This window comes from Pseudoxanthomonas sacheonensis, from assembly GCF_010093305.1.
Taxonomy (GTDB): Bacteria; Pseudomonadota; Gammaproteobacteria; order Xanthomonadales; family Xanthomonadaceae; genus Pseudoxanthomonas_A; species Pseudoxanthomonas_A sacheonensis.
Genome location: NZ_PDWS01000001.1, coordinates 341,970 through 454,832, shown reverse-complemented (window position 1 = coordinate 454,832; position 112,863 = coordinate 341,970). Strand labels below are relative to the sequence as shown.

Sequence of the window (112,863 nt, the reverse complement as noted above, 5' to 3'; positions counted from 1 at the left end):
GCTACCCCCGCCTTTCCCGCATCGACCTCCCCGCCGATTTGCGCCAGTTCGACGAGTCCGAACTGACCGAGATCGCCGACGAACTGCGCGCCTATCTGATCGAATCGGTGGGCAAGAGCGGCGGCCATTTCGGCGCCGGCCTGGGCGTGATCGAACTCACGGTCGCCCTGCACTACCTCTACAACACGCCGGACGACCGGCTGGTGTGGGACGTCGGCCACCAGACCTACCCGCACAAGATCCTCACCGGACGCCGCGACCGCATCCACACGGTCAAGCAGGCCGACGGCGTGGCCCCCTTCCCCAAGCGCGAAGAAAGCGAGTACGACACCTTCGGCGTCGGTCATTCCTCCACTTCGATCTCCGCCGCATTGGGCATGGCCATCGCCAATGCGCAGGCCGGCAACGAACGCAGGGTGGTGGCGGTGATCGGCGACGGCGCGATGACCGCCGGCATGGCCTTCGAAGCGCTGAATCACGCCGGCGGCATGGAAGATCCGGAACCCAACCTGCTGGTGGTGCTCAACGACAACCAGATGTCGATTTCGGAAAACGTCGGCGGCCTGACCAAGATGCTCGGCCGCATCAGCAGCAGCCGCACCCTCAACGCCCTGCGCGAAGGCGGCAAGAAACTGCTGGGCGACAAGCGCAAGCCGCCGGCACGCTTCATGCGCCGCTGGGAAGAGCACTGGAAGGGCATGTTCGTGCCGTCCACGCTGTTCGAGGAAATGGGCTTCCACTACACCGGCCCCATCGACGGCCATAACGTGCCCGCGCTGGTCAGCGCGCTGAAGACGCTCAAGACCCTGAAAGGTCCGCAGCTGCTGCACATCATCACCACCAAGGGCAAAGGCTACGAACTGGCCGAAGGCGATCAGATCGGTTACCACGCGGTCGGTCCGTTCGATCCCGAGAAGGGGCTGGTCAGCAAGGGCGGCGCGAAGAAACCGACCTACACGGATATTTTCGGCGACTGGTTGTGCGACATGGCCGCAGCCGATCCCACGCTGTTGGCCATCACGCCTGCGATGCGCGAAGGCTCGGGCCTGGTGCGTTTCAGCAAGGAATATCCGCAGCGCTATTTCGACGTGGCCATCGCCGAACAGCACGCGGTGACGCTGGCGGCGGGCATGGCCTGCGAAGGCGCCAAGCCGGTGGTCGCCATCTATTCCACTTTCCTGCAACGCGGCTACGACCAGCTGGTGCACGACGTGGCCATCCAGAAACTGGATGTGCTGTTCGCCATCGACCGCGGCGGCGTGGTCGGCCCGGACGGCGCCACCCACGCCGGCAATCTGGATTTGAGCTACCTGCGCTGCGTGCCGCACATGGTGGTGATGGCGCCGGCCGATGAGGACGAGTGCCGCAGGATGCTGAGCACCGGCTTCCAGCACCAGGGACCGGCGGCGGTGCGTTATCCGCGCGGTACCGGTCCGGGCGCGGCCATCGATGCGGGCCTGGAGACCTTGCCGATCGGCAAGGCGGAAGTGCGCGCGCGTGGTTCGCGCATCGCTCTGTTGGCATTCGGGGCCACGGTGCCGGCGGCCGAACAGGTCGGCAGGGAGCTGGGCCTTACCGTGATCAACATGCGCTTCGTCAAACCGCTGGACCGCGCGTTGATCCTCGAACTGGCCTCGACCCACGAAGGTTTCGTCACCATCGAAGACAACGTGGTGATGGGCGGCGCCGGTTCCGGCGTGGCCGAGCTGCTGCACGCCGAAAATCTGCAGCTTCCGGTTTTGCAGCTGGGCCTGCCGGACGAGTTCCAGCACCATGCCAGCCGCGAGCAACTGCTGACCGAGGCTGGCATCGACGCCAGCGGCATCCGCGAAGCGGTGCTCGCACGCTGGCCGCAGTTGGCATTGTCCGCCGCACCGATCAGCGCCGCAGGCTGACCCTTTTTGTAGAGCCGAGCTTGCTCGGCTGCTTTCTGTTCTGCAGGGAAAGAGCAGCCGAGCAAGCTCGGCTCTACAAAGCAGATGCGCTCAGGGTTCTTCGATCAGATAACCCTTGGCGCGCAGCTTGGACAGATAGCCATTGGAACTCAGCAGGGTTCCAATCGGCAGGGTGGAGAAAGTCACCTTGTTGTTCGCCAGCGCCGTCTCGGCCTTGGCCAGCCACATCGCTTCCACCCGTTGCGGCACGCCGGCCATGCCGCTCTTCTGCGCCAGGCTGGTCTCCAGGAACGCATTCATGCAGCTGCGGTTCTGGTCCTCGTACGGAAGCATACGCAACGCCTGGATATCACCGATGGACCAAGCATTGGCGCGCGCGGACATGATCGGCAGGTCCGACTCCAGACGCTTCAGCGTCTTGTCGAAGCAATCGATGTCGGCCAGCGACGACGCCGAGAATTCCTTGATCACCTGCTTGGGGTTTTCTATCGTCACCTTGACCACTGTCGGCGTGCGCTTGATCTTGCCCGCCTTCGCCAGCTTTTCCACCACCGGGCCCACCACCCCTGATTGGGTCAAGCCGGATTTCTTGATCGCGGCCTGATAAAGCTCCTGCGACGCGAACACCGGACGCCACTTCTCCACGCCCTCATTGCGGCCCAGATATTTCGCCTTGAGCAGGGACCACCTGGCATAGATCGGCGGCGGCAGGACTTCGCGCAAGGTTTTGCCATCGGGGTTCTTGCGGGCCTTCAGCAGCGAGGGAATCATCAGCATTCCGCGGAACATGCCCACATCCGAATCGAAGTTCGCGCTGGGCGGTTCGATCACTTCATCGGCCTGCGCCAGCACGGTTTCCACATCGCGCGACAACCAGGTCATGCCTTTGGGCAGCGGCGTCAATGTACCCATGATCCAGAGCACGTGATCGCCCTTGCTGACCTTCCACATGCCCGGACCGGGCTGCACGCCGGTCACGACGACCGCATCCATGTCCCGAACCTCGGGATCGGCCGCAGTTTGTGAGTTCGTCAACGGAACATCCTGCGCGAGCAGCGGCATGGATACGAAAAGAAGGCACCACAGCATCGAACGCATCGCAGTACTCGCCATCGGAGATGGCGGCCAGACTAGCGAATGGTCGAGTGCGCTCAAGTGCCGGAAGACGGTCCGACACGAATTGGTTCAGCCAACCTTACGCTACGAAGCCAACCCGCCTGCTGCACGGATCTCATGCGCGAGTTCGCTCGACTCGTCCAACATTTCCAGCCCGCTCCAGACGAAGCCCGGCGACACCGAGCAATTGACCAGCGAATAGCCGCCATGGGTCCTGGCGCTCTGCCAGATGCCAGCGGGAACCACCTGCAGCAACTGCCCGCCGCGTGCGGAGGTATCCAGTTGCGCGCGGCTGAGCGCATGGGCATCGGCGTCGTACATCAGCAGCTCCACCGCATCGCCCTCCTGCCAGTCCCACACCTCCGCGGCATCCACGCGGTGCCAGCGACTGCCCACGCCTTCGGTGAGCAGGAAATGGATGGAGGTAATGGCGGGCCGAAGCACGCCGTTCGCAAGCACCTGTTTGCTGGATTCGTAGACGCGCTTGTAGTAGCCGCCTTCGGGATGCGGCGACAAATCCAGTGAGCCGATCAGTTCGAGCGCGCGCGGATGCATAAGGCGAAGTATCGCGCAATAAAAAACCCGCAATGGGATGCGGGTCTTTTTTTCGTACTTTCGCGTTGGTCGGGACGGCCGGATTTGAACCGACGACCCTCTGCCCCCCAGGCAGATGCGCTACCAGGCTGCGCTACGCCCCGAACTGATGCGAATCCCCCGCCTTGGCGGCGGGGCGGCAATTATAGCCGCATTTCTCTGTTCCTTCTCCCACCGGGAGAAGGAAAATCAGCGACGCAGCAGCTGCAGTATTTCTTCCAGCTCCATGCGCACCTGCTTGACGATCTGGTTGCTGAGCGCCGATTCCTGCTTGGCGCCCTCGCCTTCCAGGCGCAGGCGCGCGCCGCCGATGGTGTAGCCCTGCTCGTACAGCAGGCCGCGGATCTGACGCACCATCAGCACGTCGTGGCGCTGGTAGTAGCGGCGGTTGCCTCGGCGCTTGACCGGCTCCAGGCTTGGGAACTCGGTTTCCCAGTAGCGCAGGACATGGGGCTTCACGTCGCACAGTTCGCTTACTTCACCGATGGTGAAATAGCGTTTGGCGGGAATCGGCGGTAGCTCGCGGTTGCTGCCCGGATCAAGCATGGTCGGCTCCGGCGTAGGCTTCCACGCGTTCCTTCAGCTTCTGGCCCGGACGGAAAGTCACCACGGTGCGCGCGGAAATCGGAATTTCCTCGCCGGTCTTGGGATTGCGGCCCGGGCGCTGGTTCTTGCGGCGCAGGTCGAAGTTGCCGAAGCCGGAAAGCTTGACCTGTCGGCCTTGCTCCAGCGCCTCGCGCAGTACGTCGAAGTACGCGTCGACGAATTCCTTCGCCTCGCGCTTGTTCAGTCCGACTTCGTCGAACAGGCGTTCGGACATCTCCGCTTTCGTCAGTGCCATGTATCGTTCCCCTTGCCCGTCATCCGCGGATCCTTGCACCGTGATCGCGCTCTATCGCAGCGACCACCCCGGACACGACGCCTTCCACATCGCGGTCGGTCAGAGTGCGTGAGTTGTCCTGCAAAATCAAGCCCATAGCCAAGCTCTTTTGACCTGATTCGACCCCTGCGCCGATGTAACGGTCGAACAGCACCAGATCCCGCAGCAGCGGCCCTACCGAGGCGCGCACGGTGTCGGCAATGGCCTGCCACGGCACTTCGTCGGCGACGACGAACGCTAGATCCCGGCGGACGGACGGAAAGCGCGAAAGTTCGGCCGCCCTCGGCAATGCGCGCAGGGTCAGCGGCGCCATGTCCAGCTCGAATCCGACCACCTCGCCATCCAGGTCCAGCGCGCGTTGCAGGCGCGGGTGCAACTGGCCGATCCAGCCGATGCGGTGGCCGTCGCGGAACACATCGGCCGAGCGGCCCGGGTGGCCGAAGGGGGCCTGCGACGGCCGGTATTCCAGCACCGCACCGGAGGCTGCGGCCAGGCTATCGAGATCGCCCTTCAGATCATGGAAATCGGCCTTGCGCGCCTTCTCGCACCATTGCTCCGGCCCTGCATCCCCATGAATGGCAGCGGCGATGCGCAGAGTTTCAACGGGAGCTATGCTTCCTTCCGATTCCCGATTCCCGATTCCCGATTCCCGGCTTTCGAACACGTTGCCCAACTCGAACAAACGTACCCGCCCGGCTTGCCGCGCGACGTTGCGCTGCAACGCCGAGACCAGCCCCGGCAGCAGACGCGTGCGCATCACCCCGAGTTCGGCGCTGAGCGGATTGGCCAGGGGAACAGCGCGCTCGGTCGCGCCCCACCGCTCGAGCAGCGCGGCATCCACGAAGGCGTAGTTGACCGTCTCCAGATAATCGCGCGCGACCAGATGGCGGCGCACGCTGGAAGCCTCCAGCTGCGTTTCCGTCGGTGCGGCGATGCGGGTGGCGCCGCCGGGCAAGGTGGTCGGTATGCGCTCGTAGCCGTGGATGCGGGCCAGTTCTTCGATCAGGTCTTCTTCGATGGCGATGTCGAAGCGGCGGCTCGGCGGCAATACGTCCCAGCCCGCGTCGTTGGCGGTCGATCGCATGCCCAGCGCCCGCAGGATCCGCTCCACGTCCGCATCGGCGATCTCGATGCCCAGCAGGCGGGCGATGCGCGCGCGGCGCAGGGCGATGGTGGCCGGCTTGGGCAGGTGCTCGGGCAGTACCGCTTCGATCACCGGGCCAGGCGAACCGCCGGCCAGCTCCACCAGCAGGCGCGTGGCCACTTCGACGGCCTGACGCGGCAGTTCGGGGTCCACGCCGCGTTCGAAGCGATGGCCCGCGTCGGTGTGCAGGCCGAGCTTGCGCCCGCGGCCGATGATCGCGGCAGGGATCCAGTGCGCGGCTTCCAGGAAGACGTTGCGCGTCGCATCGGTCACGCGGGTGTCGTAGCCCCCCATGATGCCGCCCAGCGCGACGGCGCGGCCGCCGTTGCCGCCGGCGCTGCTGTCGGCGACGACCAGGAAATCGTCGCTGAGCGACACGGTGCGGCCGTCCAGCAACTTGATTTCTTCGCCCTCGCGGGCGGGGCGTACCACGACAGGACCTGCGAGCGTGTCGCGGTCGAAGGCGTGCATCGGCTGCCCCAGTTCCAGCATCACGTACTGGGTCACGTCGACCAGCAGGCTGATCGGCCGCACGCCGCTGCGGCGCAGGCGTTCGGCCATCCACACCGGCGTGGCGACGGTGGCGTCCAGGCCCTCGATCACGCGCCCGACGAAACGCGGAACCTTGGCCCCGGCGTCCAGTTCGACGGCAAGCGTGCTGTCGATGAGCGCAGGCATCGGCGTGGCATCGAAGGCCACCACTTCGCTGCCGCAGGCCGCGGCCACGTCGAAGGCGATGCCGCGCACACCGAAACAATCGGCGCGGTTGGGCGTGAGCTTGATCTCGATGCTGGCGTCGGGCAGCGACAGGTATTCGGCGATGGGCGCGCCGATCGGCGCGTCGCCAGGAAGTTCCAGCAAGCCGGACGCATCGGCGTCGATGCCCAGCTCTTTGGCCGAGCACAGCATGCCGTTGGAATCCACGCCGCGCAGCTTGGCCGCCTTGATCACGATTTCGCCCACCGTCGTACCGACCGTCGCAAGCGGCGCAACGAGTCCCGGCCGCGCGTTCGGCGCGCCGCAGACGATCTGCAGCAGCTCGCCCTGCCCCGCATCGACTTTGCAGACCTGCAAACGGTCGGCTTCGGGATGTTTGGCGCATTCGACGATACGCGCCACCACCACGCCGGCCAGCGATGCGCCCAGCACGGTAACTTCCTCGACCTCCAGGCCGATGGCGGTCAGCGTGGCGGCGAGTTCATCGCGCGAGGCGTGGACGGGAACGTGGCTGCGCAGCCAATTTTCGGAAAATTTCATGGGGTGGAGCCGGGAATAAGGAATGGGGAATAGGGAATGGGGAATAGGGAATGGAAAAATCAGGGGCCAGCGGCCGGCTTTGCCGATTCGCCATTCCCGATTCCCCATTCTCGGTTTTCAAGCGAATTGCCGTAGGAACCGCACATCGTTGTCGAAGAACGCGCGCAGATCGTTGACGCCGTAACGCAGCATGGCGAAGCGCTCCACGCCCAGGCCGAAGGCGAAGCCGGTGTAGCGCTCCGGATCGATGCCGCAGGCCTTGAGCACGTTGGGATGGACCATGCCGCAGCCCAGCACCTCCAGCCAGCGCGTGCTGCCGTCGGGCTGCTGCCAGGCGATATCCACTTCGGCGCCGGGTTCGACGAACGGAAAGTAGCTGGGGCGGAAACGCATTTCGAAATCGCGCTCGAAGAACGCACGCACGAATTCCGCCAGGGTGCCCTTGAGATCGGCGAACGTGGAATGCTCGTCGACCAGCAGGCCTTCGACCTGGTGGAACATCGGCGAATGGGTCTGGTCGCTGTCGCTGCGGTAGACCTTGCCTGCGGCGATCATGCGCAGCGGCGGCGCGTGCTTGCCCATGTAGCGCACCTGCACGCCGGAAGTGTGGGTGCGCAGCAGGCGGCCGTCGCCGAAATAGAAGGTATCGTGCATGGCGCGCGCCGGATGGTGCGGCGGGAAATTCAGCGCCTCGAAGTTGTGCCAGTCGTCCTCGATTTCCGGGCCGTCGGCCAGTTCGTAACCCAGCCGGCCGAAGATGTCGGCGATGCGCTCCAGGGTACGGCTGATAGGGTGCAATCCGCCGCGTTCGGCGTTGCGGCCCGGCAGGGTGACGTCGATGCTTTCACCGCCCAATCGCGCATCCAGTGCTGCGTCTTCCAGCAGCACCTTGCGCGCCGACAATGCGCTTGCGATGGCGTCGCGGGCGACGTTGATCGCTTCGCCGGCGGCCTTGCGCTGGTCGCCCGGAAGCGTGCCCAGCTGCTTGAGTTGCGCGGTGATGCTGCCGCTCTTGCCCAGCAGTGCGACGCGCAAGGATTCCAGCGCCTCCGGCGTCTGCGCCGACGCGATGTCGGACAGAGCTTGCGTGGACAGGGATTCGATATCGCTCATTCGTTCACAACCCCGAAAAAACTGAAGTCGTCATCCCAGCGAACGCTGGGATCCATCTTGATTTTGCTGTTGCTTTACAAACGGCGCAGAACCAGAGCAAAGTCAAAATGGATTCCAGCTTGCGCTGGAATGACGGCGTAGAAAAATCTGGAACTACGTCGGAAAAAACAATGGGGAAGGACTTGCGCCCTTCCCCACGTGTTCGGCGATGGATTGCCAGTGTCGCTTTGTACGGTGGAGATCGCCGGCTTACGCCGCGAGTGCGCTCTTGGCTTTTTCGGCCAAGGCCGCAAAACCCACCGAATCGTGCACGGCGATATCCGCCAGCACCTTGCGGTCCAGGGTGATGCCGGCCTTCAGCATGCCGTTCATGAAACGGCTGTAGCTCAAGCCGTTCATGCGGGCGGCCGCATTGATGCGGGTGATCCACAGCGAACGGAAATTGCGCTTCTTCTGCTTGCGGCCGATATACGCGTACTGACCGGCCTTGATGACGGCCTGGTTGGCGACGCGGAAGACCTTGCGGCGGGCGTTGTAGTAGCCCTTGGCGAGCTTCAGGATTTTCTTGTGACGGCGGCGCGCCGTAACACCACGTTTTACTCGTGCCATTGTTCAGTCCTCAGAGATACGGAAGCATACGATCCAGACGCTTGGAGTCTTCGGCGCGGACGATGTTCGTCGCACGAAGGCCACGCTTACGCTTGGTCGACTTCTTGGTGAGGATGTGGCTCTTGTTGGCGTGGCCAGCCTTGTATTTGCCGGAAGCGGTCTTCCGGAAACGCTTGGCCGCCGCCCGATGGGTCTTGATCTTGGGCATTGCGGTAATCCTTGTTGGTTTCTGTAACTGACCCGGGCGGCGGCCTTGGATGCTTCGTCATGAAGCGGCCACGCTTTCCATCCATGCCCAATGTCGGCTTGTAAGTCGTTGAATCTATTACGAAAATAACGACAGGTCCTGTGGCTGCCCCATACCCTGCAGGCGGCCGCCCGTTTGACCGGGCCGCATATTATGCCCGGAGCGGGAATTCCTTGCAAATCAGGGTTTTGCTTCCCTTCTCCCAACGGGAGAAGGAAAAACCCTCACTTCTTCTTCGGCGCGATCATCATGACCATCTGCCGGCCTTCCAGGCGCGGGCGCGATTCGATCACGATGTCGTCGCCCAGTTCGGTCTCGATGCGCGTGGCCATTTCGCGGCCCAGTTCCTGGTGGCTCATTTCGCGGCCACGGAAGCGGATGTTGATCTTGACCTTGTCGCCTTCTTCCAGGAAGCGGCGGATGTTGCGCATCTTGATCTGGTAGTCGCCTTCGTCGGTGACCGGCCGGAACTTGAGTTCCTTGATCTCGACCTGCTTCTGCTTCTTCTTGGCGGCGTTGGCCTTTTTCTGGGCTTCGAACTTGAATTTGCCGAAGTCCATGATGCGGCAGACGGGCGGATCGGCCTGGGGCTGGATTTCCACCAGATCCATACCGGATTCCTCGGCCAGGGCCAGCGCGGCGTCGCGCGAAAGCACGCCCACCATTTCGCCATCTGCGCCGATCACGCGCACGCTGGGTACGCGGATCTCCTGATTCTTGCGGTTTTGCTTGTTGTCGGGGGTACTGATTGTTGCAATCTCCCAAGGGATACATCCATGCCGGCCCCACAGGGGGACCGGGACATTTCTTACGCGGTTTGCTCGGCGCGCAGGCGCTCGACGAAAGCCGCGATGCTCATTGTGCCTAAATCTTCGCCCGAACGCGTGCGCACGGCGATGGCCCCGTTCTCTTTTTCCCGATCCCCGGCCACCAGCAGGTACGGCACGCGCTGCAGGGTGTGTTCGCGGATCTTATAGCCGATTTTCTCGTTCCGCAAATCCGAAACCACCCTGAACCCTTGATTCGCAAGGTTTTTTTGGACTTCGGCCACGTAATCGGCCTGGGCATCGGTGATGTTCATGACTACGGCCTGGCGGGGGGCCAGCCAGGCCGGGAAGGCCCCGGCGTGGTGCTCGATCAGAATGCCGATGAAGCGCTCCATGGAGCCGACGATGGCCCTGTGCAGCATGACCGGGTGCCGGCGCGCGGAATGTTCGTCCACGTACTCGGCGCCCAGACGCTCGGGCATCATGAAATCGACCTGCATGGTGCCCAGCTGCCAGGTGCGGCCGATGGCGTCCTTGAGGTGGTATTCGATCTTGGGGCCGTAGAAGGCGCCCTCGCCCGGCAGTTCCTGCCACTCCACCCCGCACACGGCCAGGGCCGAACGCAGCGCGCCTTCGGCCTTGTCCCAGGTGGCATCGTCGCCCAGGCGCGCTTCCGGGCGCAGGGCGATCTTGATCTGGATCTCCTGGAAACCGAACGCCTTGTAGACGGCCAGCGCCTGCTGGTGGAAAGCGGTGACTTCGGATTCGATCTGGTCCTCGGTGCAGAAGATGTGGCCGTCGTCCTGGGTGAAACCGCGCACGCGCAGGATGCCGTGCAGTGCGCCGGAGGGCTCGTTGCGGTGGCAGGCGCCGAACTCGCCGTAGCGGATCGGCAGGTCGCGGTAGCTGTGCAGACCCTGGTTGAAGACCTGGACGTGTCCGGGGCAGTTCATCGGCTTCAGCGCATAGGTGCGCTTTTCCGATTCGGTGAAGAACATGTTGTCCTGGTAATTGTCCCAGTGGCCCGATTTCTGCCACAGCGACACATCCAGGATCTGCGGGCAACGTACTTCGCCATAGCCGGTGTCGCGATAGACCTTGCGCATGTACTGCTCGACCACCTGCCAGATGGCCCAGCCCTTGGGATGCCAGAACACCAGGCCCGGCGCCTCTTCCTGCAGGTGGAAAAGCTCCTGCTGCTTGGCGATCTTGCGGTGGTCGCGCTTGTCGGCTTCCTCGATCCGGGTGATGTAGGCCTCGAGCTGTTTCTTGTCGGCCCAGGCGGTGCCGTAGATGCGCTGCAGTTGCTCGTTCTTGGCGTCGCCGCGCCAGTACGCGCCGGAAATGCGCGTGAGCTTGAACGACTTCAGGAAACGCGTGTTGGGCACGTGCGGGCCGCGGCACATGTCCACGTATTCCTGGTGGTAGTACAGGCCCATCGCGGTTTCGTCGGGCATGTCGTCGATCAGGCGCAGCTTGTAATCCTCGCCCCGGGCTTTGAACACCTCGATCACTTCCGCGCGCGGGGTGACCTTCTTGACCACGTCGTAGTCCTGCTCGATCAGTTCGCGCATGCGCTGTTCGATCGCGGCCATATCCTCGGGGGTGAAGGGGCGCTCGTTCCAGATGTCGTAGTAGAAGCCTTCGGCGATGACCGGACCGATCACCATCTTGGCCTCGGGGAACAGCTGCTTCACCGCGTGGCCGACCAGGTGGGCGCTGGAGTGGCGGATGATTTCCAGGCCTTCCTCGTCCTTCGGCGTGATGATGCGCAGCGAGGCATCGTGGTCGATGCGGTCGCTGGCATCGACCAGCTTGCCGTCGACCGCGCCAGCGACGGTGGCTTTGGCCAGGCCGGCGCCGATGGACTGGGCCACTTCCATGACCGTGACGGGGTTTTCGAATTCGCGGCGGCTGCCGTCGGGGAGCGTGATCGTGATCATTCAGTCGTTACCAGATACGAAAAAAGGCGCTGCGCGCCTTCGATACACCAACGGAAGAGGCGGGCAAGGAAGTCAGCAGGGGAAGTTGGTAGTGCTCATGTCGCACGCTAGACGGCAGGGCCGCCACCTCTGGATTGTCGCCTTTGCCGGTGCCACGCCGTGAAGGCGTGGTGGGCGGTACAGGGTTCGAACCTGTGACCCCTACCATGTCAAGGTAGTGCTCTACCGCTGAGCTAACCGCCCGGTATGCCCCGAAGGGAAGCTTTCAGGGGCGCGCATCATAACATCCATGCAGGCGGTACGGAATCGGCCGGAGCCCGCCGTCGAATCGGCCGAACCATCGAGGCTGCGAGGTTCGACAGGCCGGCGCATGGGTAGCTTCAGCGGCCGGGCCCATGATTTCCGTGCGTCGGGGGCGTAGCCCCGACCTACGGTCAGATGACCAGGCTGGCATCCTTCAACTTGTGGATCTCGTCGCGCAGGCGCGCGGCGTCCTCGAACTCCAGGTCGCGGGCGTGCTGGTACATCTGCTGCTCCAGGGTCTTCAGGCGTGCGGCGATCTGGGCCGGGCTGAATGACGCGTAGTCCGGGGCCTCCTCGGCCACACGGCGGCCCTTGCCGCGACCGCCTTTGCCGCCCTGGCCTCCCTCATTGGCCGCGTCGCTGCGCGCGCCTTCCAGGATGTCCACGATGGGTTTGGCGACCGAGATGGGGGTGATGCCATGCTCGGCGTTGTATTCCACCTGCTTCTCGCGGCGGCGGTTGGTCTCGTCGATGGCGGCCTGCATGGAATTGGTGATCTTGTCGGCGTACAGGATCGCCTTGCCGCGCAAGTTGCGGGCGGCCCGGCCGATGGTCTGGATCAGCGATCCCCGCGAGCGCAGGAAGCCTTCCTTGTCCGCGTCCAGGATCGCCACCAGCGACACCTCCGGCATGTCCAACCCCTCACGCAGCAGGTTGATGCCCACCAACACGTCGAACTTGCCCAGGCGCAGGTCGCGGATGATCTCCACGCGCTCCACCGTGTCCACGTCCGAATGCAGATAGCGCACCTTGACCCCGTGTTCGCCCAGGTATTCGGTCAGGTTTTCGGCCATGCGCTTGGTCAGGGTGGTGATCAGCACGCGATCGCCCATCGCCACCCGCAGATTGATCTCCGACAGCACATCGTCGACCTGCGAGGCCACCGGACGGATTTCCACCTGCGGATCGATCAGCCCGGTCGGCCGCACCACCAGTTCAACCACTTCCCCGCCCGATTCCCGCAGTTCGTAGGGGCCCGGTGTCGCCGACACATAGATGCTGCGTGGCGAACGCGCTTCCCATTCCTCGAACCTCAGCGGCCGGTTGTCCAGCGCCGACGGCAGCCGGAACCCGAACTCTACCAGCGTCTCCTTGCGCGAGCGGTCGCCCTTGTACATGGCGCCGATCTGCGGAATGGTCACATGCGACTCATCGCAGACCAATAAAGCGTCTGGCGGCAGGTAATCGAACAGCGTCGGCGGCGGTTCGCCCGGCGCCTTGCCGGTCAGGTGGCGGGAATAGTTCTCGATGCCGTTGCAGAAACCCACCTCGGCCATCATCTCCACGTCGAACTGGGTGCGCTGCGCCAGGCGCTGCGCCTCCACCAGCTTGTTCTGCGAATACAACTGCTCCAGGCGCTCTTTCAGTTCGGCCTTGATCGTATCGATGGCCTTCAGCACCCGGTCGCGCGTGGTCGCGTAGTGGGTCTTGGGATAGATGGTGTAGCGCGGCAGCCTGCGCAGGGTTTCGCCGGTCAACGGATCGAACAGGGTCAGGTTCTCTATCTCGCCATCGAACAATTCGATGCGCAGGGCTTCGATATCGGATTCGGCCGGGAATACGTCGATGACTTCGCCCTTCACCCGGAACGTGCCGCGATGCAGTTCGTATTCGTTGCGCGTGTACTGCAGGTCGCTCAAATGCCGGATCAGCTGGCGCTGGTCGATGTGTTCGCCGCGCGAGAGGATGAGGCGCAGCGACAGGTAGTCCTCCGGCGCGCCCAGGCCGTAGATCGCCGACACCGTGGCCACCACGATCGTATCGCGGCGGGACAGCAGCGCCTTGGTGGCGGCCAGGCGCATCTGTTCTATGTGCTCGTTGATCGAGCTGTCCTTCTCGATGAACGTGTCCGACGACGGCACGTAGGCTTCGGGCTGGTAATAGTCGTAATAGCTGACGAAATACTCGACCGAGTTGTTCGGAAAGAACGACTTGAATTCGCCGTACAGCTGGGCGGCCAGGGTCTTGTTGGGAGCCATCACCAGGGTCGGCTTCTGCACCGCCTGCACTACGTTGGCGATGGTGTAGGTCTTGCCCGAGCCGGTGACGCCCAGCAGGGTCTGCTTGGCCAGGCCGGATTCGAAACCCTCGATCAGCTTGGCGATCGCCTGCGGCTGGTCGCCGGCGGGGGAATAGGAGGAAACGAGTTCGAAACGATCGGTCATGGCGGGGATTCTGCGGCGATTGACCAGTATAGCGGCGACCGGGATTACGGCTGCGTCAGGAAATTCCTTACAGATCCTCGCGCGCCTTGCCGATGTCCGCGCCCCGGCAAGAAGAGGAATCTGGGCATGCCCGGACAGGGCCTACAGGAGAAAGCCATGCATCGGATGCCCACTACCTCCCCCGCCGAACCCGCGGCGGGTTCCCAAAGCCGCTTTCACGGTCCCGGAGGCTTCAGCCTGCTCGAGGCGCTGGTCGTCATGGCCATTTCGGCCATCGGACTGGCGATAGGCGTGCCCTCTTATCGCAGCATGATGGAAAACCAGCGCGCGAGCTCGACCATGCACTTGCTGACCGCCTACATGGCTTCGGCACGCAGCACGGCCATCAGCTACCGCATCCCGACGGTGGTCTGCCCCTCCAACCGGGCCGGCGGCTGCCGCATGGACGGCGACTGGAGCCAGGGCTGGCTGATGTTCTTCGATGCCGACGGCAACAGGCAGCCGGATGCGCGGGAAGACATACTGCGGGACGAAAATACTCCCCTCCACCCCTCCTTGCGCCTGGTCTCCTCGACCGGCCGCCCCCAGCTGCGCTACCTGCCCGACGGCCGCAGCGCCGGCAGCAATATCAGCGTGCGTCTTTGCCGGGACGACGTCCTGCTGTGGCAGGTGATCGTCAACAATGTGGGCAGGGTGCGCAGCGAAAAGGCTTCGGGGTCGACGCCGTGCATGCCCTGAAACCAGGCGTCTGCGCGCCTTTCCGTCAGAGAAATCGGCCATCGGCCACAACCCAGCCTTGCCTGACCGATTCCTCCCCCCTACAATGACCGCCCCGCCCGAATAGCTCAGCCGGTTAGAGCACTTGACTGTTAATCAGGGGGTCGTTGGTTCGAGTCCAACTTCGGGCGCCAGACACGTCAAGGGCTGCGAGCGATCGCAGCCCTTTTCATTTGCCCAAAACCCAGAATCCGGTTTTCTCCGATGTTGGACGCACGAAATACGGTGAATACGTAACCGGCGCAGTGAGTCGTTGGCTCGAGCCAGCTTCGCGTTCCACGAATAACAAAGGCTGCGATGAAATCGCAGCCTTTGTTGATGCATCGAACCGAAGCGTCTTGATGCGATTGTCGAATGACCAACTTACCAGCATTGGTCCGCGCTGGTAGCGGTCCCGCTCTCGCCACGCACGCCCTTGGCCGTCAGGGTCAAGGTCCCGCACTTGGTGTCGGCGGTAGCCTGCGCCCCCTGAGGAACCGCCTGCAACGTGAAAGTCTTGGCCCCCAGCGACCCCCCGACGATGCTGACTTGGTAATGCGGTGAAACCTCATTGTCGCACTGGCCGATTGCAGCGGCAGGCGCCGGAGCAGGCGGGTTGTAAGTGAGCCAGGTGGTGTAGTAGCGCTCCATGTACTGTGCCCGCTCCTGCAGGCAAGCCGCGCCTGCGGCCCGTCGCGACTTTACGACCTGATCACGATAGCTCGCATAGGCGATAGTCGCCAGAATCGCGACGACCGCCACGACGATCATCAGCTCTATCAAGGTGAAGCCGGCGATATGGCGCCTACCGCGGCCGTGGATGGATCCAAGCTTCATGCAGTTCGATATCTTCATGTTTCAATCCCCTACTATTTCGCGCCAGGAAACCCTGGACGGTGCCAGGACGCTGGAATTTGTTTTTCTTTGCACTGCGGTAGCGTCGTCCAGATTGATCTGGATGATGTCGCCGATGAAGATCGGATTGTTGGGGCCGCTCGATAGGCCGATACCGGATACTGGGTTGCCATTGACCAGATCGGCACTATTGAACTGCCCATCGCCGTTCATGTCGAAGAAACTTTGCGACAGCCTTCCGCCAGTGAAGGGATCGATCGCCATGACATAGCCCTTGCCGCTGGGATTGCAGACGTTGGTCGTATCCGGGATGCGGGTCGTGCCGATCAGCGCCAACCCCTGGAAGAAGTTGGGCACGATCATGCGCTCGCCCTCTGCGCCGTGGACCGGCGAAATCAAATCCATGTACCAGCCACGCGGACCGGAACTCACGTTGTCGCTGATGACCCGGGCGCCCAGGCCGCCGATCGTCGTTTCCGAAAGGATGCTGGTGCCGACCAACTGCGCCCTGCCGGCAATGGAAGTACCGTCGTCGATCAACCCGTACCACGTCTGCACATCCTTGTTGGCCAGGTCTTCGACATTGAGGTAGCGTCCGGTACCTATGAATACCCAGGTGCTGTCGTTCGCGGGATTCTTGGACACCAGAGGCGCGGCGGTAATAGGTTGCGCATCCCCGCTGTATTGGGCCTGGAACAGGTTCATGACCACCGGAGTGCCGGTCAGGTTGGTGATCTTCCACAGGTTGCCCTGCAAGTCGCCCGCATAGACGGCGTCGACGAAATCCGTCGTCCCGGTAGACCATGCATTGACAGCCGAAAGACCATTCGCCACTGCCGTGCCCGTGGATACCGTCGTGACGGCGCCATTACTCAGGCGTACCGTGATCAGGCTGGCTCCATCTCCGGTGCTGTTGGGACCGTTGCCTATCATCACGCGCCAGTCTCCATCGGCTACCTGCGCTATGACGGGTTTGCCGATGCTGTTGCCCAGCTGTGGAATATCGGCAGCGCTTTTTTCCCAAAGAAATTCGACGTCGTCCGGGTCGGTGATGTCCAAGGCATAGATGGCCTTGCCGCCGCGCCCCATGGTCCCCACCAGGATGGTCTTCCACGCGCCGCCGACATAGGCATCGGCGACGGTGATCTCGCCATCGACGAAATAACGGTGCGCGTAGGTGGGACTTGTGTAATCCCTCAACCCGGCAGCGATGGCCGCCTTGGGCACGAACGCGTAGGTTTCCACGCCGGTGTTGGCATTGAAACCATGGAGCATGCCGTCGTTCGCGCCCACATAGACTACAGGCGTGCGTGTGGTGTTGGCAGCCACATAAGCGCCGAAGGAATCCGCTCCAGTGAACTCTTGACCGTAGAACAAACGTCCGTTGGGCGCCCCGACATACATCGGCTGGGAATTGACGATGTCGCCCAGGATGCTCTGGCGGGCGCGCAGGCCTATCCCATTGGGCGCTTCATTGGACCTATCGCCACGCAGGTAGTCTACGACCGCCTGCGAACCCAGCGCAGAGGCATTGGTGCTGTCCAGGTTCGGATAGGTGAAACGCCTGTAGCCCGCCTGCGTTCCATCGTTGTTGACGTATATATTGCGCGTGGCCCACGCCGGAAACTGGCTGCCCGCATTCCACGCCGGAGTCAACGCGCCCGTCGTGGCATTGACCGTATACGCACTGAGCTCGCCGCGCCAGCTGCCACTGTAGAACTGGGCCTGGAAGGTCATTGCGCCGGTTTCGAGTTTGGTCGAATTGGCCGCGAACGAGCCGCCCGAACCATGCATATCGGAAATGATCTTGGCGAAAACGCGCTTCAGGCTTTCCACCATCCTGGCAGCATCGGCAGCCACATAGAAATTGTCGGGCCGCCTGTAGTTGGCTCCCGTTGGATCGACGTAATCGCCTGTCGTCCACCATTGCGCATCGGGCAGGGGCGTAATGTTGGTCGCCGGGTCGAAGCCGGTGGGCACGGTGAAGCCGCCGTATTTCGTCGCCAACCAGTACTGATTGGTGGACGGCGATTTGTAGTCGCGGTTTTCCACCACGTCCACCCAGTAGGTGGAAATGGTCTGATTGCCGGCCAGCGCATTGGTTGCGCCCGTCGGCCGTATGTCGCGAGTGTGCGAATCGTAGGCCAATGCGGCGATATAGGCGGAATTTTGCCTGGATGCGCCGTTGAAATCGCTGGCCGCAGACAGCGTTGTCGCCTGAGCGTCGGTGCGCCCTTCCATCTGCCAGATCTTCTTCAGACTGGCGACCACGTCCACGGTGGTATCCGCGGAGACTTCCGCCGGCTTTCCGGGTTCGCCTGCGCCGCTGGTGGCGCCCGGCAAGTTCTTGTCGCGCCAGGTGTTGGTATCGCCGATACCCAGAATGACGTTGGTCTGGCACTGGTACCTGATCGGGTCCTGCCAGTCGGTGATCACCGGAAATCCATCCGCAAGCTGGTAATCGTTATTGAGGGTCGAATACGAGGGCACGTTGCCCAGGTTCTTGAAATAGCGGACAGCGGCGTAATAAAGCTCACTGACATTGTCATAGGACTTGGCGTTGCGGCCCGTCTCCATCTGGCCGAATTTGTTGAGGTAGTTGATGACGCCGCTGTTGACGATGCCGGGCGCGTTGGTGGCCGTGGCATCGGCCGAATCCGGATTGACGACAAGGATGCCGGTGCTCGGATCCCATTCTCTGGCAGCATTGACCTGCGCTCCCGCCACATCCGGGTAGTAGGCATTGGGGCCGACGAACTTCTGGTTCGCTCTAAGCACACCGCCCTCTGGCTCCGTGCCGCCGCCGTTGTTCAGATATCCGAAGATGCTGTAGCGCAAACGGTTCGAATATTCCTGTATCAGGCCTTCCGGTTTGGCTACACCCGAATAGGAGTCATTGCAGTTGCTTTCCAGCATGCCCGTCACGCAGACCGCGACCCGGACACTGACCTCCCAGACCACATTGGCAGTGCTGACCGGCACCCCATCGACGGTAACGAGCGCCGCATCGCTCAGCGTATGGATTGCGGGGTTATAGGCCACCGGCTGGCCCGTACCCGGGTTGTTGTTGTTCAGCGCAGCCGCGTTGCCGCCGCTGGTGAAGCGCATCTTGTTGCCAAGACCGTCGATACGTGTGCGGATGGTACCCCAGCTGGCGGGAGTGGCGTTGCTGACCGCAGTGGAGTTCGCAGCTCCAGGGTAGGTGCGGCGTGGGAAGTTGGCCGTGGCGCTGGTCCCGCCATCACGGTCGGCCTTCGCTTTCTCCAGCCACGTTTCCGTGGTGGTGTCTTTTACCCGGTAGCCGCCGGTAAGCGCCGAACGGAACGGGTCGATCGTCTGGGTGGCGGCCCAGTTGAGATAGTTTCCGCTCCACAACGAACTGCCGCAAGCATGCGAAACGGACGCTGAACTAGGCTGGAAATGCCGTTCCGACTCGGTGGCGTTGTAGACGTACTGATAGCACTTGTTGGCGTCGAAGTACCCGACATAGCTGCGCGTGGGATCGTAGTCGCCGAAGTTGGCCACGCTGATCAGAGTGGGGAATTCGACTGACGGCACCAGCGAAAGATTGCCCGGCACGTTGCCGCCGATGGACAGCGGGGTCTGGGCGATTTCGACCGAAGTCGCGGGCAACGAGCTGAGAGCGGCCAGCATGCCGATCAAGAACACGCTCGCGCGGGATGCCAGGCTCGAGCGCCGCGGTACGGGCGAAGTAATAGGGGTCTTCATTTCTTTCTCCTCGTAAAGGGCAATCGCTTGCTCATGCCTTCTCTACGCGCGGGCTATTTGACTACGATGTTTGATTGCAATATGACAACCGAGCGGTCGCTACCTACAGGATTGTGGCTACGCGCAGTGATGCGATAGAAATGCTGGAGAGGTACGCCACCGCTGCCGCCGTACTGGTTCGCGTTGGCGCTGCCCGCCAGGCCCAGGTCGTCCTCGTTGGTGTATTGCCCCATGTACTCGATGTAGTACTGCGGAACCATGCCCGTAGAAAGCACTTGGTTGCCGGCGGGCATCGTGGTCCAGCAGTATTTACCGCCGCTGCAGGCTGCGCCGGTCAATGCGTTGGTGGGGATGGACGGACAGATCATGCCGACCACCGAACAGTCGAAACCCAACCTGGTGCCGGAAAGCTCAGCGGCCTGGATCCTTTCCTCGGCCTCGCGTAGTGCGGTTTCCGCCGACTGGAACGACAGGCTGCGATCGTAGAGGTTGGCGCTCATGCGCTCTTCCATCACTGTGCTGCGCAGTATCGCCAAGCCCAAAAGAGTCATGACCAGCAACAGAATCAGTACGACGAACAGCGACGCGCCGCGCTGAAGCCTGGCTGTGGATGGCATACGGGTTTTCATAGATTGCGATTCCGTAAGGTGACCACGTGCTCCACGGTGCGTCCCAGCTTGCCGCCGCTGGTACTCACGTTGTCCTGCCCCTGCATGCTCAGGACGATACGCACCGCAGATACCCTGGGCCAATCGGTGCCGGCGGCAGCGTCCACGTAGTTGACCGCCCCCGGCGCCAGATACTGGATCTGCATGTTCTGCACACCCTCGGTGATTTCCTGGTTTATGGTCTCGACCTCTCCACCATTGTTGCGGATGGATGTCTGGTAAAGGGACCGTCCGCCATTGCGGCCGTTGTTGCCGATATACCAGGCAGTAGCCCGCAAGCGGGCGATGGTGGAATTAGGTCCGTATGCATAGGACTTGCCATTGGTCGTACAGTCCGGGGGATTTGCCCAACCCAGGCCTTTACTGCAGTTTCCCGGCGTGCCAGTGCCCGTGTTGTGGACCACGGTGTTGTTGATGCCGTTCTGCGCTTGGGTGATCTGGAAAATGGATCCCTGCACGAAATCGCAAACCATCACGATATCGCCGTCGGACAAGCCATGGTCGTTGGTGTTGACCTTGAACTGCGCCGAATTCGGCTTATGGTCGGTCACAGTGACTTCGCCGGGCGCGCCCGACCGAAGCTCGATCGCGTCGGTGCCATTCACCCGGCCGCCGATGCCCGCACCAAACGGCGCGCCCACGAACGCCTCGGTGCCTTCGTAGCCATGTACTCCATCGGTCCAATTCCTCCACCAGTCGTTGGCGGAGGCGTTGACCACGTTGACGATGGGCACATTGCGCGAACACGGATTGCCGCCCGCCTCCCGCACTTCGCGCGCCATCAGCTCATAGGCCACACGCGCGTTTTCCTGCAAGCGGCTGAGATTTTCGGTCGACCGGAAAACCTGTTTGTTCGAGGCGAAGATGCCGATGGCCGCGGCTACCACCAACAATCCCAGCACCAGCGAGATCATGAGCTCGATCAAGGTGACGCCTCGGGCGAGGTGGCGCCTGGCGGAGTAAGGGGCAGGCATGCGCTTCATAGACGGGCCACCGTGTTGACTATATGGCGGTCGGCGGCGTTGACTTCCGCACCCTGGGCATCAAGACCGTCCGCGGCCCGACTATCGTCCCACTCGACGGTGATCGTGCAAGTGTCGCCATTGCAGGCGATGGTGCCGCAACTTCCGTCGTTGTCTCCCAAGGTGGTCTTGAGCGAACTTATCCAACGGCGCAGGTCGTTCTGGGCAAGCGTACCCGCACCCGGGGCAGCGCAAGTCCGGGCCAGGTTGTATCCCCCGCCCAAGGCGATATTGCGGTTGGCGCGCATCGCATCGAGGATCGAGTAGCTTTGGATAGTCGCCTGGGTGCGTTCGAGCGCGCTCTGGTTGTTGCGCAGCGCGGTAGCTTGCATGGCAGCCACTCCCAACAAACCGATGCCCAGAATCAGGACCGAGATCATGACTTCGATCAGGCCTACGCCCCTTTGGAAGCGGCGCGATGGATAACTCTTCAACTGCGTGTACATGCAGGTTTTCCTATGGGTAGTCACGGGCACGCGCCCGAACCATTAGCGGAACCGGTGGAAATCCGGCTACCGCCCGTGCCAAGGCTTACCACACGCTGGTTTTGCGTCGGACGTGTGGTGGGGATACATACGGTAATCGTGGTGGCGGCTATCAGACTTCCACTGACCGGATCGTGCGCCATGCCATCAGAACGGTACGAAATGCTGCTCGCAGCTCCGCCCATGCGCACTTGAAGAGGCGCCTTGACCGTGTTGACCCGGATGACCTCGGCCGCTGCGGGGCTTCCGTTGCTGTCCATGTCCAGGAAGGTGATCCATCCGGTATTCCAGGCGGTCGATGCGCTGCAGGTAGACCCATTGGAACTGCCGCAAACGATGGCGCGGCGGTTCTGACGCACGGCTTCCACCCGCGCCAGCTGCAGGGCGGCGACGACCTCGTTGGATTGGGCGGTGAGCCGGTTGCTATTGATCACCGAGATGAAGCTGGGCATGCCGATGGCGATCAGGATAGCTATGACCGAAATAGTCACCATCAGCTCTATCAGCGTAAAGCCGCGGAGCTGCCGGGAGGCCAGCAATGCGCTCCTGCGCCGCGACGTGCGGTTACCACCTTGCATGCCACTTCCCCAAGTTAGCGATGCTGCACCCTATGCCCAGATCCGGCAAAGTTCCAGACCGCAACCGATGGGCGGGCTTGCGGAGGGCTCAGGCGGCCGGTGTCTGCCGTCCTGGCCCATTGCAGGGCATCATGTCCATTGACTCGCCCTGGCTCGCCCATGTTCAAAGGTACTCAAACCCCGACCGATTCGGCCAAGCCTTCGCCACTGGATGCCTTGTGGCAGGCCAGGGTCATCATGTGGGTAGTGCTGGCCGGCGAAGGGCTGGCGCTGGTGCTGACCTTGGCGCCCGGCACCGATCGCGACCGCTGGATCTATTTCGCACTGACGTCCATGGTGATCCAATGGGTGTCGCTGACCTGCCTCGGCGGCCTCTATCTGTTGCGAAGATTCTTGCGCCGCCTGCATGCGCAGTATGTAGCCTATGTCGCCCTGACGTTGCTGGTGATTTCCACGTGGCTGGTGACAGGGTGCGCCTGGCTGTTGCTGCGCGGCGTGTGGTCGCTTACAGAGGAAGGCTGGCAAACGGTGTTCCTGCGTTTCACCGGAATCGCACTTGCAGTCGGGCTGCTGGGGCTGGCCGCTTTCCAGAACCACTGGCGCACCCGACAACTGGCCGTGCTGGCCAAGCAATCCGAGTTGGAGGCGCTCCAGGCGCGCATCCGCCCGCACTTTCTATTCAATACCCTGAATACCGGCGCCGCACTGGTGCACCAACGGCCGGCCGACGCCGAGCAACTGCTGTTGGACTTGGCCGACCTGTTCCGCGCGGCCCTCGCCGGCCCTCACGAAATACCGTTGGAAGAGGAATTGGCGCTGACCCGGCGCTATCTGGAGATAGAGGCCCTGCGTTTCGGCGACCGCCTGCGATTGCTCTGGCGCTTGCCCGAGAGCCTCCCCGACGCACGTATGCCGACGTTGTCCATGCAACCCCTGGTCGAAAACGCCATCAGGCATGGCGTCGAACCTTCGGCAGACGGCGGAGTGATCGAGATCGGCATTTCCAGCAAGGCCGGCATGGTAGACATCACTATTCGCAACACGTTGCCGTCGCGCGGCACGCTAAGCAGGAGCGGACACAATGTGGGCCTGAACTCGGTCGGCGCCCGCATACAGGCGCTGACCCAGGGACGCGGAAAATTGCTCACGACGAACGACGGGAATCACTTCACCGCTACCATTCTCCTGCCTGCCGACGTATGTACTACTGATACAGACTGAAATCCATCATCCAAAAATCGGCTCCTAAGCGCGTACGCGATAACAGGGGTGGTATTCCCCCGCGATCTTCATTCTGCGCTGTTCGACGAACGCCCTCAGCAACGCATCCAATGCCTGCATCATGCCGGCATCGCCGTGGATTTCGAAAGGCCCGAATTGTTCGATGCGGCGCATGCCGTCTTCCTTCACGTTGCCGGCGACGATGCCCGAAAAGGCGCGCCGCAGATCGGCCGCCAGCGCATACGCGGGACGGCCGTGGTGCAGGTCCAGCGCGGCCATGGCTTCGTGCGAGGGAACGAACGGCTGCTGGTACTCGAGCGGCACGTCGATGGCCCAGTTGAAGAAGAACGAATCCTTATGCGCGATGCGGTATTCGCGTACGCGCTTGATGCCCGCGGTCATCTTCTTGGCGACGGCGACCGGGTCGCCGATGATGATCTCGTAGCGCGCCGCGGCGGCGTCGCCCAGGGTCAGGCGGATGAACTTGTCGATCTGCTCGAAATAAGGCGCTGCGATGGTGGGGCCGGTGAGGATGAGCGGGAACGGCAGACCGGCGTTTTCCTCGCGCAGCAGTATGCCGAGCAGGTAGAGGATCTCTTCTGCGGTGCCCACCCCGCCCGGGAACACCAGGATGCCGTGGCCGACGCGCACGAACGCCTCCAGGCGCTTCTCGATGTCCGGCATGATCACCAGGTGGTTGACGATGGGATTGGGCGATTCGGCCGCGATGATGCCCGGCTCTGTGATGCCGATGTAGCGCGTGGTGCGCTTGCGTTGCTTGGCGTGGGCGATGGTGGCGCCTTTCATCGGACCCTTCATCGCGCCCGGGCCGCAACCGGTGCAGATATCCAGCCCGCGCAGGCCCAATTCGTAACCCACCTGCTTGGTGTAGATGTATTCGTCGCGCGAAATGGAGTGGCCGCCCCAGCACACTACCAGGTTGGGATCGGCCGGCTTCAGGATGCGCGCGTTGCGCAGCAGGCCGAACACGGCATTGGTGATGCCGACGGAAGATTCCAGCTCCTCTTCGTGTTCCGGGCCCAGCTCGATGGCGGTATAGGCCAGGTCGCGCACCACCGCGAACAGCAGCTCGGCCACGCCGCGGATGATCTCGCCATCCACGAACGCCATCGCTGGCGCATTGACCAGGTCGATGCGCACGCCGCGGTCCTGCTGCAGCACCTGGATATCGAAATCGGGGTAAAGATCGCGCGCGGCGCGCGGATCGTCCGACGCGCTGCCGCTGGTCAGCACCGCCAGCGCGCAGCGCCGCAACAGTTCGTGCATGCCGCCGCTCGATGCGTCGCGCAGCCGCGCCACTTCCACGCGGGACAGCACATCCAGGCCGCCGCGCGGATAGATCCGCGCGTCCTGTACCGGCAACGCCCTCGGTGCCGTTTCGCTCATATTCGTATCCATGCTTGTCTTTTTATAGGGCCAGAACTGTAGCGCAGTCGGCCCCACAAAAGAAAACGGCCGGATAAGCCGGCCGTTTTCCCAACAAACAAGCTGACAATCAGAACTCGTACTTGAAGCTCACCTGAGCCGACCACTGCGAAATGCCGTTGGTCTGGCTATCGGAGTTGGTCGGGATGCCCAGCGCGGTGGCCTGGCCGAATTCGGTGCCGCTGCGGTAACCGTAGACATACCTTCCTGCCATACCTGCCGGGCAGTTGACCTGGCAGATACCGACCAGGCTCGCCACCGCATTATTGGCATTGAAGCCGTAATCGATGATGTGACCCCAGTCCTTGTTGAGCAGGTTGCCCACGTTCTGGATATCGAGCCAGATCTTGGACTTGTGGCCCTTCATGAAGCCCGGAAGCTCCTGGCTGATGCGGATGTCGAAGGTGTTGACGAAACCGGAAGTGAAGCCGTTCTCGGGCGCATACCTGCCCTTGTAGCGGCTCAGATCCTGCTGGGTGCCAAGCCAGTTCCAGAACGCCTGCTCCATCGCCGGATTCGCAGTGAACGCGCCGGTCGCGCTGAGGCTGCCGAACAGCACGTCGCCCGGGCCCGAAGGCACGTAGAACAAGTCGTTGAAGGTGCGGTTGTCGCCATTGGCGTCGCCCGCGAAGATGTAGCTGTACGGACGGCCGCTGCGGCCTTCGTAGAACAGCCCCACCTGGGTGGCGTGGTCGCCGAAGAATTTGTGCGACCAGTTCAGCGAACCGCTGAAGCGGTCCTTGATCTCGTAGCGGGCGGTGGAGCTGGTGGGCTCGTTGACGCTGAAGCCCAGCTGCGAACCGTAGCCCGAGCCGGCGGTCGAGCTGGTCAGCGCGGACACTTCCTCGGCGTTGGTGCGGGTGTAGCCCAGGCTCCAGGACCAGTCGCTCTCGGCCGAGAACGGCTTGGTCAGCGAGACCGTCAGCTGCTGGCCCTTGCCCTTGTTGGTATTTTCCAGCAGGAAGACGTCGCCGAAATAAGTGTTGCGGCCGAAGCGCGCGCCGTTGGCGGGAATGCCGCCGGTGGTGGCGGTGTTGCCGAACGGCCTGGGGCTGTTGGGGTTCCAGTACAGCACGCGGCCATCGGGGCCTACGTAGCCCGGACCCACATTGAGGGTACGGTAGAACAAGCCGTTTTTGACGTCCGTCAGCAACACTTCGGCCGAGGCGACGATGCCGTTCCACGGCGTCTCCACGTCGATCGCCAGGTTGGCCTTCCACACCGACGGCAGATCGAAATCGCTGCTGATCGCATTGACGTTGCGCACGCCCGTGCCGCCAGCCGGGATCGACGGATTCAGGCCGTCCGCGGTGAAGGGCACAGTCGCCGGAGTAGTGATGTTCTGGTACGAAACGTAGTTCATGCCCGTGCTGCTGTAGGCATTCCCCACCCACACCTGCGGCGCATCGCCCTGGAACAGGCCGATGCCGCCGCGCAATTGCGCCGGGCGGGCCCAATCGAAGGTGTAGTTGAAGCCGAAGCGCGGCTGGATGATGAAATCGTCGCTATAGGTATAGGTGTTGTCGATGCCGAAGCCGCCGGTATAGCCGGCGCCGCACGCGGCGTTTGCCGTACCCGGGGCAGCGGCGAAGCATTGGTTGAACGGCGGGCTGGGGCTGGCTTCGGGCCGGTCCGCACGCACGCCCAAGGTCAGCGTCAGGTTAGGGGTGACGTACCAGGTGTCCTGCACGAACAGGCCCAGATTCTTGTTCTTGTATTGGGCCGCGATGAGGCTCGGATCGGTCGGGTTGGCCTGCAGGTCGTAATCGAAGTACTGGCCGCTCAGCAGCCTGCTGAAATCCGACACGCCGTTCACGGTGGGGACGTAGAAACTGTAGTTGCCCCAGGCATCCTGCAGGAAGAAATTGTAGATCTCGTTTTCGCTGTACTCGGCGCCGAACTTGATGTCGTGGTCGCCCACGGTCCAGGTGGCCGCGCCGAAATAGTTCCAGGTTTCGGTCAGCAGGCTGTTGCCCATCGAGCTGCGCTCGGTGCCCAGACGGATGGCGTCCAGATTGCTGAAGCTGTTGTTGTTGGTGCCGATCGGATTGTCGTTGCCGTTGCCGTTCACGCCGTCGTCGAAATAGACCTGGATGGTCGGCGCGGTGGTCGGATTGACGCGGACGGCCGAGTAGTCACGGTAGGACACCTTGAACTCGGTGGAGAACGTATCGGTCCAATCGCTGAACAGCTGGCCGACGTAGCTCTCCACCGTCTTGGCGTGATTGAACCAGTTCGAGCTCAGCGACAGCACGCTGGCGGTCGAGGCTTCCGGACGCACGCGGGTCTGCTCGAGCTTGCTGTAGCGCAGGCTGGCGCGGTGGGCTTCGCTGATGTTCCAGTCCAGCTTCAGTGCGTACTCTTCCAGCTCGGTGTCGCCGCCGCCGGTCAGGCTGCCCGGCTCGAAGCCCCAGACGTCGCGTGCGATGCGCTGCACTTCGGCCAGATCCGCGGCGTCGAAATCGGCGCCGCCCGAGGCCAGCGGGTTGGTGCCCTGGCTCTTGCCTGCCGGGCCGATGTTGGTTTGCTTGAACTTTTCGTAGTTGGCGAAGAAAAACAGCTTGTCCTTGACGATCGGACCGCCAAAAGTCACGCCCCAGGTCTTCTCGTCATCGTACTCGTCGAACGGCAGGCCGGTAACGTTCAGCGAGCTGCCAGCGATGCGGGCCGGGTAGTCGCCGAACCAGTCGCCGTCGCGGTAGGTGCCGTACACGGAACCATGGAACTCGTTGGTGCCGGACTTGGTCACCGCATTGACGTTGGCGCCGGCCGCGCCGGACATGGTCACGTCGTAGTTGGACAGGTTGATATCGATGGCTTCGATGGCCTCCATCGACACGGGCTGGCGCATGGTCGGCATGTTGTTGCCTTCCAGGCCGAAGCTGTCGCTGGCCGACACGCCGTCGATGGTGATCTTGTTGAAGCGCGGGTTCTGGCCGCCGGCGCTGATGCTGCCCGAGGCGCGGTCGGTGAAAGCCACGCGCGGATCCAGGCGCATGTAGTCCTGGATGTTGCCGTTCATCGAGGGCAGCGCTTCGATCGTCACCCTGTCGACGCTGGTGCCCGAACCCATCTTGGTCGCGCTGAACACTTCCGAGCCGCCGGCGACGCCGACTGCCGTGACGGTTTCCAGCGTGGCCACATCGCCGCCGGCCAGGGTGGCGTCGACGGTGCTGATCTGGTTCAGGGAAAGATAGACGTTCTCTTCCGTATCGGTGCCCGCACCGGCCTTGACCACGCTGATCGTGTAGGGACCGCCGACGCGCAGACCGCGCGCGTTGTAGCGACCGCTCGCATCGGTGGTAGCGCGGCTGACCGTTCCCGATTCAACGTGGGTGATGGTGACCTCGGCGCCCGCGACAGGAGAGCCATCGGTACCGGTCACCAAACCGCCGACGCCCGACGAGGTGCTCTGCGCGAAAGTAGGCGCCGCGGCGAGCGCGACCATGAGACCAAGAGCGATCTTGGACATCCGGAAACGGGATTGATTCATTTGATAAGCCTCGGATACGAGTTAGGCGATGGCGGTAAAAAGCAAAAGCTGGCGCGATCCCAAGTGGAATCATTCGCGCTGGATGAAGCCCCTGACCCAGTGAACTGCGTCACTTGGTTAACAACAGATTAACACGATAGAGAGCGGTTATTACCGTGTTATGACAAGTTCTTGCACCGCACCATGGCGGTGGATCGCGCCTTGCTGAAGCGACTAAATGTTGGGCGGCGAGAGTTTCAGGTAAGTCCCTATCCCGTCTAGGAACATCTGCACCGAAATGGCCACCAGCAGCATGCCCATGAGCCTTTCCAGCGCGATCAGGGCGCTGCGGCCCAGCCATTTGTAAAGCAGGGTCGCCGAAAACAGGATGGCGGCAGTGGCGCCCCAGGCGATCAGCAGGGCCAGGTTCCAGTCCCAGAGCCGGCCGGGGTCGTTGCTGCCCATCAGCATCACCGCGGCCATACCCGAGGGCCCGGCCACCAGCGGGATGGCCAGGGGCACGATGAAGGGCTCGCCGCCGGGCAGCTCGCCCATCAGGCCTTCCGGACGCGGGAAGATCATGCGGATGCCGATCAGGAACAGGACGATGCCGCCGGCGATCTGCACCGATTCCTGGCGCAGGTGCATCAATTCAAGCGCGTATTTTCCGCCCCAGAGGAACCCCATCAGCACCACCAGGGCGATCAGCAGCTCGCGCGCCAGCACGACGCGCTGGCGCTTGGGCGCCAGGGGTTTCAACACGCTCAGGAAAACCGGGATGTTGCCCAGCGGGTCCAGGATAAGGAACAGCAGCAGCGCGGCCGAGAGGATGGTCACGCGCGAACGCTCCAGATTTCGCCACGATGGGCCGCACCCGCAGATGACAGCAAGGTGACACAGGCGCCGGCATAGTCGGCCGGATCGCGCGCCTGCGCGTCTTCGTCCTCGGCATAGGCTTTGGCCCGCAGAGAGGTGCGCATGGGACCGGGTTGCAGGGCCGAGACCCTGACGCTGGAGTTGGCCAGCTCCGCATGCAGCATGCCCACCATCGCGCCCAGGCCGTGCTGGGCCAGCCCGTAGCCGCCCCAGTACGCCTGCCCTACCCGGCTCATGTCGTCCAGCGCAAACACCAGCGCGCCGTCCGGAGCCTGCTTGAGCAGCGGCAGGCAGGCCTGCGACAGCCACCAGGGCGCGGTGAGGTTGACGTGTATGGCACGGGCGAAGTTGGCCGGGTCGGTGTGTTCCAGCGGAGTGAGCCCGCGGAATTCGGCGGCGCAGTGCAGCAGGCCGTCCAGCCGGCCCAGTTCGCGGTGCAGGCGGTCCGCCATTTCGGCGTAGTCGTCCGGCGCGGCGCCTTCAAGATCCAGCGGATAAAGCAAAGGCTCGGGCCCCAGCTTCGCGCACGCATCGTAGACGCGGTTCAATTTGGGCGGCTTGCGCCCCAGCAGCACCACCGTGGCTCCGGCGGCCGCGCACGCCTGCGCCGCCGCGCTGCCCAGGCCGCCTTGCGCGCCGCTGACCAGCACCACGCGCCCTTGCAACGCGCCCGTTTCGCGGGTGGGAAGAGCGAGCAGGCTCACTGCGCCGCGGCCTCCGAGACGATGCGTTGCAATTCCCCCGACTCGAACAGTTCCAGGGTGATGTCGCACCCGCCGATCAGCTCGCCATGGATGAAGAGCTGGGGAAAAGTAGGCCAATTGGAGAAGCGCGGCAGGTTGGCGCGGATCTCGGGCTCTTCCAACACGTTGATGGTATGCACCTCCCCTGCGCCGGCGCTCCTGAGAGCATGCATCGCGCGGCTGGAGAAACCGCACATTGGGAATTGCGGCGTGCCTTTCATGAAAAGGACGATGGGGTGGGCCTCGACTTCGGCCTGGATGCGTTCCATCACCGGCATGGTGTTTTCTCCTGCTTTGACGGCCTGCAAACCGTGGTCGGGTAAACTCCCATTGTAAGCCTTCGCACGGCCCTGCCGTTGCGCCCAATCCTCCACGTACCGTCCCGCCTAGCACAGCAAAAGGAAAAGCCATGGCCATCGAACTTCCCCCGCTCCCCTACGACCGTACCGCGCTTGAGCCGCACATCTCCGGCGAGACCATCGATTTCCACTACGGCAAGCACCACAAGACCTATGTGGACAACCTCAACAAGCTGATCGAGGGCACCGAATTCGCCAGCCTGCCGCTGGAGGACATCGTCCGCAAATCGCAGGGGGGCATGTTCAACAACGCCGCGCAGATCTGGAACCACACCTTCTACTGGAACGGCCTGAAGCCGGCTTCGGAAGGCGGCGGCGGCGAGCCTGCCGGCAAGGTGGCCGAACTGATCAACCAGGCCTTCGGCGATTTCGCCAAGTTCAAGGAAGAGTTCACCAAGACCGCCATCGGCACCTTCGGTTCGGGTTGGGGCTGGCTGGTGCAGCGTCCGGACGGTTCGCTGGCCCTGGTCAGCACTTCCAACGCCGCCACCCCGCTGACCGGCGACGACACCCCGCTGCTGACCATCGATGTGTGGGAGCACGCCTACTACATCGACTACCGCAACGCACGGCCGAAGTACGTCGAGTCGTTCTGGGCGCTGGTCAACTGGGATTTCGTGGCCGCCAATCTGCGCTGAGCCGGGCTTGCGGCAAGACGCGAAAGGCCGGGCATGTCCCGGCCTTTTGTTTTTGGCGTATGAACGGTTGCTGGATTGCGAACCGAACGGGAGCCAAACGCAGCAGAACCGGCCGTCAACGCGAGCGATACCCATCGGTTTATCCGGTCGTGATTCCCACGAACAGGAGAACGAGATGAAGGCTTCGAAATGGCTGATGGTTTCCGCGCTGATGGCTGCTGCCGTTTTCACCGGCGACGCCTTCGCAGGCAGGCGCGACCGCGACAACAATCCGCCAGGCCCCGTCGGGGGACCCGGGACCAACTGGGAAAATCCGCCGGGGTGGAAAGGCGGCCCGGGCACTTCGCCCGATTACCGCTACTACCGCCACAACGGCAAACGCTACAAATTCGTCCTCAGCCAGCACGGTTATTACTACAACGCCGGCTATGGCTATTGGCATCCGCGCTACGGCTTGTGGAATCAGGCCCGCCGCTGCTGGCTGGACTTCGACAACAATCCGCCCGGCCCCGTCGGCGGGCGCGGTACCAACTGGGAAAATCCGCCGGGCTGGCGCGGTGGGCCGGGGGCTTCGCCGGATCGGTTCGGTCGTTGCCGGTAAAGAGGTCCACAAACGCCGACTAACGTAGCAACATATCGTAGGTCGGCCCTACGTGGCCGACGCGCGTGACGAATCGGAAACGCTGCGATGCGTCGGGGACGTAGCCCCGGCCTACGAGAAGCCTGGATGTGGCGGATCTTTTAGGCCGAGAACATCCGGACTTCGCCGGACCCTCACCCCAACCCCTCTCCCGATGGGAGAGGGGCTTTATCCTAATCGGCAAGTCGGCCGATTGGCGAAGCGACCTGCGATTCCCGTCCAAGCGTTGCGCCGACGCGCTGCAACGCGTCAGCCAAAGCAACTGCGGAGTCTTCGCGCAAGGTCGCATGTCCGACCTTGCGTCCGGTGCGCGGTAGTTTTCCGTAGTCGTGCCAGTGGCCGGCAGGTTCGCCCAGCACGCTGTTGCGTTCGGGCAGCTCGCCGATCCAGTTGAGCATGCAGGCGTGGCCCAGCATCCGCGTGTCGCCCAGCGGCAAGCCGAGTACGGCGCGCAGATGGTTCTCGAACTGCGAGGTCTCGGCGCCTTCGATGGTCCAATGCCCGGAATTGTGGACGCGCGGCGCCATTTCGTTGGCCAACCACTGGCCGTCCTTGCAGAACAACTCGAGCGCGAACACGCCCACGTAGTCCAACGCTTCGGCGAGTTGGTTCGCATAGCCGTAGGCAAGCTGCGCCAGTCCGTCGTCGAGGGTGGCCGGCGCCACACTGGCGGACAACACCCCGTCCACGTGCCAGTTCTCGGTCAACGGCCACGTGCGGAACTCGCCGTCACGGCCGCGCACGGCGACTACCGACAATTCGCGCTGGAAGGGGATGAAGGCCTCGACGATCAATCCCACGGTTGTCGCCTGCGCGCCCAGCGCCTGCCACGCCGCTTCGATGTCGGCGGCCGACCTGATGCGGAACTGGCCTTTGCCGTCGTAGCCCAGGCGCCGCGTCTTCAGGATGCAGGGGCCGCCGATGCGTGCGACTTCCGTCTCCAATCCATCGCGCGTGGATACCGCGGCGTATTCGCCGACCGGAATGCCCAGGCTGCGGAACAGGTTCTTTTCCACCAGCCGGTCCTGGGCCACGGACAGCGCGCGCGGGCTGGGGAATACCGGCACCCGCGCCGCCAGCCATTCGGCGCTTTCGGCCGGCACGTTCTCGAAATCGAAGGTGGCCACGTCCACCTTGGAGGCGAATTCGGCCAGCGCCGCTTCATCGCGGTAGTCGCCCACCAGCAACGGCGCGAACTGGCCCGCGCAGGCATCGGCTTCGGTATCCATGACCAGGAAGCGCAAGCCCAGCGGAGCGCCGGAAAGCGCCAGCATGCGGGCCAGTTGCCCGCCTCCCAATATTCCGACGGTGGTCATTACGGCTGTCCGGAGCCGGCCGATACGGGCAGCCGCGGATCGTCGTTGGCCGACACTTCGTCGCTCTGCCTGCTGCGGAACGCATCCAGCGCGCTGGCGATGTCGGGGTATTGCGGCGCCAGCAATGCGGCCGCGAACAAAGCCGCGTTGGACGCGCCGGCATTGCCGATCGCGAAAGTGGCCACGGGAATGCCGGCCGGCATCTGCACGATCGACAGCAGCGAGTCCATCCCGTTGAGCGCCTTCGACTGCACCGGCACGCCCAGCACCGGGACCGCGGTCTTGGCCGCCAGCATGCCCGGCAGGTGCGCGGCGCCGCCGGCGCCGGCGACGATCGCGCGCAGGCCGCGCGACGCCGCTGTTTCGGCATACGAAAACAGTACGTCGGGGGTGCGGTGCGCGGAAACCACCTTCACTTCGTAAGGCACGCCCAGCGCATCGAGTTTCTGCGCGGCATGCTGCATGGTTTCCCAGTCGGAACGGGAGCCCATCACGATGCCGACCAACGGGCTGGGAACTGTGGCGGTCATGCCGTCCTCTCGGAAGTGGAGTCTCGGAAGCGGGGTCTCAGAAGTGAACGGGCGCTCACTGCCTGCGGTCGCAAAGGCTTATTCTAGGGCATCTTCCCGCTCGACTACGGACGAATGGACCGCAAATTGCTCGATATCCTGTGCTGCCCCACCACGCGCCAGTCGCTGGCCCTGCTCGACTCGCAAGGCCTGGATGCGTTGAACCGCGCCATCGGCGCGGGCGGCGTCAAGCGCGCCGACGACACCGTGCAGGCCGAACCGCTGCGCGAAGCCCTGCTGACCCGCGACCGCAAGACGGTCTACCGCGTCGACGACGGCATCCCGGTACTGCTGGCCGAAGAAGCCATCGCCACCTCGCAGATCGAAGGCTTTCCTGCCTGATGCCGCGCGATTTCTCCCCGCCGCCCGCGGAAGTCATTGCCCAGGACGTGGCGCACGCGCTGGCCGAGGACCTGGGCAGCGGAGACGTGACCGCCGCGTTGTTGCCGGATGTGGCCGACATCGCCTACCTGCTGTGCAAGGAAGACGCTGTGGTCGCCGGACGGCCCTGGTTCGACGCCTGTCATCGCGCGCTGGACCCGGCCGTGGGAATCGATTGGCGCGTGCAGGAAGGCGACCGCGTGCAAGCCGGCACCGTCCTGGCCACGTTGTCGGGCCGCGCACGCGCCTTGGTCAGCGGCGAACGGGCGAGTCTGAACTTCATGCAGACCCTTTCAGGTACGGCCACTACGACGGCGGCTTACGTGGAGGCGGTGCGCGGCACCCGCGCGAAGATCCTGGATACCCGCAAGACCATTCCCGGTCTTCGTTTGGCCCAGAAATACGCAGTGCGTTGCGGCGGCGGCAGCAACCACCGCATCGGTCTGTTCGATACGGTGATGCTGAAGGAAAACCACATCCGCGCGGCGGGCTCGCTGACTGCGGCGGTGCGCGCGGCGCGTGCGGCGCAACCCGAACTGCCTCTGGTGGTGGAAGTCGAAACCCTGGCGCAATTGCAGGAGGCGCTGCAAGCGGGTTGCGACCGCATCCTCATCGACGACTTCGATGCCGCCACGCGCCGCGAAGCGGTGCGCATCGCCGATGGCAGGATTCCGCTGGAGGTCTCCGGCGGCGTCAGCCTGGAAACGGTACGAAGCATCGCCGAGGACGGCGTGGATTGCATCTCCGTCGGCGGCCTGACCAAGCATGTGCACGCCATCGACCTGTCGTTGAAGCTCGGCCCTGCGCCGCGCTGATCGTCCATGCCTTCGCTCATTCTGCTGATGATCGCCGGCGCCGCCGTTTTCGCGTACTGGAACGCAGCGCGCGCCGCCGCCGAGCATGCCAAACAGCTGGGCCGCGACGCCTGCGTGGCCGCGCAGGTCATGTGGCTGGACGAGTCCGTGCACGCCGCGGGTATCAGAGTGCGCCGCAATGAGGACGGGCGCCTGGGTTTCGAACGCAGCTTCCGCTTCGAATACTCCTACGACGGCGTCGACCGCCATGTGGGGAGAATGGTGTTGCGCGGCGAAAAGTTGGTGTCGTTCATCGGGCCTGCGAGGCCCTCGGTCTCGCCGATCAATCTGCACTGACCACGCCCTGTAGGAGCGGGCCCTGCCCGCGACGCTTTTCATGGTTTCCGCGTAAGGGCATCGCGGGCAGGGCCCGCTCCTACACAGGGAATTCGGTTACTTCACTACGCGCAGATGGGGGCGCTTCCCAGCGGGCGCGTCTTCGGCGGGAGTCGTCGGCGAAGGTGGCTCATCGTCGCCCTCCGGTCCTGTCGCCCCTGCGATATCGTCCGGCAGCGCCATGCCCTGCCCGGTTTCGCGCGCGTAGATCGCCAGCACCGCCGAAATGGGCACCAGCACCGGATAGCTGACGCCGCCGAAGCGCGCGCTGAAACTCACCGAATGGTTGTCTATCTGCAACCGCACCACCGCGCGTTCGGCGATGTTCAACACCACCTTGCCTTCCTTGACCGCGCTGGGAGGGACCTGCACACCCGGCTGGGTCGCGTCGACCAGCAGATGCGGGGTCATGTCGTTGTCCGCGATCCACTGCGACAGCGCCCGCAGCAGGTACGGACGATGGCTGGTCATGCGCGGCGTTTCGTCGGTCATGGAGCTGGGATTCGGGATTTGAGATTCGCAAAAACCACGTTTGCCTGCCTGGAATTTTCGCGCAAGGTAATGATAGGTGACGTTCCAATGCGCGCTGTACTTCTAATCACCAATCCCGAATCACGAATCCCGGCCTTTATGCCGGAATCTCGCGCAGGCGCTTTTCCTGTTCGGTCAGGCTGCGCAGGAACCCCGGATTACGGAAGATACGGTTGCCGTAATCCTCGATGGATTTGCCGTCCTTGGGCAGCGGAATATCCAGCGACGGCAGGCGCCAGATGATCGGCGCCATGGCACAGTCGGCCAGGCTCATTTCCGGATTGAGGAAGAACTTGCTGGCCTTGAACAGCGGCACCGAGGCAGTGAGCAGTTCCTTCAGGCGCTTGCGGCCGGCTTCGGCCTGGGCCTTGTTGCCCAGTTGGATGGCCTGCACCTGCGGCACCCAGTCGTGCTCGATACGCAGCATGGCCAGGCGCAGGCGCGCGCGGGAAAGCGGGTCGACCGGCATCAGCGGCGGGTGCGGATAGCGCTCGTCCAGGTATTCGCTGACCACCGAGGCGGCGTACAGCACCAGATCGCGCTCCACCAGGGTGGGCACGGAATGGTAGGGGTTGAGGTCTATCAGGTCTTCGGGCGGGTTCTGCGCATCCACCGGTACCAGGTCGTAGGTCACGCCCTTGGCGGCGAGCACCAGCCGTACGCGGTGGCACAGCACGTCATCGGTGGAAGAAAACAACGTCAAGGTATTTCGCATACGCGGACTCGCAGCCATCAGGCTCTCCGACGACCGGAACCGCCGATCGCATCGACGCCGCCAGCCCTCTGCTGACGGTCGCCACGGCCCCGAGTACGTAATCTCTCCGCCAGGCCTGCTCTCCGGCCTGCCTCGTGACCCGCGCAAGCGCGGGCCGGCGGAAAGCTACGCTTAGTGCACGTCTTTCCAGTATTCCTGCTTGAGCAGGAAGGCCAGGAAGGTGAGCGCCACCAGGAACAGGACCACCCACACGCCCATGCTCTGGCGCTTGAGGGCGGCAGGTTCGCCGGCGTACTCGAGGAAGTTGGTGATGTCTCGCGCGGTCTGGTCGAACTGGGCCGGGGTCTGCGTACCCGGCTGCGTCACCTTCAAAGCCTCGACATGGCGCTCGCCGGCAGCGTCCGGCTTGCTCAATTCGGCATGCTGCAGACCTTGCATCTGCCACAGCGGATTGGGCATGGACGCGTTCGGGAACAGCTTGTTGTTCCAGCCCAGCGGACGGCTTTCGTCCAGGTAGAACGACTTCAGATAGGTATAGATCCAGTCGCTGCCGCGCACGCGCGCGATCAGGCTCAGATCGGGCGGCATCTTGCCGAACCACTTGGTGGCCGGGTCGTGCGGCATCGACACCTTGATCTGCTCGCCGAACTTGGCGCCGGTGAAGTTGAGGTTGGTCATCACCTCTTCTTCGCTCAGGCCCAGGTCCTCGGCCATGCGCGAATAGCGCAGGTACTTGAGCGAGTGGCAGCCGGAGCAGTAGTTCATGTACAGCTGCGCGCCGCGTTGCAGCGAGGCGCGGTCGCTGAGGTCGTTGCCGGCCTGCAGGGTGTCGCCGCCTTCGGAAGCGAACGCCGAAAGCGACAGCAGCATGCCGCCAGTGAAAACCGCCAGGCGCGAAAGGAAATTCTTAGTCATGCGTCGTCACCCGTTCCGGCACCGGCTTGGTCTTGTCTAGCTTGGTCCATAGCGGCATGGTGATGAAGAAAGCGAAGTAGAGGAAGGTCAGCACGCGGCCGATGATGGTTTCGACCGGATCGGTACCCGGACCGGCGCCGATCTTGCCCAGCCAGACGAAGCTGATGGCCAGCACGCCCAGCGCGACCTTGGAGATCCAGCCGCGGTAGCGCACCGACTTCACCTTGGCCTTGTCCAGCCACGGCACCAGGAACAGGATGGCGATCGCCGAGAACATCACCAGGACGCCGCTCAACTTGTGGGGAATGACCCGCAACATCGCGTAGTACGGGGTGTAGTACCAGACCGGCTTGATGTGCGCCGGCGTCACCAGGCGGTTGGCCTCGGTGAAGTTGTCGTGCTCCAGGAACCAGCCGCCGAACGCCGGTGCGAAGAAGATGATGAACGCGGCGATGATCAGCAGGAAGCCCACGCCCACCAGGTCCTTGACCGTGTAGTACGGGTGGAACGGAATGCCGTCGGCCGGCTTGGTCGCATCCCAGCGGTTGCCCTTGGGACCGTACTTGATGTCCACGCCGTCGGGGTTGTTGGAACCCACCTCATGCAGCGCGCCCAGGTGCAGCACCACCAGCAGCAGCAGCACCAGCGGCATGGCGATCACGTGCAACGCGAAGAAGCGGTTGAGAGTGGCGTCGCCGGGCAGGTAATCGCCCATGATCCATTCGGTCAGGCCGTTGCCGATCACCGGAATGGCGCCGAACAGCGAGATGATGACCTTCGCGCCCCAGAACGACATCTGGCCCCACGGCAGCACGTAGCCCATGAAGGCTTCGGCCATCAGCACCAGATAGATCAGCATGCCCAGGATCCACACCAGCTCGCGCGGCTTCTGGTAGCTGCCGTACATCAGGCCGCGGAACATGTGCAGGTAGACCACGATGAAGAACAGCGAGGCGCCGGTGCTGTGCATGTAGCGGATCAGCCAGCCCCACTCGACGTCGCGCATGATGTACTCGACCGACGAGAACGCCTCGGCCGCGGACGGCTTGAAGTGCATCGTCAGGAAGATGCCGGTGACGATCTGGTTGACCAGCACCAGCAGGGCCAGCGAGCCCATGTAGTACCAGAAGTTGAAGTTCTTCGGCGCGTAGTACTCGGTCATGTGCTTGCGGTACACGGGCATGAAGCCCGGCGCGCGCGCGGTGAACCAGTCCCAGACGCCGTCGGCGGTGCGGAGGAGGATGTTCTTCGACATGGCTTACGCAGTCCCCTTCGGATCCAGGCCGACCACGATGGTGTTGTCGTCCTGATAGTAGTGCGGCGGCACCAGCAGGTTGATCGGTGCGGGAACGCCCTGGAAGACGCGTCCGGACATGTCGAAACGCGACTTGTGGCAGGGGCAGAAATAGCCGCCCTTCCAGTCGGGGTCGTAGGGCTCGGGTTTGATCTCGGCGGCCATTTCCGGCGAGCAGCCCAGGTGCGTGCACAGGCCGACCAGCACGGAAATCTCCGGCTTGACCGAACGGAACTCCGGATTGCCCTTCAGCACGTACTCGGGCTGCTGGTCCTTGTTGGCCGACTCGGGATCGCGCAGGCGGCTGTCGAGGGTCGGCAGCGCGTCCAGGATCGCCTTGGAGCGCTTGACGATCCAGATCGGCTGGCCGCGCCATTCCAGGACCAGGCGCTGCCCTTCCTGCAAGCCGGTCAGGTCGGCGGTCACCGGGGCGCCGGCCAGCTTGGCCTGCGCGCTCGGGTTCCACGACTTGATGAACGGTACTGCTACAAACCCGGCCCCCACCGCACCCACCACAGCCGTGGTCGCGGTCAGGAACCGGCGTCGGCCCGTATTTACAGGCTCATTGACCCCATCATTGGCCATCCGGCACTCCGAAACTTTCAAATAGGTAGCGTAAGGCTGCCAAAGCCGACGCCATAACCCCGGCGCGGCCGCAAAAGACAGGAAATTGTAACGGAAGCCTTAATAGGCCGACAACGTTGGCCGGTAAATCAATGACTTGAAAGCGCCGCAGGAGCTGCGGCGGTTCAACGTGCGCCGACGGCGCCGCGATAACGGTCGGCCAGCACGCCCACGCGCGCCACGTAGCGCTGGGTTTCCTGGTACGGCGGCACGCCGCCATGGCGGTCGACGGCGCCTTCGCCGGCGTTGTAGCCGGCGGCGGCCAGGGTCAGGTTGCCGTTGAAGCGTTTCAGCAGCCAGGCCAGATACTGCACGCCGCCGCGTATGTTCTGGCCGGCGTCGTAGGCATTGGTGACGCCGAAGCGGCGCGCGGTGGCGGGCATCAGCTGCATCAGGCCCTGCGCGCCCGCATGCGACAACGCCATGGGATTGAACGAGGATTCGGCATGGATGATGGCGCGCACGATGGCTTCGTCCACGCCGTAGTCGCGGGCGGCGGCCTTGATCTCGGCGTCGTAGGCGGCGGTGTTCAGGCGCAGGGTGCCGAAATTGACCCCGGGATTTGCCGCGCAGGCGAAACAGGTTTCGATGAAGCTGTATTTGATGGTGCGCACGCTGGCTACCGCGCCGACGCCCTTGGGCCTTGCGCTGGTGTAGTGGCGCACGCCGTCCTTGATGTAGGAATAGACCTGCCCGCTCACCACGCGCCGGGTGTTGCCGGAAGCGGGAGCCGAAGCAGCGGGTTTGGAAACCGCGGGCATGGCGGCCGGAACAATGGCGCCGGCGACGGCCGATTCGGGCTGGGCGATCAAGGCGCCGGAGCTTGCCGCGCCCAACGCGGTGGCCGGCGTGGCCGGCACCGACACGCTGCTGGCCGGCCGCGACACCGACGCGCTGCTGGCACGGTCCGGCGTGTAGCGGCTGATCACTTCGCAGCTCGCGCCGCCGACCCGCTTGCTGACGTAGTTGGGTATGCCATCGGCGCCGGTGCACTTGTACAGGGTGCCCGCGCTGGCCGGCAACGCGGTCGACGCCAACAGGGCCGCCAGCAACGGCAGCGCGAATCTGTGAGAAGCCCCCTTCATGCCCGGGAGTGTCCCAACTTCATCACCGGTTGCCAAGTCCTTGTCCGACAAAAGGATTTCTCCATGAAGCGGAGGGTGACCCACTTCTCACTGCTGGGCCAGGATTGGCGGCAGTGGTTTCCCAATAGAACGCCGAACCCTGGCAGTTCCGGCCGCCCAACCTCACCAAACCGTGGGAGCGGCGTCCCGCCGCGAGCTTTTCCTCCAGGCCAAGCCGGTCCGCGACTTGCAGCTAAAAGCTCGCGGCGGGACGCCGCTCCCACGGGTTAGTCGGCTCTGCAGGCACCGCTCCGTTAAACTGTGCGCCTCTTTCGCCAACCCGCCTGGATTACCCACCATGCCCGGGATCGCCAATCCTCCTGCGTCTGCTGCGGACGGCACCGCCCTGCCCCTTTCCCCATCGCCCCCTGGCCAGCCCACTGCCGTCCTGCCGGCGCGCGGAAAACTGTTCATCAAGACCCACGGTTGCCAGATGAACGAGTACGACTCGTCGAAGATGGCCGACGTGCTGGCCGACTCCGATGGCCTGGAGCTCACCGACAACCCGGAAGAAGCCGACGTCATCCTGATCAACACCTGCTCGATCCGCGAGAAGGCGCAGGAAAAGGTGTTCAGCCAGCTGGGCCGCTGGAAGTCGCTGAAGAAGGACGGCAAACCGGTGCTGATCGGCGTGGGCGGCTGCGTGGCTTCGCAGGAAGGCGCGGCCATCGTCAAGCGCGCGCCCTACGTGGACCTGGTGTTCGGACCGCAGACCCTGCACCGGCTGCCGGAACTGATCCGCGAGCGCCGCTCAAGCGGCAAGCCGCAGGTGGACATCAGCTTCCCCGAGATAGAAAAGTTCGACCGCCTGCCCGAACCGCGCGCCGAAGGCCCCAGCGCGTTCGTCTCCATCATGGAAGGCTGCAGCAAGTACTGCAGCTTCTGCGTGGTGCCGTACACGCGCGGCGAGGAAGTGAGCCGGCCGTTCGAGGATGTGCTGGTGGAAATCGCGCAACTGGCTTCACAGGGCGTGCGGGAAATCAATCTGCTGGGCCAGAACGTCAACGCCTATCGCGGGCCTTATGGCGAGGGAGAAGTGGCCGACCTGGGCCTGCTGATCCGTACCATGGCCGAGATCGAGGGCGTGGACCGCATCCGCTTCACCACTTCGCATCCGCTCGAGTTCTCCGATTCGCTGATCGAGGCCTATCGCGACGTGCCGCAGCTCGCCAATTACCTGCACCTGCCCGTACAGGCCGGCAGCGACCGCATCCTGGCGGCGATGAAGCGCGGCTACACCACGCTTGAGTTCAAGCAGAAGATCCGCAAGCTGCGCGCGGTGCGGCCGGATATTTCCATCTCTTCGGATTTCATCGTCGGCTTTCCCGGCGAGACCGAAGCCGACTTCGAGAAGACCATGAAGCTGATCGAGGACGTGGGCTTCGACCAGTCGTACTCCTTCATTTACTCGCGCCGTCCGGGCACGCCCGCCGCCGATCTGGAAGACGACACGCCCGAAGCGGTGAAGCACGAGCGTCTGGCGCGGTTGCAAGCCGCCATCAATGCGAATTCGACGCGGATTTCGCAAGCCATGCTCGGAAGCGTGCAACGGGTGCTGGTGGAACGGCACAGCACCCGAGATGCATCCGAACTCACCGGGCGCACCGAGAACATGCGCTACGTGAACTTCCCCGGCAACGCGCGGCTGATCGGGCAGTTCGTGGACGTGGAGATCACCGAAGTGATGGCCAACTCGCTGCGCGGACAGCTCAAAGTCGCCTGACGTAGAAGCCGCGCAGGAGCGGCGTAGGAGCGACGTAAGTCGCGAAGGGATGCCTGGAGAGCCATGTTTCGCGACTTACGTCGCTCCTACGCGAGATTGTTTCGCGAGCATCAATCCAACCGCTTGCGGAAGCGCAGGATCGCCAGCGACATCACCACCACGGTGAAAGCCAGCAACGCCAGCACATCGGGCCAAAGCTCGAACAGATTGGCGCCGCGCAAAATCACGCCGCGGATCAGGCGCACGAAATGGGTCAGCGGCAGCACTTCGGCGATCCATTGCGCAGCCTTGGGCATGCCGTCGAACGGGAACATGAAGCCCGACAGCAGGATCGACGGCAGGAACAGGAAGAACGCCATCTGCATGGCCTGGAACTGGGTCTTGGCAGCGGTGGACACCAGCAGGCCCAGGGTCAGGTTGGCCACTATCAGCAGCATCGCCGCACCGTAGACGCCCCAGAGACTGCCATTGATCGGCACCTTGAACAGCCACACGCCCAGCAACAGCACCACCGTGGTCTGCACCAGGCCCACGCCGATGTAGGGAAGCACCTTGCCCACCATCAGTTCGCCGCTGGACACAGGCGTGGTGATCAGCAACTCGAGATTGCCGCGCTCGCGTTCGCGCACGATGGCCATGGCGGTGAACATCACCAGGGTCATGGTCAGGATCACGCCGATCAATCCCGGCACCACGTTGACCGCCGAACGGCGTTCCGGGTTGTACAGCGGCAACACGCTGATCTGTCCCTGCGGCACGCTGCGGCCGTCCAATGGCATCTGCGCCAGCTGGCGCGCGGTCGCCTGCACCGAGGTGTCGCTGCCGTCGACGATGACCTGCATGGCCTCGCGCCCGTCGATACGGCGGCGTTCGTAATCCGGTGGAATCAGGATGCCGATCTTGATCTTGCCGCTGCGCAACAGCGTCTGCAGCTCCTGCGGCGTGCGTGCGCCGGCCACGGGCCGGATCACGCCGGTGGCGAACAGATCCTGCACCAGCGCGCGCGAGCCGCCGCTGTCGGCCATGTCGGCCACCGCCGCCGGCAAGTTGCGCACGTCCAGGTTGATGGCGTAACCGAACAGCAGCAGCTGCAAGGTGGGGATGCCCAGCATCATGGCCACGGTCATGCGGTCGCGCGCCATCTGCCGCATTTCCTTCACCATCACCGCGAAGATCTGCCGCGCCTTCATGCCGCACGCTCCACGGCCTGGGGATGGGTGGCCGAAACGAATACGTCTTCCAGGTTGGGTTCGATCGGCGCGACTTCGGCCTCGATGCCGCGCTGGCGCAGGAAGTCCTGCAATCCCGACTGCGCATCGGTCCCTGCCGCGGTCAGCACGCGCAGTTCGTTGCCCACCTGGGCCACGCTGATCACACCCGTAGCGCCATGCAGCGCCGCCTGCGCCTTGCGCGGCTCGCTGGCGCGCACGCCGACTGTCTGTCCGGCCAACGCACGGGTCAATTCGCCGGGGGTGCCGTCGGCGACCAGACGGCCGGTGTCGAGGATGGCGATGCGGTGGCAGCGCTCGGCTTCGTCCATGTAGTGCGTGGACACCAGGATGGTGGTCCCCAGGTCGGCCAGGTCGAAAAGTTTTTCCCAGAAGTCGCGGCGCGATTCCGGATCGACCGCGCTGGTGGGCTCATCCAGGAACAGCAGCTCAGGCTTGTGCACCGTGGCGCCGGCCAGCGCCAAACGCTGCTTCTGCCCGCCGCTCATGGTGCCGGCCAGTTGCTTGGCGCGATCGGCCAGGTTGTAGGCGGCCAGCAGTTCCTCGATGCGCGTGCGCCTTGTCTCGCGCGACAGCCCTTGCACGGTGGCCAGGAACTCCAGGTTCTCGCGTACGGTGAGATCCTCGTACAACGAGAACTTCTGGGTCATGTAGCCGATGCGCTTGCGCAGTTCCTCGGCTTGCTCCGGGATCTTCAAACCCAATACTTCGATTTCTCCCGCACTTGGGATGAGCAAGCCGCAAAGCATGCGGATAGTCGTCGATTTGCCCGAACCGTTGGGACCCAGGAAACCGTAGACGCTGGCCCGCGGCACGGTCAGGTCGACGCCGTCGACGGCCTGCAGGTGGCCGAAGCGTTTGCTGAGGCCGCGGGCGCGGATGGCGGGGGCGGAGTCCTGCGGAGTCACAGCAAAACCTCAGCATCAACCGTCGTCATGACCAGCCATTCGGCTGTTGGAAACCCAGCGAAAGCTGGAATCCATTTTGACTTTGCCGTTGCCCTTGTACTTGCCTTGCGTACCCTCGAACCGAAGCCAGAGCCAAAACAAGAGCAAGATGGATTCCAGCTTTCGCTCGGTTTCCAACAGCCGAATGGCTGGTCATGACGACTCGCAAGTGCGGGCGCGGCTTCGAGTGCGCGATTATTTTCCATCTGCGCTCCCCTCGAACTCCACCCGCACCGGCACACCCGCCGGCAGGTCGGCGCCGGACTTGTCCAGCGCAATCTCCGCCAGGTAACTCAAGCGTTGCGCATCGCGACCCGACAACGCGTAGTACGGCGTGAAGCTGGGCTCGCTCCGGATCATGCGCACGCGGCCGGCAATGGCGCTGTCGCGGCCATCGACGAACACGCGTGCCGACTGGCCTACTTTGACCTGGGTGCGGATCGGCTCGGGCACGTACACGCGCGCATAGGGCGCATCGCCCACCAGCAGGATCGCCAGCGGCGAGCCCACCGGCGCCTGGTCGCCCAATTTGTAAGGAAGACTGTCCACGCGTCCTGCACGCGGGGCGACCACGTTCAACTTGTCCAGCGACACGCTCTGCGTTGCGGCCTGCGCCTCGGCCGCGGCCAATGCGGCACGGCCCTGCGCGACCTGTTCGCTGCGCGTACCGCGCTCCAGTTCCAGCAAGGCGGCTTGCGCCGCACGTACCTGCGCTTCGGCATTGCCGGCGGCAGCGCGGGCGCGGTCGACGTCGGAAGCGGCCACCAGTTTCTGCCTGCCAAGAGGCTGCAAGCGGTTGTAGTAGGCGCGCGCATCGACTGCCTGGGATTGCGCGGCGGCGAGATTGGCCCGGGCCTGGGTGATGTCTTCGCTGCGCGGTCCGGCTTCCAGTTCCGACAGCGCTTCCCTGCTCTGCTGCGCCTGGGCCTGCACTGCGGCCAGTTGCGACTGGGTGCGGGTGAGTTCTAGTTGCATCAGCGCCGCACCAGCGGCGACCTGCTGGCCTTCGCGCACGTCGATGCGCACTATTTTCTCGGCAACCGGCGCCGGCAGGGACACGCGGTCCCATTCCAGCGTGCCCAGCGCCTGCGGCGGCGCGTCGCTGCAGGAAGACAGCGCCAACGCCCCAGCGAGGATCAGAAGGAAAGGTTTTCTATTTGGCATGGTCCAGCTCCAGTCCACGGTCCAGCAACGCAAGCGTATGCAGGCGCACGATGTCGAAATTGAGGTCTTCGGCGTTGAACAAGCGCCGCCAGATCGGCGCACCGGCAGCCGGGAACAAAGTCAGGCCCACCAGCGACACCATCAGCAGGCGTGGATCCAGGTCGGGATTGATGCGTCCCTTGGACTGCGCTTCGGCGAAACGTGCGGCCATCATCTGCGGGAGCTGCGGGCCGATGCGGTCGAACAAAAGATCGCGCAGCGCTCCGCCCTCGCACAGCACCTCGCGTACCCACAGCGGCGGCAGCCAAGGGTGTTCGGCCACGATCCGGCCGATGCCGCTGACGAAACCCGCGATCAATGCGGCTATGTCGTCGCCGGCTTGCAGCAGGGGCTCGCGCAGGCCGATGAAGATGGGAATGATTTTCTGCGCGATCACTTCTGCCTGCAGCTGGTCCTTGTCGCCGAAGTAGTAGTGCAACAGGGCCGGGGTTACCCCCGCTTCGGTCGCGATATCGCGCAGCGAAGTAGCGGCGATGCCCTTGCGTACGAAACAGGCCAACGCCGCGCCCATCAATCGATCGCGCAGATCGGGCGAATCGGCCGCCGGGCGCCCCGGGGCACGCTTCTTGGTTGCCGGCTTGCCGGCCGATTTGGAGGCCCGCTTGACGGGCCGCGGCTTGGTGCTGGGAGAGGGCTTTATCTTGTCCATGGATTTAATTTAATTGATCAATTAATTAACTGCAACGCCGAACCGACGAACGGTCGCCGTCTGGCCGTCGCCACACGGCCGCGATAACCTGCAACGCCCAGCCGCGGCCGACTTGCCATCCCCCAGAACGCCCCCAACTTGTGGGTCTTCGTGCTCGAAGCCGTTCCGTTGCCGGATGCGCCGGAATTCCAGGAATTCGGCGGCGCTTTCGTGCTCTGCTACCAGATGCCGGGACTGGCGGAAGACCCGGTCCGCCACGCCAGCGAGTTCCTGCGCGGGGCCGGCTGGCAGGTGACCGGCGTGCAGGAAGATCCCCGGCGGATCGAGCGCGAGGAAGCACCGGAAACCGAACATTTCGATCAGGCCCTCATCGATGACGAGGCCTACGTATTCCACCAATGGCGCGTAGAAGACGCCGACGACCAGACCAGGCACTGACCCCATCCATGACAGCTTCCGAAAAACGCGAATTCGTCCTCGAGCCCGGCAATGCCGAACGACTGGCCAACCTGGCCGGTCCGTTCGACGCCCACTTGCGCCAGATCGAGTTGCGGCTGGGGGTGGAGATCGCCAACCGCGGCAATATCTTCAAGGTCACCGGGCCGGCGGCGGAAGTGAAGGCGACCGAAAAGCTGCTGCGCGCGCTTTACGTGGAAGCGGCGGAGGAAACCTTCGACAGCGAGTCCATCCACCTGCGCCTCAACCAAGCCAATGTCGACCACGTGGCGGCGGGCGGATACGAACCGCAGGAAGTGGCGATCAAGGTCAAGCGCGGCACGGTGCGCGGCCGCGGCCCCAACCAGGCCGGCTACCTGCACGCCATCGCCACCCACGACATCAATTTCGGCATCGGTCCGGCCGGCACCGGCAAGACCTTCCTGGCCGTGGCCAGCGCCGTGGAAGCGCTCAACGAATCGCGTGTGCAACGGCTGATCCTGGTGCGGCCGGCGGTCGAGGCTGGCGAGAAGCTCGGCTTCCTGCCCGGCGATCTGTCGCAGAAGGTCGACCCCTACCTGCGGCCGCTGTACGACGCGCTGTACGAAATGCTGGGGGTGGAGAAGGTGATCAAGCTGCTGGAGAAGAACGTCATCGAGATCGCGCCGCTGGCCTACATGCGCGGACGCACGCTCAACGACGCCTTCGTGATCCTGGACGAAGCGCAGAACACGACCATCGAGCAGATGAAGATGTTCCTGACCCGCATCGGCTACGGCAGCACCGCCGTGGTCACCGGCGACCTGACCCAGATCGACCTGCCCAAGCACATGAAATCCGGGCTGAAGGACGGCCTGGAAGTGCTGCGCGGCGTGGACGGCATCAGTTTCACTTTCTTTACCGCGCGCGACGTGGTGCGGCATCCACTGGTCGCCAAGATCGTGCGGGCTTACGATGAGCGCGACGGCAAGGATGCGGCGACGGGAGCGGCGTGATTCTCCTGTGGCATCCCCAGGCGATACCATCCCAGCGAACGCCGGGATCCATTTTGACTTCCCCCAGGCCGGACGATCAGCGATGCAAAGATCAAAATCAAAATGGGTTCCAGCGTTCGCTGGGTTTTCAACAGCCGAATGGCTGGTCATGACGGCAAGGAAATGACCCAGGGCCCCGTCATCCTCGAAGTCTCCGTCAGCTACGCCCTGCCCCGCGCCGGGCTGCCGTCGTCGGTCAGTTTCCGCCGCTGGGTCGCCGCGGCGCTGCACGGCCGCATCCGCGAAGCCGACCTGGCCGTGCGCATCGTCGACACCAAGGAAGGCCGCGCGCTCAACCGCCATTACCGCGGCAAGGACTACGCCACCAACGTGCTCAGTTTCCCGGCCGAGATCGCCGAAGGCGTGAAGATGCCCAAGGGCGTGAAGATGCCTCTGCTGGGCGATCTGGTGATCTGCGCCCCGGTGGTGGCGCGCGAAGCGAAAGAGCAGAAAAAGCCGCTGGCCGCGCACTACGCGCACCTGACCGTGCACGGCGCGCTGCATCTGCTGGGCTGGAATCACGAAGACGACCGCGAGGCCGAAGCGATGGAACAGCTGGAACGCCAGATCCTGGCCGAACTCGGCATCGACGACCCTTACGCATTCGAGGATTAGCATGCGCTGTTTGTTTCTCCTGGCGCTGATGCTGCCGCTACCGCTGCTGGCCCAGGCCGCAGGCAACGAAGAAAAACTGGACGCCTCCCGCATGGATCTCGCCGCACTGATCGAATGCAGGCGGACCCTGGCCGACTTCCACTATCTGGCGCCAGCGCTGGCCGACCCGCTGCAAGCCGTGGCGCTGGGTTGGCGGCCTCTGCCGCAGGCCAACCTGTTCATGACCGAATTCGTGTTGAACAAGCCGGTCAGCGTGTTCGGCCACAGCACCGACCACATCGCCTTCACCGGCGACAGCATCATCGCCATCCTCGACCTGCCCGATCCGCGCCCGCTGGCCAAGCAGCTGGAATTGGAAACCGCCATCGATACGCCCGCCAAGGCCATGTTCGGCAAGGAAGTGAGCAGCATCGAAGACCGCGACCAGGCCACCGGCACGGTCTACATAAAATCGGCGGTTCTCAACGTCTCCAACGTCGCCTCGCACCCGGGCAAGACCCTGGTGGGCTGCAGCTACAGCCTCGATCGGGCGGAGGATCCGGAGCCCCTACCTGCAGCGGACACCATAGTCCCCTGACAATACCGCGAAGCCCGTGGGAGCGCCGTCCCGGCGCGAGCTTTTCGCCGTGGATTCAAAAGCAAAGCTCGCGCCGGGACGGCGCTCCCACGGGCGTTTCCACAGATGCTCCCCCGGCCGGGGGATGAAAATCTGTCCCCGTCATCCTGATAGACTGCCGCCGTCGCCCTTTCCAGGGCTGCCTGCTACCCACCAATGTCAGAAGACGACAGTATTCCCGCGCCGGAAGCCTCCGAAAAACCGGAGAAACGGCGCTCCTGGCTGGACCGCATCAGTTCTGCGTTCTCCGGCGAACCCTCCTCACGCGACGACCTGCTCGCGCTGTTGCGCGATGCGCAGAGCGACGGGCTGATCGCCAGCGACACGCTGCGCATGATGGAAGGCGCCATTGCGGTGGCCGAACTGACCGTGGGCGACGTCATGGTCTCGCGCTCGCAGATGGTGTCCTTGCCCATCGCCTCCCGGTTCCTGGACCTGATGAAGGAAGTGGTGGAGTCCGGGCATTCGCGCTTCCCCGTGCACGGCGAGAACAAGGACGAAATCCTGGGCATCCTGCTGGCCAAGGATCTGCTGCGCGGCGTAGTGGCCGACAACGGCCCCGGCAACGTGCGCGAACTGCTGCGCCCCGCGGTGCTGATTCCCGAATCCAAGAAACTCAACCTGCTGCTGAAGGAATTCCGCCTGTCGCGCAACCACATGGCGATCGTGGTGGACGAATACGGCGGCGTCGCCGGCCTGGTCACGATCGAGGACGTGCTGGAACAGATCGTCGGCGAGATCGACGACGAGCACGACGATGCCGAAGAAGGCGCCGACCAGATCGCCGCCCATGCCGACGGCCGCTACGTGGTGGATGCGCTGACCCCGATTTCCGATTTCAACGAACGCTTCGGCGCCGACTTTCCCGACGACGAGTACGACACCGTCGGCGGCCTGATCACCGCGGCCATCGGCCACCTGCCCGATACCGACGAGGAACTGACCCTGGGGCGTTTCGAATTCCGCGTAGCCAAGGCCGATGCGCGCCGGGTGCATGCGTTCCATGTCGGCGTGCTTTCGGATGGTTGAGCTGTCTGCGGACCCGACCATCGCCTCCATTCGTAGCGCGCCTGTCTCGGAATCCGTTCGCGACGAGTTTTTCTCAGAACCCGCTCGTGGTGGGCTTTTCTCAGAACCCGTTCGTGGTGAGCCTGTCGAACCACGCCGTTGGCGGACAGTTGGCAGTTCGCATGGCGCTCAGGCTCTCGCGCGAAGAGCGTGGTTCGACAGGCTCACCACGAGCGGATTTCTAGACAAGCCCACCACGAGCGGATTTCCAGACAAGCTCGCCACGAACGGAATAGAGAAAGGCCTGATGCCCGCGATGTGGAAATGCCTGCTGCTGACCCTGCTTCTCCTTCTCGCATTGCCCGCATGGGCCGCAACTCCTTCCACCCCCGCCCCCCGCATCGGCGTAATGACCATGCAACCCGGCGAAATATTCTTCGAACGCTTCGGCCACGACGCCATCGTGGTGCTGGATACGCGGACCGGCGAAGCGACCTCGTACAACTTCGGTTTCTTCGACATGAGCGAGCCGGATTTCGTCGACCGCTTCGCCCATGGCGACATGCGCTACTACCTGGTCGCCCTGCCGCTGCAGCAGGATCTGTCCTACTACCGCGAAGTCGGACGCGGCGTGAAGTTGCAGTGGCTGGACCTGCCCCCCGAACAGGCGCAATCGCTGGCCGACACGCTGGCCGAGCGGGCCAAGCCCGAGAACGCGCGCTACCGCTACGATTATTTCGTTTCCAATTGCTCCACCCAGGTCCGCGACGCGCTGGACAAGGCGATGGGCGGCGCGCTGAAACCGCAGCTGGTGGGACGTTCGCGCGGCAATACCTTCCGCAGCGAAGCGGTGCGGCTGGTCTCGCCGGTGCCGTGGATGTGGCTGGGCTTCGACATCGGCCTGGGGCCCTACGCCGACGTGCCGATGTCGCGTTGGGAAGAAGCCTACGTGCCCATGCGCCTGGCCGACAGCCTGCGTGAGGCGAAGAACGCCGCCGGGCGGCCCTTGGTGCAGAGCGAACAGGTGCTGCTGCCACACCGCATCGCAGCGGAACCGCCCGAGCGGCCGCGCCGCTGGTGGCCCTGGCTGCTGACAGGCCTGTGCGTGGCCGCCGCCATCGTGCTGCTCGCACCGCGCAAGCCGCGTCTGATCGCGGCACTCGCCTTGCCGTTGTGGCTGGTGTGCGGAGTCGTCGGCGCGGTGCTGGTATTCCTGTGGGGCTTCACCGAGCACCAGGCCGCGTGGGCCAATCGCAACCTGTTGCTGTTCAATCCGCTGTGCCTGCTGCTGATTCCCGGTGCGATTCCGCTGTTGCGCAAGCGTGCGCCTGCGGCGTGGTTCCGCTGGCTGCTGGCGATCGTCGCCGGCCTTGCCGCCATCGCGTGGGTCCTGCATTGGTTGCCGCTGGCGTTGCAGTACAACCAGAGCTGGGTGGCGCTGCTGCTGCCGGTGCATGCGGCTCTTGCATACGTATTCTTCCCGCAGCGCAGCTTGTTGCGCTGACGTGGCTGGCGCAGGATGCGGCCTGTTGTCCGCCATCCGGAAGCCCGCATGCTCCTTCGCCTGTTCGCAATGACCACGCTCCTCGCCGCCTCCGCCATCGCCAGCGCGCAAGTCACCACGCCGCCACCGGCCGCGGCGCTGCCCAAGGTGGGCGTCGCATCGCCCGACGGCAACCTGTCGGTGGAAGTGACCACCGACAAGGACGGACGCCCCAGCTATTCCGTGTTGCGCGAAGGCAAGGCGGTCATATCGCCCTCGCGGCTGGGATTCATTTTCCTGGACTCGCCCAAGTTCGAACGAAATCTGGCGATCGCCGGGCACAGGACCAGCAGCTTCGACGAAACCTGGGAACAGCCCTGGGGCGAGCGCCGCAGCATCCGCAACCATTACAACGAGCTGCGCGTGACTCTGACCGAGAAGGTCGCGCCCAAACGCAGCTTCGACGTGCTGTTCCGCGTTTACGACGACGGACTGGGCTTCCGTTACGAACTGCCCGACCAGCCCGCACTGAAGCAGGTGCGGATCGGCGAGGAACTGACCGAATTCAACATCGCCGAGAACGCCACCGCCTGGTGGATTCCCGCCGGCGAGTGGAACCGCGAGGAATACCTGTACCACCGCACGCCGCTGCAGGAAGTCGGCCAGGCGCAGACGCCCATCACCCTGCGCACCGACAACGGCCTGCACATCTCCATCCATGAAGCGGCGCTGGTGGACTATTCGGGCATGAACCTGACCCGGGTGGAGAACCACAAGCTGCGCGCCACGCTCACCGACGGCATCGGCGACGGCAAGGTGGTGCGCACCGCGCCGTTCAACACGCCCTGGCGCACCGTGCAACTGTCCGACGACGCCGGCGGTCTGGTGACTTCAAACCTGATCCTCAATCTCAACGAGCCCAACAAGCTCGGCGACGTTTCCTGGATCAAGCCGATGAAGTACGTCGGTGTGTGGTGGGAAATGCATCTGGACAAGAAGACCTGGGCCTCCGGTCCCAAGCATGGCGCCACCAACGAAAACGTGATGAAGCACATCGACTTCGCAGCCAAGCACCACCTGGGCGGCGTGCTGGTCGAGGGCTGGAACGTGGGCTGGGACGGCGACTGGTTCGGCAACGGCGAGGATTTCAGCTTCACCCAGCCGTACCCGGATTTCGATATCGAAAAACTGGCCGCTTACGCCAAGTCCAAGAACGTCCGTCTCATCGGCCACCACGAGACCTCGGGCAACGCCGCCCATTACGAATCGCAAATGGGTGCGGGCTTCGACCTGTACCAGCGCCTGGGCATCGACGCAGTCAAGACCGGCTACGTGGCCGACGCCGGCCAGGCCAAGGTCATCGGCGCCGACGGCAAACTGCATTACGCCTGGCATGAAGGCCAGGACATGGCGCGGCATCACCTGAAAGTGGTGACCGAAGCGGCCAAGCGCCATATCGCCGTCAATGCGCACGAACCCATCAAGGACACCGGCCTGCGCCGCACCTATCCCAACTGGATCTCCCGCGAAGGCGCGCGCGGCATGGAGTTCAGCGCCTGGGGCGAACCCGGCAACCCGCCCGAGCACGAAGCCAACCTGGTGTTCACCCGCCTGTTGGCCGGCCCCATGGACTACACGCCCGGCATCTTCGGCATGAAGACGCGCGCGCCGGACGGCGTGGCCACCACCTGGGCCAAGCAGCTGGCGCTGTATGTGGTGATCTACAGCCCCATCCAGATGGCCGCCGACTTGCTGGAGAACTACGAAAAGAATCCCAAGCCGTTCAAGTTCATCGAGGACGTACCGGTGGACTGGGACGACACGCGCGTGCTGAACGGCGAGGTCGGCGACTACGTGACCATCGTGCGCAAGGACCGCCATTCGGACAATTGGTACCTGGGCGCCATATCCGACGAGGAAGGTCGCGAACTGAAGGCGCCGCTGTCCTTTCTGGACCCAGGCCGCACCTACACCGCGCAGATCTACCGCGATGGCGAGAAGGCCGACTGGAAACGCGCGCCGCAGGACATCGTGATCGAGGAACGCACCGTCACCAGTGCCGATACGCTGACCTTGCGCCTGGCCCCAGGTGGCGGGCAGGCGATCCGCTTCGTCGCCCAGTAGTCATGCGCGCGTAGGAGCGACGTGAGTCGCGAAGGACGTTCCTGGAACGCTTCATCGCGACTCACGTCGCTCCTACGCGCTTGCCGCGCCGCTCCCGGTGGCGCACGATTCGCACTATGAATGACATCAACAAACCCTCCCTGCCCTCCTGCGTCATCAACTGCGTCGTCTACGACAAGGACGGCAAGCGCCACGACATCACCCTGGATGCGATCAGCGACGTGCTGGCCCAGGACGACGGCAGTTTCGTCTGGGTGGGCCTGTACGAGCCGGCCGACGCCATCCTGGAGAAACTGCAGGAAGAATTCTGCCTGCACGACCTGGCGGTGGAAGACGCGCAGCACGCGCACCAGCGTCCCAAGCTGGAGGCCTACGGCAACTCGATATTCGTGGTCATGCACACCGCGCAGGTGGTCAACGAGCGCATCGTTTACGGCGAAACCCACGCCTTCGTCGGCCCGCGCTACCTGATCACCGTGCGCCATGGCGCCTCGCTTTCCTACGCACCGGTGCGCGAACGCGTGGAACGCGAACCCGAACTGCTGGCGCTGGGCGCCTCGTACGGACTATACGCAGTGCTCGATTTCATCGTCGACAACTACCGTCCGATCATCGACGAGTTCCGCGATACCGCCGATTCGCTGGAGCAGGCGATCTTCACCGACACCTACAATCGCGAAACCGTGACGCGGCTGTACGAACTGAAGCGCGAACTGAGCAAAATGCGCCTGGCGGTGGGCCCGCTGCAGGACGTGCTGACGCAACTCACCCGCAGCCAGAGCGCGCTGATTCCGGAAGAAGTCAGACTCTATTTCCGCGACGTCTACGACCACGCGCTGCGGGTCAACGAAGCGATCGACACCTTGCGCGAAATGCTGACCACCGCACTCAGCGTCAACCTGTCCCTGGTCACGCTAAGCCAAGGCGAAGTGGTGAAGCGCCTGGGCGCCTGGGCGGCGCTGCTGGCTGCGCCGACCTTGGTAGCGAGCTGGTACGGAATGAATTTCACCCACATGCCGGAACTCGACGACACCTACGCCTATCCGGTGTTGATCGGCGGAGTCGCGGTAATCTGCGGCGGCCTGTACTGGCTGTTCAAGCGCGCCAAGTGGCTGTGATTCCATCGGCATTGTAGGAGCGGGCCCTGCCCGCGACAGGCTTTATCGGCAGAGCCTGTCGCGGGCAGGGCCCGCTCCTACAACGGCCCGCACTCCGGCGGCATCGGTTGCCGCGTCGCACAATCCTGCGATGCGTGCATTAAGACCAAAGTCGCAGGCCGAATCCGCAGCTACGCATTGACCCCTTCACCGCATGGGAGGACCCTACCCCGAAGTTCACGGAGGGGTGGTTCGCATGAAGGGTTTCTCGAAACTGGCCTGGGCCGCATTGGCGCTGTTGGGCGCGTTCTGTCTGGGCACCATCGCACTGCGTCGCGGCGAACAGATCAATGCGCTGTGGATAGTAGTAGCGGCGGTGTCCATCTACCTGGTCGCCTACCGCTACTACAGCCTGTTCATCGCCAACAAGGTGATGGGGCTGGACCTCACCCGGGCCACGCCCGCAGTGCTGCGCAACGACGGGCTGGATTTCGTACCCACCAACAAGCACGTCCTGTTCGGCCATCACTTCGCCGCCATCGCCGGTGCGGGGCCGCTGGTCGGGCCGGTGCTGGCCGCGCAGATGGGCTACCTGCCCGGCATGCTCTGGCTGATCGCCGGCGTGGTCCTGGCCGGCGCGGTGCAGGACTTCATGGTGCTGTTCATCTCCAGCCGGCGCGATGCGCGCTCGCTCGGCGATCTGGTGCGCGAGGAAATGGGGAAAATCCCCGGCACCATCGCGCTGTTCGGCGCCTTCCTGATCATGATCATCATCCTGGCGGTGCTGGCGATGATCGTGGTGAAGGCGCTGGCGGAAAGCCCGTGGGGCATGTTCACGGTGATGGCCACCATTCCGATCGCGGTGCTGATGGGCGTGTACATGCGCTACATCCGTCCGGGCAAGATCGGCGAGATCTCCATCGTCGGCATCGCGCTGCTGCTGTTCTCGATCTGGCTGGGCGGCAAGGTCGGCGCGCATCCGACCTGGGGCCCGGCGTTCACCTTCACCGGCACGCAGATCACCTGGATGCTGGTCGGTTACGGCTTCGTCGCCGCGGTGTTGCCGGTCTGGCTGATCCTGGCGCCGCGCGATTATCTGTCCACCTTCCTCAAGATCGGCACCATCATCGCCTTGGCCATCGGCATCGTTATCGTGATGCCGGAATTGAAGATGCCTGCGCTGACCCAGTTCACCGACGGCACCGGCCCGGTGTGGAAGGGCGGCCTGTTCCCGTTCCTGTTCATCACCATCGCCTGCGGCGCGGTTTCCGGCTTCCATGCGCTGATTTCCTCCGGCACCACGCCCAAGCTGCTGGCCAGCGAGGGCCATATGCGCTACATCGGCTACGGCGGCATGCTGATGGAATCGTTCGTGGCGATCATGGCCCTGGTGGCCGCCTCGGTGATCGAACCTGGCGTTTACTTCGCCATGAACAGCCCGGCTGCGGCCATCGGCACCGACGCGATTTCCGCCGCGGCCAAGATCAGCGAATGGGGCTTCACCGTGACCCCGGACATGCTGGCCGTCACCGCGACGGACATCGGCGAAAAGACCATCCTTTCGCGCGCCGGCGGCGCACCGACGTTGGCCGTGGGTATCGCCCATATCCTGCACAACGTGATGCCGAGCGCCAACTCCATGGCGTTCTGGTACCACTTCGCCATCCTGTTCGAAGCGCTGTTCATTCTCACCGCAGTGGATGCCGGCACGCGCGCGGGCCGCTTCATGCTGCAGGATCTGCTGGGCACCTTCCATTCGGGACTGCGCCGCACCGAGTCCTGGGGCGCCAATGTAATAGCCACCGCCGGTTGCGTGGCGTTGTGGGGTTATTTCCTCTACCAGGGCGTGGTCGATCCGCTGGGCGGCATCAACACCTTGTGGCCGCTGTTCGGCATCGCCAACCAGATGCTGGCCGGCATCGCGCTGATGATGTGCACGGTGGTGCTGTTCAAGATGAAGCGCGACCGCTATGCCTGGGTGACCATCCTGCCGGCGACGTGGCTGCTGATCTGCACGGTCACCGCGGGCTTCATCAAGATCTTCGATTCCAACCCGGCGGTCGGTTTCCTTGCGCAGGCCGCGAAATACCGCACCGGCATCGCCGCCGGCGAGATAGTGGCCCCGGCCAAGAGCATCGAGCAGATGCAGCAGATCGCGTTCAACAGCTACATCAACACCGGCTTGACCGCCTTGTTCCTGTTCGTGGTGTTCAGCGTGCTGTTCTACGCGATCGGCGCGGTCCGCAAGGCACGCGCCAATCCGCAACGCAGCGACCGCGAAACGCCGTACGTGGCGGTCGATCCGGCATTGGCGGCAAGGCTGTGAACGGAGCATGCTGATGAGCGCACAACCGATAGGAGCACGCTGATGGGAACCGAACTGGTTCCCGCCGGCCAGTACCAGGCGCACCGCCGCGTATGGCGGCGCCTGGTGCAGACCGCGCGGCTGTGCTGCGGCGTGCCCGACTACGACAACTACGTGCGCCACATGATGGAAAAACATCCCGAGCGCGAAGTGATGGACTACAAGACCTTCTTCCGCGAACGGCAGGAAGCGCGCTTCGGCGGCAAGAACGGATTCCGCTGCTGCTGAGGTAAAGAGAGCCAGGTGCAATGCCTGGCTCTGCTCCCCATGTTCACCCCGCCACCCCAGCTCGCATAATCCCTGCGGATAACGAAAACGAAACATCCGCCCGGCAAAAGCGGTGCTAGGATCGGCTTGTCGCGTCGGGGCAACACCACATTCCGCGACCGCAACCACGCAGCCGGAAAGGAAACCGCAATGCGCAAGCAGGTCCCCGCCCTGGCGGCACTCGCAACTTCCATCCTGATGGTTTCATGCGCCGCCGATCCGGCCGGTGCAAAGGAGCAAACCAGCATGTCCGCAGCGATCAACCCCACCTCCGCCATGCCTTTCCACGACCCTGCGGTCGTGCCGCTGGCCAATGCGGTCGCCGAGGGGGACGTATCCCGTATCCGCGCCCTCGCAGCGCCGGCCAACTTGACCGCGCGCGGCGATGATCAGGTCACTCTCCTCGAGTGGGCGGTCTGGAACCGGAAACCTGCCTCGCTCTCCGCATTGCTCGAAGCCGGCGCCAACGCTGCCCAGCCGGGCATGGACAGCGAGACCGTGGCGCACATGGCCGCCATGGCCGACGATCCTCAATATCTGCAGGTGCTGGTCGCACATGGCGCCCCGGTGGACGTGGTCAGTGCCCGTGCCGGCCGGACCCCGATCTTCCGCGCGGTGCAGAGCCGCCGCGACGCGCAGTTCGACCTGCTGGTGAAAGCCGGCGCCGATGTCCACCGCACGGATTCGATGGGCAATTCCCTGTTGCACGTGGCCGCGCAGGTCAACGATGCCGGGCGCGTCCTGCAGCTGTTGCAACTGGGCGTGGACCCCAATGCCACCGACAGTCGCGGCAACACCTTCCAGGCTGCGTTGTTCTCCGGTTCGGACGCGCGCCTCAACGCCGAAGGCCGGCAGTCGCGACAGAAGGTACGCGACTGGCTCGCGGCCAACGGCATCGCCGCGCAGTAATCCGCTGGAAGCTGCGGCGCCGGCAGGCGTCGCCAAACCCGTGCACCAAGACACGCACACGCAAAGGAATCGCGCATGAACGTTTCCACAGGGATGTCCTCCATTACTTCCTCCACGCCGACCGGCAACGGCTTCGCAGACGATGTCGTAGGGCAGCAGCCGCACGCGGTGGATCGCGAGTTGTCGACCCTGATACAGGACAACTATGCCGTCGCCGACGCACGCCGCGGCGAGTCCTCGTCCGCGCCGGTCCTGCCCGGCACCTGGCAACGCATGGACGATGCCGCAGTGCGCGCCGCAGGCATCGACCCCAGCCTGCTGCACGATGGCAAGAGCGGCTTCGACGCCTCGCTGTACCGGGATGCCAGCGGAGCCGTGGTGGTGGCCTATGCCGGCACCGACGAAGGCAAGGACTGGCGCCACAACTTCCGCCAGGGCCTTGGATTCGAGGACGCGCAGTACGACCAGGCCATCGCCCTGGCGCGGGAGGCCAAACAGGCCTTCGGCAACAACGTGGTCCTGACCGGGCAGTCGCTCGGCGGCGGCCTGGCGGCCGCTGCGAGCATGGTCAGCGAAGTTCCCGCGGTCACCTTCAACGCCGCTGGCGTGCACGACAAGACCCTGGAACGCTACGGTTTCGACGCCGAGGTGCTCAAGCAGGAAGCCGAGCAGGGCCTGATCCGCAGCTACCGCGTCAAGAACGAACTGCTCACCCACCTGCAGGAAGACAGCATCCCGCTGAAGTGGGCGATGCCGGACGCGCCGGGGCACAAGATCCAGCTGCCCGATCCCGATCCGCTGACCTTCTTCGAGCGCCTGGTGCCCGGCAAGATGCTGCTGCACCGTCTGGACCTGCACTACATCGAAGCGGTGATGGAAGCGCAGGACCTGGCGCAGCTGCAGGTACGCCAGCGCAACCCCGGCGCGGGGCCCGACACCATCGGCGACGCCGGCAGCACTTCCAACCGGTTGCTCAGGAATGCGGTCGATGGCCTGTCCGGGCAACGCCAGCAATTGGGTCTTGCCGAGGACGAACGCTTCTTCAATGTCGCGGCCGGCACTGCGGCACGCGCAGGCTCGGACGGGTTGAAGCGGATCGACCACGTGCTGGCTTCCGAACGCGGCGACAGCCTGTTCTCGGTACAGGGCGCATTGCACGACCCCGCTCACCAGCGCAGTCGCATCGATGTGGAACAGGCCAGCCAGACTCCCGCACGGCTCAGCGCAGCGCAACTGCGCGAGCAGGACCAGCAGCAAAGCCAGACTCAGCAAGTCGAGCAACGCCAACAGCGTGCGGTCCAGCTCTAAGGAATCCGATCTCTAAATAGGGAATCTCTGAATTAAGTAATCCCGTTCATGGTGAGCCTGTCGGGAATCCGTTCGTGGTGAGCCTGTCGAACCACGCTCTTGGCGAGACATTTCAGTAACAGCAAGCCGGCCTCCCCTCGAAAAGCGTGGTTCGACAGGCTCACCACGAACGGTTATAGGGCAAGCTCACCATGAACGGAATCCACAGTTCCTTAGAGGCTCAGGCTCCGGCCATCGCCTTCAACGTGATGCCGACGATATAGGCCAACACCGTACCGGTCGCATAACCCAGCGCGCCGAGTAATGCGCCCACCGGCGCAAGCGACGGATGGAACACCGACGCCACCACCGGCGCCGATGCGGGCCCGCCGATGTTGCTCTGCGAACCCATGGCGAAATAGAAGAACGGCACCTTCAACGCCCTGCCCAGCAACCACAGCAGGACGATGTGCACCGAAATCCAGATCAAACCCAGCGCGAACAGCCATGGCCGGTCGGCCAACGCCTTGATGTCCATCTGCATGCCGATGCAGGCGATGAGGATGTACAGCAGCAATGCGCCGATCTTGGAAGCTCCGGCACCATCCAGCGTGCGCGCGCGGGTGAAGCTCAATCCCAGGCCGATCAGCGTGGACAGCACCACTACCCATACGAACGGTTCGTGCAGGCTGACCTGCCTCGCCCACGGGACGTTGGCGCCGAACCAGGCCGATGCCGGACCCGCCACCGCATGGGCCAGGCCGACCGCGCCGAAGGCGATGCCCAGGATCACCATGAGATCCGACAGCGAGGCCACGCGCTCGTGCTGTTGCTGGTAGCTGGCCAGACGCTGCTTGAGATCCTCGATGGCCCGCGTGTCGGCGCCGCTGCGCGCATCGATCGCCTCGGCGCGACCGGCCAGGAATATCAGCACGGCCATCCACACGTAGCCGACGCCCACGTCGACGACCACGAACTGGCCGAAAGTGGTTTCGTCGACCGCGAACACTTCCTTCATCGCCACCATGTTGGCGCCGCCACCGATCCAGCTGCCGGCCAACGTGGCCATGCCGGCCCAGGTATCGCCGGCCACTGTTTGAGGATGCAGGATGCCCATCGCCCAGAAGGCGAAGAACGCGCCGATCATCACCGTGACCGATGCGCCTATGTACATCAGCAGCAGCTTCGGCCCCAGTCGCAGCACGCCCTTCAGATCGATGGTGAGGGTCAGCAGCACCAGCGCCGCAGGCAACAGCACGCGGCTGGCGATGGGGTTGTACAGTTTGCTGGCGTTGCCGTCGATCAGGCCCACGCTGTTGTAGACGCCGGGAATGAAATAGCAGAGCAGCAACGCCGGCACATAGGTGTAGAACTTCTTCCACATCCCGCTTTCGCGCGAGGCGGTCCAGAACACCAGTCCCAAAGTGCCGGCGATCAGACCGAACAGCACGATGTCGTTGGTGATCAGCGCGGTGGAAGGCGCTGCGGTTTCGATGGCCATCGGATCCGGCTCCAGACGCGATGCGGAGCCGCGCCGCCGGCGATGCCGGAAGCGCGGGTCCGCAGAGGATTACGGGGCCAGGTGCTGCTTCAGCCAGCCATTGACCGTATCGTGCCACAGCACGCTGTTCTGCGGCTTGAGCACCCAATGGTTTTCATCGGGGAAATACAGCAATTTGGATTCGATGCCCTTGCGCTGCAAAGCGGTGAACGCGGACAGACCCTGGTCGATAGGCACGCGGTAGTCTTTCTCGCCCTGCACCACCAGCGTGGGCACGCGCCATTCGGCGACATGGTTGACCGGGTTGAACTTCTCGTAGTTCTTGGGATTTTCATACGGCGTTCCGCCGTTCTCCCATTCGCTGAACCATAGCTCCTCGGTCACGTAACCCATCGAGCGCGTGTCGAATACGCCGTCGTGGTCCACCAGGCACTTCCATGCGCCGGAAGCGGGCGTATGCCAGTTGCCGGCGATCCAGTTGATCATGTAGCCGCCGTAGCTCGCGCCGAGCGCGCAGGCATTGGCGCCATCGAGGAAAGCGTATTGCTTCTGCGCCGCCGCCCAGCCCTTCTGCAGGTCTTCCAGCGGCTTGCCGCCCCAGTCCTGGCTGATGGCATCGGTGAAGGCCTGGCCATAACCGGTGGAGCCGTGGAAATCGATCATCACCACCGCATAGCCCTGCCCCGCATAAGTCTGCGGGTTCCAGCGGTAGCTCCAGCCGTTGCCGAAGCTGCCCTGCGGACCGCCATGGATCAGGAACGCGACCGGATATTTTTTGCCTTCCACGTAGTTCCATGGCTTGACCACGTAACCGTGCACGGTATCGCCGCCGGCGCCCTTGAAGTCGAACTGCTCGAAATCGCCGAATGCCACGTCCTTGAGCCGCTCTTGCGTGCTCGGCGTGATCGCACGCAGGGGGGCGCCTGCTGCCGTGGTGGTGGTGAACAGCTGGTCGCCGGTCTTGAGCGTATTGCGCGTGAAGGCCAATGTCTGGCCCGCGACCTGGAAGTCGCCGATGGTGCCGTCGCCGACGATCTGCTCCGCCTTGCCGGTGGCGATCTCGACGGCGAACAAAGGATGCTGGCCGGTGTCCTGCGCGGTGGTGAAGATGGTGCCGCCATCCTGCGACAGCACGATGTTGTCGGCGGAACGGTCCCAATGCGCGGCGATCTCGCGGACCTGTCCGCTGCCCACGTCCATGCTCATCAGCGCGAAGCGGTCGGCCTCGAAGCCGGGGCGTTTCATCGCACGATAGAACAGCGTTTTACCGTCGGCGCTGAATACCGGACCCGCATCCCAGGCCTTGTTGGCCGCGGTCAGGTTGACCGGCGCGCCGGTACCGTCGGCATTCAGGCGGTAGAGGTCGAAGTTGGTGGACCAGGCTTCGGATTTTCCGGCCACGCGGATGCCGGCCACCAGGGTTTTTCCATCGGGCGACCAGACGTACTCGCTGGCGTCGCCGAAAGGTTTGGAAGGCGCATCGCCATCCAGCGAATCGGTCAATGCGGTCGCGGCGGTGGTCGCCTTGGCCTTGCCCACGGGCAAATCGCTCACGAACAGCCGACTGCGGCGGCCATCGCTCCAGGTGTCCCAATGGCGCACGAACAGCCCTTCATAAATTACGCCGGTGCTTTTCCTGGCCTTGGTGTCGTCGAGCTTCTTCTGCGTGCAGGCGAAGTCGGCCTTGCAGTCGGCGAAAGTATCCGTGCTGAACGCGACGCGGGTGCCGTCCGGCGACAATTTGTAGCTGCCGATGTCCAATGCGAAAGCGGTGAGCTGCTTCGGCGCGCCGCCGCTGGAAGCGATGGAATACAGCTGCTGGGTGCCGGATTTGCCGCTGAGGAAATACACGGTTTTGCCGTCGGGCGAGAACGAAGGCGAGTTCACGTTCCAGCCTTCGGGCGTCAAGCGCTTGGGCGGCGCCATGTCGCGGGTCAGCAGATTGCGTACCCACAGCCCTGTCGTGGCCTTGACGACTTCCTTGTCCATCTGCCGCTGGGCGAACACGACCACCGCACCGTCGGGCGACAGCACCGGCGATGACACGCGGTCCAGCGCCACCATGTCGCGTACGTCGAATCCGCGCGTAGCGGCCGTGGCCGGCAATGCGGCCAGCAGGCAGAGGGGCAACAAGGCGGTTCGCAGCTTCATCCGGGGCTCCAGCGACAGGAAAACCCCGATGTTAGGCCGTAACAGCAGTCCGGCGCAAAGGCCTGGAGTCATGCCACGCGGCGCGGTGGGGCGCGATGTGCTGCGGCTTCCTGGCCGCGACCGCACGCTGGCTTTCAGTGCGCGCTCTGGCGGTGCCGAAGCCCTGATTGGGGACGTTTTGTCGTCGCCGTCGGCAAGCGTGGTCGAATTCGAGGTGAGCGCCGGCAATCTTTCCGGCGCGCATATCGAGGTGATCGAGGACGGTCGCATCCTCCAACCGGGAGCCGACCTGTCCATCGGGCAGACCTCGCAGACCCTGCGTTTCGATTGGCGCAACGATGGGGCGGGCGGCACTGGTTGCGCGTGAACGTGCGCGGCGCCGACGGCAAGCTGCTGCTCGTCGGCAACCCGATCTATCTCAATTGGCCGGCCGTCCACGCACTGGCACGATAGCCAGTTCCATTCCTTTGCCGGGAATGGAACCAGACTTTGCCGGCCGCTGCGTCAGGACGAGGCCGGCAGGTTCTGCTTCTTGGCCCCGCTGCGATACAGCAGCCAGCCCACGACTGCCAGCACCACCAGCCCGATCCACTGGTTGAAACGCCAAGCTTCCGGCAAAGCCAGTACATCCGCGCTTCCCGAAACCACGATCGGAACCGCTATCGCGATGCCCATCAGCGCCTCGCCGGTGATCAGGCCCGCGGAGAACAATGTGCCCGGACGATGGATGCGGTCCTTCTCTTCTTCATTGTCATCATCGACCTTGTGCTTGCGCTGCACGAAGTGCGAGAGCAGGCCGCCAAGGAAGATGGGCACCATCAATTCCAGCGGCAGATAGATGCCGATGGCCGCGGCCAGCACGGGCACGCGGAATTTCGCGCTGCGCGATTTCAACCATTCGTCCAGTGCGATGATGAGCGCGCCGATGCCGGCACCGATGGCGATCATGCCCCATGGCAACACGCCACCGAACATGCCTTTGGCCACCGACGCCATCAGGGTGGCCTGCGGTGCGGAGAGCGAATTGGGGTGTTCCGGGGTCGGAGCACCGATGCCATAAGCGGCCGCCAGCAAGTTAAGCACCGGCGCCATGATCAACGCGCAGGAGAAAGCGCCGATGGCCAGCATCAGCTGCTGCTTCCATGGGGTCGCGCCTACGATGTAACCGGCCTTCAGATCCTGCAGATTGTCGCCGCCGACCGCGGCAGCGCAGCACACAACCGCGCCGATCATGATCGCGGCCACCGCGCCGATCGGAGAATTCCGCCCCAGCAGGAACACCAGAACCACCGACGCGAACAGGATCGTGGCGATGGTGATGCCGGAAACCGGATTGTTGGAGGAACCGACCAGGCCGGCCAGATAAGCCGATACCGAGACGAACAGGAAGCCCGCGACGATCATGATGATGGTCATCGGGATACTGACCGTCCACTGCCCTACGATGGCCTGGTACAGCAGCGCCAACGGAACCACGAACGCGACCAGCGCGATCAGCATCCACTTCATCGGCAGATCGCGGTCGGTTTCGGCTACCGCCTCGCCCTTGGCCTTGCGCGCGGCGGCGAATCCGCTGCGGATGCCCGATGCCAGCGACTTGCGCAGCGAGAACAGCGTCCACATGCCGCCGATGAGCATGGTGCCCACGCCCAGATAGCGGACTTTGGTGGACCAGATGGCGAAGGCCGTGTCGACCGCGCCGGCGCCCGCGATCTGCGTCGCAAGGGCCGGATCGTTGTTGAGGAAGAAGGCGTTGTAGATCGGAATGGCGATATGCCAGGACAGCACCGCGCCCGAAAGCACGACGATGCCGATGTTCAAGCCGACGATATAGCCCACGCCCAGCAACGCGGGCGAAAGATTGGTGCCCAGGTAGGCCAGCACTTTGTTGTTGGCGAAGAAGCCCGCCTGCGCCCAGCTGTCGGGAATCATGCGCAGGCCACTGGCTGCAGCCAGCTTCACCAGCGCGCCGATACCTGCCGACATGGCCAGGATTTTCAGACCCGGGCCGGGATTCTCGCCGGCCTTCAGCACTTCGGCGGCCGCCTTGCCTTCCGGGAACGGAAGCGGGTCTTCCACGATCATGGTGCGGCGCAATGGCACCGAGAACAGCACGCCCAGCAGGCCGCCCAGACCGGCGATGGCCAGCACCCACGAATAACGGAAGTCCTGCCAGTAACCCAGGATGATCAGCGCCGGGATAGTGAAGATCACGCCCGCCGCGATGGAGGAACCCGCCGACGCGCCGGTCTGGACGATGTTGTTCTCCAGAATGGTGCCGCCGCCCAGCAGGCGCAGCACGCCCATGGACACCACCGCGGCCGGGATGGCGGTGGCGATGGTCAGCCCCGCGAACAGGCCAAGATAAGCGTTGGCGGCCGACAGAATCATGGCCAGTACGACCGCCAGCAGCACGGCACGGAAGGTAAGTTGCGGCGTCTGCGCGCTGTTCATGCGAATCTCTGAGCTTCGAGGAGCCGACAAGCTATAAGGAAGCCACCGGCAAGTCCAGCACAGAGAGCCGGCCGGCCGCGGCTATACTCCGGCTTTCCGCGCGGGGCCTGCCCTTGTCCGCTTCCACCCTGCCAGCCCTCCCGGCACGCGAGGACTTCCTCGGCCACCCCAAAGGGGTCTACGTCTGCTTCTTCACCGAGATGTGGGAGCGCTTCTCCTTCTACGGCATGAAGGCGCTGCTGTTGCTTTACCTGACCAAATACCACCTGTTTCCGGACAAGGCCGGCTACGACCTGCTGGGCGCCTACGGAGGCCTGGTGTACTGCATCCCGGTGATAGGCGGGCTGATGGCCGACCGCTGGCTGGGCATGCGCAAGGCGGTGGTGTTCGGCGGCCTGCTGCTGGTGCTTGGGCATGCGGGCATGGCGTTCGAGGGCGACGCCGCCATAAACGTAGGCGGCCAGGTCATGCGCGACGAAAGTTCCCTGCGCTACACCTATCTGTCGCTGGCGCTGATCATCATGGGCGTGGGCTTCCTCAAACCCAACATCTCCACCATCGTCGGCAAGTTGTACGAAGAAAACGATCCGCGCCGCGATTCGGGCTTCTCGCTTTTCTATGCGGGCATCAATCTGGGCGCGCTGTTCGCCTCGCTGGTCTGCGGCTATCTGGGCGAAACGCTGGGCTGGAAGTACGGCTTCGGCGCGGCGGGCATCGGCATGCTGCTTGGGCTGGTCTTGTTCCTATGGGGACAGAAGTACCTGCATGGGCACGCCGAACCCCGCGAACCGGAATTGCTTCGCGAACGCGTGCTGGGGCTCCCGCGCGAATGGCTGATCTACGCGGCCGCCGTCGCCGGCGTGTTGCCGATCGCCTGGCTGATGTGGGCATCGGGCAACGGCGCTTTCGCCCTGGGCGGAGAAATACCGTTGGCGCTGATGCTGATGCTGGTGGTGCTGGCTATCGTGCTGGTCTGGTTCGGCTGGTTCGTTCTTTCCCAGTGCACGCCGGTGCAACGGCAGCAGATGCTCGCGCTGATGGCGATGATCTTCATGTGCCTGGTGTTCTTCACCCTGTACGAGCAGACCTATGGCTCCTGGGTGACCTTCACCGATCGCCTGCTGACCAAAGACATAGCGCCTTCGCTGGTTGCGCCCCTGCAGCCTTTCGAATGGACCACGGACTGGGCCACCAACCTCGCGCTGTTCGTGCAGACCGCGCCGTGGTCCACCTATTCCCTGCTGCTGGCGCCGCTCTCGTTCATGCTCGCCGCGCGACTGTCGGACCGCACGCCCGAATCCACCACACCGCGCCTGCTGTTCATAGCGGTGAGCGCGGTCATGTTGGTCTGCCTGGTGCGCGATTGCGTGGTCCTGCCGCAGACTGCCGGCTCGCTGACTTATCTGGGCGCCTTCTTCCTGGTGGTGCTGGCGCCGCTGTTCGCGGCGCTGTGGGCATGGCTGGGCCGATGCGGGCGCGACCCTTCCAAACCGTTCAAATCCGCACTGGGCCTGATGTTCGCCGGCTTGTCCTTCATTCCCCTGGCGTGGGCCGCGCAGCAGGTCGGCGAAACCGGGCAGATGGCCAGCGTGTGGTGGCTGGTGCTGGCCTACCTGATCCTGGAAATCGGCGAGATGTGCCTGGCGCCGGTCGGCCTTTCCGCCGTGACCCAACTGTCGATGCCGCGTGTGGTCAGCCTGATGATGGGAACTTGGTTTTTGGCGACAGCTTTTTCGGAAACGTTGGCCGCGCAGTTCGGCAAACTGGCTGCGATAGAGATACCCGAGGGCGAAACCATGAACTTCGCCGAAGCCGCGGACAAATACGCGCATCTGTTCTGGCTGCTGACGTGGGTCGGGCTGGGCTGCGCGGTGGTCGCTTTGCTGCTGGTGCCGCTGTTGAAGCGGATGATGCACGGAGTGAAATAAACCGAAGTGCGTTGCGGTTTCCGGTCGCTCCGTGCATCGTCACCCACAGATGGCGACGCTTTCCCGATCAATCGCCGCACCTACCTACTTTGCCGTGCTCGTGCCGCCGATATGGCGCGGCAGGAAGGCGGCAGCTTGGCGCATTACTCGCGCTGATGTTCGATGGTATAGAACCCGTGTCCCTCGGTGCGGCAGTAGAGCGTCTCCACCGATACGCCCGCTTCCTTCGCCAGTCTTGCGCGAATTCAGTCTTGCATGGAGCTTGCAGCCAGTACCCGCTCAAGACCCAGCTTCCAATCCGGCAATGCGATGCCGAAAGTGTTCTGCAGCGCCGACGTATCCAGGCACGAGTAAGCTGGGCGCTTGGCAGGGGTCGGGTACTCTGCCGTAGTAATCGGCGATATACGCGGCACACTGGCTAGCAGACCATGGCGCCGCGCGCCCTCGAAAATTTCGGTAGCGAACCCATGCCAACTTGTCCGCCCTCCGGCTGTGAGATGAAACGTGCCGTAGGCTTGGGACGGCATCGCGATAATCTGCGCGGTCACATCCGCAATCAATGCTGCGGGCGTAGGAGTTCCAGTCTGGTCGGCGACTACGCGAAGTTCATCGCGGTCCGCGCCGAGGCGCAGCATGGTGCGCATGAAATTAGCCCCGTGGTTGCCGTATACCCAAGCGGTGCGGAATATGAAACGCCTGCAGCCAGACGCTTCGATCGCCCGCTCGCCAGCCAATTTGCTGGCGCCGTAAACGCCCAAAGGAGCAGCAAGGTCGTCTTCACGGTAAGGACGGATGCCCTGCCCATCGAAAACATAGTCGGTGGAGTAATGCACCAGCAGAGCATTGCTTGCGGCACAAGCTTCTGCCAATTTCCCCGGGACTTCGGCATTGGCGCGGAATGCGGCTTCGGGATCGCTCTCGGCGCGATCGACCGCAGTGTAGGCGGCGGCATTCACGACGACATCCGGCGAAACTCGACTGAACAGCGCGGGAAGAGAATCAGGTTGGTCGAAGTCCGCTATCTCGCATTCTTCGTCGTCCAATACGCCGCTCCGCGTGGTCGCGACAATGTCGCCCAACGGCCTGAGACTGCGCAGGAGCTCATGACCCACCTGCCCGTTGGCGCCAAGCAGCAAGATTTTCATGCGACGTAGATCGGCAGGCAGTCCTCGGCCACATCCGCCAGGAACGGCGCCTTGCCATCCTTCTCGGATAGCAGCGGCGCATCGATCGGCCAGTCGATGCCGATAGCCGCATCGTCCCAGCGCACGCCGGCATCGGCGGACTTGTCGTACTGGGCGGTGCACAGATAGCTGAAGATCGCGCGATCGGAAAGCACCGCGAATCCATGGGCGAAGCCTTCCGGTATCCAGAATTGGCGCTTGTTCTGCGCACTAAGGATGACAGCGGCCCAGCGGCCGAAAGTGGGAGAGCCTCTGCGGATATCCACCGCGACATCGTAAACCTCGCCTTCGAGCACGCTCACCAGCTTGCCTTGCGGGTTGGGCCACTGGTAGTGCAGTCCGCGCAGCACGCCGCGCGCGGAAGACGACACGTTGCTCTGCACGAACCTGTCGGGGAGGCCGAGCTGCCCGTAACGGTCCGCATTCCATGTCTCGAAGAAGAAGCCACGGTCGTCGCCGAAGACAGCCGGCTCGATCACTACGCAACCGGGAAGACTGGTTTCGACGACCTTCATCGCACGACTCCGCGGGCGACCAGCGAAAGCAAGTATTTCCCGTAACCGTTCTTGGCGAGCGGAGCTGCCAGTTTCTCGAGTTGCGCGGCGTCGATCCAACCGTTGCCGAAGGCTATTTCTTCCGGACAGCAGACTCTCAACCCTTGCCTGGCCTCTATCGTTTCGATGAAGTTGGAAGCCTCCAGCAAGGACTGGTGCGTGCCGGTATCCAACCACGCGAAACCACGGCCCAGCGGTTCCAGATGCAGCGAACCGTCATCGAGATAGCAACGATTGAGATCGGTGATTTCCAGTTCCCCGCGCGCCGAAGGCTTCAGCGAAGCCGCATAGTCGCTGGCGCGCCCATCGTAGAAATACAGGCCCGTGACCGCATAACTGGAACGCGGTTTCTCCGGCTTTTCCTCCAGCCCCACCACCTTGCCGCTTTCGTCGAACTCGGCGACGCCGTATCTTTCCGGATCGCTGACCCAATAGCCGAATACCGTCGCACCCCGCTCGCGCGTGTCGGCGCGCTTCAGCGTTTCGGTCAAGCCATGGCCATGGAAGATGTTGTCGCCCAGCACCAGGCAGCTCGGCTGGCCGGCTACGAAATCCTTGCCGATCAGATACGCTTGCGCCAACCCGTCCGGGCTCGGCTGCGGCGCGTATTCGATACGCATGCCCCACTGCGAACCGTCGCCTAGCAGCTGCTTGAACAGCGCCTGTTCGTGCGGCGTGTTGATCACCAGCACTTCGCGTATCCCCGCGAGCATCAGCACGCTGAGCGGGTAATAGATCATCGGCTTGTCGTAGACGGGCAGCAACTGCTTGCTGACGGTCTGGGTGATCGGGTACAGGCGTGTGCCGGAACCTCCGGCCAGGATGATGCCTTTGCGTTGCGTCATTTTCGCTTTCCTTTGCGTCAGGCGGCAGCGCCGATTCTTTCCAGACGATAGCTGCCATCCAAGACCCGCTCAACCCAGGCCTGGTTCTCGAGATACCAGTCCACGGTCTGCGCGATGCCTTTCTCGAACGTGTACTGCGGTTTCCAGCCTAGTTCGCCCTGCAATTTGGACGCATCGATCGCATACCTGCGGTCGTGGCCGGGACGGTCGGCGACATAGGTGATCTGGCTGGCGCGCGGTTTGCCGTCGGCCCGCGGACGCCGTTCGTCCAACAACTTGCAGATGGCTTCCACCACCTCGATGTTCTGCCGCTCCGCGTCGCCACCGACGTTGTACGTTTCGCCAGGCCGCCCCTTTTCCAGAACGGTACGGATGGCCGAGCAATGGTCGCTCACATACAGCCAGTCGCGGACGTTCTTGCCGTCGCCATAGACCGGCAAGGGCTCGCCCGCCAGTGCGCGCGCGATGATCAGCGGGATGAGCTTTTCCGGAAAATGGTACGGCCCGTAGTTGTTCGAGCAATTGGTAGTGAGTACCGGCAGCCCGTAGGTGTGGTGGAACGCCCGCACCAAGTGGTCGGACGCCGCCTTGGAAGCGGAATACGGGGAATTGGGTGCGAAAGGCGTGCTTTCGGTGAACTTTCCGGTGTCGCCCAGAGAGCCATAGACCTCGTCGGTGGAAACATGCAGCAGCCGGAACGCATCGCGCTTGGCGCCTTGCAGCGCACGCCAGTAATCGCGCACCGACTCCAGCAGGGCGAGCGTGCCGACCACATTGGTCTGCACGAATGCGCCAGGGCCATCGATCGATCGGTCCACATGGCTCTCGGCGGCGAAATTCACCACCGCATCGGGCTGGTGTTCGGCAAGCAATCGCGATACCAGGGACTGGTCGCCGATGTTGCCGTGGACGAAAACGTGATTCGGATCGCCCTCCAGGGAGGACAGCGTATCCAGGTTCCCTGCGTAGGTCAGCGCGTCCAGATTGACGACACGGATGCCCTTGCCCACCGCTTCCAACACGAAATTGCCGCCGATGAAGCCGGCGCCACCAGTTACGAGCCAAGTCGGCACATCTGCCTCCAGAAATATAAATGCAAGAGCTGAACGAGGTTTCCCGTTTCTCAGAACGGAATATCGTCGTCCGCGAAATCGTCCATCGGCGCTTGCTGAGCGGCAGGCTGCTGGCGGCGCGGTCCCGAAGCTTCCTGGCGTTGCGCCGGCGCGCTGCGCTGCGGGCGATCGCCACCGCCACCTTCGCCCCTGCCGCCGAGCATCTGCATCTCGTCGGCGATGATGTCGGTGGAATATTTCTCAACACCGTCCTGGCCGGTGTACTTGTCGTAGCGCAGCGAGCCTTCCACATAGACCGAGCTACCCTTGCGCAGGTATTCGCCGGCGATCTCGCCCAGCTTGCCGAAGAACACCACGCGGTGCCATTCGGTGCGTTCCTGCTGGTTGCCGTCCTTGTCCTTGCGGACGCTGGTGGTGGCCAGGCTGATCCGGGTGATCGCCATGCCGCCCTGGGTGTACTTGGTGTCCGGGTCGTTGCCCAGGTTGCCCACCAGGATCACTTTGTTGATGCCGCGTGCCATATCGTCTTCCGTCGGGTGATGCCCGCCGGTTGCGGGCGCAGTCCAGTGAAGTATACCCGGGGCCTCCAGGCTAGTCCGTATACGCCGCGTCGGCCTGTAAGCTTTAGCCGACCCTTCTTCCCTTATAATTCAGCAACTTCCCTCACACCTCACACATGATCTCCGCCGAGACCACCGCCAGGCCTGCACTGGCCCTGCCCCAGATCCAGACCCTGGCCTCTCCCGATATGGGCGCGGTGGACGCATTGATACGCGCCCGCCTGGCTTCGGACGTAGTGCTGATCAACCAGATCGCCGACCACATCGTTTCGGCCGGAGGCAAGCGCTTGCGACCGATGCTGGTGGTGCTGGCCGGACGCGCCTGCGGCGCCATGTCGCCCGATCATCATCAGCTGGCGGCGATCATCGAGTTCATCCATACCTCCACCTTGCTGCACGACGATGTGGTGGACGAATCGGACCTGCGCCGCGGCCGCAGCACCGCCAATGCGCTATGGGGCAATGCACCCAGCGTGCTGGTCGGCGATTTCCTGTATTCGCGCAGCTTCCAGCTGATGGTGGAACTGGACCGCATGGAAGTGATGCGCATCCTGGCCGACACCACCAACCGCATCGCCGAAGGCGAAGTGCTGCAACTGTTGCACGTCCACAACCCGGACACCGACGAAGCCGCTTACCTGCGCGTGATCGAACGCAAGACCGCGGTGCTGTTCGCCGCCGGCACCCAATTGGGTGCCCTGGCTTCCGGTGCCGACGCCATCGTCCAGCAGAAACTCTACGACTACGGCATGAATCTGGGCTACGCCTTCCAGATCGCCGATGACGTGCTGGACTACACCGCCGATGCGGCCGACCTGGGCAAGAATCTGGGCGACGACCTGGCCGAAGGCAAGGCCACCCTGCCGCTGATCCATGCCATCGCGCATTCGGACGAAGCGACGCGCACGCGCTTGCGCGCTATCGTGGAGAACGGCAACGGCGATGCCATGCCGGAAGTGCTGAAGGCGATCCATGCCACCGGCGGACTGGAATACAGCCAGCGACGAGCGGCGGAATACGCGCGAGCGGCCGAAGGCGCGCTCGACGGTCTGGACGAAAACGAGGCTATCGCCGCGTTGCGCGGACTGGCGCAGTACGCCGTGGAACGCAAGCACTGAGCCGGAAGTCCGTAGGAGCGACGTAAGTCGCGAACATAAGGATCGGAAGGATCAAGTCCGATCGTAATCTAGGATTCGCGACTTACGTCGCTCCTACGGGAATTTCCGCGGTTACTGGGCGAACACTTCGTCGAAGAAGCTGCCCATCATCTTGTAGGCGCGCTTGGCGGCGCGCTCGTTGTACACGCAGCCGGGCGGGCTGTTGGCGGTCTCCAATGCGAAGCAATGCACTGCGCCGCTGAAATTGACGAACTGCCAATCGGCGCCTGCCGCGTTCATTTCCTTCTCGAATCCGGCGATGTTGGGCGCCACGCCCTGATCGTCCGCGCCATTGAGTATCAGCAGCGGCGCTTTCACCGCACCTTCCGCCGCCGGCATCGTCGTCTCCAGGCCGCCATGGAAAGTGACCACACCGGCGACATCGGCGCCGCTGCGCGCCAGCTCCAGCGCCGACGAACCGCCAAAGCAGAAACCCAGCGCCGCGATCTTGGTCGTGTCCACCGGCGCCTTGCCGGCCTTGGTGCGCAACACTTCCAGCGCCTTGTTCATGCGCGCGCGCATCGCCGGCCTGTCGGCATACATCTTCTTGACCTGGGCCATCGCCTGGGTCGGATTCTTGGGGCGTACGCCCTTGCCGTACATGTCCACTACCAGCACCACGTAGTCGTCACTGGCGATCTGCTTGGCCTTGTCCACCGCGGCCGGGGTCACGCCCAGCCAATCCGGCACCATCAACAGACCCGGACGGGTTTCCTTGCTGGCGTCGTCGTAGACCAGAAACCCGCTGAAAGTCTGTTTGCCGACCTTCCAGTTGATCGGCTTGGCGACGGGAGCCGCCAGCAACGGGCTGGCCCACAATGCAGCCAGGACCAGCCAAACCATTGAAATCTTGCGCATGGAACTCTCCTTGTCGAGGGGGTTGGTGCCGGGATATCCGATAATGTTGACGCAGTGCCCAGCCTCGTAGGAGCGACGTGAGTCGCGAAACGACAACCGGCCAGGCCTCCTGATCGAGCATTGACGAGGGTTTCGCGACTCACGTCGCTCCTACGCGCCTCCGCTAAGCGATGCCGATGCCGGGAATGGCGGAAATCGTATCCGGGTCGAAACCGGCGATGGCTGCGAAATGGCGGCCGCGGGCCACGTAGTCCTTGTAGACGCCGAAGCTGGGCGCGCCCGGCGACAGCAGCACCACGCCCGTGCCGCCGAGCAAACGCCGGGCCTGGCTCACCGCCGATTCCAGATCGCCAGCCGCTTCGAGTTTGAACCTGCCTCCGGCAGCCAGGGGCGCAAGCAGTTCGTGGATGCGCGGACCGTTTGCGCCCATGGTGACGATGGCCACGGGGGCGTCCTGCTTCATGGCCTCTGCGAAATCGGACCAGTCCACCCCGCGGTCGTGCCCGCCAACCAGCGCCGCGACCGGTCGGCCGCGGAAACAGTCCAGCGCCGCCAACGTGGCGTGCGGCGTGGTGCTGATCGAATCGTTGACGTAGAGGATTCCCTCGCGCTCGCCCAGGGACTGCAGCCGGTTGGGCAAGGGACGGAAGCTCTCGGCATGAGCGGCCAATGCGGTTGCATCCAAACCCAGCACCTCGAGGGTGGCGAGTACGGCGCACAGGTTGCCGCGATTGTGGCGGCCCGGCAGCGGCGTGCGCGTGGCGTCGAACACGAATGCATCGCCGCGATACACATCATCCCCGCGCAGGTGCCAACCCTGCGCATGATTGAACCAATGCACTTCGCTATCGGGGAGCCGCAGCGCCGACAACTGCTTGTCGGCGGCATTCAATACCGCGATCTTCGGTTTGGCCTGGGTCACCAACGCCAGCTTGTCGGCGACATAGCGGGCTTCGCTTCCATGCCAGTCCAGGTGTTCCGGGAAAATATTCAGCACCACCGCCACCTCCGGCCGTGCCTGGGCCGCTGCGACGTCGAGGGTCTGGTAACTGGAAAGCTCGATGGCCCAGAACTCGGGCGCAGGTTGCGGATCCAGCGCTTCCAGCAGCGGCATGCCGATGTTGCCGATCAATCCGGTGCGATGGCCGCTTGCGCGCAGCAAGTGCGCGAGCAAGGCGGTGGTGGTGCTCTTGCCTTTGGTGCCGGTCACGCAGACCGTGTGCGGTACGGTTCCGTCCGGACCGGCATGCTCGTCGAACCACAGCGTGCTGCCGCCTATGAAGACCGCGCCGTTACGGGAAGCGGCACGCGCGGATTCGAGATTGGGGCTGATGCCCGGCGATTTGACCACCAGCTGCTGGGCGGCCAGCGACGCGGCGGTAGCTTCTCCGCACACGGCCAGCAGGGGATCGGCGAGAGATCCGGCTTCGGCGGCTTCTTCGTTATTGCAGAACAAGGTCAGCGGCAGTGCCGGCAATCGCGAACGGATCGCGCGGTACGCTGCGCGACCCTCCCGACCCCAGCCCCACAGCGCTACGCGCTTGCCTTCAAGCTGCGAAATTCGCACGCAGCTGCCCCCACAGCGCGGCCGGAATGCGATGTTCGCCGCCGATGCCCAGCAGCGGCGCGATCTCCAGTTCGGAGGCGGCCAGTTGCGGCTGGATCTCGCGGATGAAACGGGCGACCAGCGCATCCTCCTTCCATTCCGGACGCGATGCCAACGCGGCCATCGCCGCGCGCGACTCCTGCCCCTCGCCCACGCATTCGAACGGCTTATGGTCCTGGAATTCGAGCAGCGCGTCGAAGCCGCCCGCCTGCAACGCATCGTCCAGCAGGTTGCGGCCGAAGATGCCCACCAGCCGCGGCTTGGGCATGAACGGCGCCAGCGCCAGGAATACGAAATGGCACTTCGGGCATACCCCGCACCAACGATTCACCGGACGCTCGCCCAGGATGTGGAAGTTGCGGTTGCAGCTGGAGAAATGCGCGTCGTAGCGATCGGTCTTGGCGAATTGCCGGGCCACGGCAAGTTCGCTGAGCGGCCTCAGCAACGAGTAGTAATGAAGATCGGCGGCGACGCGACGCTGCACGTATTCGCCGAAGGCCTGCTCGAACCGCCAACCCTTGGACCACTGATGGTTCACCTCGCCGGTACCCGGAATGATGCTGCCATAGCTGGCAGAACGTTCGTTGGAGAACACCACCTGGTCCACGCCCTGCAGGACCGCAGCGAGAACGAGAATGGCCGAGTTCACCGCGGTGACCGGAATATGGCCGTTGTAGGCGCCCTGCCGGTTCAAGTCGAACAACCCCGAGGCCAGCGCACGGCCCAGGTTGAGCGTGGGCAATTCGGTGCGGGCCGCGCAGGCGGCGATCAGCTGCGAGCTGCCGATCCAGGTAACGGTCTGGTCCACGCCCGCCGAACGCAGCGCTTCGATAGAAACCAACGAATCCTTGCCGCCGCCGATGGCGACCAGGGCGTGATGGCGCAGCCCCAGCTTCGAACCCCTCTCCCATTGGGAGTCGAAGCCGCCTCCAGCGGCTGAGGGTTCGGGTGACGGTTCGGCGCGGGCGCCGACATCCGGGTACTCCGGACCCTCACCCCCGACCCCTCTCCCGACGGGAGAGGGGAGCGAATGTGGAAACTTGATGCGTCCATGCAAGTTCAGACCATTGCGATAGGCGAACTCGCCCAGACCGTTGATGTAGATGGTTTCCAGCAAGGCCGCCGTTTCCGCATCTATCGAATAACCCTCGATTCGGATTTCCGACGGCACCGCCGCTTTGTAATAACTGACGCCCGCGATCAGGTGCAGCAGCCGCAGGGCCTGCTCCACCGCTGCCGCACGCGAACCTTCCAGCGCGAAAGGAGCACCGGGAATGACGACCGTTTCTATCAACTCCGGGCCGTCGTCGAAAGCGTAGACGAGCTGCGCAACGCCGCTTTCCGCATCCAGCCCGCAACGCACGAAACGGAATGCGGCGACCTCATCGCGCTGGAATTTGAAATCAGACATCCAGCACCTCTTCTTTCGGCAATGCCCGCAGGTTGTAGGCGTTGGCCATGGTGAATCCGTAAGCGCCCGCATCGGCGATCAGCACCACATCGCCCTCCGAAGTGGCCCCGGCAAGCCGCCGGCGCCTGCCGAACACGTCGCTGGACTCGCAGATCGGGCCGACCACGTCGAACACGCCGTCCGCCGCCTGCTCCAGCCGGCTGAGATTGAGGATGTCGTGCCAGGCGTCGTACAGCGCTGGGCGGATCAACGCGTTCATTCCCGCATCCAGGCCGACGCGGCGGATGCCCTCTTTCTCGATCACCTGGGTCACTGTCAGCAGCAGAACTCCCGCTTCGGCGACCAGATAGCGGCCCGGTTCGATGGCCAGACGGTAGCCGGGATAGGCGGCTTTTATTTCGCTCAAGCCCGCACCCCACGCTTCCAGGTCGAACGGCTCGTCGTCCTCGGTATACGGAATGGGCAGGCCGCCGCCGATATCGATCACCTCGATGCTGCCGATGCGTTCGGCGATGCCGCCCAGTTCGTCGCATATCTGTTTCCAGTGCTGCGGCGTCTCCACCCCGCTGCCCAGATGCGCATGCAATCCCACCACACTGGCGCCCAAACCACGGGCGAGCGCGACGAAAGCGTCTACTTTGGCGACGGGCAGTCCGAATTTCGAATCCCTGCCGCCGGTGCGCACCTTCTCGTGATGTCCGTCGCCGCGGCCCAGGTCCACGCGCAGCCACAGATCGCGGCCGCGGAAGACTTCCGGCCAGCGCTGCAGCGCTTCGATATTGTCCAGGGTGACGGTGACGCCCAATCCGTACGCCGCTTCGTACTCCGCGCGCGGCGCGAAACTGGGCGTGAACAGCACCCGGCGCGGCGACAGTTCGGGAACAACTTCGAACACGCGCTGCAATTCGCCCAGCGATACGCACTCCAACCCGAAACCTTCCTCCACCAGCGCAGACAAAATGGCCGGATGCGAATTGGCCTTGATCGCGTAATAGCGCTGGTCGATGGGCGCGAGCGCATTCAACGCCTGCGCGCGGGCCCGCACGGTCGGCAGGTGATAGGCATAGCGCGGAGTGCCGGCTTCGGCCATGGCCAGAAGCCGCTGGCGTTCGCCGCGCCACCATGGCGTTTCGCGCTTGCGGATGCCATTGGCGATTTCGCGCCAGCGCGGTCCGAACACGCTGGTTTCTTCCACCGGCATCGCGCCGCTGTCGATCAGTGCGGCATGCAGGACCGGAAGCAGTCCGTCGGCGTCGGCTTCGTCGATGACGAAGGTCAGGTTGAGGTCGTTGGACGACTGCGAAATCATGTGCACGCGTTCGCGGCCGAACGTGGCCCACACGTCCGACAGCTTGTGCAGCAGCGAGCGCATGCCCCGACCCACCAGCGTGATCGCCGAACATGGCGCGATCACCTTCACCCGGCAGATTTCGGTCAAATCGGCCGAGAGTGCGGCCAGCACGTTGGTGGTGACCAGGTTCTCGCTGGGATCCAGCGATACGGTGACGTTGGTTTCCGAAGAACCGATCAGGTCGACCGACAGGCCATGGCGCTTGAAGCGCTCGAACACGTCGGCCAGGAAGCCGACCTGTTGCCACATGCCCACCGACTCCATCGCCACCAGCACGATGCCGTTGCGGCGGCTGATCGCCTTGACGCCGGGCACGGTGATGGCATCGCCGTCGATGCTGGTGCCGGGCAGCTCGGGACGCTCGGTATCCAGGATGGCCATCGGCACGCCGGCATCGCGGCACGGCTTGATGGAGCGGGGATGCAGCACCTTGGCGCCGGTGGTGGCGATTTCCTGCGCTTCCGCATAATCCAGCCGCGTCAGCAGCCGCGCATCGGGCACCTCGCGCGGATTGGCGCTGAACATGCCGGGTACGTCGGTCCAGATTTCGACCCGCTGCGCGCCAAGCAAGGCGCCGAAATAAGCGGCCGAAGTATCGGAGCCGCCGCGGCCCAGGATGGCGGTATCGCCGTCCCGGTGCCGGGCGATGAAACCTTGCGTCAGCAACATGCGCGCCGGTTGCCGGCGGAAACCTTCGCCCCACTCCGCGCTGGCCAGCGGACTGCACGATACAGACAAGCGCTGCGCCCATGCATTCTGGTTGGGCAACACCGCCGCCTGCAGCCAGTCGCGCGCGTCCATCCAGCCGAAATCCAGGCCGCTGGCGCGCAGATAGGCGGCGCCGAGCGTGGACGAAAGCAGTTCGCCCTGCCCAAGCACTTCGGCTTGCCATGGCAGCGTGCGCTCGGCCGCGCGCGGATCGGTCGCCAGCGCGCGCAGGATCGACAGGCGTTCGCCGAGCACTTCATCGGCATCCAGCTCGAGTTCGGCCAGGAATTCGCGGTGGCGCTGTTCCAGCTTCGCGATGCGCTCCGCGCTGTCGGGGGCGCCGTCGGCGATAGCGGTCAGTTCGTTGGTCACGCCGGAAAGCGCCGACACCACCACCAGCACGCGCGCGTCGTTCTCTTCGGCCCTGCGTTTGGACAACCGGCCTATCGTGTCCCAGCGATGGCGACGCGACACCGAAGTGCCGCCGAACTTGAGGACGATCCAGCGATCAGACGCAGGCGAGGCAGGAGACATGGACAGAAGAGGGGGACTGCCCGACCATTCGGGCGTGAATCGCCGATTCTAAACGAATGCCCTAAACGAATGCTTCCAAACGAATGCTTCCAGACGAAACCTACCGAACAAGGCCGATCCGCATGACCGTACGTCGCTACCTGCAACTCGATGTCTTCGCCGACCGGCCGGGAGTCGGCAACCCGCTGGGCGTGGTGTTCGACGCGGCCGATATGGAAACGGACGCGATGCAGGCTTATGCCGCCTGGGCGAACCTGTCCGAGACCATCTTCTTTCTGCCCCCACTTCGGCGGAAGCCGACTATCGGGTGCGAATCTTCACTCCGCGCCAGGAACTGCCTTTTGCGGGCCATCCCAGTGTTGGCGCGGCCTGGGCGGCGCTGGATTCGGGCCTGGCGCAGGCGAAGGCCGGTCGTCTGGTGCAGGAATGCGCGGCGGGTCTGCTTCCGATAAGAGTCGAACAACGCGACGCCACGCGCTTGATCCACGTCCGCGCACCACAGGCCCGGGAAGTGGAAACCGGGAATATCCACGCCAAAGCGCTCGCTTCCGCCTTGCAGGACCTGCCGCGCGGCAAGCTCGCTCCTGCACTGTGGAACAACGGGCCGAACTGGTGGCTGGTGGAATTGGCCGATGCGGCGGCAGTGCGCGCGATGCGGCCCGATCTGCCCGCCATCGCCACGCTCAGCGTCGCCAGCGACGCGGTGGGGCTTGCGGTGTTCGGCCGGGCCTGCGGCCCTGATCACGATCTGGCGGTGCGTGCGTACTGTCCCGCCGACGACATACCGGAAGACCCGGTGACCGGCAGCGCCAACGCCAGCATCGCCGCGCTGCTGCACCATGCCGGTGCATTGCCCGGTGCGGAGGGACGCTATATCGCCAGCCAGGGTCGCGAACTGGGCCGCGATGGCCGGGTGGAAGTACAGGTGGATAGCGAAAACGAGGTCTGGATCGGCGGCCGCGTACAGGCGGTTATCCGCGGCAGCGTGGATTGGTAAGCTGCACGGCCCCCACCACCCCACCCTCCCATGACTTCACGCCGTTACGTGCAACTCGATGTCTTCGCCGATCGTCCGGGCGCAGGCAATCCGCTGGCCGTGGTTCTGGATGCGGAAGGGTTGGACGACGTCACCATGCAGGCGATTGCGCGCTGGACGCGGTTGCCGGAAACGACTTTCGTATTCCCGGCGACGAAACCGGAAGCCAGCTACGGCATCCGCATCTTCAGCCCACGCCGCGAAGTTCCCTTCGCTGGCCACCCCAGCGTCGGCACCGCCCATGCGGTTCTGGAAGCGGGCCTGGCGACGCCGCGAGACGGCCTGCTGGTGCAGGACGGCATCGCCGGACTGCTTCCCCTGCGCGTGATCGGCTCCGGCGCCACCCGCACCATCGCCGTACGCACGCCCCGCGCGAAGGTGATGGAAATCGCTTCGCCGGAGGACGCACGGTTGCGCGACGTGCTTGGCAGCCTGCCGTTGGGCGATCTGCCGCCCGCCTTGATGGATGGCGGTCGCCGCTGGTGGCTGGCGGAACTGCGCGATGAAGCCGCGCTGCGCTCAGCGACCCCGCCTTGGGAAGCGATCGGCAAACTGGCGCACGAAACCGAAAGCATGGGCATGTGCGTGTTCGCGCGCAGCGACGATCCGGTCTACTTCCTGGCGGTACGCGCCTGGGTCGGCGCTCCGGCGCAATTCGAGGATGCGGCCTCGGGCGCGGCCAATGCGACGCTGGCCGCATGGCTGGCTTCGCAGGATGCGCTGCCCGGCAACGATGGCCGCTACCGCATCAGCCAGGGTCGCGAAGTGGGTTACGACGCGATCATCGAGTTGCATGTGGATGAGGAAGGCGAGGTTTGGTCGGGTGGGAGCATATGCAACGTGGTGACCGGGCGGATTGATTGGTAAACCGATTCTCTTTCAGCCGTCATCCCAGCGAAAGCTGGGATCCATTTTGATCTTGCTCTGCAGTGCACTACGGCGGAAACGTCAAAATCAGAATCAAGATGGATCCCAGCTTTCGCTGGGATGACGACGATAAAAGACGATGGCCACAAAAAGGAGCCTTGCGGCTCCTTTTCTTTTTTACTCAGAGCGGAACTCTTATTCCGCCTGCACATCCACCCGTACCCGGATGCGGTCGCCGGGGTGGTAATTGGTGCGCGTGTGGTAGGTGCGGTTTGCGTATTCGTAGGTCACGTCGTAGCCATTGAGGCTTTCGTCGTCGCCGTAACCGTCCCCGTAATAGCCATCGCGGCTGGTGACCGGCACCGGATCGCAGACGCGCACCGTACCGCGGCGCTGGTATTGGCGGTTGCGTTGCGAGCTGTCGTAGATGGACCGGCCGGCCATGCCGCCGACCATGGAACCCACCGCCGTACCGACATAACGCCCGCTGCCATCGCCGATCTTGCTGCCCAGCACCGCGCCCGCGATGCCGCCGATCACCGTCGCCACCGTGCGGCTGGTTTCGTTTCCGTTATTACGGTAACCATCGTCGCGGCCGTAGTAGCCATTGTCGCGGTCGTAGCGGTCGTCCCGATTGTAGTAGCCGTCGTTGCCCGTGTAGACATCATCGGCCTGACGGTAATAACACTGGCTCGACTGCTGCGAGCTACGGTTGCCATAGCCGGAGCCGATGACCGGATCCACCCGCAGCACCCGCGCGTAATCGTAGGTCGCGCCCTGCCCTTGATAGGAATCGGACGGGTACGACCCGGAACCGTAGTAGCCATCGTTCTGTCCGTAATAGCCGGACGACTGCGCGAAAGCGGTACCGGTAAAGGCAAGGCCTGCGGCTAGCAGGCCGGCGGAAAGGCGTTTCATCTGAGCAGGCTCCCAACGCCGAAGTGGCGCAGGCGCATCGTCGAGCCGGACGGGTGAAACAAGTCTGAACTCAGCCCGCCCGCCCGAGCCGGTTTAGCCATGCGACAGTTTGAGCGGCGACCGCTTGCGCCTGGCGGCCCAGCAAAGGCCCGACATGGCTGTTTGCAAGCGTTTCCAGCCGATCCGCCCGCCAGGCCTGCGTCCATTCGAGAATAATCTCCGGCGGAACATCCTCATCCTGCCTGGAAACCACGAACAGCGCAGGGCAATCGGGTTTTGCGACCTCCACGCCCGCATGCGCCTGGCTCAGCGCCTGGCCCGATTCGTCGCGCCACCGACGGAAAGCCCACAATGCGCTCGCGTCGTCCGCGTCCTGCATCGCCCGACGGGTGGAATGCAGCCGCGCGTTGCGTTGCCAGGGAACCACCGGATCCCATGAGCGCGCAGCCAGCCGCCTGTGCCATGGCGCAGGCGGCAATGGATTGACCAGTACCAAGGCGTCCGCGGTGCCGGCGCACATCGCGGCCAGCAATCCGCCCAGGCTGGCGCCTACCAATACGCGCGGGCGCTGCAAATCCTGCAGCGCCGACCGTACCTGTTCCGCGTAGTCCTGCAGTGCGGTAGCGGCCAATCCGTGCGTTGCGGGCCGCAACTCCAAAACCTGCGCCGCAATGGCGTGCGCCTCCAGCACGCCGCGCCACCGGTTCCATTCCCAGGCGCCGCCGCCGGCGCCGTGGATCAACAAAGCGTTCCAGTCACTCAACCAAGGTCGCTTCCAGGGTCACCGGTACGGCCAGCGCGCGCGAAACAACGCAGCCCGCCTTTGCCGCATGCGCGATCTCGTCGAATTTGGCGGCGTCGATGCCCGGCACTTTCGCCGACATGACCAGCTTCACTCCGGTCACGGTCGGGCCCGGATCGGCGCCGGGTTCCATCGAAACTTCGGCGCGCGTGTTGATGCTGTCGGCGGTGAAGCCTTCCTTCCCCAGCACCGCCGAAAGCGCCATGGTGAAGCAGCCGGCATGCGCGGCGGCCAGCAATTCTTCCGGGTTGGTGCCCTTCTCGTCACCGAAGCGCGTCTTGAAGGAGTAATTCTGCGCGGCGAACAATCCGCTCTGCGGCGTGCTCAGGTTGCCTTTTCCGGACATCAGGTCGCCGCTCCATGCCGCGTCGGCGAATCGTTTCAAGGCTGCCATTTCGTACTCCTGGGTTGGGGGAGCGCGAAGCTTACACCCGGCCCTGTTTACGGGCCGTACCGCAGTGCGACTTGACCGCCCAGCGCGCTGCCGCAATGCTGGCCGCCCGCCATGACCGCCCGCCGGGCGTCACGCTCCTCCCTCGTCCAGGACGCTCGGCCCGGACTGCCATGACGGCCCTTTACTCCACAACCTTTGGGAGGAACGGCCTCATGCCTTATTCGACAGCGCAAATCCGCAACGTGGCCTTGGCAGGCCACCCCGGCGCCGGCAAAACCACTTTGTTCGAAGCCCTGCTGCATGCCGGCGGCGCCCTGCAGACGGCAGGCACGATAGAACGCGGCAGCACTGTGTCCGATCACGATCCGATGGAAAAAGACCGCGGCCACTCCATGGACAGCGCCATCGCCAGCACGGATCACTCGGACATCCATGTCAATCTGATCGACACCCCCGGCTACCCGGATTTCCGCGGCCCCACCCTGTCGGCATTGGCCGCGGTGGAAACCGTGGCGATAGTGGTGGATGCCGACACCGGCGTCGGCTACGGCACGCGCCGCATGATGGAGCACGCCAAGGCGCGCAACCTTTGCCGGGTGATCCTGATCAACAAGATCGATCATCCCGGCGCCAAGCTCGGCGCCCTGCTGGACAACCTGCGCGAGACCTTCGGTCCCGAGGTGCTGCCCCTCAATCTCCCGGCCGAAGGCGGCAAGCGCGTGGTCGACTGTTTCTGGAAACCCTCCGGCGACAGCAACCTGGGCCCGGTCGCCGCCTGGCACCAGAAGATCATCGACCAGGTGGTCGAAGTGAACGAGACGGTGATGGACCGCTATCTGGACCAGGGCGAATCCGGACTGAAGGGCGAGGAACTGCACGATGCCTTCGAGCAGTGCCTGCGCGAAGGGCATCTGGTGCCGGTGTGCTTCGTGTCGGCGCGCAGCGGCGTCGGCGTCAGGGAACTGCTGGACATCGCCGAGAAACTGTTCCCGCACCCTGGCGAGGGCAATCCGCCGCCGTTCGTCAAAGGCAGCGGCGACAACGCGGCGTCGATCGAGGCCAAGCCCGACCCCGACGCGCACGTCATCGCCGATGTCTTCAAGATCGTCAACGATCCCTTCGTGGGCAAGCTGGGCATCTTCCGCGTGTACCAGGGCACCGTGCGCAGGGACACGCAGTTGTTCGTGGACGATGGCCGCAAGCCTTTCAAGGTCGCGCACCTGTACAAGATCAAGGGCAAGGACCATGTGGAGATCGACGAAGCCATCCCCGGCGACATCGCCGCGGTGGCCAAGATCGAGGACCTGCATTTCGACGCGGTGCTGCACGACAGCCACGACGAAGACGAAATCCGCCTGGCCCCGCTCGCCTTCCCCAAACCGATGTTCGGGCTGGCCATCGAAGCGACCCGCAAGGGCCAGGAACAGAAACTCGCCACCGCCCTGCACAGACTGGCGGAAGAAGACCCGTGTTTCCGCGTCGAACACGAATCGGAAACCAACGAGACCGTGATCCGCGGCCTGTCGGACCTGCACCTTCGCGTCAACCTGGACAGGCTGAAGGAGCGGCACGGCGTGGAAGTCACTTCGCGGCCGCCGCGCATCGCCTACCGCGAAACGATAGGAATAGCCGCCGAAGGCCATCACCGGCACAAGAAACAGACCGGCGGCGCGGGCCAGTTCGGCGAAGTCTTCCTGCGCATCGAACCGCTGCCGCGCGGCGGCGGCTTCGAGTTCGTCGATGCGGTCAAAGGCGGAACCATCCCCGGCCAGTACCTGCCGGCAGTCGAAAAAGGCGTGCGCCAGGTGCTGCAGGGCGGCGCCCTTGCCGGCTACCCCATCCAGGATGTGCGCGTAACCGTCTACGACGGCAAGCACCATGCGGTTGACAGCAAGGAGATCGCCTTCGTCGCCGCCGGCAAAAAAGCGTTTCTGGACGCCATCGGCAAGGCGCGGCCGCAAGTGCTGGAACCCATCGTGGACCTGGAGGTCAGCGCGCCCGAAGCCCAGGTGGGCGATATCACCGGCGGTCTTTCGTCCAAGCGCGCGCGCATCAACGGCACCGACACGGCACGTGGGGAGATCGTGGTGAAAGCGCAAGTGCCATTGTCGGAACTGGAAGGCTACGCGGCGGAACTGAAATCCGTAACCGCCGGCAAGGGCCGCTACCGCCTGGATTTCAGCCATTACGAGCCGGTGCCGGGGAATGTGCAGCAGAAGCTGGTGGAGTCCTACAAACCTAAGCACGAGGAGGACTGAAGCGCCCGCTTCTTGATAGCCTAAGAAGCGTAGCCCGGGTGGAGCGCGGCGATACCCGGGGGCTCTGCGATGGCGAGGAAAAGCCCCGGGCATCGCCGCGCTCCGCCCGGGCTACCAGTGATTGAAATCCTGATAGCTTTAAACCTTCCTCGCTCCGAAAGGCTTTCCATGAAGCAGTTGGCGATCTCCCTGTTCGGCACGCTTCTCGGCATAGGCCTGGCCCTGTTCCTGTACGACCACTTCATAGTCCAGCCCCGCGAAGCCAAGCGCGCCGAGGCAACCACTGTGAATTTTTCACAGGCGGCCGAGCAAGCGAAGAAAATCACGGCCAGCGTCGATGCCTCGGTCAAGCAAAGCATCGACAGCGCCCAGCAGGCATTCGAAGCGCAGGCTGCGGACCAGAACAAGCGCCGTATGGCGGTCGAAGCCATCGCGCAGACCCAGATGTACAAGGTGGCGCTGACCGAATCCTTCATGAGCAATGGCAAATGGCCCGCCAAGGCATCCGATGCTGGCCTGCAGCAGGTCAACGAGAAGGCGGGGGGTGCCATACGCGACATCTCCGTCGGCGATCACGGAACCATCACGGTTACCTTCGATGGCAACTTCGCCGAGGGCACCCTGTTCCAGCTCATTCCCCAGGCCGATTCCGACACCTACCAGGTACGTTGGCGATGCAGGACTTCCGGCGATCCGGACCTCAAGCGCTATCTGCCCGACTGTTCCCAGAGCTGAGTCGAGGCCCTGTAGGCGCTCAGAGCGACTTCGATTCCATCGTCAATACCCGCAATGCTGCAACCGCATACTTGCCGTCTCTCACACAAAACTTGCCGCCGAAGCCGGCCGGTTATCAGTTCATCGCAAAAAAATACATGAAAAAGGGTGTTTTTTATGCTTTTGGTATTGGCGTAGCCGAATAATTGCCCTACATTGCCCATGCCGACGTGGTCGGCCCGATTACCCACCTATTGACTGTAAAACAGGACATTTATGGCAACGAGCAAGAAAAAAGCCGCGCCCAAGAAGGCCGCCCCGAAGAAAGCCGCCGCTAAGCCGGCAGCACCCAAGCCCATCAAGGAAGCTCTGAGCAAGTCCGGTCTGGTAGCACACCTCGCCGAAGCCGCTAGCGTCGCTGCGAAGGACGTCCGCGCCATCCTGGCGTCGCTGGAACATGCGGTCGCCGGTTCGATCAGCAAGAAGGGCGCAGGTTCGTTCACCCTGCCCGGCCTGCTGAAGATCACCGCCGTCAACGTGCCGGCCAAGCCGAAGCGCAAGGGCATCAACCCGTTCACCAAGGAAGAGCAGTGGTTCGCCGCCAAGCCCGCTTCGGTGAAGGTCAAGGTTCGCCCGCTGAAGAAGCTGAAGGACGCCGCTGCCTGATCGCAGCGCTCCACGCAGTACCCGCTCGGGACGGCATTGCCGTCCCGAGTCGTTTCTGGCGCACGAAAAATCCGCAACGTAGGTCGGGGCTACGCCCCCGACTGCCTCGCTGCACGTCGGCCACATAGCGCCTTTCGAATTCGCGCCGACAACTCCATGCCATTGGTCACGCTTGACGATCCGCGAATGCGGCCGCAGTTATAAAAGACCGACCCCTACTCAGGAACCGCACGGAATGAAGATTCAGGGCTTTCTCGACCATCTGCTCAAATCCGCGCAAGGCAGCGGCAACGCAACCGGTGCTGCGCCCGCACAAGGCGGCCTGGGCGGCATGCTCAATGCCGATTTCGGCAAAGGCGCCCTGGCCGGCGGCGCGCTCGGCCTGTTGCTGGGCAAGAACAAGACCACGCGCAAGCTGGCCACTTATGGCGGACTGGCCGCGATCGGAGTGATGGCCTACAAGGCCTATGGCGACTACAAACAGCAGCAGGGCGGCTCCAGCGCCTCGGCGGAGCCGCAGACGGTCGACCGCCTGCCGCCGCCGCAAGTCGAATTGCACAGCCAAGCGATCCTCAAGGCGCTGGTGGCCGCCGCCAAGGCCGATGGCCATATCGATGCGCGCGAACGCCAGGTGATCGAGGGCGAGTTCACCCGCGTCAACCAGGACGCCGAACTGCAGCAATGGCTGCACGCGGAACTGGAGAAGCCGCTGGACCCTGCCGAAGTCGCGCGCGCCGCCAGCACCCCGGAAATCGCTTCCGAAATGTACCTCGCCAGCCTGATGGCAGCCGATGAGCAGAACTTCATGGAACGCGCTTACCTGGACGAACTGGCGCGCCAGCTGAAGCTGGACGACGCCTTGAAGCTGAGACTGGAACAGCAGATCAGGCAGGCCTGAACCCGCCGCCATGGCCGCATCGCGACCGAGCCGTAGCCCTGCAAGTGCGGCCAAGCGGCTTTTCGCATGGAGCGTTTTTATTCTGCTTGCGGCCTGGATCGCGTTCTGGTCGTGGCAGCAGCCCTTCATGTCCAAACCGCGCGCACTATGGGAACTGTCGCGGATGCCTCCGTCGGCCGCGCTGGCGCCGCCCGTCCAGGGCGTGCGCGCCTCACGCATCGCCGACACCTTCGGCGCGCCGCGCGGACGCGACCGCACCCATGCCGGCGTGGATGTCTTCGCCCCCCGCGGCACGCCGGTGCTCAGCGCGACGCGGGGCATCGTGGTGTCGGTGCGCGAGGGCGGGCTGGGCGGCAAACAGGTCTGGGTGTTCGGCCCCGGAGGCGAACGGCATTACTACGCGCACCTGGACGATTGGCGGGAAGGATTGGAAACCGGCGATCTGGTCGCGCCAGGCGATCCTTTGGGCAAGGTGGGCACCACCGGCAATGCGCGCGGAACGCCGCCCCACCTGCACTACGGCGTGTATGGAAAAGACGGCGCCCGCGACCCGCTGCCCCTGCTGAAGGCGTATGCCCGCTAAACCGCAGGGCGACCCGGTGGAACAGTCCATCGCGGTCGGGGGACTCGTTGCGCGGCGGCGGCGCACCTATCTTGTCTGGGCATTTCCGCGCTACCGAAGTCCGTGCCATGGCCAACAACTCCCACCGCTACCGCATCACCGTCACCCCCGTCGAGAGCGACGGCCTGCAATGCCTGGGCCGCTGCACGATCGAGTTCGAACACAGCTGCCATGACGACTGGATGCGCATTCTCGAAACGATGCAGCAGCAACGCGGCTTCAGCGGCGACGAACGCGCCGCCCTGATCGTGGGCACCAAACTGCTCAGCGGCTTGATGCTGAATCACCGCAACGACGCCGACGATGTGTTCGCGCCGCTGCGGCCGCACATGGGCGAGTTCATCAAAGGCCTGAAGCAGCTGAACACCGCCGCCTAGCCCGGCACACGCCGCGTCCTATATCCTTGCCGCCTACAGCATCGGCAAGGATCCGCTATGAACCTGGGGCGCGCTTCCCTACCCAAATACCTCGCCCTGTCGCTGGTCGGCGCTGTGGGCGGCTTCGTACTTATTTTCATGGCGCGCGGGTCGGGAAGCGAACGCTGGCTGATGATCGGATGCATTGCGATCCTGCTGGCGTTCCTGGCCTATGTGGTCTGGCTGCTGGCCTTCAAGAACAAGTCGACCCAAGTCGCCAGCGAGGCGCAGAAACAGGCCGCGCTGCAGTTCGCTCCATCGCCGGGCAAGGGCGTCATCTACGTGTACCGCAAACAATTGGTAGGACTGCTGGTCGGCTTGAACGTGGTGCTGGACGGAAAGCCGGTGGGCCAGACCCGCGGGCTCCGTTTCTACCGGCTGGAAGTGGAACCGGGCACGCACCTTCTCAGCGGCGACAAGAAATGCCCCGAATACCTGGAGGTGAATGTCGCGGCGGGCGAGATCGTCTACGTGGAACAGGAAATCACCATGGGGATGGTCAAAGGCGGCTATCGATACCACCGCATCGCCGATATTCCCAAGGCGCAACAAGCGATCTATGGCTGCAAGTTGCTGTTGGGCGCAAACTGATCGCCGCAGGACACCGGAGCATTCGTCGATGAAAGCAAAAGTCGCTTCCGAAGCCGTCAAGCTGCAGCACATACCCAACATCGGCCCGGCGATGGTCGAAGACTTCAAGATCCTGGGCATTACCCGGCCGGCCCAGCTGTCCGATGCCGATCCCTTCGCCCTGTACCAGCGCCTGTGCAGAATCACCGGCACGCGCCACGACCCCTGCGTACTGGACACTTTCATCAGCGCGGCGCGCTTCATGCAAGGCGAGCCTGCGCGCCCCTGGTGGCACTACACCGCAGAACGCAAGCAACGCCATCCAGATATCTAGAATGACCGCGCACGGCAGGCAAGACGTGGACGGAGACGGCCGGGAAATCGCCTTCGCGCCCAGGCGCCCGTCCTGGGTTGAAGCTGCGTTCACTCGGCGAAGCTATGGTGCGTACTGTCCATCGCCCGCTCCAGGAAAACCCGCAATGACTTTCCCCCTTGGCACCTACTTCAAGGCAGCTTGGCTGACGCTCCTGCTGGCCAGCGCGCCGGCGATGGCGCAAGCGCCAAGCAACGAAATAAGCGTCGCCGCGCCGCAGGTGCAGCAATACCTGGACAGCGCTTTCCCGCGCCAATACGAAGCCTTGGGCGGCCTGTTCACCCTGACCGCCCGCGACCCCAGACTCACCATTCCCGCATCGGGGGAACGCCTGCTGATGGCGTTCATGGCCAGCGCCGCATCAGCCGGCGGCAGCGATACGCCGGTGGGACGCATCGAGATGAGCAGCGGCCTGCGCTACGACCCGCAGGACTATGCGCTGTACCTGGACCAGCCCACCGTCGACGACGTGCGACCCGCTTCGCCGGACCAGCGCGTGGACGAGCAGACCCGCGTACTGCTCAACCTGTGGCTGGCCGATTACGCCCGCAAAGAACCTCTCTACAAGCTCGACCCCGCCCTGCTCGCGAATTTCGGCAGCGTGAAAGTGGAATCGGCGCGCATCGAGAACGGCCATATTGTGGTGCGTTTCAACCAACCCGTAGGCATGCCGGACTTGAGCGATGCGCAGGACTGATGCGCTTTTCCTCGCGCTGAGCCTGTGCGCGTGCGTGACGGCGTGCGCGCGAACCGAGCCGGCTGCTCCCACGTCGATGCCCGCGCAACAGGAAACAGCAGCGCCCTCCCCGGCGCCCGCGACTGAAACGACTCCGGCGATTGCGGTAGAAACCGGCGACGCGGCCACGCCCGCCGCGGCCCGGCAGGTAGTCGTGGACTATTACGCCGCCATCGATGCCGGCGACCATGCGAAAGCCTATGCGCTCTGGAGCGATGACGGTGCTGCCAGCGGACAGACTTTCGAACATTTCAGCGGCGGTTACGCCAATACCAAGTCCGTACGTGCCGCCGTGGGCGAACCCACCGACGAGGAAGGCGCTGCCGGTTCGCGCTATATCCAGGTGCCGGTGGAACTGAGCGCGCTTCAGCGCGATGGCAGCGAACGCCGTTACCGCGGCCGCTTCACCCTTCGTGCCGTGGTCGCCGATGGCGCCAGCGACGAGCAGCGGCGCTGGCACCTGGCTTCGGCAGAGATGCAACGTATAACGCAGTGATCGGCCAGCGAAGTCTGAACAACCCCGTTCCTGTCATCCCGAGCGCAGCGAGGGATCTGCTTCACCTCACGCGGCCCAAGCAGATCCCTCGCTGCGCTCGGGATGACATCCGAATTGTTCAGAGGCTCTTGGCGAAGTCGATCTCCGATAGGTCGCCGCTCCGTTTCATATTTCGAAGCGGTACGACAATTTCACCAGCAGCTGTTCGTCGTCGCGCAGATCGAAACTGTCGCCCAGCAATTCGCCCGTATCTTCCGAATACCCGTCCTGGCGATACCCGCCCCGACCGTAGACGATGTACAGGTAGGACAACGGCGCCAGTTCGTAGCGGTAGCGGATCTGGAAACCCAGGTTCTTCACGCTGAAATCATCCACCTTGTCGGCGCTGACGATGGCGTTCCCCGCCCCATCCACGAAGTAGGTCTGGCGCACGTTCGCATCCAGCGCGATCGCCTGCAGCTTGACCCGCAATTCCTGCTTGTTGCCGATGGTCCAGTCGAGCCCGGCGTTGAGATGGACCTCCCGCCCGTCGTAACTGCCCAATAGATTGCTGTTGCGGTTCCACACCAACCAGTCGGGCGTGTGGTCGGCGTAGATTCCCGCGGTCACGCGGAAAGCGTCGCTGATGAAATAGGTGGGCTCGTACTGCAGGCTGTAGCCGATCTTGGAATTGCCGGCCAGTCCGCCGGAATACAGTTCCATTTCCAGATCGTGCCCCCAGTTTCCCTTGCGCGGCCGCTCGTACTCGAAGAACGCATTGAAGTTGTTCGGCCGCTTGACCGAACCGTGGCCGCGGGTGATCAGGTCGTCGACGCCTGCGCCATTGATGTTGATCTGCGCGTATTCGTAGCTGCCGTCTCGCAACCGGCCTTCGCGGCTGACGCGGAACTGGTCGTTGAGTTTTTCGCCATGGTCGTTGTGGCTGCTGCTGGCCCGCCAACGCCATTCCTTGGACGAATAGCGCGAACTTTCCGGTTGGTCGGCAAAACGCTTGCGCACTTCCCAATGCAGATAGTTGGTGCTGTTGCGCGACAGGTAGCCGGCGTCGTTGATCTGCAGGTCGCTGCCGAAATGCATCGCGATCCATTGCTGGCGCCACCCATGGTCCATTTGGTAATCGGCCCAGAGCGTGCCGCCCAGATCGCGCGTGGTTTCGCCCGACGCTTCGATCTGGCTGCCGAACACACGAGTCTGCACGTTCCAACGCTGATTGGGCCGCCAGTTGTGGTCCACGCCCAGCACGGTGGCCTCGCGGTCCAGATACGGCCGATCCACCCGGGTCAGCATCATGCCCAGGTTCTGGCTGCCGAAGTCGCGCACCAGGCGCAAGGCACCGAACGAGCGCCCAGCGGCATCGGCCTCGTCGGCGAAGAACACGCCGTACTTGGTGGCGCCCAAACTGCCGTTGACCTTGACCGCGGCGGTGATGTCGCCGGAGCCGTCGCCATCGTCGGCCGGGCCGCCGACACGGCGCGTGTAAAGCAGCTGGCTGAAGTCCGAAGGCGTGGTGTATTCGAACAGGCCCTGGTTTTCGGTGAAGAACGGCCGCTTGTCGCTGACGAAGGTTTCGGTGGCGCCGAAGTTGACCACCAGGTCGTCGCTTTCCACTTGACCGAAATCGGGATTGATCGTCGCCGTCATCTGGAACTGGCCGTTCGGCTTCCAGAAGATATCGGCGCCGCCGTCGAAGTCGCTGCCCCGGCGCACATTGTCGTACAGGCCGGACACGTAGGGAGTGACCGTCAGCAACGACTGACTGTATTGCGCCACCTCCACCGCGACGAAATCCGACATGAAACGCGGAACCTCGAAGCTGGCCGCGGGCCACGCCGAACGCTCGCCGGTGGAGCCGATCACGCGATCCAGGTAGATCTTCAACGTACGCTTGTCGCCGTCGGCCTTGCGCATCGGCGCGATGTACCAGGGGATCAGCATCTCCACGGACCAGCTGTCGGCGTCTTCGCCGACCGCGTGCCGCCAATTGCCGTCCCAATCGTCGTTGAAGCTGTTCTCGTTGCTGATCACCGCATCGGCGATGCCGCCGGTCGAGGACACCGTGAAGTTGTAGCCGGTGCGGCCGTCGCCGTCGAAATCCACCATCAGGTTGACCCGGTCCACCTGTTCGTCGAAGTCGCGCTGCACGCGCTGGCGGGTGCGCGGCACGCCGGCCGGCTGCGTATTGCGGAAGCCGATCGCCAGCCCTTCGGGCGTGGCCAGGATCCAGGCTTCGGTCGGTTGCGATCCCGGCGTGCGGGTCAGCGGCTGGGTCATGCGGAAATCATCCACATGCTGGGCCCCGGCCCACTCCTGCGGGTCGATCCGGCCATCGATCTCCACCGCCATGGCTGGCATCGCCCATGCCAACAACCCCAAGGCCACTAATCTGCGCATCGATTCCTCCCGTCGAGGCGCGCAGGTTAGAGGGGCCGCCAATGGCGTGCCTCTCCCGTTAGTCATTGCAACCTTTTCTCCTCTTCCCGCATCACGCAGGAGAAGAGGGTCAGGCCGTGGCGTCGTGGGTGACGAAGGCGTTCTCGCCCTTGGGCAGCTCCAGCCATTCGGGATGCGCGAGCGCGCGGCCGATGTCGGCCAGTCCGGATTGCCAATGCTCGCGCATGGCAACCCGGCCGAACTGATAGTCCTTGAAATGGCCGAAGTGCGCGCGGTCGCGGTAAATGAGGTGGATGAGGCTGTAGCGGCGATTGCAAGCCAATTGCTCGGCGCGCTGGCACCATGGATTGTTCTCGCGCACTTCGGCGGGGATTTCTTCCAGCAGTTCGCGCAGCAAGCGCCGGTAATGCTGGCCGACGCGCTGCATGTCGGTGATGGTGCGGGTGCGGCTGGAATACTGGATTTCCTTCTCGCGCTCGGCCACGTCCAACAGGTTCTGCGGCAGCTCACCGCGCGCGCTCCACAGATCCACCTGGAAAATCAGGGAATCGCGGCGCGGCTCCGAATCGAACACCTGCGACAGCGGCGTGTTGGAAACCAACCCGCCATCCCAGAAATAACGCCCGTCTATCTCGACCGCCGGAAAAGCCGGCGGCAACGCGCCCGAGGCCAGGATGTGCCGCGCGTCCAGGCGCATGTGCGCGTTGTCGAAATATTCCAGGTTGCCGCTGGCCACGTCCACCGCGCCTACCGAAACCCGGATGCCACCGTCGTTGAGCCGGTCGAAATCGACCATGCGCTCCAGCGTCTCCACCATCGGCCGGGTGGTGTAGAAACTGGCGCCGGAGGGGCCGGGCGCGGCGAAAGGATCCTCGCCGAACCAGCTGCGCGGCTGGTAGAAACCGCGCTGCCCTTCCACCAGCGCCCGCCAGGCTTCCCAGACGTCGAGCCAGGCGCGCGAGTCTTCATCGATCTGGGCGAAGCGCGCTTCCTGTCCCAGCGTCGTCGCCGGCAGCAGGTACGGCTGGGAAATGGTCTCCCAGAATTCGCGTAACGCGTCCATGCGGCGCTCCGGCGGATTGCCGGCGATCAACGCGGTGTTGAACGCACCGATGGAAATGCCGGCGATCCAGTTCGGCACGATGCCCGCTTCATGCAGGCCCTGGTAAATGCCCGCCTGATAGGCGCCCAGTGCGCCGCCGCCCTGCAGGACCAGAGCGACGTTCTGCGGCGGAGCAGCTGCCGTTTTCTTCCCGCGTCCGCGCACCGACGCAGGCTTGATATTCGATTTTTGCGGCTCCCCGGCTACCTGTCTGGTCGCAGTCTTCGCACGTCGAGTTGCCATGCCTGTACTCCAATATCCCGTTCGCGGTGAGCCTGTCGAATATCGTTCGTGGTGAGCTTGTCGAACCACGCCCTTGGCGACATCCTTCAGTTCACGACAACTGGTTTTCCGCTCGAAAAGCGTGGTTCGACAGGCTCACCACGAACGGAGATCCATAAAGCTTTATTGTCTGAAAAACAGAGCGGAGACTTCCCGGCTCACTGCATGTACCAGCCGTGGCTGACCACCACGCTCTGCCCGGTCAGCGCATTGCTGGGGAATTCGCACAGGAACTTCACCGTCTGCGCCACGTCCTCCACCGTGGTGAAGATGCCGTCGACGGTCTGGCCCAGCATCACCTTCTTGACCACGTCTTCCTCGCTGATGCCCAGGGTCTTGGCCTGTTCGGGAATCTGCTTCTCCACCAGCGGGGTGCGTACGAAACCGGGACAGACCACGTTGGCGCGCACGCCGTGCTTGCCGCCTTCCTTCGCCAGCACCCGCGCCAGGCCCAGCAGCCCGTGCTTGGCGGTCACGTAGGCCGACTTCAGCGGCGAGGCTTCGTGCGAGTGCACCGAGCCCATGTAGATCACCACGCCGCCACGGTCGCCCTGGTACATGTGCGGCAGCACCGCCTTGGTGGTCAGGAAAGCGCCGTCCAGGTGGATGGCCAGCATCTTCTTCCAGTCGGAGTAGGCGTAATCCTCGATCGCATTGATGATCTGGATGCCGGCGTTGGAAATCAGAATATCGACCGGACCCAACTGCTCGACCGCGTGGGCGATGCCTGCGTTGACCGCGGCCTCGTCGGTGACGTCCATCGCCAGACCCATCGCCGTACCGCCAGCCAGGATGATCTCGTCGGCGACGGCCTGCGCGCCGGCCAGATTGAGATCGGCGATGGCGACCTTGGCGCCGGCCCTGGCCAGGGTGTGCGCGATTTCCTTGCCTATGCCGCTGGCCGCGCCGGTGACGACAGCGACCTTACCTTCGATGGGGGAACCCATGTATCGACTCCTGGAGGTGTGGGGGGTGACCGCCATAGTGTCGCAATCGGCGCGTTACAACATCGTACTTGCGTCCGATGCGTTCACTTTTCGGCGGTTGCGGCCTTGCGCTTGGGCTGCAGCATCGTCCCCGTGCACTTCTTCGACCCGCATCGGCATTCCCAGATCTTCTTCAGGCGCGCGGTGTGCGGTTCGTCCAGGGTTATGCCGTAGTTGTAGGTCAGCTCTTCGCCCGGCTTGATGTTGCGGATCGCCTCGATCAGCACGCGGTCCTTCTTGCGGTTCTTGCCTTCGTGTTCGTCGATCACAGCCTCGCAGTTGGGATCGCAGCTGTGGTTTATCCAGCGCGCCTTGTTGCCCTTGTGGTTGGCATCGATGACGTATTCGTCGTTGAGCGTGAAAAGGAAGGTGTGGCCGGATTCGACGTCGCCGGTATCGTCCTTGTCCACTTCGGCATGGGTGCGGCGCTTGCCTTTGTATTCGACGACTTGTTCGCCCTTCTTGATATTGGCGATGGCGAAAACGCCGTTGCCGTGGATGTCGGACTTGCGGGCTTCGATCTTGCGGGGCATGGGTAGTTCCAACGTGGGTTGCCCCCATTGTCGCCTGCGCGGCGCTTGATCGCCATGCATGGACGCGCGGGGTTGTCCTGTGCGGGTCGGTTGCTGCGTTCTGATGGCATCCCCGAACGGAGCCCATGCATCATGCGAGCCGGTATTTCCCTGTTGGTTTTCCTTTTTCCCTTGCTGACGGCTTGCCAGCCCGCCGCTGCCCCCAAGGGCGTCGTCGAACCCGCTGTCGACCTGCTGGCCAAGGGCGAATACCTGGTGAAGGTGGGTGGATGCAACGACTGCCACACGCCCGGCTACGCGCCCAGCGGCGGCAAACTGCCGAAGGAGCAATGGCTGACCGGCTCGAACCAGGGATTCATGGGCCCTTGGGGCACCACCTACGCCAGCAATTTGCGCCTGAGCCTGTCGAAGATGAGCGAGGCCCAATGGCTGGCTTACAGCGGCGCCTTCCACACCCGTCCGCCCATGCCCGACTTCACGGTCCGCGAGCTATCCGAAGAAGACCGTCGCGCCCTGTACCGCTTCATCGCTTCCCTGGGCCAGGCCGGACAGGCCGCGCCGGCCTATCTGCCGCCTGGCCAGCAACCGCCGCCACCCTACTTCCAGCTGGTGCTGCCCGCCGCTCCAGCGGAAGGCGCCAAGCCCGACGCACAGGCCGCCAAAACCGCCTCGCTTCCCTGAACAACCCCGGCTTGGCCGGGCGGACCATAAAGCGTACAATTTCGGTACGCTTTTGGAATCCGCCCTCGCCATGCTCCGCGTCACCAAGCTCACCGATTACGCCACCGTCGTGCTGACCGTGCTCGCCGCGCGGCCGGCCGACGTGCTGAGCGCGGCCGATCTGGCCGAAACCGCCGGGCTGGAAGCCCCTACCGTCAGCAAGCTGCTCAAGCCCCTGGCCCAGGCCGGGCTGGTCACCAGCTTGCGTGGCGTGCACGGCGGCTACCGCCTCAGCCGCGACGCCGCCGAAATCACCCTGATCGAGATCGTCGAGGCCATGGAAGGGCCGTTGGCGATGACCGAGTGCAGCCAGCACGAGAGCCATTGCGGCATCGCCCACCAGTGCGGCGTGCGCGCCAACTGGCGGCTGATCAACGACGTGGTCGCCGATGCCCTGCGCGGCGTGACCCTGGCGCAGATGCTGAAACCGCTCTCTTCCTCCTCCACCGACGCCACGCGACGCTCCATCGCCGTGCACGTCGCCACCAGTTAAGAACGCAGGCAGCCCCGTGGCCACCGAAGCAGCCCCTAACCAGGCAGGCCTTAATCAGGCAACCCCCACCAAGGCGATCCCGGCAAAGAACGCCGAAATCGTCGAGCAGCTTGGCCGCCGCTACGACGCCGGCTTCATTACCGATATCGAGTCCGACAGCTTCGAGCCCGGCCTGAGCGAGGACGTGGTTCGCGCTCTGTCGGTCAAGAAACAGGAGCCGCAGTGGATGACCGACTGGCGGCTGGCCGCCTATCGCCACTGGCTGACCATGCCGGTGCCGCATTGGGCGAAGTTGAACATCGCCCCGATCGACCTGCAGTCGGTCAGCTACTACTCCGCGCCAAAGGCCAAATACGCCTCGCTGGACGAAGTGCCGCAGGAACTGCTGGACACCTACGACAAGCTGGGCGTACCGCTGCACGAGCGCGCCAAGCTGGCGGGCGTGGCGGTGGATGCGGTATTCGATTCGGTCTCCGTGGGCACCACCTTCCGCAAGGAACTGGCCGAGAAGGGCATCATCTTCTGCTCCATGAGCGAAGCCGTGCGCGAACACCCGGAACTGGTGAAACAGTACCTGGGCAGCGTAGTGCCGACCGGCGACAACTATTTCGCCGCGCTCAACGCCGCGGTGTTCTCCGACGGCAGCTTCGTGTTCATCCCCAAGGGCGTGCGCTGCCCGATGGAACTGAGCACTTATTTCCGCATCAACTCCGGCCACACCGGCCAGTTCGAGCGCACGCTGATCATCGCCGAGGACAAATCGTACGTGTCCTATCTGGAAGGCTGCACCGCGCCCATGCGCGACGAGAACCAGCTGCACGCCGCGGTGGTGGAGCTGGTGGCGCTGGAAGACGCGGAAATCAAATACTCCACCGTGCAGAACTGGTACCCCGGCGACGAAAACGGCAAGGGCGGCATCTACAACTTCGTCACCAAGCGCGCCGAATGCCGTGGCGCGCGCAGCAAGGTCAGCTGGACGCAGGTGGAAACCGGTTCGGCCATCACCTGGAAATACCCCAGCTGCGTGCTGTTGGGCGACGACTCGACCGGCGAATTCCATTCCGTCGCCCTCACCCACCACCGCCAGCAGGCCGACACCGGCACCAAGATGATCCACATCGGCAAGAACACCAAGTCGAAGATCGTCAGCAAGGGCATCAGCGCCGGCCGCGGACAGAACAGCTACCGCGGCCTGGTCAAGGTGGAGAAATCCGCCGCCGGCGCGCGCAACTACACCCAATGCGACAGCCTGCTGATCGGCAAGAAGTGCGGCGCCCACACCTTCCCCTACATCGAAGTGAAGCACCCCGACGCCATCGTCGAACACGAAGCGACCACTTCCAAGATCTCCGACGACCAGATGTTCTATTGCCGTGCACGCGGCATCAGCCAGGAAGATGCGGTCTCGCTGATCGTCGATGGCTTTTGCAAGCAGGTGTTCCGCGAGCTGCCGATGGAGTTCGCGGTGGAGGCGAAGAAACTGCTGGAAGTGAGCCTTGAGGGCTCGGTGGGTTGACGTTGTTGTTCCCTTCTCCTGCGGGAGAAGGTGCCCGAAGGGCGGATGAGGGTACGAAGAAGCCAGCGGCGTCCGAACCGTCATGGACTTCGCCGAACCCTCACCCCAACCCCTCTCCCGCTGGGAGAGGGGCTCAATCACTGGAAACCGAAATGCTGAAAATAGAAAACCTCCACGCCCGCGTCGCCGGCAAAGAAATCCTCAAAGGCCTCTCGCTGGAAGTGAAACCCGGCCAAGTACACGCGCTGATGGGTCCCAACGGCGCCGGCAAGTCCACGTTGGGCAACATCCTGGCGGGGCGCGAAGGCTACGAAGTCACCGAGGGCTCGGTGACCTATCGAGGAAACGACCTGCTGGATCTGGCGCCGGAACAACGCGCCGCCGCTGGCGTGTTCCTGGCCTTCCAGTACCCGGTCGAGATTCCCGGCGTCAACAACACCTATTTTCTGCGCGCCGCGCTCAACGCGCAGCGCAAGGCCCGTGGCGAAAGCGAGCTGGATTCGATGCAGTTCCTCAAGCTGGTGCGCGAAAAACTGGCGGTGCTGCACCTGAAGGACGAACTGCTGCACCGCGGCGTCAACGAAGGTTTCAGCGGCGGCGAGAAAAAGCGCAACGAGATCTTCCAACTCGCGGTGCTTGAGCCGAAGCTGGCGATCCTGGACGAAACCGACAGCGGCCTGGACATCGACGCGCTGAAGAACGTCGCCGAGGGCGTCAACGCGCTGCGCTCGCCGGACCGCGCCTTCCTGGTCATCACCCACTACCAGCGGCTGCTCGACTACATCAAGCCGGACGTAGTCCACGTGCTGTCCGATGGCCGTATCGTCGAAAGCGGCGGACCGGAACTGGCGCTGGAACTGGAAGCGCATGGTTATGCGTGGCTGAAAGACCGGGTCACTCCGGAGAAGGCGGCCTGATGAGCGCCCTCCTCGACTCGCTCGCCAGCGGTTTCCACGGCGACGCTGCGCGGCGCGCAGTGCTGGACGACGTCTTGCGCGACGGCCTGCCCGGCCCGCGCAGCGAGGCGTGGAAGTACACCTCGCTGCGCGCGTTGGAGCGGCGCGGTTTCGCCATGGTGGAGTCGGCGCCGGAAATCGGCATCGAAATGCTGGCCGGCATGCCGTCGCCACGCATCGTCTTCGTCAATGGCCTGTATTCTCCGGTCCTGTCGGCGACCGACGAGTTACCGCGCGGTGTCAGCCTGCAACTGCTGTCCGAAGTGCTCGCGGCAGGCACAGATACCGCCCGGTTCCTGGCCCGCCGCTTCGAACGCCACGACGAGATCTTCGCGCGCCTCAATGCCGCATTGGCCAGCGAAGGCGTGCTGCTCCGCGCCGAGGCCGGCGTCGACACCGCAAAGCCCTTGCATCTGGTCTTCATCGGCGCCGACGACGGCGCCGACCGCGCCTGGCACCTGCGCAATCTCATCGAGCTGCGCGAAGAGGCGAAGCTTTCGCTGGTCGAACACCATCTGGCCAGCGGCGCGCACGCGCATTTCGCCAATTCGCTGACCCACGTGCATCTGGCGCGCGGCGCCGCACTAGACCACGCGCGCATCCAGCACGAGAGCGAGCGCGCCACTTCGTTCCTGCGTACCGATGCCGTGCTCGGCCGCGACACCCAATACCGACGCACCGATCTCGAACTGGGCGCCGCGCTTTCCCGCCACGAACTCAACGTGCGCCTGGAAGGCGACAACGCGCGGCTGACCGCCAATGGCGTACTGCTGGCCGGCGGCAAGCGCCATGTCGACACGCGCCTGGGCATAGAGCACATCGCACGCGACACCTCCTGCGAACTGACCTGGCGCGGCTTGGGCACCGGCCGCGGCCGCGCCGTTTTCCATGGCGGCATATTGATCCGCGAAGGCGCCGACGGCAGCGACGCCATGCTTTCCAACAAGAACCTGCTGTTGTCCGAAGGCGCGGAAATAGATACCCAGCCGGTGCTGGAGATCCACGCCGATGAAGTCAAGGCCGCGCACGGCGCCACGGTGGGCCGCCTGGATGCCAACGCCTTGTTCTATCTGCGCTCGCGCGGCCTGCCGGAGGACCTGGCGCAACAACTGCTCACCGCTGCGTTCTGCCGCGAACCACTGATGCAGATCTCCGATGCTACGGTGGCGGCGCTGCTGACCGCGCAGCTGGACCACGCCTTGACGACTGCCGGAGTGACCTGAGCCATGAACGCTCCGCATACCGCTACGGCAACGGCTTCCCGCCCCGATTGGGAAAGCATCCGCTCCGACTTCCCGCTGCTCGCGCGCGAAGTCCACGGCAAGCCGCTGATCTACCTGGACAGCGCCAACACCGGCCAGAAGCCGGCTTCGGTGATCGAGACGGTGGACGATTTCTATCGCCGCCATAACGCCAACGTCAGCCGGGCCGTGCATACCCTGGGCACCGAAGCGACCGACGCCTACGAAGGCGCGCGCAGCAAGCTGGCCCGCTTCCTCAACGTGCGCGCCAACGAACTGGTGCTGTGCAGCGGCACCACCTTCGCGATCAACCTGGTGGCCTATTCGTGGGCGTTGCCGCGGCTGAAGGCCGGAGACACCATTCTGGTATCGCGCATGGAGCACCATGCCAACATCGTGCCGTGGCAGCTCGTCGCCGAGCGGACCGGCGCCAGCATCAAGGTCGCCGAATTGACCGTGGACGGAAGCCTGGATTTGCCGGCGCTGCATGCGGCGATGACCGCCGATGTGAAGCTGCTGGCGCTGACGCATGTCTCCAATGTGCTGGGCACCGTGAACCCGGTTCGCGAGATCTGCCGCGAGGCCCGCAAACGCGGCATCGTGACGGTCATCGACGGCTCCCAGGCCGCGCCCCACCGCGCCCTGGACGTGGCCGCGATCGGTTGCGATTTCTACGCCATCACCGGCCACAAGATGTGCGGCCCCACCGGCACCGGCGCTTTGTGGGCCAGGCGCGAGCATCTGCAGGCGATGCCTCCGTTCATCGGCGGCGGCGAGATGATCCGCGAGGTCAGTTTCGAAGGCACCGTGTTCAACGACGCTCCGCACAAGTTCGAGGCCGGCACGCCCAACATCGCCGGCTTCATCGGACTGGGCGCCGCGGTGGACTACCTGCAATCGGTCGGCATGGCGCATATCGAGGCGCGGGAAGGCGAATTGCTCGCCCACGCGACCGAAGAGTTGCTGAAGGTGGACGGCCTGCGCATCTTCGGGCGCGCGCCGGGCAAGGCGGCGGTGATCTCGTTCCTGATCGAAGGCGCGCACGCGCACGACCTGGCCACCCTGCTGGATCTGGAGGGCGTCGCCATCCGTTCCGGCCAGCATTGCGCGCATCCCCTGCTGCAATCCCTGGGGGTCGCCGCCACCTGCCGCGCCTCGCTGGCGTTCTACAACACGCACGACGAAGTCGAGCGGTTCGTGGCCGCGCTGAAGAAGGCGCGCAGCCTGCTGGCCTGATCGCTCCTACGCCGTATCGGAAAGCGGATAAAATTCCGCCATGACCGAACTTACCTTCCGCACCGCGACGCTCGCGGACATAGACGCCCTGGTTCTGCTGGTGACTTCCGCCTACCGGGGCGACGCCAGCAAGCAGGGCTGGACCACCGAAGCCGACATGCTGGATGGGCAGCGCATCGACCCCGCCGTGCTGCGCAAGGACATCGAACGCGAGCGCAGCTTGATCATCATCGCCGAGCGCGAAGCGCAATTGCTGGCTTGCGCGCACGTGGCCGAGGAAAACGGCGCCGGCTACTTCGGCATGTTCTCTGTCAAACCCGACCTGCAGGGCGGCGGCGTGGGCAAGCTGTTGCTGGCCGAGACCGAGCGCATCGCGCGCGAAGAGTGGCGGCTGTCGGCGATGCGCATGACCGTGATCGATATCCGCGACGAGTTGATCGCCTTCTACGAGCGCCGCGGCTACCGCCGCACCGGCATCACCAAGCCCTTCCCTTACGGCGACGAGCGTTTTGGCATTCCCAAACGCGACGATCTGCGCTTCGAAATACTGGAGAAGGTTTTCGGCGGAGAAGGAGCGTGAGCGAGACCTGGACCTTCGTCTGCGCCGTCAGCGAGCTGCTTCCTGGGGAAATGAAGACCGCCTGGGATGAAGTGACTTCGGTGCCGATCGTGGTGTTCAACTACGACGGCGAGTATTACGCGCTGGAAGACAAATGCAGCCACGAGGATTTCGAACTCTCCGCGGGCAGCTTCGATGCGGAGGAAGCCACCATCGAGTGCGTGCTGCATGGCGCGCGCTTCGACGTCCGCAACGGCATGCCGCTGTGCGCGCCGGCCTATACGGGCGTAGCCAAATTCCCGGTCAAGCAGGAGCACGGCGCTCTCTGGACCCGCGACGACCGCGAATAAACGACGCCGCTACAAACCGTGGGGTATTTCCAGTGTAGGGCGGGCATTGCCCGCCGAGCTCTTGGCGAATCAATACCTGTGCCCTACGCCATATGTTTGCGTCGCAAGCGGCTGGGAATCGAAGCATCCGGGTGGAGGTGAAATTGTAAAGAAATGGTTGTAAGCGCGAATCATTCTCATTAACATTGTCGCTTGACCGGGGCAAAGCCCCAATACATCGAGCCGAGAATGAACCCCACGCTGCGCCTCTCCCCCCTTTCCGCCGCCCTGCTGCTGGTGATTTCCACCCCGGCCCTTGCCGATCTGGCGCCCGACAAGACCGCCACGCAGCTGGATGCCGTCGAGGTCAAGGGAAGCAAGATCGACAAACCCTCCTCGCCGAAATACACCGAGGCGCTGCTCGATACCCCCCAGACCATCACCGTGGTCAACAAGGCGACGATGGACCAGCAAGGCCTGATCGGCCTGCGCGACGTGCTCAGCACCCTGCCCGGCATCACCTTCGGCGCGGGCGAAGGCGGTGGCGGCTACGGCGACAGCATCAACCTGCGCGGCTTCACCGCCAACAGCGACATCACCACCGACGGTGTGCGCGACAGCGCGCAGTACACGCGCACGGACAACTTCAATCTGGAATCGATCGAGCTGGTGAATGGCGCCAACTCGGTCTATTCGGGCGCCGGTTCCGTAGGCGGCAGCATCAACCTGGTCAGCAAGGCCGCGCAAGAAGTCGATTCGCATGTCTTTACCCTCGGCGGCGGCACCGACGGCTACGGACGCGTCACCGCCGACAGCAACTTCGACCTGGACAACGGGGTCGCCGTGCGCCTCAACGCGATGGCCCATCAGAACGATGTACCGGGCCGGGACTACGAAGAGTTCGAGCGCTGGGGCTTCGCGCCGTCGGTGGCGTTCGGCCTGGGTTCGGACACCCGCTTCACTCTGAGCTACTTCCACCAGAGCGACGAAAACACGCCGCAATACGGTGTGCCTTACTATCGTAATGCGTTCTACGACGGCCCGTTGCCCGGCGTGGACTCCAGCAACTATTACGGCTACCACAACGTGGACAAGCAGGAAATCGATGTGGACATGCTGACAGGCGTGTTCGAGCACGATTTCAACGAACAGGTGACGCTACGCAGCTTGGCGCGCTACCAGAAGGTGGATCAGGTCTCCACGGTCGACGCCACCCAGGGTACCTGGTGCATGCCGAACAACCTGACTCCGACCGGGGCTTCCTGCACGATCGGAACTGGAGCTGCCCGAATTGTCGTTCCCGTCGGCCAGTACATGCCAACCGGTCCGCGTGGTTACGTACGCGACACCAGCAACGCCATTTCCATCAGCCAGACCGATCTGACCGCGCGGTTCAACACCGGTTCGATCGAGCATGCACTGGTCGCCGGCGTGTCGTTCTCGCAGGAGACCTTCGACCTGGACACCAGCAATCTGTTCCGCAATGCGGACGGCAGCAATCCTTACCTTGCGCCGAACCATCTGCCGTTCATGGATATCTCCAATCCGGATTCGCTCTACACCGGTCCCACCAACAAGACCCTGGTCGGACGCACCGCCGGTACGTTGAGCAACCAGGCCGTGTACGTGTTCGATACCTTGAAGTTCAACGAGAAGCTGTCGCTGAACCTCGGCGCACGCTACGAACACAATGAGGGCGACACCACCACTTGGGCGGTGACCACGACAGCAGGCCCGGCGGGTCCGATCGGCACGGTGACCGGCAAGAGCGGACAGTTCGACAATGAGGACGATCTGTTCTCCTATCGCGCCGGCTTGGTGTTCAAGCCGGTGCAGAACGGCACGGTCTACCTTGCCTACGCCAACTCGAAGACTCCGTCCAAGGCCTCGGTCAACGGCGCGTGTACGGTGGCGACCTGCGAAGTCGACCCGGAAACCGCGGTCAACATCGAACTGGGCACCAAGTGGGAGCTGCTGGACAGCCGTCTGGCGCTCACCGCCGCCCTGTTCCGCAACGAACGGGAGAACTACAAGGTCGCCGATCCGGGCAATCCAGCCAATCCCACCGGCGAGCAGCAACTCGACGGCAAGGCGCGCGTGCAAGGATTGGCCTTGGGCGTGGCCGGCAACATCACCCGCGAATGGTCGGTGTTCGCCAACTACACCTACCTCGACAGCGAAGTGCTGAGCGGCGTTTCGGAATTCTGCCGCCAGAATCCCAGCCCGGCTTGCGTCAATTCCGCCGCCGAACCCGACCCGTTGAAGGGCAATCCGCTGACCAATACGCCGAAGCACTCGGCCAGTTTGTGGACGACATACCACCTAAACGACTGGATCTTCGGTTACGGCGCAACCTACCAGGGCGAGTTCTACCTCAATAACAGCGATATCGTGGTCACCAACAACGTGGCTACGCAAACCGCGCTGTTCAAGACTCCCGACTACTGGACCCACCGCGCCATGATCGGCTACCAGATCAACGACAGCATCGGCCTGCAGTTGAACGTCAACAATCTGTTCGACGAGGAGTACTACACGCGTATCCGCAACAACGGTTGGGCGACTCCGGGCGAAGGCCGTTCGGCGGTGCTGACGGCCACCTTCAAGTTCTGACCGGCGGCTCGCAACACACTACGGCCCCGCCCATGCACAATGGGCGGGGCTTTTTTTGATGGTCGAGGCGACTGCCGATGCTGCTGAACATTCCCGACGTCCTCAATGCCGAACAGGTGGCGGCCTTCCGCGCACGGCTGGATTCCGCCGACTGGGCCGATGGCCGCATCACCGCCGGCTACCAGTCGGCCAAGGCCAAAGACAACGCCCAGCTGCCGGAAGATTCGGCGGTGGCGCGCGAACTGGGTTCGGCCGTGCTCGAAGCGTTGTCGCGCAACAGCACGTTCTTCTCCGCCGCGTTGCCGAAGCGGGTCTATCCGCCGCTGTTCAACCGTTATGCGGGCGGGCAATCGTTCGGCTTCCACGTGGACAACGCCGTGCGCTACGACCGCAGCCGAGGCGCACCCGAAGCGGTACGCACCGACCTGTCGGCCACCCTCTTCCTTTCCGCCCCCGAGGACTACGACGGCGGCGAACTCATCATCGAAGACACCTACGGCATCCAGAGCATCAAATTGCCTGCTGGCCATCTGGTGCTGTATCCGGGTACCAGCCTGCACAAGGTAACTCCGGTGACGCGCGGCGCGCGGGTCGCCTCTTTCTTCTGGATCCAGAGCATGGTGCGCGACGACGGACAGCGCCGGCTGATGTTCGAACTGGACGTATCCATACGCCGGCTGACCCAGGAGCTGCCCGACCACCCCGCCCTGGTGCAGCTGACCGGGGTCTATCACAACCTCCTGCGGCAATGGACCGAAGTCTGAGGTATTGGCAGAAGAGCCCGGCGTTAATTGAGAGTCATTCTCATCTGTGCTGTAATAGTGGTTGCTCCCCACCCGCCGGAACCACCGCTTGTCGCGCAGCGCTCCTTCTACGGATATCTCCAGCAGCCAGCAGCGGCGCGGCTTCTGGCTGCGCACGCTGCACCAGTGGCACTGGATCAGCTCGGCGGTGTGCCTGATCGGAATGCTGCTGTTCGCGGCGACCGGCATCACCCTCAACCACGCCTCGAAGATCGAATCGAAGCCGCAGGTCGTCAACCGCACCGCGCAGCTGCCCGTTGCCTTGCTGTCGGACCTGGGCGATCGCGACGAAGGAAACGCCCCGCTGCCGGAACCCGCTGCGGACTGGCTGGGCGAGCGCTTCGGAGTTTCCATCAGTGCGCGCGAAGCGGAATGGTCGGAAGAGGAAATCTATCTGTCCATGCCGACGCCCGGCGCCGACGCCTGGCTCAGCATCGACCGTACGAGCGGCGCGGTGGAATTCGAACGCACCGAACGCGGTTGGATCTCCTATTTCAACGACCTGCACAAAGGCCGCAACGCAGGACCGGCGTGGAGTTGGTTCCTGGATATCTTCGCCGTCGCCTGCCTGGTGTTCTGCATCACCGGTTTGTTCCTGCTGCAGATGCACGCCAAACAGCGGCGCATGACCTGGCCGTATGTCGGCCTGGGGCTGATCGTGCCGCTGCTGCTCGCCTTGCTCTTCATCCACTGATTTCCCATCGAGCGATCCTATGTCCAAGATCAACGTCACCACCAAGCTGACCATCGCCCTGAGCGGATTGCTGGCGCTTCCCGCCTACGCGGCGGAGTTGAACCTCAGCGTCGAAATACCGCAATTGAACGTGGCCGAATACCATCGCCCGTACGTCGCGATCTGGCTGGAAGGCGCCGACCAGAAAGTCGCCGCCGACCTGTCGGTCTGGTACCAGATGAAGGACACCAAGGAAGGCCACGGCACCAAGTGGCTGCCCGATCTGCGCCAGTGGTGGCGCAAATCCGGCCGCAGCTTGAAAGTGCCGGTGGACGGCGTGACCGGACCGACGCGGCCTGTGGGCAAACACGCGTTGAAATTCACCGACAAGCAGCCTGCTCTGGCGAAACTCGCACCAGGCAATTACACCCTGGTGGTGGAAGCCGCGCGCGAAGTCGGCGGCCGCGAACTGGTCAAGATTCCCTTCACCTGGCCGGCCAAAGCGCCGCAATCCGGCAAGGCGCAGGGCAGCAGCGAGATCGGCGCGGTGACTTTGGCCGTCAAGCCCTGATACGGAAGCATTTCCGTCTGCTTCCACTAATACGTTCCCATTCCCACGTTGGAGTCATCGATGAAACGCACCGCACTGGCACTGGTTGTTTCGCTCGCCGTCATGCCCTTCACCGCCATGGCGCACAAGGCCTGGCTGCAGCCCTCCGAAACCGTACTGGCCGGCGCCGATCCCTGGGTCACCGTGGACGCCGCGGTTTCCAACGACTTGTTCTATTTCAACCACGTGCCGCTGCCGCTGGAACGCCTGGCCATCACCGCGCCCGATGGCAGCAAGGCCGAGGCGCAGAATGGGGCGACCGGGAAATACCGCAGCGTGTTCGACGTGCAGCTGAAGCAGCAAGGCACCTACCGCATCGCGATGGTCAACAGCGGCCTGTCCGCAAGCTGGGACGAAGGCGGCAAACCCAAGCGCTGGCGCGGTACTGCCGAAAAATTCGCCAGTGAAGTGCCGAAGGACGCCAAGGATCTGAAGGTCACCCAGTCGGTGGGTCGCGTGGAAACCTTCGTCACCAATGGTTCGCCCAACGACACCGCGCTGAAGCCGACCGGCGAAGGCATCGAGCTGGTTCCGGTGACGCATCCCAACGATTTGTTCGCCGGCGAAGCGGCCAAGTTCAAGCTGCAGATCGACGGCAAGCCTGCAGCCGGTCTGGAGTTGGAGATCGTGCGCGGCGGTACCCGTTACCGGAATGCGCAGGAAGAGATCAAGGTCAAGACCGACGCCAACGGCGAGTTCAGCGTGACTTGGCCGGAAGCGGGCATGTACTGGCTGGAAACCGCATCGGAAGACAGCAAGGCCTCCCTACCCCAGGCCAAGCAACGTCGCCTGAGTTACGTGGCCACTCTGGAAGTGCTGCCGCAGTAATCCCGGAAAAGGCCGCCGCCCGCTCCGTGTCCACAGAAAGGCTGGAGGCGCAGCGGCGATTCCCGATGACCATCGCCCCCTCAAGCCATCCGCAAACACCGGCTTCCCTCCACACGCTGCATGGTCAAACCATGGGGACGTCGTGGTGCGTGAAGCTGGTGGCGTCGGCGCGCCTGGATCTGCATGCGATGCACTCCGGGATACAGGCGCGGCTGGATCGCGTGGTCGCGCAGATGAGCACCTGGGAAGCGGATTCGGACATCAGCCGCTTCAATCGGGCCGCAGCGGGCACCTGGCAACGGTTGCCGCCGGAGTTCTTCGCGGTGCTCTCCTGCGCAATGGAAACGGCGCGCGACAGCGACGGCGCTTACGACCCCACTATCGGAACGCTGGTGGAAGCATGGGGGTTCGGCCCTGCGGAGGGCCGCCATGGCGTTCCCGACGAAAGCGAGCTGGCGTCGGCGCAGGCCGGCCTTGGCTGGCAGCGCGTCTCTCTGCGTCCGCAGGACATGAGCGCACTGCAGCCTGGCGGAGTTCGACTTGATCTCTCCGCCATCGCCAAGGGCTACGGCGTGGATCTGGTCGCCCGGCATTTGCGCGATACCGGTATCGCGGCGGCGTTGATCGAAGTCGGCGGCGAACTTTACGGCTACGGCCGCAAGCCCGACGGCGGACAGTGGCAAGTACTGGTGGAAGCAGCACCCGACGCCGAGCCCGATGAAGAAGCGGCCTGCGTGATCGCGCTCGACGGCATTGCAGTGGCCACCTCGGGCGACCACTGGCACGCATTCGAACAGAATGGAACGCGTTATTCGCACACGCTGGACCCGCGCACCGGCAGGCCGGTCGAAACCGCGGCGGCGGCAGTCACCGTCGTCGCCGACGACGCAATGCGCGCCGATGCGTGGGCGACGGCGCTGACGGTGATGGGAGCCGAAGCCGGCTACCGCTTCGCGCAACAACGGAACATCGCGGCAAGGTTCGTCGTGCGCGGCGGCGATCATGAATTGATCGAAAGCACGACCGACGCCTTCCGCGCGCGGCTTTCCGCATGAGCGGCGGCATGGCCTCGCCTTCGCGCGCGTTCTGGGGAAATGCGGCATCGCTGGCGCTGCTGGTGCTGATCGCCACCGGGTTCTTCATGCTGCAGAGCGGCGACTGGTGGCCCGCAATGCCACGCGCGGATCGCTGGATCGGCGCGGCGATTGCGTTGTCGGCTTATTTGCTGTTCTGTGCCGGGCTGCTCTGGCGATCGCGAGCGCGCAAGATCGGCGACAATACTTCCACTTCCAGCGCCGCTGAAGGAGGTTCGCCAGTGCTGGTCGTCTACGCCAGCCAGACCGGCTTCGCGCAGCAACTGGCCGAACGCAGCGTGGAGAACCTGCGCAGCTCGGGAGTTTCCGTGAAACTCCGGGCCATCGGCGAAGTCGACAGCGCCATGCTGGCCAACGCCGGACGCGCGCTTTTCGTCGCCAGCACCACCGGCGAAGGCGACCCGCCCGATCAGGCATTGGCTTTCGTGCGCGGCGCGATGGCGCAGCCCGCGGCATTGGAGAATCTGCGCTACGCAGTGCTGGCCTTGGGCGATCGCGAATACGAACATTTCTGCGGCTTCGGACACCAGTTGGATCGCTGGCTTCGGCAGCATGGCGCACAGCCTCTCTTCGATATCGTCGAAGTCGACAATGCCGACGAAAGCGCCCTGCGCCATTGGCAACATCACCTTGGCCAGCTCGGCGGCGTAACCGATCTTCCCGATTGGACGCAGCCGCGTTACGAGCGATGGAAACTGCTCGAACGCCGCGAACTCAATCCAAGCAGCGCTGGCGGCAGCGCCTTCCATCTGGCGATCGCTCCGCCTATGGAGTCGAATCCCGCGTGGGTCGCCGGCGACATCGCCGAGATAGGCCCGCAGCACTCCTCCAAAACGGTTGCGGCTCTGCTGGATCAGGCCGGGCTTGTCGCCGATGCGCCCGTCGTGATCGACGGAAGGTCGCAGACGCTCGCCGAACTGCTGGCGCGCTCGCACCTGCCCGGTATCGACGAAATCCGCGGCATGGACGCTCAGACGCTCGCCGAGCGCCTGAAGCCGTTGCCGCACCGCGAATACTCCATCGCTTCGCTGCCCGGCGATGGCAGCCTGCAGATCCTGCTGCGCCGGTTGCTGCGTCCTGACGGCAGCCCCGGAATAGGCAGCGGCTGGCTGTGCGACTACGCGCCCGTCGGCGGCGGGATCGCTTTGCGTCTCCGCAGCAACCCCAACTTCCATGCGCCAAACCCGGCCAAACCGATGATCCTGATCGGCAACGGCACCGGCATGGCCGGATTGCGCGCGCATCTGAAGCAACGCATCGCGACCGGCGCGCGGCGCAACTGGCTGCTGTTCGGCGAGCGCAACTCCGATCGCGATTTCTTCTATGGCGACGAAATATCGGAATGGCGCAACCGGGGCCATATCGAGCGTCTGGATCTTGCGTTCTCGCGCGACCAGGCCGGGCCCGTCTACGTACAGCACAAGCTGCTGGCCGCAGCCGATTCCTTGCGCGAGTGGATCGAAGCCGGTGCTTCGATCTACGTCTGCGGCAGCCTCGCCGGCATGGCGCCGGGCGTGGACGGCGTGCTGCGGCAGGTCCTGGGCGATGCGGCGGTGGAAAGCATGCTGACCGAAGGCCGCTACCGCCGCGACGTATATTGACCATACAGAGGATCTGTCAGCCTGCCCATGTAGGAGCGGGCCATGCCCGCGAGCTCTTGCTCTTGCTCCTCCTCACCTCAAAAAGCTCGCGGGCATGGCCCGCTTCTACAAAAGCCTGAGCTTGATTGCCAATAACTCCCCGCCGCCTTCCAGCGCATAACGCCCGCGCCTTTCCCCGTCCACCAGCAATGCAGTGTCCCCTGCCCACAAGGGCGGCAATTCCGAAGCCTGGTCGAATTGCGCCTGCCCAGCCAGCAGATGGATCGCCCAGGTCACTCCCGGCTCGGTGAAGAACAGCATCGGCCCCACCAGCGGGCGATGCAGCAACTCGGCGGCCACGGCATCGCGCCGCCACATCAGATTGAAATCGTGGGTAGGACCGTCCAGCAGTTCGCTACGCACTTCGCGCTCGCCCGCAAAACGGAGCCGGGCATGCGGTGGTTGCAGTTCGTGCACCTCTCCGTCCGAGAAGCGTAGACGCAGGCCATTGCCGCGTATCAGCACGAGCTCGCGGTCGATGCCGGGGAATACGGAGAACGGCCCGTCCTGTTCGATTTCCGCAATCGAAAGGCGCCAGTCCCAATCCCCTGTTTCCGGCATACGGACGATCTCGCGCGTCCAGCCGGTGCCGTTCTTCCATCTTTCGCGCCGGTACTCGTTGGCTGCGATGACCCGCGACTGGTGCGACATGCGTGTGCTTTCCCGTTTCTGTCCGGGACAAGTCTAAACCGGCCCAAAAGACATCGCCCGGCTGCACATCCTGTGTGCGGCCGGGCGATGGTGACTTCCCTGTAGGCTTCCCGCCGATACCTGCGGCTTCCTGCCTCATTCCTTACGGACAACCAAGCCGGTTGTCTGCTTGTAGGTACATCCCTGTAGGCGTCCTTGCCGAGTCCCCCTGGCTTCCTGCCCCCTTTCGCCCCTGCAGTGCTTCCTGCACAAGCTGGACGTGGGGATGTTCGATCAGCGCCGCGCGACCGGCTTGGCCTTGGCAGCCGTGGCTGCGGCGGGCTTGGCCTGCGCCGGCGGCGTGCGGCCCAACTCGATGCGGTCGCGGTTCTTTTCTACCGTTTTCAGGCCGATGCCCTTGACCATGGCCAACTCTTCGAGGCTCTTGAACGCACCGTTGGCCTTGCGGTAATCGACGATGGCCTGTGCCTTGGCGGGACCGACGTTGAGCAGCACCTCATCGATGGCGGCCGCGTCGGCGGTGTTGATATTGACCTTGTCGGCGGCGGCATAGGCGGTGGTGGCCAGCAGCAGCGACAGGGCGAGGGATTTGAGAATGATGGCGAACGACTTCATGGCAACTCTCCTTGTGGCGATGGGTTGGATTCCGCCGGGGCCGGATTCCTGTCCGTCCGCCGGTGTGAACAGTCTCCGCTCCACCGCACGGCCAAAATATCGCCTTACTGCTGCCGGCGATGCCGGTGGAAGCCCTGTCGTGGCGTAGGAAAATTCTTA

106 protein-coding genes, 3 tRNA genes and 1 pseudogene are annotated in these 112,863 nt (G+C 63.9%); 53 read left to right on the top strand and 57 right to left on the bottom strand.

Annotated features, from left to right (window positions below; all coding sequences use genetic code 11):
- Positions 1-1,895 (top strand): 1-deoxy-D-xylulose-5-phosphate synthase (dxs, locus tag CSC73_RS02035; RefSeq protein WP_163838773.1); only part of this gene is annotated, 1,895 nt, incomplete at its 5' end.
- Positions 1,896-1,985: 90 nt separating this feature from the next.
- Here the strand turns inward: dxs and CSC73_RS02030 are convergent.
- The 13 genes from CSC73_RS02030 to uvrB all read right to left on the bottom strand — a co-directional run bounded on the left by CSC73_RS02030 (position 1,986) and on the right by uvrB (position 14,033).
- A complete protein-coding gene (locus CSC73_RS02030; RefSeq protein WP_163838772.1) occupies positions 1,986-2,930 on the bottom strand; it encodes a TraB/GumN family protein in 945 nt (314 codons plus the stop codon).
- A gap of 165 nt (positions 2,931-3,095) precedes the next feature.
- Positions 3,096-3,566 carry a cupin domain-containing protein gene (locus CSC73_RS02025; protein ID WP_163838771.1) on the bottom strand — a complete coding sequence of 157 codons (471 nt, stop codon included), beginning with the start codon at positions 3,564-3,566 and terminating at the stop codon, positions 3,096-3,098.
- Positions 3,567-3,632: 66 nt separating this feature from the next.
- A tRNA-Pro gene (locus tag CSC73_RS02020) sits at positions 3,633-3,709 on the bottom strand.
- A gap of 85 nt (positions 3,710-3,794) precedes the next feature.
- Positions 3,795-4,151, bottom strand: coding sequence for a MerR family transcriptional regulator (locus CSC73_RS02015; RefSeq protein ID WP_093281672.1), 357 nt, complete (start codon positions 4,149-4,151; stop codon positions 3,795-3,797).
- A complete protein-coding gene (locus tag CSC73_RS02010; protein ID WP_093281676.1) occupies positions 4,144-4,446 on the bottom strand; it encodes an integration host factor subunit alpha in 303 nt (100 codons plus the stop codon). Before CSC73_RS02010 ends, CSC73_RS02015 begins: the two co-directional genes overlap by 8 nt.
- Before the next feature lie 19 nt (positions 4,447-4,465).
- Positions 4,466-6,886 carry a phenylalanine--tRNA ligase subunit beta gene (pheT, locus tag CSC73_RS02005; RefSeq protein ID WP_163838770.1) on the bottom strand — a complete coding sequence of 807 codons (2,421 nt, stop codon included), beginning with the start codon at positions 6,884-6,886 and terminating at the stop codon, positions 4,466-4,468.
- Between the two features lie 117 nt (positions 6,887-7,003).
- Positions 7,004-7,999 (bottom strand): phenylalanine--tRNA ligase subunit alpha, encoded by a 996-nt coding sequence (locus CSC73_RS02000; protein ID WP_163838769.1) that lies wholly within the window; start codon positions 7,997-7,999, stop codon positions 7,004-7,006.
- Between the two features lie 249 nt (positions 8,000-8,248).
- A complete protein-coding gene (rplT, locus tag CSC73_RS01995; RefSeq protein WP_162350154.1) occupies positions 8,249-8,608 on the bottom strand; it encodes a 50S ribosomal protein L20 in 360 nt (119 codons plus the stop codon).
- Positions 8,609-8,618: 10 nt separating this feature from the next.
- A complete protein-coding gene (gene rpmI, locus CSC73_RS01990) occupies positions 8,619-8,816 on the bottom strand; it encodes a 50S ribosomal protein L35 (protein ID WP_093281688.1) in 198 nt (65 codons plus the stop codon).
- A 263-nt stretch (positions 8,817-9,079) separates the two neighbouring features.
- Complete coding sequence (gene infC, locus CSC73_RS01985; protein WP_211840790.1) at positions 9,080-9,604, bottom strand: translation initiation factor IF-3; 525 nt, start codon at positions 9,602-9,604, stop codon at positions 9,080-9,082.
- Positions 9,605-9,663: 59 nt separating this feature from the next.
- Positions 9,664-11,565, bottom strand: coding sequence for a threonine--tRNA ligase (gene thrS, locus CSC73_RS01980; RefSeq protein ID WP_163838768.1), 1,902 nt, complete (start codon positions 11,563-11,565; stop codon positions 9,664-9,666).
- A gap of 168 nt (positions 11,566-11,733) precedes the next feature.
- A tRNA-Val gene (locus tag CSC73_RS01975) sits at positions 11,734-11,808 on the bottom strand.
- Between the two features lie 191 nt (positions 11,809-11,999).
- Positions 12,000-14,033: an excinuclease ABC subunit UvrB gene (gene uvrB / locus CSC73_RS01970; protein ID WP_163838767.1), complete on the bottom strand. Its 2,034-nt coding sequence runs from the start codon at positions 14,031-14,033 to the stop codon at positions 12,000-12,002.
- A 156-nt stretch (positions 14,034-14,189) separates the two neighbouring features.
- On the opposite strand from uvrB, the gene CSC73_RS01965 reads away from it, so the two are divergent.
- A complete protein-coding gene (locus CSC73_RS01965; RefSeq protein WP_163838766.1) occupies positions 14,190-14,771 on the top strand; it encodes a GspH/FimT family pseudopilin in 582 nt (193 codons plus the stop codon).
- A gap of 96 nt (positions 14,772-14,867) precedes the next feature.
- Positions 14,868-14,944, top strand: a tRNA-Asn gene (locus CSC73_RS01960).
- A 229-nt stretch (positions 14,945-15,173) separates the two neighbouring features.
- On the opposite strand, the gene CSC73_RS01955 is transcribed toward CSC73_RS01960, so the two are convergent.
- Genes CSC73_RS01955 through CSC73_RS01930 form a run of 6 tightly spaced genes read right to left on the bottom strand, consistent with a single transcriptional unit; the run spans position 15,174 to position 22,126 of the window.
- Positions 15,174-15,644 (bottom strand): type IV pilin protein, encoded by a 471-nt coding sequence (locus CSC73_RS01955; RefSeq protein WP_281352854.1) that lies wholly within the window; start codon positions 15,642-15,644, stop codon positions 15,174-15,176.
- Positions 15,645-15,647: 3 nt separating this feature from the next.
- Positions 15,648-19,373 carry a pilus assembly protein gene (locus CSC73_RS01950; protein WP_163838765.1) on the bottom strand — a complete coding sequence of 1,242 codons (3,726 nt, stop codon included), beginning with the start codon at positions 19,371-19,373 and terminating at the stop codon, positions 15,648-15,650.
- A 53-nt stretch (positions 19,374-19,426) separates the two neighbouring features.
- Positions 19,427-19,990 carry a pilus assembly PilX family protein gene (locus CSC73_RS01945; RefSeq protein ID WP_163838800.1) on the bottom strand — a complete coding sequence of 188 codons (564 nt, stop codon included), beginning with the start codon at positions 19,988-19,990 and terminating at the stop codon, positions 19,427-19,429.
- An 8-nt stretch (positions 19,991-19,998) separates the two neighbouring features.
- Positions 19,999-21,015 (bottom strand): PilW family protein, encoded by a 1,017-nt coding sequence (locus CSC73_RS01940; protein WP_163838764.1) that lies wholly within the window; start codon positions 21,013-21,015, stop codon positions 19,999-20,001.
- Between the two features lie 5 nt (positions 21,016-21,020).
- Positions 21,021-21,509: a type IV pilus modification protein PilV gene (gene pilV / locus CSC73_RS01935; protein ID WP_163838763.1), complete on the bottom strand. Its 489-nt coding sequence runs from the start codon at positions 21,507-21,509 to the stop codon at positions 21,021-21,023.
- A 20-nt stretch (positions 21,510-21,529) separates the two neighbouring features.
- Positions 21,530-22,126: a GspH/FimT family pseudopilin gene (locus CSC73_RS01930; protein ID WP_163838762.1), complete on the bottom strand. Its 597-nt coding sequence runs from the start codon at positions 22,124-22,126 to the stop codon at positions 21,530-21,532.
- 159 nt (positions 22,127-22,285) lie between these two features.
- Here CSC73_RS01930 and CSC73_RS01925 point away from each other — a divergent pair, with 159 nt between their 5' ends.
- Positions 22,286-23,347: a sensor histidine kinase gene (locus CSC73_RS01925; protein WP_163838761.1), complete on the top strand. Its 1,062-nt coding sequence runs from the start codon at positions 22,286-22,288 to the stop codon at positions 23,345-23,347.
- Between the two features lie 24 nt (positions 23,348-23,371).
- Here CSC73_RS01925 and ppnN read toward each other — a convergent pair whose 3' ends face one another.
- The 5 genes from ppnN to grxD form a co-directional block, all read right to left on the bottom strand.
- Positions 23,372-24,754, bottom strand: coding sequence for a nucleotide 5'-monophosphate nucleosidase PpnN (gene ppnN / locus CSC73_RS01920; protein ID WP_163838760.1), 1,383 nt, complete (start codon positions 24,752-24,754; stop codon positions 23,372-23,374).
- A gap of 109 nt (positions 24,755-24,863) precedes the next feature.
- The gene (locus CSC73_RS01915) at positions 24,864-28,286 is read right to left on the bottom strand and encodes a TonB-dependent receptor (protein ID WP_246197265.1); all 3,423 of its coding nucleotides are present in this window, start codon (positions 28,284-28,286) and stop codon (positions 24,864-24,866) included.
- A gap of 213 nt (positions 28,287-28,499) precedes the next feature.
- On the bottom strand, positions 28,500-29,102 hold the full coding sequence (locus CSC73_RS01910) for a YhgN family NAAT transporter (RefSeq protein ID WP_163838759.1): 603 nt from the start codon (positions 29,100-29,102) through the stop codon (positions 28,500-28,502).
- Entirely contained in the window at positions 29,099-29,845 is a 747-nt protein-coding gene (locus CSC73_RS01905) for an SDR family NAD(P)-dependent oxidoreductase (RefSeq protein ID WP_163838758.1), read from the bottom strand. The genes CSC73_RS01910 and CSC73_RS01905 overlap by 4 nt, the downstream gene beginning before the upstream one ends.
- A complete protein-coding gene (gene grxD, locus CSC73_RS01900; RefSeq protein ID WP_163838757.1) occupies positions 29,842-30,162 on the bottom strand; it encodes a Grx4 family monothiol glutaredoxin in 321 nt (106 codons plus the stop codon). Before grxD ends, CSC73_RS01905 begins: the two co-directional genes overlap by 4 nt.
- A gap of 131 nt (positions 30,163-30,293) precedes the next feature.
- On the opposite strand from grxD, the gene CSC73_RS01895 reads away from it, so the two are divergent.
- Together CSC73_RS01895 and CSC73_RS01890 are read left to right on the top strand one after the other, a co-directional pair.
- Complete coding sequence (locus CSC73_RS01895) at positions 30,294-30,881, top strand: superoxide dismutase (protein WP_163838756.1); 588 nt, start codon at positions 30,294-30,296, stop codon at positions 30,879-30,881.
- Between the two features lie 175 nt (positions 30,882-31,056).
- Complete coding sequence (locus tag CSC73_RS01890) at positions 31,057-31,482, top strand: hypothetical protein (RefSeq protein WP_163838755.1); 426 nt, start codon at positions 31,057-31,059, stop codon at positions 31,480-31,482.
- 212 nt (positions 31,483-31,694) lie between these two features.
- Here CSC73_RS01890 and CSC73_RS01885 read toward each other — a convergent pair whose 3' ends face one another.
- Together CSC73_RS01885 and purE are read right to left on the bottom strand one after the other, a co-directional pair.
- Positions 31,695-32,837, bottom strand: coding sequence for a 5-(carboxyamino)imidazole ribonucleotide synthase (locus tag CSC73_RS01885; protein ID WP_163838754.1), 1,143 nt, complete (start codon positions 32,835-32,837; stop codon positions 31,695-31,697).
- Positions 32,837-33,367 carry a 5-(carboxyamino)imidazole ribonucleotide mutase gene (purE, locus tag CSC73_RS01880; protein WP_163838753.1) on the bottom strand — a complete coding sequence of 177 codons (531 nt, stop codon included), beginning with the start codon at positions 33,365-33,367 and terminating at the stop codon, positions 32,837-32,839. Before purE ends, CSC73_RS01885 begins: the two co-directional genes overlap by 1 nt.
- A gap of 114 nt (positions 33,368-33,481) precedes the next feature.
- Here purE and CSC73_RS01875 point away from each other — a divergent pair, with 114 nt between their 5' ends.
- The 3 genes from CSC73_RS01875 to CSC73_RS01865 are packed head-to-tail and all read left to right on the top strand — an operon-like array spanning position 33,482 to position 34,938.
- Positions 33,482-33,748 (top strand): Trm112 family protein, encoded by a 267-nt coding sequence (locus tag CSC73_RS01875; RefSeq protein WP_163838752.1) that lies wholly within the window; start codon positions 33,482-33,484, stop codon positions 33,746-33,748.
- A complete protein-coding gene (nadC, locus tag CSC73_RS01870) occupies positions 33,748-34,602 on the top strand; it encodes a carboxylating nicotinate-nucleotide diphosphorylase (RefSeq protein ID WP_163838751.1) in 855 nt (284 codons plus the stop codon). The genes CSC73_RS01875 and nadC overlap by 1 nt, the downstream gene beginning before the upstream one ends.
- Before the next feature lie 6 nt (positions 34,603-34,608).
- A complete protein-coding gene (locus CSC73_RS01865) occupies positions 34,609-34,938 on the top strand; it encodes a DUF3301 domain-containing protein (protein WP_163838750.1) in 330 nt (109 codons plus the stop codon).
- Positions 34,939-35,034: 96 nt separating this feature from the next.
- Here the strand turns inward: CSC73_RS01865 and CSC73_RS01860 are convergent, their stop codons facing one another.
- The 6 genes from CSC73_RS01860 to CSC73_RS01835 all read right to left on the bottom strand — a co-directional run bounded on the left by CSC73_RS01860 (position 35,035) and on the right by CSC73_RS01835 (position 40,141).
- Entirely contained in the window at positions 35,035-35,469 is a 435-nt protein-coding gene (locus tag CSC73_RS01860) for a ClpXP protease specificity-enhancing factor (RefSeq protein WP_163838749.1), read from the bottom strand.
- Positions 35,470-35,605: 136 nt separating this feature from the next.
- Positions 35,606-36,241 (bottom strand): glutathione S-transferase N-terminal domain-containing protein, encoded by a 636-nt coding sequence (locus CSC73_RS01855; protein ID WP_163838748.1) that lies wholly within the window; start codon positions 36,239-36,241, stop codon positions 35,606-35,608.
- A 153-nt stretch (positions 36,242-36,394) separates the two neighbouring features.
- Positions 36,395-37,093: a cytochrome c1 gene (locus CSC73_RS01850; protein ID WP_425502259.1), complete on the bottom strand. Its 699-nt coding sequence runs from the start codon at positions 37,091-37,093 to the stop codon at positions 36,395-36,397.
- Between the two features lie 37 nt (positions 37,094-37,130).
- On the bottom strand, positions 37,131-38,393 hold the full coding sequence (locus CSC73_RS01845; protein ID WP_163838746.1) for a cytochrome b: 1,263 nt from the start codon (positions 38,391-38,393) through the stop codon (positions 37,131-37,133).
- Between the two features lie 3 nt (positions 38,394-38,396).
- Positions 38,397-39,017, bottom strand: coding sequence for a ubiquinol-cytochrome c reductase iron-sulfur subunit (gene petA / locus CSC73_RS01840; RefSeq protein WP_093281795.1), 621 nt, complete (start codon positions 39,015-39,017; stop codon positions 38,397-38,399).
- 164 nt (positions 39,018-39,181) lie between these two features.
- Positions 39,182-40,141, bottom strand: coding sequence for a lytic transglycosylase domain-containing protein (locus tag CSC73_RS01835; RefSeq protein WP_163838745.1), 960 nt, complete (start codon positions 40,139-40,141; stop codon positions 39,182-39,184).
- Between the two features lie 337 nt (positions 40,142-40,478).
- On the opposite strand from CSC73_RS01835, the gene miaB reads away from it, so the two are divergent.
- A complete protein-coding gene (miaB, locus tag CSC73_RS01830) occupies positions 40,479-41,903 on the top strand; it encodes a tRNA (N6-isopentenyl adenosine(37)-C2)-methylthiotransferase MiaB (RefSeq protein ID WP_163838744.1) in 1,425 nt (474 codons plus the stop codon).
- Between the two features lie 110 nt (positions 41,904-42,013).
- Here the strand turns inward: miaB and CSC73_RS01825 are convergent, their stop codons facing one another.
- Positions 42,014-43,093, bottom strand: a complete 1,080-nt coding sequence (locus CSC73_RS01825) for an ABC transporter permease (protein WP_163838743.1) — start codon at positions 43,091-43,093, stop codon at positions 42,014-42,016.
- Positions 43,090-44,013, bottom strand: coding sequence for an ABC transporter ATP-binding protein (locus CSC73_RS01820; protein ID WP_163838798.1), 924 nt, complete (start codon positions 44,011-44,013; stop codon positions 43,090-43,092). Before CSC73_RS01820 ends, CSC73_RS01825 begins: the two co-directional genes overlap by 4 nt.
- Before the next feature lie 54 nt (positions 44,014-44,067).
- On the opposite strand from CSC73_RS01820, the gene CSC73_RS01815 reads away from it, so the two are divergent.
- On the top strand, positions 44,068-44,238 hold the full coding sequence (locus CSC73_RS01815) for a hypothetical protein (protein WP_163838742.1): 171 nt from the start codon (positions 44,068-44,070) through the stop codon (positions 44,236-44,238).
- Positions 44,239-44,274: 36 nt separating this feature from the next.
- Here the strand turns inward: CSC73_RS01815 and CSC73_RS01810 are convergent, their stop codons facing one another.
- Positions 44,275-45,243: an HlyD family secretion protein gene (locus tag CSC73_RS01810; protein ID WP_211840783.1), complete on the bottom strand. Its 969-nt coding sequence runs from the start codon at positions 45,241-45,243 to the stop codon at positions 44,275-44,277.
- On the bottom strand, positions 45,233-45,952 hold the full coding sequence (locus CSC73_RS01805; RefSeq protein WP_163838741.1) for a TetR/AcrR family transcriptional regulator: 720 nt from the start codon (positions 45,950-45,952) through the stop codon (positions 45,233-45,235). The genes CSC73_RS01810 and CSC73_RS01805 overlap by 11 nt, the downstream gene beginning before the upstream one ends.
- A 150-nt stretch (positions 45,953-46,102) precedes the next feature.
- On the opposite strand from CSC73_RS01805, the gene CSC73_RS01800 reads away from it, so the two are divergent.
- The 12 genes from CSC73_RS01800 to CSC73_RS01745 all read left to right on the top strand — a co-directional run bounded on the left by CSC73_RS01800 (position 46,103) and on the right by CSC73_RS01745 (position 59,213).
- Positions 46,103-46,390, top strand: a complete 288-nt coding sequence (locus tag CSC73_RS01800) for a hypothetical protein (RefSeq protein WP_163838740.1) — start codon at positions 46,103-46,105, stop codon at positions 46,388-46,390.
- Between the two features lie 8 nt (positions 46,391-46,398).
- Positions 46,399-47,382: a PhoH family protein gene (locus CSC73_RS01795; protein ID WP_163838739.1), complete on the top strand. Its 984-nt coding sequence runs from the start codon at positions 46,399-46,401 to the stop codon at positions 47,380-47,382.
- A gap of 162 nt (positions 47,383-47,544) precedes the next feature.
- The gene (gene ybeY / locus CSC73_RS01790) at positions 47,545-48,036 is read left to right on the top strand and encodes an rRNA maturation RNase YbeY (protein ID WP_093281834.1); all 492 of its coding nucleotides are present in this window, start codon (positions 47,545-47,547) and stop codon (positions 48,034-48,036) included.
- Position 48,037: 1 nt separating this feature from the next.
- Positions 48,038-48,613, top strand: a complete 576-nt coding sequence (locus tag CSC73_RS01785; protein ID WP_163838738.1) for a hypothetical protein — start codon at positions 48,038-48,040, stop codon at positions 48,611-48,613.
- Between the two features lie 195 nt (positions 48,614-48,808).
- Positions 48,809-49,681, top strand: a complete 873-nt coding sequence (locus CSC73_RS01780) for a CorC family transporter (RefSeq protein ID WP_163838737.1) — start codon at positions 48,809-48,811, stop codon at positions 49,679-49,681.
- Positions 49,682-49,967: 286 nt separating this feature from the next.
- A complete protein-coding gene (locus CSC73_RS01775) occupies positions 49,968-51,164 on the top strand; it encodes a lipoprotein N-acyltransferase Lnb domain-containing protein (RefSeq protein ID WP_163838736.1) in 1,197 nt (398 codons plus the stop codon).
- A gap of 69 nt (positions 51,165-51,233) precedes the next feature.
- Entirely contained in the window at positions 51,234-53,267 is a 2,034-nt protein-coding gene (locus CSC73_RS01770) for a glycoside hydrolase family 97 protein (RefSeq protein ID WP_425502258.1), read from the top strand.
- Between the two features lie 116 nt (positions 53,268-53,383).
- Complete coding sequence (gene corA, locus CSC73_RS01765) at positions 53,384-54,385, top strand: magnesium/cobalt transporter CorA (protein WP_163838734.1); 1,002 nt, start codon at positions 53,384-53,386, stop codon at positions 54,383-54,385.
- A gap of 235 nt (positions 54,386-54,620) precedes the next feature.
- Entirely contained in the window at positions 54,621-56,690 is a 2,070-nt protein-coding gene (locus tag CSC73_RS01760) for a carbon starvation CstA family protein (RefSeq protein WP_163838733.1), read from the top strand.
- A 42-nt stretch (positions 56,691-56,732) separates the two neighbouring features.
- Positions 56,733-56,957, top strand: coding sequence for a YbdD/YjiX family protein (locus CSC73_RS01755; protein ID WP_093281855.1), 225 nt, complete (start codon positions 56,733-56,735; stop codon positions 56,955-56,957).
- 189 nt (positions 56,958-57,146) lie between these two features.
- Positions 57,147-57,905, top strand: coding sequence for an ankyrin repeat domain-containing protein (locus tag CSC73_RS01750; protein WP_163838732.1), 759 nt, complete (start codon positions 57,147-57,149; stop codon positions 57,903-57,905).
- A gap of 75 nt (positions 57,906-57,980) precedes the next feature.
- Positions 57,981-59,213, top strand: coding sequence for a Tle-like phospholipase domain-containing protein (locus CSC73_RS01745; protein WP_425502257.1), 1,233 nt, complete (start codon positions 57,981-57,983; stop codon positions 59,211-59,213).
- Positions 59,214-59,433: 220 nt separating this feature from the next.
- Here the strand turns inward: CSC73_RS01745 and CSC73_RS01740 are convergent, their stop codons facing one another.
- Both CSC73_RS01740 and CSC73_RS01735 read right to left on the bottom strand, forming a co-directional pair.
- Positions 59,434-60,693 carry a DUF819 family protein gene (locus CSC73_RS01740; protein WP_163838731.1) on the bottom strand — a complete coding sequence of 420 codons (1,260 nt, stop codon included), beginning with the start codon at positions 60,691-60,693 and terminating at the stop codon, positions 59,434-59,436.
- Positions 60,694-60,762: 69 nt separating this feature from the next.
- Positions 60,763-62,844: an alpha/beta hydrolase family protein gene (locus CSC73_RS01735; RefSeq protein WP_163838730.1), complete on the bottom strand. Its 2,082-nt coding sequence runs from the start codon at positions 62,842-62,844 to the stop codon at positions 60,763-60,765.
- Positions 62,845-62,872: 28 nt separating this feature from the next.
- Between CSC73_RS01735 and CSC73_RS01730 the strand changes: the two genes are divergently transcribed.
- On the top strand, positions 62,873-63,211 hold the full coding sequence (locus CSC73_RS01730) for a hypothetical protein (protein WP_163838729.1): 339 nt from the start codon (positions 62,873-62,875) through the stop codon (positions 63,209-63,211).
- Positions 63,212-63,348: 137 nt separating this feature from the next.
- Here the strand turns inward: CSC73_RS01730 and CSC73_RS01725 are convergent, their stop codons facing one another.
- Complete coding sequence (locus tag CSC73_RS01725; protein WP_163838728.1) at positions 63,349-65,298, bottom strand: OPT family oligopeptide transporter; 1,950 nt, start codon at positions 65,296-65,298, stop codon at positions 63,349-63,351.
- Between the two features lie 113 nt (positions 65,299-65,411).
- Between CSC73_RS01725 and CSC73_RS01720 the strand changes: the two genes are divergently transcribed.
- On the top strand, positions 65,412-67,226 hold the full coding sequence (locus CSC73_RS01720; RefSeq protein ID WP_163838727.1) for a peptide MFS transporter: 1,815 nt from the start codon (positions 65,412-65,414) through the stop codon (positions 67,224-67,226).
- Between the two features lie 245 nt (positions 67,227-67,471).
- Here the strand turns inward: CSC73_RS01720 and rfbD are convergent, their stop codons facing one another.
- The 5 genes from rfbD to CSC73_RS01695 are packed head-to-tail and all read right to left on the bottom strand — an operon-like array spanning position 67,472 to position 71,403.
- Positions 67,472-68,371 (bottom strand): dTDP-4-dehydrorhamnose reductase, encoded by a 900-nt coding sequence (gene rfbD / locus CSC73_RS01715; protein WP_163838726.1) that lies wholly within the window; start codon positions 68,369-68,371, stop codon positions 67,472-67,474.
- Complete coding sequence (rfbC, locus tag CSC73_RS01710; RefSeq protein WP_163838725.1) at positions 68,368-68,925, bottom strand: dTDP-4-dehydrorhamnose 3,5-epimerase; 558 nt, start codon at positions 68,923-68,925, stop codon at positions 68,368-68,370. Before rfbC ends, rfbD begins: the two co-directional genes overlap by 4 nt.
- Positions 68,922-69,809: a glucose-1-phosphate thymidylyltransferase RfbA gene (rfbA, locus tag CSC73_RS01705; RefSeq protein ID WP_163838724.1), complete on the bottom strand. Its 888-nt coding sequence runs from the start codon at positions 69,807-69,809 to the stop codon at positions 68,922-68,924. Before rfbA ends, rfbC begins: the two co-directional genes overlap by 4 nt.
- Before the next feature lie 17 nt (positions 69,810-69,826).
- Positions 69,827-70,882 carry a dTDP-glucose 4,6-dehydratase gene (gene rfbB / locus CSC73_RS01700; RefSeq protein ID WP_163838723.1) on the bottom strand — a complete coding sequence of 352 codons (1,056 nt, stop codon included), beginning with the start codon at positions 70,880-70,882 and terminating at the stop codon, positions 69,827-69,829.
- Positions 70,883-70,932: 50 nt separating this feature from the next.
- On the bottom strand, positions 70,933-71,403 hold the full coding sequence (locus CSC73_RS01695; protein ID WP_163838722.1) for a single-stranded DNA-binding protein: 471 nt from the start codon (positions 71,401-71,403) through the stop codon (positions 70,933-70,935).
- A 155-nt stretch (positions 71,404-71,558) separates the two neighbouring features.
- On the opposite strand from CSC73_RS01695, the gene CSC73_RS01690 reads away from it, so the two are divergent.
- The gene (locus CSC73_RS01690; protein ID WP_163838721.1) at positions 71,559-72,560 is read left to right on the top strand and encodes a polyprenyl synthetase family protein; all 1,002 of its coding nucleotides are present in this window, start codon (positions 71,559-71,561) and stop codon (positions 72,558-72,560) included.
- Between the two features lie 111 nt (positions 72,561-72,671).
- Here the strand turns inward: CSC73_RS01690 and CSC73_RS01685 are convergent, their stop codons facing one another.
- The 4 genes from CSC73_RS01685 to CSC73_RS01670 form a co-directional block, all read right to left on the bottom strand.
- Positions 72,672-73,457: a dienelactone hydrolase family protein gene (locus CSC73_RS01685; RefSeq protein ID WP_246197263.1), complete on the bottom strand. Its 786-nt coding sequence runs from the start codon at positions 73,455-73,457 to the stop codon at positions 72,672-72,674.
- Between the two features lie 163 nt (positions 73,458-73,620).
- On the bottom strand, positions 73,621-75,024 hold the full coding sequence (gene murD, locus CSC73_RS01680) for a UDP-N-acetylmuramoyl-L-alanine--D-glutamate ligase (RefSeq protein WP_163838720.1): 1,404 nt from the start codon (positions 75,022-75,024) through the stop codon (positions 73,621-73,623).
- Positions 75,005-76,474, bottom strand: a complete 1,470-nt coding sequence (murL, locus tag CSC73_RS01675; RefSeq protein WP_163838719.1) for a UDP-N-acetyl-alpha-D-muramoyl-L-alanyl-L-glutamate epimerase — start codon at positions 76,472-76,474, stop codon at positions 75,005-75,007. The genes murD and murL overlap by 20 nt, the downstream gene beginning before the upstream one ends.
- Entirely contained in the window at positions 76,467-79,067 is a 2,601-nt protein-coding gene (locus CSC73_RS01670) for a bifunctional aspartate kinase/diaminopimelate decarboxylase (RefSeq protein WP_163838718.1), read from the bottom strand. Before CSC73_RS01670 ends, murL begins: the two co-directional genes overlap by 8 nt.
- Positions 79,068-79,189: 122 nt before the next feature.
- Here CSC73_RS01670 and CSC73_RS01665 point away from each other — a divergent pair.
- Together CSC73_RS01665 and CSC73_RS01660 are read left to right on the top strand one after the other, a co-directional pair.
- A pseudogene (locus CSC73_RS01665) lies at positions 79,190-80,064 on the top strand (PhzF family phenazine biosynthesis protein).
- Between the two features lie 30 nt (positions 80,065-80,094).
- The gene (locus CSC73_RS01660) at positions 80,095-80,970 is read left to right on the top strand and encodes a PhzF family phenazine biosynthesis protein (protein WP_163838717.1); all 876 of its coding nucleotides are present in this window, start codon (positions 80,095-80,097) and stop codon (positions 80,968-80,970) included.
- Positions 80,971-81,165: 195 nt separating this feature from the next.
- On the opposite strand, the gene CSC73_RS01655 is transcribed toward CSC73_RS01660, so the two are convergent.
- The 3 genes from CSC73_RS01655 to CSC73_RS01645 form a co-directional block, all read right to left on the bottom strand.
- Positions 81,166-81,888, bottom strand: a complete 723-nt coding sequence (locus CSC73_RS01655; protein WP_163838716.1) for a glycine zipper 2TM domain-containing protein — start codon at positions 81,886-81,888, stop codon at positions 81,166-81,168.
- A gap of 70 nt (positions 81,889-81,958) precedes the next feature.
- Complete coding sequence (locus tag CSC73_RS01650; protein ID WP_163838715.1) at positions 81,959-82,651, bottom strand: alpha/beta hydrolase; 693 nt, start codon at positions 82,649-82,651, stop codon at positions 81,959-81,961.
- On the bottom strand, positions 82,644-83,084 hold the full coding sequence (locus CSC73_RS01645) for an OsmC family protein (RefSeq protein ID WP_163838714.1): 441 nt from the start codon (positions 83,082-83,084) through the stop codon (positions 82,644-82,646). Before CSC73_RS01645 ends, CSC73_RS01650 begins: the two co-directional genes overlap by 8 nt.
- A gap of 212 nt (positions 83,085-83,296) precedes the next feature.
- On the opposite strand from CSC73_RS01645, the gene fusA reads away from it, so the two are divergent.
- The 10 genes from fusA (at position 83,297) to CSC73_RS01595 (ending at position 90,833) form a co-directional block, all read left to right on the top strand.
- Positions 83,297-85,342: an elongation factor G gene (fusA, locus tag CSC73_RS01640; RefSeq protein ID WP_163838713.1), complete on the top strand. Its 2,046-nt coding sequence runs from the start codon at positions 83,297-83,299 to the stop codon at positions 85,340-85,342.
- A 168-nt stretch (positions 85,343-85,510) separates the two neighbouring features.
- The gene (locus CSC73_RS01635) at positions 85,511-86,077 is read left to right on the top strand and encodes a pilin (protein ID WP_163838712.1); all 567 of its coding nucleotides are present in this window, start codon (positions 85,511-85,513) and stop codon (positions 86,075-86,077) included.
- 255 nt (positions 86,078-86,332) lie between these two features.
- Complete coding sequence (locus CSC73_RS01630; protein WP_093281965.1) at positions 86,333-86,722, top strand: HU family DNA-binding protein; 390 nt, start codon at positions 86,333-86,335, stop codon at positions 86,720-86,722.
- A gap of 235 nt (positions 86,723-86,957) precedes the next feature.
- A complete protein-coding gene (locus CSC73_RS01625) occupies positions 86,958-87,620 on the top strand; it encodes a tellurite resistance TerB family protein (RefSeq protein WP_163838711.1) in 663 nt (220 codons plus the stop codon).
- Positions 87,621-87,630: 10 nt separating this feature from the next.
- A complete protein-coding gene (locus tag CSC73_RS01620; protein WP_163838710.1) occupies positions 87,631-88,203 on the top strand; it encodes a M23 family metallopeptidase in 573 nt (190 codons plus the stop codon).
- A 107-nt stretch (positions 88,204-88,310) separates the two neighbouring features.
- Positions 88,311-88,619 carry a DUF3861 domain-containing protein gene (locus tag CSC73_RS01615; RefSeq protein WP_163838709.1) on the top strand — a complete coding sequence of 103 codons (309 nt, stop codon included), beginning with the start codon at positions 88,311-88,313 and terminating at the stop codon, positions 88,617-88,619.
- A gap of 57 nt (positions 88,620-88,676) precedes the next feature.
- Entirely contained in the window at positions 88,677-89,249 is a 573-nt protein-coding gene (locus tag CSC73_RS01610) for a DUF2846 domain-containing protein (RefSeq protein ID WP_163838708.1), read from the top strand.
- Between the two features lie 28 nt (positions 89,250-89,277).
- Positions 89,278-89,562 (top strand): helix-hairpin-helix domain-containing protein, encoded by a 285-nt coding sequence (locus CSC73_RS01605; RefSeq protein WP_163838707.1) that lies wholly within the window; start codon positions 89,278-89,280, stop codon positions 89,560-89,562.
- 145 nt (positions 89,563-89,707) lie between these two features.
- The gene (locus CSC73_RS01600; RefSeq protein WP_163838706.1) at positions 89,708-90,298 is read left to right on the top strand and encodes a YceB family lipoprotein; all 591 of its coding nucleotides are present in this window, start codon (positions 89,708-89,710) and stop codon (positions 90,296-90,298) included.
- Positions 90,285-90,833, top strand: coding sequence for an RAD23 family protein (locus CSC73_RS01595; RefSeq protein WP_163838705.1), 549 nt, complete (start codon positions 90,285-90,287; stop codon positions 90,831-90,833). The genes CSC73_RS01600 and CSC73_RS01595 overlap by 14 nt, the downstream gene beginning before the upstream one ends.
- Before the next feature lie 165 nt (positions 90,834-90,998).
- Here CSC73_RS01595 and CSC73_RS01590 read toward each other — a convergent pair whose 3' ends face one another.
- The 4 genes from CSC73_RS01590 to CSC73_RS01575 all read right to left on the bottom strand — a co-directional run bounded on the left by CSC73_RS01590 (position 90,999) and on the right by CSC73_RS01575 (position 96,127).
- Positions 90,999-93,224, bottom strand: coding sequence for a DUF5916 domain-containing protein (locus CSC73_RS01590; RefSeq protein WP_163838704.1), 2,226 nt, complete (start codon positions 93,222-93,224; stop codon positions 90,999-91,001).
- Positions 93,225-93,333: 109 nt separating this feature from the next.
- Positions 93,334-94,569: a DUF3734 domain-containing protein gene (locus CSC73_RS01585; RefSeq protein ID WP_163838703.1), complete on the bottom strand. Its 1,236-nt coding sequence runs from the start codon at positions 94,567-94,569 to the stop codon at positions 93,334-93,336.
- Between the two features lie 197 nt (positions 94,570-94,766).
- Positions 94,767-95,555 (bottom strand): 3-hydroxybutyrate dehydrogenase, encoded by a 789-nt coding sequence (locus CSC73_RS01580; protein ID WP_163838702.1) that lies wholly within the window; start codon positions 95,553-95,555, stop codon positions 94,767-94,769.
- 83 nt (positions 95,556-95,638) lie between these two features.
- Positions 95,639-96,127: an SET domain-containing protein gene (locus CSC73_RS01575; protein ID WP_163838701.1), complete on the bottom strand. Its 489-nt coding sequence runs from the start codon at positions 96,125-96,127 to the stop codon at positions 95,639-95,641.
- 132 nt (positions 96,128-96,259) lie between these two features.
- Between CSC73_RS01575 and CSC73_RS01570 the strand changes: the two genes are divergently transcribed.
- The 15 genes from CSC73_RS01570 (at position 96,260) to CSC73_RS01500 (ending at position 111,399) form a co-directional block, all read left to right on the top strand.
- Positions 96,260-96,808, top strand: coding sequence for a c-type cytochrome (locus CSC73_RS01570; RefSeq protein WP_163838700.1), 549 nt, complete (start codon positions 96,260-96,262; stop codon positions 96,806-96,808).
- 70 nt (positions 96,809-96,878) lie between these two features.
- A complete protein-coding gene (locus CSC73_RS01565; RefSeq protein WP_163838699.1) occupies positions 96,879-97,340 on the top strand; it encodes an SUF system Fe-S cluster assembly regulator in 462 nt (153 codons plus the stop codon).
- Positions 97,341-97,416: 76 nt separating this feature from the next.
- Positions 97,417-98,856, top strand: coding sequence for a Fe-S cluster assembly protein SufB (gene sufB / locus CSC73_RS01560; RefSeq protein ID WP_163838794.1), 1,440 nt, complete (start codon positions 97,417-97,419; stop codon positions 98,854-98,856).
- A gap of 152 nt (positions 98,857-99,008) precedes the next feature.
- Positions 99,009-99,773, top strand: a complete 765-nt coding sequence (sufC, locus tag CSC73_RS01555) for a Fe-S cluster assembly ATPase SufC (protein WP_163838698.1) — start codon at positions 99,009-99,011, stop codon at positions 99,771-99,773.
- Positions 99,773-101,035, top strand: coding sequence for a Fe-S cluster assembly protein SufD (gene sufD, locus CSC73_RS01550; protein ID WP_163838697.1), 1,263 nt, complete (start codon positions 99,773-99,775; stop codon positions 101,033-101,035). Before sufC ends, sufD begins: the two co-directional genes overlap by 1 nt.
- A 3-nt stretch (positions 101,036-101,038) precedes the next feature.
- Entirely contained in the window at positions 101,039-102,289 is a 1,251-nt protein-coding gene (locus CSC73_RS01545) for a cysteine desulfurase (RefSeq protein WP_163838696.1), read from the top strand.
- A gap of 40 nt (positions 102,290-102,329) precedes the next feature.
- Positions 102,330-102,869, top strand: coding sequence for a GNAT family N-acetyltransferase (locus CSC73_RS01540; protein WP_163838695.1), 540 nt, complete (start codon positions 102,330-102,332; stop codon positions 102,867-102,869).
- Positions 102,866-103,198 carry a non-heme iron oxygenase ferredoxin subunit gene (locus CSC73_RS01535; RefSeq protein ID WP_163838694.1) on the top strand — a complete coding sequence of 111 codons (333 nt, stop codon included), beginning with the start codon at positions 102,866-102,868 and terminating at the stop codon, positions 103,196-103,198. Before CSC73_RS01540 ends, CSC73_RS01535 begins: the two co-directional genes overlap by 4 nt.
- Positions 103,199-103,426: 228 nt before the next feature.
- Positions 103,427-105,790, top strand: coding sequence for a TonB-dependent receptor (locus CSC73_RS01530; protein ID WP_163838693.1), 2,364 nt, complete (start codon positions 103,427-103,429; stop codon positions 105,788-105,790).
- A gap of 77 nt (positions 105,791-105,867) precedes the next feature.
- Positions 105,868-106,554, top strand: a complete 687-nt coding sequence (locus CSC73_RS01525) for a Fe2+-dependent dioxygenase (protein WP_163838692.1) — start codon at positions 105,868-105,870, stop codon at positions 106,552-106,554.
- Positions 106,555-106,642: 88 nt separating this feature from the next.
- Positions 106,643-107,287: a PepSY-associated TM helix domain-containing protein gene (locus tag CSC73_RS01520; protein ID WP_163838691.1), complete on the top strand. Its 645-nt coding sequence runs from the start codon at positions 106,643-106,645 to the stop codon at positions 107,285-107,287.
- A gap of 19 nt (positions 107,288-107,306) precedes the next feature.
- Positions 107,307-107,837 carry a DUF2271 domain-containing protein gene (locus tag CSC73_RS01515; RefSeq protein ID WP_093282075.1) on the top strand — a complete coding sequence of 177 codons (531 nt, stop codon included), beginning with the start codon at positions 107,307-107,309 and terminating at the stop codon, positions 107,835-107,837.
- 60 nt (positions 107,838-107,897) lie between these two features.
- A complete protein-coding gene (locus CSC73_RS01510) occupies positions 107,898-108,704 on the top strand; it encodes a DUF4198 domain-containing protein (RefSeq protein WP_163838690.1) in 807 nt (268 codons plus the stop codon).
- Between the two features lie 65 nt (positions 108,705-108,769).
- Positions 108,770-109,759, top strand: a complete 990-nt coding sequence (locus tag CSC73_RS01505; RefSeq protein WP_163838689.1) for an FAD:protein FMN transferase — start codon at positions 108,770-108,772, stop codon at positions 109,757-109,759.
- Positions 109,756-111,399 carry a flavodoxin domain-containing protein gene (locus CSC73_RS01500; protein ID WP_246197261.1) on the top strand — a complete coding sequence of 548 codons (1,644 nt, stop codon included), beginning with the start codon at positions 109,756-109,758 and terminating at the stop codon, positions 111,397-111,399. The genes CSC73_RS01505 and CSC73_RS01500 overlap by 4 nt, the downstream gene beginning before the upstream one ends.
- A gap of 105 nt (positions 111,400-111,504) precedes the next feature.
- Here the strand turns inward: CSC73_RS01500 and CSC73_RS01495 are convergent, their stop codons facing one another.
- Together CSC73_RS01495 and CSC73_RS01490 are read right to left on the bottom strand one after the other, a co-directional pair.
- A complete protein-coding gene (locus CSC73_RS01495) occupies positions 111,505-112,089 on the bottom strand; it encodes a HutD/Ves family protein (RefSeq protein ID WP_163838688.1) in 585 nt (194 codons plus the stop codon).
- A gap of 273 nt (positions 112,090-112,362) precedes the next feature.
- Positions 112,363-112,704, bottom strand: a complete 342-nt coding sequence (locus tag CSC73_RS01490; RefSeq protein WP_163838687.1) for a ComEA family DNA-binding protein — start codon at positions 112,702-112,704, stop codon at positions 112,363-112,365.
- Between the last annotated feature and the right edge of the window lie 159 nt (positions 112,705-112,863).

Bases quoted from the DNA above. Each gene is read 5' to 3' on its own strand.
- CSC73_RS02025 (WP_163838771.1), bottom strand. From the start codon at position 3,566: ATGCATCCGCGCGCGCTCGAACTGATCGGCTCACTGGATTTGTCGCCG.
- CSC73_RS02015 (WP_093281672.1), bottom strand. From the start codon at position 4,151: ATGCTTGATCCGGGCAGCAACCGCGAGCTACCGCCGATTCCCGCCAAA.
- CSC73_RS02010 (WP_093281676.1), bottom strand. From the start codon at position 4,446: ATGGCACTGACGAAAGCGGAGATGTCCGAACGCCTGTTCGACGAAGTC.
- pheT (WP_163838770.1), bottom strand. From the start codon at position 6,886: ATGAAATTTTCCGAAAATTGGCTGCGCAGCCACGTTCCCGTCCACGCC.
- CSC73_RS02000 (WP_163838769.1), bottom strand. From the start codon at position 7,999: ATGAGCGATATCGAATCCCTGTCCACGCAAGCTCTGTCCGACATCGCG.
- rplT (WP_162350154.1), bottom strand. From the start codon at position 8,608: ATGGCACGAGTAAAACGTGGTGTTACGGCGCGCCGCCGTCACAAGAAA.
- rpmI (WP_093281688.1), bottom strand. From the start codon at position 8,816: ATGCCCAAGATCAAGACCCATCGGGCGGCGGCCAAGCGTTTCCGGAAG.
- thrS (WP_163838768.1), bottom strand. From the start codon at position 11,565: ATGATCACGATCACGCTCCCCGACGGCAGCCGCCGCGAATTCGAAAAC.
- uvrB (WP_163838767.1), bottom strand. From the start codon at position 14,033: ATGACCGATCGTTTCGAACTCGTTTCCTCCTATTCCCCCGCCGGCGAC.
- CSC73_RS01965 (WP_163838766.1), top strand. From the start codon at position 14,190: ATGCATCGGATGCCCACTACCTCCCCCGCCGAACCCGCGGCGGGTTCC.
- CSC73_RS01955 (WP_281352854.1), bottom strand. From the start codon at position 15,644: ATGAAGATATCGAACTGCATGAAGCTTGGATCCATCCACGGCCGCGGT.
- CSC73_RS01950 (WP_163838765.1), bottom strand. From the start codon at position 19,373: ATGAAGACCCCTATTACTTCGCCCGTACCGCGGCGCTCGAGCCTGGCA.
- CSC73_RS01945 (WP_163838800.1), bottom strand. From the start codon at position 19,990: ATGCCATCCACAGCCAGGCTTCAGCGCGGCGCGTCGCTGTTCGTCGTA.
- CSC73_RS01940 (WP_163838764.1), bottom strand. From the start codon at position 21,015: ATGCCTGCCCCTTACTCCGCCAGGCGCCACCTCGCCCGAGGCGTCACC.
- pilV (WP_163838763.1), bottom strand. From the start codon at position 21,509: ATGTACACGCAGTTGAAGAGTTATCCATCGCGCCGCTTCCAAAGGGGC.
- CSC73_RS01930 (WP_163838762.1), bottom strand. From the start codon at position 22,126: ATGCAAGGTGGTAACCGCACGTCGCGGCGCAGGAGCGCATTGCTGGCC.
- CSC73_RS01925 (WP_163838761.1), top strand. From the start codon at position 22,286: ATGTTCAAAGGTACTCAAACCCCGACCGATTCGGCCAAGCCTTCGCCA.
- ppnN (WP_163838760.1), bottom strand. From the start codon at position 24,754: ATGAGCGAAACGGCACCGAGGGCGTTGCCGGTACAGGACGCGCGGATC.
- CSC73_RS01915 (WP_246197265.1), bottom strand. From the start codon at position 28,286: ATGAATCAATCCCGTTTCCGGATGTCCAAGATCGCTCTTGGTCTCATG.
- grxD (WP_163838757.1), bottom strand. From the start codon at position 30,162: ATGCCGGTGATGGAACGCATCCAGGCCGAAGTCGAGGCCCACCCCATC.
- CSC73_RS01895 (WP_163838756.1), top strand. From the start codon at position 30,294: ATGGCCATCGAACTTCCCCCGCTCCCCTACGACCGTACCGCGCTTGAG.
- CSC73_RS01890 (WP_163838755.1), top strand. From the start codon at position 31,057: ATGAAGGCTTCGAAATGGCTGATGGTTTCCGCGCTGATGGCTGCTGCC.
- CSC73_RS01885 (WP_163838754.1), bottom strand. From the start codon at position 32,837: ATGACCACCGTCGGAATATTGGGAGGCGGGCAACTGGCCCGCATGCTG.
- purE (WP_163838753.1), bottom strand. From the start codon at position 33,367: ATGACCGCCACAGTTCCCAGCCCGTTGGTCGGCATCGTGATGGGCTCC.
- CSC73_RS01875 (WP_163838752.1), top strand. From the start codon at position 33,482: ATGGACCGCAAATTGCTCGATATCCTGTGCTGCCCCACCACGCGCCAG.
- nadC (WP_163838751.1), top strand. From the start codon at position 33,748: ATGCCGCGCGATTTCTCCCCGCCGCCCGCGGAAGTCATTGCCCAGGAC.
- CSC73_RS01865 (WP_163838750.1), top strand. From the start codon at position 34,609: ATGCCTTCGCTCATTCTGCTGATGATCGCCGGCGCCGCCGTTTTCGCG.
- CSC73_RS01860 (WP_163838749.1), bottom strand. From the start codon at position 35,469: ATGACCGACGAAACGCCGCGCATGACCAGCCATCGTCCGTACCTGCTG.
- CSC73_RS01855 (WP_163838748.1), bottom strand. From the start codon at position 36,241: ATGGCTGCGAGTCCGCGTATGCGAAATACCTTGACGTTGTTTTCTTCC.
- CSC73_RS01850 (WP_425502259.1), bottom strand. From the start codon at position 37,093: ATGCTGCTGTCGCTTTCGGCGTTCGCTTCCGAAGGCGGCGACACCCTG.
- CSC73_RS01845 (WP_163838746.1), bottom strand. From the start codon at position 38,393: ATGTCGAAGAACATCCTCCTCCGCACCGCCGACGGCGTCTGGGACTGG.
- petA (WP_093281795.1), bottom strand. From the start codon at position 39,017: ATGGCCAATGATGGGGTCAATGAGCCTGTAAATACGGGCCGACGCCGG.
- CSC73_RS01835 (WP_163838745.1), bottom strand. From the start codon at position 40,141: ATGAAGGGGGCTTCTCACAGATTCGCGCTGCCGTTGCTGGCGGCCCTG.
- miaB (WP_163838744.1), top strand. From the start codon at position 40,479: ATGCCCGGGATCGCCAATCCTCCTGCGTCTGCTGCGGACGGCACCGCC.
- CSC73_RS01825 (WP_163838743.1), bottom strand. From the start codon at position 43,093: ATGAAGGCGCGGCAGATCTTCGCGGTGATGGTGAAGGAAATGCGGCAG.
- CSC73_RS01815 (WP_163838742.1), top strand. From the start codon at position 44,068: ATGACCAGCCATTCGGCTGTTGGAAACCCAGCGAAAGCTGGAATCCAT.
- CSC73_RS01810 (WP_211840783.1), bottom strand. From the start codon at position 45,243: ATGCCAAATAGAAAACCTTTCCTTCTGATCCTCGCTGGGGCGTTGGCG.
- CSC73_RS01805 (WP_163838741.1), bottom strand. From the start codon at position 45,952: ATGGACAAGATAAAGCCCTCTCCCAGCACCAAGCCGCGGCCCGTCAAG.
- CSC73_RS01795 (WP_163838739.1), top strand. From the start codon at position 46,399: ATGACAGCTTCCGAAAAACGCGAATTCGTCCTCGAGCCCGGCAATGCC.
- ybeY (WP_093281834.1), top strand. From the start codon at position 47,545: ATGACCCAGGGCCCCGTCATCCTCGAAGTCTCCGTCAGCTACGCCCTG.
- CSC73_RS01785 (WP_163838738.1), top strand. From the start codon at position 48,038: ATGCGCTGTTTGTTTCTCCTGGCGCTGATGCTGCCGCTACCGCTGCTG.
- CSC73_RS01780 (WP_163838737.1), top strand. From the start codon at position 48,809: ATGTCAGAAGACGACAGTATTCCCGCGCCGGAAGCCTCCGAAAAACCG.
- CSC73_RS01775 (WP_163838736.1), top strand. From the start codon at position 49,968: ATGCCCGCGATGTGGAAATGCCTGCTGCTGACCCTGCTTCTCCTTCTC.
- CSC73_RS01770 (WP_425502258.1), top strand. From the start codon at position 51,234: ATGACCACGCTCCTCGCCGCCTCCGCCATCGCCAGCGCGCAAGTCACC.
- corA (WP_163838734.1), top strand. From the start codon at position 53,384: ATGAATGACATCAACAAACCCTCCCTGCCCTCCTGCGTCATCAACTGC.
- CSC73_RS01760 (WP_163838733.1), top strand. From the start codon at position 54,621: ATGAAGGGTTTCTCGAAACTGGCCTGGGCCGCATTGGCGCTGTTGGGC.
- CSC73_RS01755 (WP_093281855.1), top strand. From the start codon at position 56,733: ATGGGAACCGAACTGGTTCCCGCCGGCCAGTACCAGGCGCACCGCCGC.
- CSC73_RS01750 (WP_163838732.1), top strand. From the start codon at position 57,147: ATGCGCAAGCAGGTCCCCGCCCTGGCGGCACTCGCAACTTCCATCCTG.
- CSC73_RS01745 (WP_425502257.1), top strand. From the start codon at position 57,981: ATGAACGTTTCCACAGGGATGTCCTCCATTACTTCCTCCACGCCGACC.
- CSC73_RS01740 (WP_163838731.1), bottom strand. From the start codon at position 60,693: ATGGCCATCGAAACCGCAGCGCCTTCCACCGCGCTGATCACCAACGAC.
- CSC73_RS01735 (WP_163838730.1), bottom strand. From the start codon at position 62,844: ATGAAGCTGCGAACCGCCTTGTTGCCCCTCTGCCTGCTGGCCGCATTG.
- CSC73_RS01730 (WP_163838729.1), top strand. From the start codon at position 62,873: ATGTTAGGCCGTAACAGCAGTCCGGCGCAAAGGCCTGGAGTCATGCCA.
- CSC73_RS01725 (WP_163838728.1), bottom strand. From the start codon at position 65,298: ATGAACAGCGCGCAGACGCCGCAACTTACCTTCCGTGCCGTGCTGCTG.
- rfbD (WP_163838726.1), bottom strand. From the start codon at position 68,371: ATGAAAATCTTGCTGCTTGGCGCCAACGGGCAGGTGGGTCATGAGCTC.
- rfbC (WP_163838725.1), bottom strand. From the start codon at position 68,925: ATGAAGGTCGTCGAAACCAGTCTTCCCGGTTGCGTAGTGATCGAGCCG.
- rfbA (WP_163838724.1), bottom strand. From the start codon at position 69,809: ATGACGCAACGCAAAGGCATCATCCTGGCCGGAGGTTCCGGCACACGC.
- CSC73_RS01695 (WP_163838722.1), bottom strand. From the start codon at position 71,403: ATGGCACGCGGCATCAACAAAGTGATCCTGGTGGGCAACCTGGGCAAC.
- CSC73_RS01690 (WP_163838721.1), top strand. From the start codon at position 71,559: ATGATCTCCGCCGAGACCACCGCCAGGCCTGCACTGGCCCTGCCCCAG.
- CSC73_RS01685 (WP_246197263.1), bottom strand. From the start codon at position 73,457: ATGCGCAAGATTTCAATGGTTTGGCTGGTCCTGGCTGCATTGTGGGCC.
- murL (WP_163838719.1), bottom strand. From the start codon at position 76,474: ATGTCTGATTTCAAATTCCAGCGCGATGAGGTCGCCGCATTCCGTTTC.
- CSC73_RS01670 (WP_163838718.1), bottom strand. From the start codon at position 79,067: ATGTCTCCTGCCTCGCCTGCGTCTGATCGCTGGATCGTCCTCAAGTTC.
- CSC73_RS01660 (WP_163838717.1), top strand. From the start codon at position 80,095: ATGACTTCACGCCGTTACGTGCAACTCGATGTCTTCGCCGATCGTCCG.
- CSC73_RS01655 (WP_163838716.1), bottom strand. From the start codon at position 81,888: ATGAAACGCCTTTCCGCCGGCCTGCTAGCCGCAGGCCTTGCCTTTACC.
- CSC73_RS01645 (WP_163838714.1), bottom strand. From the start codon at position 83,084: ATGGCAGCCTTGAAACGATTCGCCGACGCGGCATGGAGCGGCGACCTG.
- fusA (WP_163838713.1), top strand. From the start codon at position 83,297: ATGCCTTATTCGACAGCGCAAATCCGCAACGTGGCCTTGGCAGGCCAC.
- CSC73_RS01635 (WP_163838712.1), top strand. From the start codon at position 85,511: ATGAAGCAGTTGGCGATCTCCCTGTTCGGCACGCTTCTCGGCATAGGC.
- CSC73_RS01630 (WP_093281965.1), top strand. From the start codon at position 86,333: ATGGCAACGAGCAAGAAAAAAGCCGCGCCCAAGAAGGCCGCCCCGAAG.
- CSC73_RS01625 (WP_163838711.1), top strand. From the start codon at position 86,958: ATGAAGATTCAGGGCTTTCTCGACCATCTGCTCAAATCCGCGCAAGGC.
- CSC73_RS01620 (WP_163838710.1), top strand. From the start codon at position 87,631: ATGGCCGCATCGCGACCGAGCCGTAGCCCTGCAAGTGCGGCCAAGCGG.
- CSC73_RS01615 (WP_163838709.1), top strand. From the start codon at position 88,311: ATGGCCAACAACTCCCACCGCTACCGCATCACCGTCACCCCCGTCGAG.
- CSC73_RS01610 (WP_163838708.1), top strand. From the start codon at position 88,677: ATGAACCTGGGGCGCGCTTCCCTACCCAAATACCTCGCCCTGTCGCTG.
- CSC73_RS01605 (WP_163838707.1), top strand. From the start codon at position 89,278: ATGAAAGCAAAAGTCGCTTCCGAAGCCGTCAAGCTGCAGCACATACCC.
- CSC73_RS01600 (WP_163838706.1), top strand. From the start codon at position 89,708: ATGACTTTCCCCCTTGGCACCTACTTCAAGGCAGCTTGGCTGACGCTC.
- CSC73_RS01595 (WP_163838705.1), top strand. From the start codon at position 90,285: ATGCGCAGGACTGATGCGCTTTTCCTCGCGCTGAGCCTGTGCGCGTGC.
- CSC73_RS01590 (WP_163838704.1), bottom strand. From the start codon at position 93,224: ATGCGCAGATTAGTGGCCTTGGGGTTGTTGGCATGGGCGATGCCAGCC.
- CSC73_RS01585 (WP_163838703.1), bottom strand. From the start codon at position 94,569: ATGGCAACTCGACGTGCGAAGACTGCGACCAGACAGGTAGCCGGGGAG.
- CSC73_RS01580 (WP_163838702.1), bottom strand. From the start codon at position 95,555: ATGGGTTCCCCCATCGAAGGTAAGGTCGCTGTCGTCACCGGCGCGGCC.
- CSC73_RS01575 (WP_163838701.1), bottom strand. From the start codon at position 96,127: ATGCCCCGCAAGATCGAAGCCCGCAAGTCCGACATCCACGGCAACGGC.
- CSC73_RS01570 (WP_163838700.1), top strand. From the start codon at position 96,260: ATGCGAGCCGGTATTTCCCTGTTGGTTTTCCTTTTTCCCTTGCTGACG.
- CSC73_RS01565 (WP_163838699.1), top strand. From the start codon at position 96,879: ATGCTCCGCGTCACCAAGCTCACCGATTACGCCACCGTCGTGCTGACC.
- sufC (WP_163838698.1), top strand. From the start codon at position 99,009: ATGCTGAAAATAGAAAACCTCCACGCCCGCGTCGCCGGCAAAGAAATC.
- sufD (WP_163838697.1), top strand. From the start codon at position 99,773: ATGAGCGCCCTCCTCGACTCGCTCGCCAGCGGTTTCCACGGCGACGCT.
- CSC73_RS01545 (WP_163838696.1), top strand. From the start codon at position 101,039: ATGAACGCTCCGCATACCGCTACGGCAACGGCTTCCCGCCCCGATTGG.
- CSC73_RS01540 (WP_163838695.1), top strand. From the start codon at position 102,330: ATGACCGAACTTACCTTCCGCACCGCGACGCTCGCGGACATAGACGCC.
- CSC73_RS01530 (WP_163838693.1), top strand. From the start codon at position 103,427: ATGAACCCCACGCTGCGCCTCTCCCCCCTTTCCGCCGCCCTGCTGCTG.
- CSC73_RS01525 (WP_163838692.1), top strand. From the start codon at position 105,868: ATGCTGCTGAACATTCCCGACGTCCTCAATGCCGAACAGGTGGCGGCC.
- CSC73_RS01515 (WP_093282075.1), top strand. From the start codon at position 107,307: ATGTCCAAGATCAACGTCACCACCAAGCTGACCATCGCCCTGAGCGGA.
- CSC73_RS01510 (WP_163838690.1), top strand. From the start codon at position 107,898: ATGAAACGCACCGCACTGGCACTGGTTGTTTCGCTCGCCGTCATGCCC.
- CSC73_RS01505 (WP_163838689.1), top strand. From the start codon at position 108,770: ATGACCATCGCCCCCTCAAGCCATCCGCAAACACCGGCTTCCCTCCAC.
- CSC73_RS01500 (WP_246197261.1), top strand. From the start codon at position 109,756: ATGAGCGGCGGCATGGCCTCGCCTTCGCGCGCGTTCTGGGGAAATGCG.
- CSC73_RS01495 (WP_163838688.1), bottom strand. From the start codon at position 112,089: ATGTCGCACCAGTCGCGGGTCATCGCAGCCAACGAGTACCGGCGCGAA.
- CSC73_RS01490 (WP_163838687.1), bottom strand. From the start codon at position 112,704: ATGAAGTCGTTCGCCATCATTCTCAAATCCCTCGCCCTGTCGCTGCTG.